Origin of the sequence: Bacillus sp. JHAA (genome assembly GCF_036961585.1) — a bacterium.
GTDB lineage: Bacteria > Bacillota > Bacilli > Bacillales > Bacillaceae > Bacillus > Bacillus velezensis.
In genome coordinates, this window is sequence record NZ_JBAMDE010000007.1 from 1 (window position 1) to 113,463 (window position 113,463).

The following is a 113,463-nucleotide window of genomic DNA, read 5'->3' on the forward strand; positions in this document are numbered from 1 at the left end:
TCTAAACGGGGCGCTTTTTTTTATTGCAATTTCTCCAGCTGATCCTGAAATTGGTGCAGCTGCTGACGTTCTGCATCCGTCGAATTGGCGTACGCGGAAGACACGGCGTTTTTGGCGCGTGAGACAGCTTTTTCCTGATCGCCGTCCTCGAAACCGTTAGCAATCATGACGGCCTGCTGGACAAATGACTTGGCTTGAGAAAACAGTTCGTTTCTCATTAAAAGTCAACCTGCCTTTCAGCCGAATCTTTTGCTGCATCATGCTGTGCTTCCTCTAATGTAGACCGATATGGAAATCTTGCGTCATGAAGACTGACAGAGTCCTTGCCTTGCTGAATAAACCGTTTTGATTTGTTTCGTTTACCCATTGCAATGTCCCCCTTCCATATTTAGACGAGATGAGTCGTCTGTTTTAGTATGGGCGGAAGGCTTTGTGTTATGAGCGGCAAAACCTCACAGGGAGAAATAGGATTTTAAAAATTCGGCGATTCCGTCCGCTTCATTTGATCCCGTGACGCGGTCGGCGGCCTGTTTGACTTCATCCGTGCCGTTTCCCATCGCTACGCCGCACCCGGCAAACCGGAGCATTTCAAGATCGTTGTCTTCGTCGCCGAACGCGATGATCCGTTCTCTCGGCACTTGGTAATAGTCGCTGATTTTCTTCAGGCCGACCGCTTTATTCATCCCGTGTTTAATGATTTCAATCACATGCCACGGAGCCGCCCATCTTCTGTGGTCAATGACCTCGGCGTGCACATCGGATAAATGTGCGCGTATATCCGCGACGTCCTCTTCCTTTGCATGAATCAATACGGACGTTACATCCTCCTTGACCGTTTCACGCAGATCGCCGAATGTGACATTCGCCGTATTCATATGAAACGCCTCAATTAAATGCTCATCATGATAATGGAAGTACACATCGTCAATGACCTCAGCGAGCACATTATGTATTTGATAGGTCTCTGTAAGTTCGGCAAGCTGTCTGACCACATCGACCGATAAAGACGTGTGGTAGCGTCCCCATGATTCGTCTTTCGGGTGGTGGACAAATGCCCCGTTAAAATTGACAATCGGCGTTGTCAGCCCAAGCTCGTCATAATACATCGAACTGGAACGGAAAGGGCGCCCGGTTGAGATGCAGACATGATGGCCCGCTTCTTTCAGCTTCTGAATTGTCCGTGCCGTTTCAGGGGAAATGGTTTTATCGTCTTTTAATAAAGTTCCATCCAGATCTAAGGCGATGAGATAAGGTTTTGTCTCCATAAATAACTCCTTTTGTCATATAATTTGCTGTTTTTCACTTATGTACAGTGTAGCTTTTTACCATCTTTATTGTCTACATGTTACACTTATGATTATGGTTATCCTAAGGAGGGAGTCAACGTGATTCTTATTGATCATCAAACCGTATCAGGCATTCCGTTTTTACATATTGTAAAAGAAGAAAATCGGGACCGTCCCGCTCCCCTTGTTTTCTTTATCCACGGTTTTACAAGCGCGAAGGAGCATAATCTTCATTTCGCTTACCTGCTTGCTGAAAAGGGCTTCAGGGCGGTGCTGCCGGAAGCTCTTTACCACGGTGAACGCGCTGAACAGCTGTCAGCAGAAGAGCTCGCCGTCCATTTTTGGGACATTGTATTAAATGAAATTGAGGAGCTTGACGTGCTGAAAAAGGATTTTGAAGCGCGCGGTCTGATTGAAGACGGGCGGATCGGTCTTGCGGGCACGTCAATGGGCGGAATTACGACATTCGGCGCGATGGCCGCGTATGATTGGGTCAAAGCCGGCGTCAGTCTGATGGGAAGCCCGAACTATACGGCGTTTTTTCAGCAGCAGATTGACCACATTCAAAAGCAGGACATCGACATTGACGTCACAAAAGAACAGGTCGATGAACTGTTTGCGCGGCTCAAACCGTTCGATCTCAGTCTGGAACCGGAAAAACTCCGCAGCCGCCCGCTGCTGTTCTGGCACGGCGTTCAAGACAAAGTCGTTCCGTATGCACCGACCCGCGGCTTTTATGAAACGATTAAACCTCATTACAGCAGCCGGCCCGACCATCTTCAGTTTCTGAAAGACGAACGGGCTGATCATAAAGTCCCGAGATACGCCGTTTTAGAAACCGTCGCCTGGTTCGATAAGCATTTATAAAGCACAAAGGTGTTAACAAAAGCCGCTTTTACGTTATACTGAGGAAAAAGGAGTGATGGAACGTGGAAGAAGCATTAAAAGAAAACATCATGGGCGCCTTGGAGCAGGTTGTTGACCCTGAGCTCGGCGTCGATATCGTCAATCTCGGCCTTGTATACGACGTTGATATGGATGACGACGGCCTCACGCACGTTACGATGACACTGACATCAATGGGGTGCCCGCTCGCTCCGATCATCGTCGACGAGGTGAAAAAAGCGCTCGCCGACATTCCGGATGTAAAAGAGACGGAGGTCCACATCGTCTGGAATCCGCCTTGGACAAGAGACAAAATGTCACGCTACGCAAAAATCGCATTAGGGATTCAGTAATAAGAAAATGCACCTCGGATTTTAGGTACATCCTAAAGTTTGGAGGTGCTTTTCTTTTGTCTGCATTTACAAGGAAAAAATCAACGCGGATAAGCGACAGTGAGGGTTTGTTTTGGATCGCAAACAAACCTTTAAATATAAAATTTCATATGAGGTTTATCTTTTTTGTAATAGGACAGTCTGTCTTGGAGTGTACCTGTGTGGAATTCAAATTTATGTCCATCGGGATCAGTAAAATAAATTGACTTTTGATCTTGCTTATCCCTAGGACGCCCATTTAATATATTTACATTTAGATTTTTTAACCTTTGATGTATTGCATCAAAATCTTTTGGGTCAATTGTAAAGGCCATATGCGTATAAGATTTATGTATTTCATTTCTTGGTATATCCGCCTCTAAGTTAAGTGCAAGCCAAAGCCCGTTCAGATCAAAATATGCTGTCTTTTGTCCTTTAACCAGGAGCTGTGCATGAAATACTTTTTCATAAAATTCTATAGATTTTTCCAAATTTGAAACAGAAAAAAGAAGATGATTGATTCCTTTTATGTTTATTTTCTCCACCTCATTTAACATGTTTGTTTGAAACAATCCCTCTGGTAATACATCTGCATATATATCGATTATATACTGACTAAAAAATCATTTTAAGGATTTCTGTGGATTTTTATGCCCGGTGTTTTCCGGCTGACCGTTTCGAGCTGTACTAAACATGATTCTGTCGGGCGCCGTTCTGTCTGCTTTGCCGCTGCAGACCGGCGTGCGGAAAGAAGGGCAAGTCACTAAAAAAACCCGAGTTTCCCACCATTCGGGGTTTTTTGCGGTATCGGGTTAAAAAGGAAAAAAACGGACGTGAGGCATGATATAATAGACCGGCTGCATGCGAGGGAGGAATCCATGAAGAAAAAACTACTTCTCATTATCCTTAGCATTCTTGTTTATACGGCGCTGTTCGCTGTTTCCGCTTTTCACAAAGAGCCGGTGCAGCAGGCAGGGACAATGACGGATGTCAGCCGTCTCATGCCCGTGAAAATTAAGCAGACGGTCAAAGGAAAAGAGAAAGAAACATTGGTCGAAACCATTAAGGAAGCAAAGAGAAAGCATCTGAAGATCTCAATCGCAGGCGCCCAGCACTCAATGGGCGGCCAGACGTATTATGAAGACGGTATCGTTCTCGACATGACGGGCTACAACAAAATACTCGGTCTCGACCGAAAGAAAAAAATCATCAGGGTGCAGACGGGAGCGACGTGGAATGATATTCAGCGCTATGTCAATCCATACGGGCTCGCGGTAAAAGTCATGCAATCGCAAAACATTTTTACGATCGGCGGCTCACTGAGCGCCAACGCCCACGGCCGGGATATCCGGTACGGTTCGCTGATTGATACGGTCAAATCGTTTCATCTTTTAAAGGCGGACGGCAAAGTCATCACCGTTACTCCGAAAGATGACCTGTTTTCAGCCGTCATCGGCGGCTACGGCCTGTTCGGCGTCATCCTTGACGCGGATATTGAGCTGACGGATGATGAGCTTTATGAAATGAAAACGAAACGCATGAACGCTGATACATACAGTCAATATTTTACGCAGCATGTTCGGCGCAACCCCGCCGTGCGCATGCATCTCGCGCGGATCGCAACAGGGGATAAAGGCTTTTTGCACGATATGTATGTGACTGATTACACACTCTCAGACAACCAGAAAGAATTAAAGCGGCACAATGAACTGAAAGAAGATGAGCATCCGGCGCTGACGAAATTCGCGCTCGGCCTCTCCCGCCGGTATGACTGGGGCAGAAATTGGTTCTGGTCAACCCAGCAGTCTTATTTTCTCAGCCAAAACGGCGTGAAAGTCTCCAGGAACAATGTCATGCGGTCAGAATCGAAATTTTTGGAATATGAAAACACAGACAACACCGATGTGCTGCAAGAATACTTCGTGCCAGTCGGCGAATTTGCGCCGTACATTCATGATTTACGCAAGACGCTGTCACATGAAGATCTCAATCTCGTAAATATTACGATCCGCTATGTGCAAAAAAATGAAAAAGCCGATCTGTCATACGCAAAGGAAGACATGTTTTCACTCGTTCTTTTAATCAATGAAGGGTTTTCAACAGACAGCCAGGCGAGTGCGGCGCGGATTGTCAGAAAAATGACGGATACGGCATTGCGCCACCGCGGCAGTTATTATCTCCCGTATATGCTGTATCAAACGAAAGAGCAGATGCGCGAGGCATATCCGAAAAGCGATATGTTCTTTCAGAAAAAACACAAATATGATCCGGATGACTTGTTTATGAATTATTTTTATCAGAGGTACAAATCATGAAACACAACCATTTAAAATGGCTGATCCTGTCTCAGAGCAGTGTCTTTTTTGCCGGCAGCCTGATCTTTCCGTTTTATATTTTATTTATTAAAAACATCGGTTCCAGCTACACGCAATTCGGTCTCTCATACGGCTTGTTCGGCTTGAGCGGCGCATTGATTCATCCGCTGCTCGGCCGGCTGTCGGCAAGACTGGATTCCCGCTGGTTCCTTATGGCAAATTCGTGGGGGATGGCGGTGCTTCTTCTGACGCTCCCGCACATTACCGGCGTGCACCAGGTTTATGTTGTGCAGGTGCTTTTGGGCCTGTTCGGCGCGATGCAAAAACACGGCGAGAAAATCATGATCGCCGATTACACCGACGGCGGGGAGCGGGGAAAAAAAGTCGGCAGCTATCATTTCTGGACGGCCGTATTTTCAGCTGCCGCCATTATTCTCGGCGGGTTTCTCGCTGATTTCTTTACGGTTTATATTATCTTTTACGCCAGCTCCGTGCTGTTTTTTATAAGCGGGCTGATGATGCTGAAAAAAACAGGCTGATCCGATCAGCCTGTTTTTCTTATGCCCCCCTCGATCGAGAGGGGGTTTTTTGTCAGCGAAAACAGATGGAAAATGAATGAAAAAATATTAAATATACAATTGAATTAATTTTTATTCATGTTATAATGTTAAATAATTTCACAAAAACCAAGAAGGTGAACCCGTTGAAAATAGGTATTATAGGCGCGACTGGTTATGGAGGCGCCGAACTTGTCAGGATTCTTAACCATCACCCTTATGCAGAAGATTGTATATTATATTCATCGAGCGACGAAGGAAAAGAATATGCCGCTTCATATCCGCATTTGAGGAATATAGCGTCACAATCACTTCGGCCGCTTCATATAGAAACGATCCGAAACGAAATTGATGTCATGTTCATAGCCGCGCCGCCCGGCGTTTCCGGAGAGTGGTCGCCCAAGCTGGCGGAGGCGGGCATCCCGGTCATTGATCTATCCGGCGATCTGCGCATTCAAAACCCGGCCGTGTATGAAAAGTGGTATAAGCGGAAGGCCGCTCCGAAAGGAACGATTCAAAGCGCGGTTTACGGTTTAGCTGAACTGCAAAAAGAAGAGATTCAGACTGCAAAGCTGATTGCCAATCCGGGATGTTTTCCGACGGCTGTGCTGCTCGGGCTCGCCCCGCTGGCGAAGAATAAGCTTTTACAAGATTCATTTCTGATTGTTGATGCGAAAACGGGCGTATCCGGCGCCGGCCGAAAAGCATCCATGGGCACTCATTATTCTGAGCTGAATGATAATTTCAAAATTTATAAGGTTAATGAGCATCAGCATACTCCGGAAATTGAACAGCAATTAGCGGCTTGGCAGCCCGGCACAGGCCCGATCACGTTTTCCGCTCATTTGGCGCCGATGACAAGGGGCATTATGGCGACGATGTATACGGAGGCTCCTCCGGGTATGTCTGCTGCACAGGTAAGAGAATTGTATTCCGAATTCTACAAAGATTCATATTTTGTCAGAATCAGGCCGGAAGGTGAATTTCCGGCGACGAAAGAGGTATACGGCAGCAATTTTTGTGATATCAGTGTCACTGTGGATGAAAGAACAAACCGTGCCACCATCGTTTCTGTCATAGATAATCTGATGAAAGGCGCCGCAGGGCAGGCGGTTCAAAATTTAAATATCATGAATGGCTGGCAGGAAGAAACGGGACTTACGATGACGCCAGTCTATCCATAGAACGAAAGAGGGATTCAAAAATATGATTCAGCTGAGTGAGGAAATCACGAAAATAAAAGGCGGCGTATCCTCGCCGAAAGGATTTGAGGCAAAGGGCGTGCACTGCGGTCTGCGCTATTCAAAAAAAGATCTCGGAGCGATTATCAGCGAAGCGCCTGCAGTCAGTGCAGCGGTATATACGCAGAGCCATTTTCAGGCAGCGCCGCTGAAAGTGACGCAAGCCAGCCTGAAAAAAGAGGGTGTGCTTCAGGCGGTTATCGTCAACAGCGCGATTGCCAACGCCTGTACGGGAGACCAAGGATTAAAGGACGCCTATGAAATGCGGGACGGCTTCGCGAGCCAGCTCGGCATTGAGCCGGAGCTTGTTGCGGTTTCGTCAACCGGGGTGATCGGCGAGCTTTTAGACATGAAAAAAATTCAAGCGGGCATTGAACAGCTCGGTCAAGCGCCGTCCGTATCCGGAGCATTTGAAGAAGCCATTTTGACGACGGATACAGTGACGAAACAGACGTGTTATGAACTGGTGATCGGCGGAGACATCATCACGATCGGCGGAGCGGCGAAAGGCTCCGGCATGATCCACCCCAACATGGCGACAATGCTCGGCTTTGTCACAACGGACGCGGCCGTGGAAGAACAGGCGCTCAAAAACGCGCTTAGAGAGATTACGGATGTTTCATTTAACCAAATCACCGTTGACGGAGAAACATCGACGAATGACATGGTGCTTGTGATGGCAAACGGCTGCGCGGGGAATGATTGCCTGACGGAGCAGCACCCTGACTGGCCGGCTTTTAAAAAGGGATTAAAGCTTGTATGCGAAGACCTTGCCAAAGATATAGCCAGAGACGGTGAAGGAGCGACGAAATTAATTGAAGCCAGAGTCGAAGGCGCGAAAAACAACCTTGAGGCGAATATTATCGCCAAAAAAATCGTCGGCTCAAGCCTTGTGAAGACCGCCGTTTACGGCACAGACGCCAATTGGGGGCGCATCATCGGCGCAATCGGGCACAGTGCGGCAAGCGTAACGGCCGAACAAGTGGAAGTTTTCCTCGGCGGCCAGTGTCTGTTTAAACACAACGAACCTCAGCCGTTTTCGGAAACTGATGCCAAGGAGTACTTATCAGGTGATGAGATTACGATTGCAGTCCGCCTGCAGGAAGGCTCCGGCAGCGGCCGGGCATGGGGCTGTGACTTAACCTATGATTATATTAAAATCAATGCGAGCTATCGCACATAACAAAGGGGAGCGGCATGAAGAAAACGATCGTTTTTAAGTGCGGCGGAAGCGTAATCCGAGAGTTATCCGCCGATTTTTTTCAAAATGTAAAAGAGCTTATGCAATCGGGCTGGAACATTGCCGTCGTCCATGGAGGCGGCCCGGACATTTCAAAAATGCTGAAAACATTGCAGATTGAAACGGAATTTGTCGATGGACAGCGGAAAACGACCAAACCGGTGCTGGAAACAGCGGAAATGGTCTTGTCAGGGACGATCAATAAATTTTTCGTAACCGAACTCGCGAAAAACGGGCTGAAAGCCGCGGGAATATCAGGAAAGGACGGCGGTCTCCTTCAAGCATCCTATCTTAATCAAGACAAATACGGAGAAGTCGGCGAAATACAAAAAACCGATCCGTCAATCATTCACGCATTAATGAAAGAAGGCATCATTCCCGTTATCGCTCCGCTTTCCATGACAAGTGATTTCGAAACGCTGAACGTCAACGCAGACGCCGCGGCATCGGCCGTCGCTTCAGCCTTACACGCCGACAAACTTTTATTTGTCACGGATGTCGAAGGAATTATGGACGGAGAGAGCAGGCTGGATACTTTGACGCCGCAAGAGATTCAGGCCCTCATAGATGACGGCGTGATTTCAGGAGGGATGATTCCGAAGGTAAACTCGGCATTATCGGCACTGAGTGAAGATGTCGAGGAAGTGATGATCGTAAACGGAAAAGGAGCGTTTTTCACCGATCAAGCCTTCCAAGGAACAAAAATCGTCAAAGAAAAGGAGAGCGTGTCATGAGCAGTCTATTTCAAACCTACAGCCGCTGGCCCATCGATATCAAAAAAGCGAAAGGGACAATTGCAGAGGATGAAAACGGAAAAACGTATCTCGATTTTATTCAGGGCATCGCCGTTTCCAATCTCGGCCATTGTCATGATGAGGTCACAGAAGCAGTGAAAGAACAGCTTGACAGCGTATGGCACGTTTCCAATCTGTTTGAAAATGATCTTCAGGAAAAAGCCGCGGCAAAGCTTGCCGAACATAGCGCGGGAGATCTCGTTTTCTTCTGCAACAGCGGGGCCGAAGCGAATGAAGGCGCCATTAAGCTTGCCCGTAAAGCAACGGGAAAGACAAAAATTGTAACATTTCATCAATCCTTTCACGGGCGGACCTATGCGGGGATGGCCGCCACCGGACAAGACAAAATCAAGACCGGTTTCGGACCGATGCTTCAAGGCTTTCACTATCTTCCGTTCAATGATCCGTCGGCATTCAGCACGCTTTCAAAAGAGGATGATATCGCCGCCGTCATGCTTGAGACGGTGCAGGGAGAAGGGGGAGTCAATCCCGCCGATCCGGAATTCATCGAAGCCTTACAGACATTTTGCAAAGACAAACAGGCGCTGCTTATCGCAGACGAGATTCAAACCGGAATCGGCCGGACGGGCAAGGCATTCGGCTATGAGCATTTCGGCATCTCTCCGGACATCATCACTGCTGCGAAAGGGCTTGGAAACGGTTTTCCCGTCGGAGCCGTGATCGGCAAAAAGAAGCTTGGCGACGCCTTTACGCCGGGTACGCATGGTACGACTTTCGGCGGCAATAAGCTTGCCATGGCAGCTGTGAAAGCAACCTTGGATATTGTGTTTCAGCCGGACTTTCTCCAGGCGGCGGCAGACAAAGGATCATTTTTAAAAGCGCAGCTGAACCGTGAACTGACAGGGCCTTTTGTAAAAGAAATCCGCGGAAAAGGGTTATTAATCGGCATTGAATGCGCAGGTCCCGTGTCCGGCATCATCGGAGATCTGCAGGAACGCGGGCTTCTCGTGCTTCCGGCCGGACCGAATGTCATCAGGCTGCTCCCGCCGCTTACGGTTTCTGAAGAAGAAATGCTGTCGGCCGTCAGTATGCTGAAGGCAGCGATCGAAGCGCATTCGGCAGTGAAACGGTAATTTTTTTCGATATAAAAGTATAAAAATTCATATTTTTAATTAATTATTCATCAAGAGGTGGGCTTTAGATGAAAGGCTATTTAGTATTGGAAGACGGAACATCATTTGGCGGTGAACTTGAAAAAGAAGCCCGCTGTGTTGGCGAAGCGGTTTTTTTCACCGGAATGACGGGCTATCAGGAAGTGCTTACAGACCCGTCATATAAGGGTCAGATCATCGTCTTTACGTATCCGCTGATCGGAAACTACGGAATTAATGAAAAAGACCTTGAAAGTAAGATTCCTCAAGTCAAGGCTGTTGCCGTCTATGAAGCGTGTGAACATTTTTCTCACCATGAAGCAGTCTCAAGCTTGAGAGAGTATTTAAATAAATGGAACATCCCGCTCTTAACCGAAGTGGACACACGGGCCGTCGTCAAAACCATCCGCTCCGGCGGCACGATGAACGCTGCCGTGTCAACAACAGGAGAAATTCCGGCAGCATCCGGAACAGAAAACCCGGCGGAGCTGGCGCAGTCTGAAGACATCACGTCAATGGGGAATGGAGACCGGCATATTGCGCTGATTGATTTCGGTTATAAAAAATCAATCGCCTCGTCACTTGTAAAGCGCGGCTGTAAAGTAACGGTCATTCCGTATCAGCAGATGAACGCTGTTTACGACATTCAGCCCGACGGAATCGTGCTCTCAAACGGCCCGGGCGACCCGAAAGCGATTGCGCCGTACATGAACCGGATTACATCATTACTCAGTGATTTCCCCGCACTCGGCATTTGCCTCGGGCATCAGCTGATTGCCCTGGCTTTCGGAGGAAATACGTATAAGCTGCCGTTCGGCCACAGGGGTGCCAACCATCCCGTCATAGACCGGAAAACGAAACGGGTGTTTATGACAAGCCAGAACCACAGCTATGTCGTTGATGAAGCATCAATTGACGAAAACGAGCTGTCCATCAGATTTCATCATGTCAATGATACATCAGTGGAAGGGCTCATTCATAAGCGCCTTCCCGTATTAAGCGTCCAGTTCCACCCTGAAGCTCATCCCGGACCGGCTGAGAGCGAGTGGATATTTGATGAATTTCTAGAGAAAGTGATACCAGCAAGGAGAGAAATCGCTCATGCCTAAAGATACAACCATTTCCAGCATATTAGTCATCGGCTCCGGCCCCATCATCATCGGCCAGGCGGCAGAATTTGATTATTCAGGAACGCAGGGCTGCATGGCTCTGAAAGAAGAAGGATACCGCGTTATTCTAGTCAACAACAACCCGGCAACGATTATGACGGATGAGGCGTTTGCCGATGAAATATATTTTGAACCGCTCACAACCGACAGCATCGAGGCCATTATTGAAAAAGAAAAACCGGACGGTCTGCTTGCCAATTTGGGCGGCCAGACGGCATTGAATTTAGCCGTTAAGCTTGAAGAAGCAGGCGTGCTGAAGAAGCATCACGTCAAGCTTTTGGGAACATCGGTGGAAACCATTCAAAAAGGCGAAGACCGGGAGCAGTTCCGCGCCCTGATGAAAGAGCTTGATCAGCCCGTTCCGGAAAGCGAAATCGTCGACAACGAAGAAGACGCCCTCCGTTTCGCTGAGTCTATCGGATTTCCGGTCATTCTGAGACCGGCGTACACGTTAGGCGGAAAGGGAGGCGGAATCGCGAAAACGAAAGAAGCGTTTCAGACGCTTATTAAACAGGCGCTGTTAGCAAGCCCGATCAGCCAATGCCTCGTCGAAAAAAGCATCGCCGGATTTAAAGAAATCGAATATGAGGTCATGCGCGACAGCAATCATACATGCATCACCGTCTGCAATATGGAAAACATCGATCCCGTCGGCGTGCATACAGGGGACTCCATCGTCGTCGCACCGTCCCAGACGTTAACGGATGAAGAATATCAGATGCTGCGTTCAGCAAGCCTGGCGATTATTTCGGCGCTGGATGTGGTCGGAGGCTGCAACATTCAATTTGCGCTGGATCCGTTCAGCAAACAGTACTATGTCATTGAAGTGAACCCGCGTGTCAGCCGCTCTTCAGCTCTCGCGTCAAAAGCGACCGGCTATCCGATTGCCAAAATGGCGGCAAAACTTGCCGTCGGCTATACGCTTGATGAACTGAAAAATCCGCTGACGGGCTCTACTTATGCAAGCTTTGAACCGGCGCTTGATTATGTCATCGTCAAATTCCCGCGCTGGCCGTTTGATAAATTTAAACATGCCGACCGCACGCTCGGAACGAAGATGAAAGCGACGGGAGAGGTCATGGCGATTGAAAGAAATATGGAAGCGGCCATTCAAAAAGCGGCGGCCTCCCTTGAGCTGAAAACGATCGGCACCCGCCTGCCTGAACTCGGCGGCTGTACGATCAATCAGCTGTGGGAATTAGCGGTAACGCCGGATGACCGGAGATTTTTCGTCGTCATGGAGCTGTTAAGCCGCGGTGAAACGATAGAAGACATCCATGCCAAAACGAAAATTGACCCGTTTTTTCTCCATGTATTCCGAAATATCATCACATTGGAAAACAAGCTGATGGAAGAAGGGGATCATCTGTCTTTCCCGCTTTTAAAGCAGGCGAAGGTAAAGGGCTTCACGGATGTCATGATCGCATCTCTCACGGGAAAAACGGAAGAAGACATCCGTGCTCTCAGAAAGAAATCAGGCATCGTCCCGTCGTTTAAAATCGTAGATACATGTGCCGCTGAATTTGATGCCAAGACGAATTATTTCTACTCCACCTACCTCGGGGAAAGCGACGGAGATATCAGCCGAAAAGAGAAAAAACGCGCCCTCATCATCGGCTCAGGCCCGATCCGCATCGGTCAGGGAGTGGAATTTGATTACAGCGCCGTCCACGGCGTTCTGACCCTGCAAAAGCTGGGGTATGAAACGATTATGATCAATAACAATCCGGAAACAGTAAGCACGGATTATGAAATCGCCGACCGGCTTTATTTTGAACCGCTGACGACAGAACATATTTTGAACGTGGCGGAACATGAAAACATTGATTTTGCCATCGTCCAATTTGGGGGACAGACCGCGATCAATGCCGCTGAACCGCTGGAAAAAGCGGGCATTCCGCTGCTCGGAACATCCTTTGAAACCCTTGATGCGCTGGAGGATCGGGATCTGTTTTATCAGCTGCTTGATGACCTTGACCTGAAACATGCCAAAGGCGAAACCGCTTATTCAAAAGAAGAAGCAACGGAAAAAGCAAGCCGAATTCGCTACCCCGTGCTGATCCGTCCGTCTTATGTCATCGGTGGGATGGGCATGATCATCGTTGATTCAGAAGCGCAAATGTCAGAGCTGCTGGCAAATGAAGCGAGCATGCCGTATCCGATTTTGATCGATCAGTACATTACAGGAAAAGAATTGGAGATCGATCTGATTTCCGACGGACATGAAGTATTTGTGCCGACTTACACAGAGCACATTGAACGCGCCGGCGTCCATTCGGGTGACAGTTTTGCGATTCTTCCGGGTCCGTCTGTCACACCTGATATGCAGCGGAATATAAAAGAGGCCGCCGAAAAAATCGCGGTAAAACTGGCTTTTAAAGGCATCATGAACATTCAGTTTGTCATTGATGACAAAGGGGATATTCTCGTTCTTGAAGTGAATCCGCGGGCAAGCCGCACGGTTCCTGTCGTGTCTAAGGTGATGGGGGTGCCGATGATCCCGCTTGCCGCCAGATTGCTGGCCGGCGCTTCCCTTAAAGACATCAAGCCCGAGGTTCAAAATCAGCACGGAACGGCAGTGAAATTCCCGGTTTTTTCTTCGCACGCCATTCAGGATGTGGACGTAAAGCCCGGGCCGGAAATGAAGTCGACCGGAGAAGGCATGTGTGTCGCGTTTGACGCAGAAAGCGCCCTGAAAAAAATCTACGCGCACGTCTGGGAGAAAAAAGGCAGCATCTATCTGGAAGGCTGTGATGCGGAATTGGAACGTCAGGCTCAAGAGGCGGGATTTACGGTATGCAAAGATGCGTTCCCGGCATGGGCAGAGCGAAAGGATAAAGCGGTCCATATCAATTTCAATCACTCTGAAGAAGCGCGTAAACAACGGATTGAAGCCATGACGCACGGTGTGACGGTCTTTACTGAACCGGAAACCGTAAAGGCATTTTTAGCAAGCGGCTCCGGCAAACCTCAGCCTGTATCGCTCAAAGATCTTTATCAAAAGGAAGTGGCATCATGCACACAATAAAAGCGGAACACACATTAACCCATTTGTACGGCAAAGATTTTCTTTCCTTAAAAGATGTCAGCCCGTCAGACATCAATGCGCTTCTGACAGAAGCTTCATTATTAAAACAACATCCGATACAGCCGATTTTCCAAGGGAAAACATTGGCGATGATTTTTGAAAAATCTTCAACCCGCACACGTGTGTCTTTTGAAGCGGGAATGGCCCAGCTCGGGGGAACGGGACTATTTCTTTCAAGCAGCGACCTGCAGCTTGGGCGGGGGGAGACGGTCGCGGATACGGCGAAGGTGCTGTCCGGCTTCGTTGATGCCATTATGATCCGCACCTTTGAGCATGAAAAAGTCGAAGAGCTTGCCGAGCATGCAGACATTCCCGTCATAAACGGGCTGACCGACCGGTATCACCCGTGTCAGGCACTCGCGGATCTGTTAACGATACAAGAAATAAGAGGAAAACTGAAAGGAGTAAAAGCCGCCTATATCGGTGACGGAAATAATGTAGCGCATTCACTAATGATCGGCTGCGCAAAAATGGGCTGTGACATTGCGATTGCTTCGCCGAAAGGCTATGAAGTAGAGGAAGAGGCGGTAAATGCCGCAAAAGAAGCGGCGGCTGTTTCCGGAGCGAAAATCACCCTTACCGAAAATCCGCAGGAAGCGGTGCGGGATGCAGACGTGATTTACTCCGACGTCTTCACGAGCATGGGGCAGGAGGAAGAGACGCAGCAGCGGCTGAATGTGTTTGCCCCGTATCAAGTCAACGCCTCACTCGTCAGTCTCGCCAAACCCGACTATACATTTTTGCATTGCCTGCCCGCGCATCGGGAAGAAGAGGTCACGTCCGAGATTATCGACGGCCCGAACTCTGCGGTATTTCAGCAGGCGGAAAACCGGCTTCACGCGCAAAAAGCGCTCCTGAAAGCTCTTCTTTACAAACAGGATGAACAAAAAAACCGCTGAATCTCATTCAGCGGTTTTTGATATTTCTCCGCATACAAGCGCATACTACATAAAAAAGAAAAAGGAGGAAATGACGTGGGACAGCAGCATCAATTCCGCCCGGGACAAAAAGCGCCGAATAACGGTGTGTACGTTGAAATCGGCGAAACGGGAAGCATGGTCAAAAACCCGCAAAAAATCAAGCTTACAGTGGGAGAAATGTTCCCTGAAACTTCAAACCACAACAGATTGTGGACGTATCAACGAAAACCGTGAACACAAAAAAACCTGCTGAATAGCAGGTTTTTTTATTTAATGCTGGCTTGCATCCTGTTTGACAGGCATGATCTCCGCAAGAACAAAGACTAGCACCGCAATAACCACGGCAATAACGGATGATTGCTTGAAATTGTACGCCGCGCTGTTCATGGAGGCGACCAAATAACAGGCCATATGTGTTAAAAGGAACGTCCAAATAAAACCGATAATAAACCGCACGTTTCCACCTCGTCCTTCATTTTATTCTACGTTGTATCATACCATACATAAAGCGCGGGCGGAAGGTCATTTTCTCATCAAAAAGCGCGCCTGAAACTGACATTGCCCGCCTGTCCGGCCGTCTGATGGAAAATTCGGTTCCTGTGCTCGGGATAATAGCCAAAACATAGCAGCAAATAGGAGTTTATCCGATCCGTTTTCATTCTTCTTACATATGATAGCCAATAGAGAGATTAGGAGTAAAAGGAGGCGGGCAGGCATGGGGATTACGGAAAGATTTTTCCAATTCGGATCTGAGCTGAACGTCATCCATCTGCCGTATCGGCCGAACGGCTTCTGTATCTTTATTCTGGGGGACAAAACCCACTTTGTCAGCCGGGACTCAAGCTTTTGGCTCGAACATGAAGGGAGAAACCAGCTGTTAAATACGATGCTTGACAGAGGGTACACCATTTTTAACAGCAATTTATACGGACGGCATTGGGGTTCGGAAAAAGCCGTCCTTTACGCCAGACAGCTGATGCATTATGTGCTTAAACAAGAAACCCTCAATCCGAAAATACACTTGCTCGCAGAAGGCATGGGCGCCCTTATCGCCGATCAATTGCTGCAGTCTTCAGCGGAGCATATCCGTTCAGCCGCAATGTTAGATCCTTGTCTTGACCTTCAAGCCCATTTTGAATCAGAGAAAGAAAATAAGTTTTTTTATAAGCAGTTTCTGAGGGAAACGGCACAGAGCTTCGGTGTTTCTGAAAAAGAGGCAAGCTCACTGAGCTATCAGACCATTACCGGCTGCCGCACCCGCGTGCCGGTACATATATGGCAAAGAACGACCGGAGCGCCGTACCCGTACACCCTGCATGCGAATGCGTATAAAGAAGCCCGGGAAAAGACCGGAAGCAAGACTGATATCACGTATCACCTGCTTGAGAACCCTGCGCGTATGTACAGAGCCATCTGCCGGTTTTTCCGCAGTCATGAAAAAGACCTGTAATGAATAGAATACAACAGCCATCTCTTTTCAGAGGGCTGTTTGGCTTGTGTGCGAATGAAAAACCGGAAAGGCGGCAGATGTGATGAAGACAGCGCTGATCATTGGAGCAGACGAATTTCTCGGCCTTTCATTGTGCGAACGGTTGATGGATGAGGGCGTGCATGTTGATGTCATTTTGGCAGAACCGGAGGACAAAACGAGGCAGCTGTATTTAGAAGAACGATTAATGTGGCTCGCGAGAAACGGGCTTTTTCAAATAATAGATGAAATCGGTGAAAAGGAATACGATCGTATCTGCGTTCAATACGGGAGCGGGTGTCTGCCTGAAGAAAGGGCTGAGCCTTTATATTGGATTGTTTACAGTGAGGATCACGGAGACTGGGAAAAAAACGGTCAGCGGGATACGGCAAAAGCGATTATCCTTCCTCCCCTTTACGGTCCGTGGACAGAAGCAAAAGAAGATGGCGAAAGCAGGATCTTTTTAGAAGACGCAGTCTGCGGGCTGATGAATCAGCTTGAGGCATACGGCACAGAAGACGAAAATCAGATTATTACCCTGGAAATAAAAGAAAAAACGCAAAAAAAGGAAGCGGAAGAAAAAATTAAAGAATGGAAAAGACAATTTTCATCAATATTCGACATTTTTTAAGAAATACCTTCCATGTTATGTGCATTACCGCTACAATAAACGTATATCAATTATATATGTTATGAGTTTGAAAAGGGGTTGAACATGGCTTGATCACCAGGCTTGTCATGATCTTTTCTGTCCTCCTTTTATTGAGCGGATGCGCACAAACTCCGTTTAAAGGAAAAATTGAGAAGGTCGGAATGCTTTTTCCCGATACCATCAGTGACTTGGTATGGGGCACAAAAGGTTACAAAGGTTTATTAGCGATACAATCTGAATTTAACGTTGACGTTTATTATAAAGAAAATATCAGATCCGATGAAGATATTTTAAAAGCGATAGATGATTTTCATAAAAAAGGAGTCAATCTTTTATACGGGCACGGAAATGAATACGAGGAAATCTTCAATATGATCAGCAAGGATTATCCCGACATGGAATTCGTCGTCGCAAACGGAACGGCGAAAAGCGATAATGTCACAAGCGTTCATCTTATGGGAGAAGCAATGGGTTTTTTCGGGGGAATGACAGCCGCCCATATGTCAAAAACCAATGAGGTCGGCGTCATCGCCTCCTTTTTGTGGCAGCCTGAAGTAGACGGCTTTATCAAAGGGGCGAAATATGAAAAGCCTGATATCACCGTCAATACTGAATTTACGGACCACTGGGATAACGGCAATGAAGCGCTGCATCTTTACGAGAAGTTAAAAGCGGAAGGCACGGATGTTGTATATCCGGCCGGAGACGGGTATAATGTTCCTGTCATTCAGCAAATCAAAAAAGACGGGCTTTACGCCATCGGCTATGTCGCCGAGCAATCGAATCTCGGCAAAAACACGGTGCTGACAAGCACGGTGCAAAACGTAGATAAAGCCTATACATTAATTGCCGAGCAATATAATAAAGGTACGCTCAAGAGCGGAGATCACAACTTTGATTTCAGGGAAGGAGTCGTTGAAATGGGGACGTTCAGCCCTCTGGTGGACAAAGCATTTCAAGACAAAATCTCAGACCTTGTAAAAACGTATAACCGAACAAATGAACTGCCGTCAAATGAATAGAGGTGGATACACATGCAGCATGAAAAGTCTCTTGAATTTATGCAGATCGCGATGAAATACCTGCCGGAAGCAAAGGCAGAGCTTGAGAAATCCGGCATAGATCTGTCTATGGAAATGATTCAGCCGTTTATGGACCTGTTTACATCGGTCATGGCGGAAGCGTATGAGCTTGGCAGATCTGATGCCGGGGAGCTGAATAAATAAAGAGAGCCACTTTTCATGAAGTGGCTTTTCACATGATTTTTTTCTTTATAGCGGACACCATCGGCGCAAAGTTTTTAAATACGGGCTTTAATTGATCCAGAGAGTTCATGATGGACCCCAGCTGATTCATCACGTGGTTGTAATCGATCTCTTCTTCGTTTTCAGCCTGAGGCTGCTCCGGGTTTTCTTCCGGTTCTTTATCCCGGTCTCTGGAATCGCCGAACATCATTTTGGAGAAAATATCCATAGTGAAGCCTCCTTTCGTCTTCCTTTTATTCTATGAGGAGCAGCGTCCGATAGTTTAGACGAATATATTGCCAACAGAAAAAAAATAGGGTAGAATTAGTACCTGATACTAATAATTGATCATAACTAATTAGTTTTAAATTCATTATAAAAAAGGAGTCTTTCCAATGAAAGCTGGAATTCTTGGCGTCGGCCGTTACATCCCGGAAAAAGTGCTGACAAATCATGATCTTGAACAAATGGTAGATACATCGGACGAGTGGATTCGTACGAGAACAGGTATAGAAGAAAGAAGAATCGCCGCGGAAGATATGTATTCATCCGGCATGGCCGCTGAGGCTGCGCAAAAAGCGCTTGATCAGGCCGGCATTTCCGCTGAGGAGCTTGATATGATCCTCGTGGCGACGGTTACTCCTGACCAGTCCTTCCCTACCGTTTCCTGTATGATACAAGAGAAGCTCGGGGCCAAAAAAGCGTGCGCGATGGATATCAGCGCCGCATGTGCGGGTTTTATGTACGGTATCGTAACCGCCAAACAATTCATTGAATCGCAAACATACAAACATGTCCTCGTGGTCGGCGTGGAAAAGCTCTCAAGCATTACCGACTGGGACGACCGCAATACGGCTGTGCTGTTCGGAGACGGAGCCGGAGCGGCGGTCATCGGACCGGTCAGCGACGACAGAGGCATACTGTCATTTGAGCTCGGAGCAGACGGTACAGGCGGTCAGCACTTGTACTTAGATGAAAAAGGGCATACAATCATGCATGGAAGAGAAGTATTCAAATTCGCCGTCCGGCAAATGGGTGAATCGAGTGTAAATGTCATTGAAAAAGCCGGCCTCTCCAAAGAGGACGTAGACTTTTTGATTCCGCATCAGGCAAACATCCGCATCATGGAAGCGGCACGGGAACGTTTGGAGCTTCCGGTTGAAAAGATGTCTAAAACAGTCCATAAATATGGAAACACATCCGCAGCATCCATTCCGATTTCATTAGTAGAGGAACTGGAAGCAGGCAAAATTAAAGACGGCGACGTCATCGTCATGGTCGGTTTCGGCGGAGGATTGACATGGGGCGCCATAGCAATACGCTGGGGACGATAAAAAAAGGTGAGGTGCACACAAGATGAGTAAAAAAAGAGTAGTCGTTACAGGGCTTGGAGCCCTGTCTCCGCTTGGAAACGACGCCGAAACAAGCTGGAAAAATGCAATCGGCGGCGTATCCGGAATCGGACCGATCACACGTGTGGAATCGGACGAGTATCCGGCGAAAGTAGCTGCTGAACTGAAAGATTTCAATATTGAAAATCACATGGATAAAAAAGAAGCGCGAAAAATGGACCGCTTCACGCAATACGCTGTCGTAGCCGCGAAAATGGCCGTTCAAGATGCCGGTCTGAACATCACAGACGAGATCGCGCCGAGAGTCGGCGTTTGGGTAGGGTCCGGAATCGGCGGTCTTGAAACGCTTGAATCCCAATTCGAAATCTTCCTGACTAAAGGGCCGAGACGGGTCAGCCCGTTCTTTGTTCCGATGATGATTCCGGATATGGCGACAGGCCAAATCTCAATCGCTCTCGGAGCAAAAGGAGTCAACTCCTGTACGGTGACGGCATGTGCGACGGGAACGAACTCTATCGGTGACGCGTTTAAAGTCATTCAGCGCGGCGATGCCGATGCGATGATTACGGGCGGAACGGAAGCGCCGCTGACAAGAATGTCATTTGCGGGCTTCAGCGCAAACAAAGCCCTTTCTACAAATCCTGATCCAAAAACGGCAAGCCGCCCGTTTGATAAAAACCGTGACGGCTTTGTCATGGGAGAAGGCGCGGGGATTGTCGTGCTTGAAGAGCTTGAGCATGCGCTTGCCCGCGGTGCGAAAATCTACGGGGAAATTGTCGGCTACGGCTCAACTGGTGACGCCTACCACATTACCGCGCCTGCCCAAGACGGGGAAGGCGGTGCGAGAGCGATGCAGGAAGCAATTAAAGATGCGGGCATCAAGCCTGAAGAAATTGATTACATCAACGCTCACGGCACAAGCACGTACTACAATGATAAATATGAGACAAAAGCCATTAAGACCGTTTTCGGTGATCATGCGTACAAGCTTGCCGTCAGTTCGACAAAATCAATGACGGGTCATTTGTTAGGCGCTGCCGGAGGAATTGAAGCAATCTTCTCCGTCATGGCCATTAAAGACGGCATTATCCCGCCGACGATTAACATCGAAACACCTGATGAAGAGTGTGATTTAGATTATGTACCGGACAAAGCGCGCGAGCAGGATGTCAACATCGTTCTCAGCAACTCGCTCGGCTTCGGCGGACATAATGCCACTTTGATCTTTAAAAAATATCAATAATACAGTTTCTGACCGGCTGCCTGAAAAAGGTGGCCGGTTTTTTTGTGCGTGCATATGATAACAACAAGAGGAGGCGAACCGGTATGAGCGTCAAGCAGACATATCAATGGATGGAAAAGGCGGCATCCGTAAATGATCTGGCCCCGCATCTTTTGCCGCTTTTTTCAGGGGCCGATAAGAAAGAGTGGAAGCCAATACTCGGGATGCTGCAAAACCACGGCATGTTCCGCCATTTGAAGGACGGCGTTAGGACCAGTAAACGGCTGAAAGAAAAAGGATGCTACAGCCATATTCAAAAGGAGGAAGCTTATTTAAAGGAGAAGTGGAACGGGCCGGACGTGCCGATCGTAGTTTTGCCCGTCGATGAACGAAACCGGAAAATCCGTCAGGAATTCGGATCAAAATCCGGTCTGGCCTTTCGGGACAAAATGTTCCTCTTTCTATCGTCGGATAGTTCCAATTCAGCTGTATCCGCTCTTATGACACATGAATATAATCACGTCTGCCGGTTAGAACATGTGACAAAGGACGAAAAAGACGAGACATTTCTTGATACAATCATGATGGAGGGGCTGGCAGAATATGCTGTATATGAGCGGTTCGGCTCAAGTCTTACGGCGGAATGGACGTCCTACTATACGCCTGAGCAGCTTGATTTTCTGTTTGAAAAAAGAGTCAAGCCGAACCTCCGCTTAACGAGAGACAGCAGAATGTTTTCCCAGCTGTTATACGGAAAAGGATACTTCCCCTCAATGCTCGGCTATGCCGTCGGATTCAATATAGTAAAAAAATATTTAACCGACCATCAAAAAACAGTAAAAGAAGCATTGGCCATCCCTTCAAAAACCTTTCTGGAGGCAACGCTTTAATAGATTAAAAGAATGGAAATTATTTAAGGATATTACATTTATCCTAAAAAATTCTTGCTTTTGTAATAATGATGTAATAATATACAACTATAAAATTTTTCGACTATTCTATATTTTGTGATAGCGAAACGTATGTTTCCCTCTGCTTCAGCGGAATGAGAAAGGGGCGTATCATGAGCACACTATTAGAAGTGAATAATTTAAAGACCTATTTTTTCAGAAAGAAACAGCCGATCCCCGCAGTCGACGGGGTTGATTTTCACATTAACAAAGGCGAAACCGTCGCTCTTGTAGGAGAATCCGGCTCGGGCAAAAGCATCACCTCGCTTTCTATTATGGGACTTGTCCAAAGCTCGGGCGGAAAAATTATGGACGGCTCGATTAAGCTTGAAGGCAGGGACCTGGCCTCCTTCACCGAAAACGAATATTGCAAAATCCGCGGAAATGACGTCTCTATGATCTTTCAGGAGCCCATGACTTCCCTGAATCCGGTGCTGACCATCGGCGAACAAATTACCGAAGTGCTTGAATACCATAAAAAAATGAATAAAAGAGAAGCGTCCAAAAAAGCCGTTGAGCTTCTGGAACTCGTCGGATTCTCCAGAGCGGAACAAGTGATGAAAGAATATCCGCACCGTCTTTCCGGAGGGATGAGACAGAGGGTGATGATCGCCATTGCGCTCAGCTGCAATCCGAAGCTTCTGATCGCTGATGAGCCGACGACGGCGCTTGATGTGACGATACAAGCCCAAGTATTGGAGCTGATGAAAGACCTCTGCAAAAAATTCGATACTTCCATTCTGCTGATCACTCACGATTTAGGTGTGGTTTCCGAAGCCGCCGACAGGGTGATCGTGATGTACTGCGGACAAGTCGTAGAGAGCGCGAGTGTGGAGGACTTATTTTTAAACCCTCTTCATCCGTATACCGAAGGGCTGTTAAACTCCATACCGGTGATAGATGGAGAGATTGATACATTAAAAGCGATCAAAGGCAGTGTCCCGACACCGGATAATCTTCCGGAAGGCTGCCGATTCGCCCCGAGGTGTTCAAAAGCGATGGACAAATGTAAAACAGGGCAGCCGGAGCTGATAACGCATGAAAGCGGCCGTTCTGTAAGATGTTTTTTATATGAGGAAGAGGGTGCCCAATCAAAATGACAGCTGCAGGCCAAGAAACGATTTTAGAGCTGAAAGACGTAAAAAAATATTTCCCGATCCGCTCCGGTTTTTTTCAAAGGAAAGTCGGTGATATAAAGGCTGTTGACGGTGTTTCTTTTTCACTGAAGCGCGGGGAGACGCTCGGCATCGTCGGTGAATCAGGATGCGGCAAATCAACGGCGGGAAGGACGATGATCCGTTTATACAAGCCGACAGACGGCCGGATTCTATTTAAGGGTCAGGATATCTCCGGCTTATCTGAAGAAAAGCTGAGAAAAAGCGTCCGCAAAAACATCCAGATGGTCTTCCAAGATCCCTTCGCATCCCTTAACCCGAGGAAAACGCTGCGTTCCATTATTAAAGAGCCGTTCCAGACTCACCATATGTACAGCATGAGCGAGCGGAACGAGCGGGTGGAGGAGCTGCTGGCGAAAGTCGGCCTTCATCCGAGCTTTGCAAACCGCTATCCGCACGAATTTTCCGGAGGGCAGCGCCAGCGGATCGGGATTGCGCGGGCTCTGACGTTGAATCCCGAGCTGATTATTGCGGATGAACCCGTTTCCGCACTCGATGTCTCCATTCAGGCCCAGGTCATCAATCTGATGGAAGAACTGCAGGATGAATTCAACCTGACCTATTTGTTTATTTCTCATGATTTGAGTGTTGTCCGCCATATCAGCGACAGAGTCGGCGTCATGTATCTGGGAAAAATGATGGAGCTGACCGATAAACACGAGCTGTACGGCAATCCGCTTCACCCTTATACGCAAGCGCTTTTGTCTTCAGTGCCCGTCACGAGAAAAAAAGACGCCGTCAAGCGGGAACGAATCATCCTGAAAGGAGAACTGCCAAGCCCGGCAAACCCGCCGAAAGGCTGCGTGTTCCACACGCGGTGCCCGATGGCCAAACCGATCTGCAAGGAACAAATCCCGGCATTTGAAGAAGCCGCTCCCGGCCATTACGTCGCCTGCCATTTATATGCCTGAAATGACAAGCATCGAGAGGGGGTATGCCGGATTACATAACCAGTTTGCTGCATATATATCACAAAGGGGGAATTGATATGAAATTACGTAAAAGCGCACTGATGATGCTAAGTGTTTTTATGGCGTTTGCCATCTTCCTGTCAGCCTGCTCCGGCTCAAAATCCACAAGCACCGAATCCAAACCGGCAGGAAAACCGCAAAAAGGCGGAGATTTGGTTGTCGGGTCAACCGGGGAACCCACACTTTTTAATCCACTTTATTCTACTGATGTTGCAAGTTCTGATATTGAAGGAATGCTTTACAGCACATTATTGGAAACTGATGAGAAATTAAACGTCAAGCCGTCGCTGGCTGAAAAAGTAACAGAAGCTGACGGGGGATTAACGTATGATGTAAAACTGAAAAAAGGCGTAAAATTCCATGATGGAAAAGAGCTGACGGCCGATGATGTTGTTTTCACCTACAGCATCCCTCTTAACAAGGATTACAACGGTGAGCGTGGCTCGGGTTTTGAGTCCCTTAAATCCGTAACGAAAAAAGGAAAATATGAAATTCAGTTTAAAATGAAGAAAAAAGATGCCTATTTCTATAATGTCGTTCTCGACAGTTACGGCATTTTGCCAAAACATATATTGGGTAAGGTGCCGGTTGCAGATCTGGGAGAGAATGAATTTAACCGTAAAAATCCAATCGGCTCCGGTCCGTTTAAGTTTGTTGAGTGGAAAAAGGGCGAGTATGTCAAACTGGAAGCAAATGATGATTACTTTGGCGGAAGACCTTACCTTGATACAGTGACAGTAAAAACAATACCTGATTCTAACGCGGCTGTGGCTCAGTTAAAAGCGGGGGATATTGATTTCTTCGTTGTGCCGGGCACAGATTTTGATACGGTTAAAACGTTTGGAAATGTGAAGGTCAAATCTGACCTTGGTTTAAACTACAGCTATATCGGCTGGAATGAGAAAAAAGAGATCTTTAAAGACAAAAAAGTGCGTCAGGCATTGACTTACGCTCTTGACAGGCAGGCAATGGTGGATCAAGTGCTGAACGGAGACGGTAAGGTAGCGGATGTTCCTGAGAGTCCGCTGTCATGGAATTATCCGAAGTCTAAAGTGCCGACATTTGATTATAATCCGAAAAAAGCAAAGCAGCTGCTAAAAGAAGCCGGATGGGAAGACCATGACGGTGACGGCTACCTTGATAAAGACGGAAAAAAATTCTCATTTGAAATTAAAACGAATCAAGGCAATAAAATTCGTGAAGATTTAGCTGTTGTCGTTCAGCAGCAATTAAAAGAAGTGGGAATCGAGGCTAAACCGCGAATTGTTGAATTCAGTGCGTTAATCGAACAGACAAGTGCCCCTAATTGGGATTATGACGCTCTTCTTCTCGGATGGAGTCTTGCAACGTTCCCGGATCAGTTCTCTATCTTCCATTCAAGCCAATCGAAAAACGGGCTGAATAATATCTGGTATAAAAACCCGAAAGTCGACAAGCTGCTTGAAGAAGCGAAGACAATTACAGACAGAAAAGAATACCAAAAGAAATATGAAGAGATATACAAATTGATTGCTGAAGATCAGCCGTACAGCTTCTTATTCTATTACAATTACCACAGAGCAATGCCGAATAATTTACAAGGCTATGTATTCCACCCTAAAAATGACTTGTACAATATTGAAAAATGGTGGCTGGATCAAAAATAGCAAAAGCCCTGGAGAGGGAAGGAGGTTCCTTTCCTCTCTTATCCTATTTAAAAAGGGGACAAGAACATGGTTACATATATTTTACGGCGAACATTAATGTCCTTGCCGATTCTCTTAGGCATTACAATTTTGTCGTTTGCCATCATGAAAGCAGCGCCGGGAGACCCGATGTCACTTATGATGGACCCTACAATCAGTCAAGCGGACAGGGCAAAATTCATTGAAAAATACGGGTTGAATGATCCGGAACCTGTTCAATATGTGAAATGGCTGGGGAATATGCTGCAAGGGGATTTCGGGACTTCTATCGTCAAGAAAGGCACTCCAGTTTCTGAACTTATCTTATCCCGCTTACCGAATACGATTGTGCTTATGCTTTTCTCAACCCTTGTCGCTCTTCTTATTTCTATTCCATTTGGTGTTCTGTCAGCGAAACGTCCTTATTCAAAATTGGATTACGGGATAACTGTTACTTCATTTTTAGGGCTTGCCATTCCGAATTTTTGGTTCGGTTTGATTTTAATCATGGTTTTATCTGTAAATCTGGGGTGGTTTCCCACTGGCGGAGTAAGCACTTTGAATGCTGACTTTAACATATTTGACCGATTGCATCACTTGATTCTGCCTGCTTTTGTGCTCGCCACGGCAGACATGGCAGGGATAACGAGATACACAAGATCCAGTATGCTTGATGTGTTAAAACAGGATTATATACGAACGGCGCGTGCGAAAGGATTCCGAGATAATAAAGTGATTTTTAAACACGGTTTGAGAAACGGACTTCTTCCTGTCATCACTATTTTTGGTCTGATGATACCGTCATTTATCGGGGGAGCGGTAGTGGTAGAACAGATTTTTACTTGGCCGGGTCTCGGCAAATTGTTTATTGATTCAGCCTTTTCGCGGGATTATCCGGTTATCATGGCCATGACGGTCATTTCAGCTGTTTTGGTTGTGGTGGGGAATTTAATTGCGGACATCTTATATGCGCTGGTTGATCCCCGCATTGAATATTAACAAAGAGAGGTGAGAGGTCAAATGTTACAGCCAAATACCGGCACACCCCCCAGCGAAGTAAAATTAAAGGAAAATATTCAATCCAAACCGGAAACAATGACGAAGATTTTTTTCGAAAAGTTCTTTCAAAATAAACTAGCTGTAATCGGAGCCGTTATATTAACCATCATCATCTTGTCAGCCTTGTTCGCTTCGGTAATCGCTCCTTACTCTCCGGAGAGTCAATCTCTTATCAATCGTTTGAAGCCGCCGAGCTTAAAACATCTAATGGGAACTGATAAATTCGGAAGAGACATCTTTACGAGGGTTCTGTACGGGGCGCGCGTCTCCTTGCTTGTCGGATTCGCTTCTGTGATCGGCGCGATTACAATCGGGACAGTTGTCGGAGCCGTTGCCGGATATTTTAAAGGGATTGTCGATGCCGTTCTCATGAGAACCGTTGATATCGTATTATCCATACCTGATATATTTTTGCTTATTACACTTGTTACGATTTTTCAGCCCGGAATGGATAAATTAATTTTAATTTTCTCCCTTACAGGCTGGACAACAACGGCACGCCTTGTCCGAGGGGAGTTTTTATCGCTTCGTTCCAGAGAGTTTGTATTAGCTGCAAAGACGATCGGTACAAAAAATCATCACATCATCTTTTCTCATATATTGCCGAATGCGCTCGGACCGATTATTGTTTCAGCCACATTAAAGGTGGGAACGGTTATTTTGGCGGAATCTACATTAAGTTATCTCGGTTTCGGGATTCAGCCGCCGATCGCAAGCTGGGGCAATATGCTTCAGGATGCACAGAACTTTACGCTTATGATTCAGGCTTGGTGGTACCCGTTATTCCCAGGTTTGTTGATCCTTCTTACCGTATTGTGCTTTAACTTTGTCGGAGACGGGCTGCGTGATGCGCTTGATCCGAAAAATGTGAAATGATCTCCCGGACGGAACGGGAGATTTTTTTGTTGCGATGCAGTCAGAAATCCAGTTCCGTATTGCGGAAATCTCATATCGAAATGGAATAATTTATCTATCCCTTGCCTATACTGTGGACAACAGTTTTTATAAAGTGAGGGGTCGAATATGTTATTTCTTCATGATGTATGGGTCAATTGGTTTGAAGGGGAAGAAAACGGCTACAATGTATGCCATTTTCACGAATGGCGGAAGGAAGACACGGTTGAACTTTTGGATCAGACGCCGCTGCTCAGAGTGCCGTCGGTATTATTTCATTACATAGAAAACGACTTATCAGAGCTTCCGAAAGAGCTGCTTGACCAAGTCCACCAAAAGTCATACGTGCGAAAAAATCATGAGCGGACAAAGCTGGAGTATTGTTTTGTCGTGACAGACGGGATCGGCATCATTGCCGTGGATACAATCGGGTATACCATTCCGGTCAGAAAGAGCCGCCTGATTCCGAGACAGGAGCAGCTTGTTTATGAAATGGTAAAGGATGTAGAACCGGAATCGTTTCAATTTGAGCCGGCGCAATTGGAGTCTTCAAAGGAATATCACATTTTGTCATTGGCGCCGGAGCACGTCAGAGGGCTGACGAGAAAAGAGCGGCAGATCAAGCAGCTGATGTTTATGGCGCTCGACCAGCTGAAAGGGCTGAAAAACCGTGCGGAAATTGTGTATTGGTACACGGAATGGAATCCCCATATGTATGAGCAGATCAAACGGATGAGCTTTGAAGAGATCTGGGACATGCTTTACAATGAAACAATTGAAGGCTGGTCAGATAAACATCTTGCGTTCTGTGAAAATTTGATTAAAGGGCAGCCGTTTTTCGAAAAGCTTTGGGAAATGGAGCAGGAATCAAAAGTGAACTAAAAAAGAGGCGGGGATTCTCCCGCCTCTTTTCTTTATCTTCTTTTCCGTCCGAGACCCATGGCGTTTTCCATTTTCTTCACCATTTTGCCGGCCGTTTTGTTTGCGCGCGCCGCTCCTTCGTCGAGAATGCGGTCAAGCTCGTCGCTCTCAATTAATTCACGGTAGCGCTCTTGGATCGGTGTCAATGCGCCGATAACGACTTCGGCTAAATCGCTTTTGAATTCACCGTACCCTTTGCCTTCATATTTAGCTTCTAATTCTTCAATTGATGTGTTTCCTAAAATAGAATAGATCGTCAAAAGATTAGAAACGCCCGGTTTGTTTTCTTTATCATACTTTACAATGCCTTCAGAATCAGTCACGGCGCTCTTGATTTTCTTCTCGAGCTGCTTCGGCTCATCAAGCAGCGTGATGTATGCCTTTTGGTTCGGATCTGATTTGCTCATTTTTTTGAGCGGATCAGCCAGTGACATGATGCGCGCGCCTGATTCAGGAATTTTCACCTCAGGAATCGTGAAGATGTCATTGTATTTTTTATTGAAGCGTTCCGCCAGGTTGCGGGTCAGTTCAAGATGCTGTTTTTGATCTTCTCCGACCGGAACAAGATCCGTTCCGTACAGTAAAATATCGCCGGCCATCAGCGGCGGATAGGTTAACAGTCCTGACACGACGGCTTCTTTGCCCTTTGACTTATCTTTAAATTGCGTCATCCGCTCAAGCTCGCCGATATATGCGACGCATTGGAGCATCCACCCCGCCTGGGCATGAGCGGGAACCTCCGACTGGATAAAGAGGGTCGCTTTCTCGGGATCAAGTCCGACGGCCAGGTAAAGAGCCGCGAGGTTGCGGATGTTCTTCCGCAGCTCAAGCCGATCCTGCGGAACCGTAATCGCATGCTGATCGACAATACAGAAGTAGCCGTTGTAGTCATGCTGCAAATCAACAAATTGCTTCATTGCGCCGATGTAGTTGCCGAGGGTAACGGAACCGCTCGGCTGAATGCCAGAAAAAATCGTTTTCTTCATAGTTCTTACCTCATTTCTTAAAACATAATAAAAAAAGCCCATTCTTCCCGTAGAAAAAAGGGACGAATGAACCGTGGTGCCACCCTGATTATTCCATTACAATGGAATCGCTCGAGACGTTGGTAACGGAGGCTGCTCCGGCTGGGCCTACTAACGTTCGGTCAGCTGCTCAGAAGTCCATTCCACATCGCCCGTTACCTGCTCCCAGCACCGCAGACTCTCTTCAAACGGATGAAAATGTGTACTACTCTTCATCATCGCAATCACAACAAATGTATTTGATTGATCTATTATAAATCAATTATAGCCAAATGTCATCAGAGGAATACAAGCTTATTTCCAGTTTGCTTAAGGGCTGAAAATCCTCAAAAAGAACTGAAAATGCTTAAATGATAACGCATATCAACATTTCGTATAACGAATATTATATGTAAAAAGCAATATGAACTGGAAATTGCAATAAAAAAATTTAGTTAGGTCATGCTTTAAACTATAGAAGTGTATCACCTTTTTGACAGAAAAACTGACCAAATTTAAATATTTTAAATTGAGAAAATAGTATTGCAATAAATTATTCATTTCATTATAATGAACTTGTTCACTCTATTGTTACAGCTTCTTTACATAAAATAATCAGAAAAGACGGAACACAATTAAAGTTTAGAAAAATATTAAGTTATTTTGTCTGATATTTCTGAGTATTTAGTAGTAAAGGCTGAAAAATTTGATTAGGGGGTTAGTGCATGAAAAAGCGTTGGTCTATTGTAGGTTTGATGCTTATCTTCTCGCTTGTATTAAGTGCGTGCGGCGGATTCAGCGGCGGATCAGGCGGCGGTAAAAAAGACACCAAAGGACAGACTTCACTTAATATCAATATTAAAACCGAGCCGTTCTCACTGCATCCTGGTTTAGCGAATGATTCCGTTTCAGGAGGCGTAATCCGCCAGACTTTTGAAGGATTGACACGCGTAAACTCCAAAGGTGAGCCTGAAGAAGGAATGGCATCTAAAATTGAAACAAGCAAAGACGGAAAGACCTATACATTTACGATTCGTGACGGTGCGAAATGGTCTAACGGCGACCCTGTGACGGCGCAGGATTTTGAATATGCGTGGAAATGGGCGCTTGACCCGAACAACGAATCACAATACGCTTATCAGCTCTACTACATCAAAGGCGCTGAAGCTGCCAATACAGGAAAAGGAAAGATTGATGATGTAGGCGTAAAAGCCGTAAATGACAAAACATTAAAGGTTGAACTGAATAACCCGACACCTTATTTCACGCAATTAACTTCATTCTATACGTATATGCCGATCAACAAGAAAATCGCGGAAAAACATAAAAACTGGAACACAAATGCGGGCGAAAATTATGTGTCAAACGGCCCGTTCAAAATGACGGCCTGGAAACACAGCGGTTCCATCACGCTCGAAAAGAACGATCAATATTGGGATAAAGACGCTGTGAAATTGAAGAAAATCAACATGGTGATGATTAACAATAACAACACCGAACTGAAAAAATTCCAGGCCGGTGAGCTTGACTGGGCAGGAATGCCGCTCGGCCAGCTTCCGACTGAATCTCTGCCGACATTGAAAAAAGACGGATCTCTTCACGTTGAACCGATCGCAGGCGTGTATTGGTACAAATTCAACACAGAAGAGAAACCGCTGAACAATGTCAACATCCGTAAAGCCCTTGCTTATGCGATCGACCGCTCGTCCATCGTGAAAAATGTAACGCAGGGCGAACAGATCCCGGCCATGGCTGCGGTGCCGCCGTCAATGAAGGGATTCAAGGATAACACAAAAGGTTATTTCAAAGACAATGACGTCAAATCAGCTAAAGAATTCTTAAATAAAGGACTGAAGGAATTAGGCGTCAAGAATGCCTCTGACCTTCCGGCGATCAAACTGTCCTACAATACGGATGACGCGCATGCGAAAATCGCGCAGGCCGTACAGGAAATGTGGAAAAAGAACTTGGGCGTCAAAGTTGAGCTTGATAACTCCGAATGGAATGTTTACATCGACAAGCTGCACAGCCAGAACTACCAAATCGGGCGTATGGGCTGGCTCGGCGATTTCAACGATCCGATCAACTTCCTAGAATTGTTCCGTGATAAAGAAGGCGGAAACAATGATACCGGATGGGAAGATCCTGAGTTTAAAAAGCTGCTGAACCAATCTCAGCTTGAAACGGATCCGGATAAACGTATCGAAGAGCTGAAAAAAGCAGAAAAGATCTTTATTGACGCAATGCCGGTCGCGCCAGTTTATTTCTATACGGATCCTTGGGTGCAGGATAAAAACCTCAAAAATGTGATCTTGACAGGAACAGGCGAAGTTTACTTCAGAAATGCTTCTTTTGAATAAAAGACGGTTCTGAAAACAAAAGACCCAAGGTATATGGGGAGGATGTCCCCATATACCTTTCTTACTGATTAAGTATAAAATTGTAAAAAACATGGAGGTGTTCACCTTGCTGAAATATATCGGTAAACGATTCATTTACATGATCATCACGCTGTTTGTGATTGTGACCGCCACATTCTTCTTAATGCAGGCAGCGCCGGGCGGACCATTTTCCGGCGAAAGAAAGCTGCCGCCTGAAATTGAGGCAAACTTAAACGAACACTATGGCCTGGACAAGCCTCTTTTCGTTCAATATGTCAGCTACTTAAAATCTGTAGCGATGTGGGACTTCGGACCTTCTTTTAAATATAAAGGCCAAAGTGTTAATGATTTAATCAATTCAGGCTTCCCCGTCTCATTCACTCTCGGTGCAGAAGCTATTCTCCTCGCTTTAGCGTTCGGTGTGCTTTTCGGGGTGCTTGCTGCCCTGTACCATAATAAATGGCAGGATTATACCATTGCGATTTTAACGATCTTTGGGATCTCAGTTCCGAGCTTTATATTGGCGACGATTTTGCAATATATTTTCTCAATTAAATTAGAACTGTTCCCGGTCGCAGGGTGGGAATCCTGGGCATACACCTTTCTGCCCTCTATTGCGCTCGCTTCCATGCCGATGGCGTTCATTGCCAGACTCTCCCGTTCAAGCATGATTGAAGTGTTAAACAGCGATTACATACGGACTGCAACAGCTAAAGGACTTTCCCGTCCGTCAGTCACCGTGCGCCATGCGCTTCGAAACGCGCTTTTGCCGGTCGTGACATATATGGGGCCGATGGCGGCATCCATTTTAACGGGAAGTTTCATCATTGAATCCATTTTCGGAATTCCCGGTTTAGGCGCGCATTTTGTAAACAGCATTACAAACCGTGATTATACGGTCATTATGGGAGTTACCGTGTTCTTCAGCGTGCTTCTGCTTTTATGCGTATTAATTGTAGACGTGCTGTACGGATTAATCGATCCGAGAATCAAGCTTTCCAAAGCAAAGAAAGGAGCCTAGACCATGCAGAACATTCCTAAAAATATGTTTGAACCAGCTTCAGCTAATGCCGGCGATGCCGAAAAAATAAATAAAAAAAGCCTTTCCCTCTGGAAAGACGCCATGCTCCGCTTCCGCAGCAATAAGCTTGCGATGGTCGGGTTCGTACTGATCGTTCTTATTATTCTGATGGCGATTTTTGCGCCTGTCTTTTCAAGGTATGATTATGCCACTACCAATCTATTAAATGCGGATAAAGCGCCGTCGAAAGATCATTGGTTCGGCACGGATGACCTTGGAAGGGATATATTCGTCCGGACATGGGTGGGCGCGCGGATTTCTATCTTTATCGGTGTTGCAGCTGCCGTGCTTGATTTATTAATCGGCGTAATCTGGGGCAGCATTTCCGGATTCCGCGGCGGACGCACAGATGAAGTGATGATGCGCATCGCCGACATTCTGTGGGCTGTTCCTTCATTATTAATGGTTATTTTGCTGATGGTTGTCCTGCCGAAAGGATTGCTGACCATTATCGTCGCCATGACGATCACGGGCTGGATCAATATGGCGAGGATCGTCCGCGGACAGGTGCTGCAATTAAAGAATCAGGAGTATGTGCTTGCTTCACAGACACTCGGCGCCAAAACCGGCCGGCTTTTGTTTAAGCATATCGTCCCGAACGCGATGGGCTCTATCCTCGTAACGATGACACTGACGGTTCCGACGGCGATTTTTACAGAAGCGTTTTTAAGTTATTTGGGCCTCGGCGTACCTGCGCCGCTTGCGAGCTGGGGAACGATGGCCTCAGACGGATTGCCTGCATTAACCTATTACCCTTGGCGTCTGTTCTTCCCTGCCGGCTTTATCTGCCTGGCGATGTTCGGCTTTAACGTTGTCGGCGACGGGTTAAGAGACGCGCTGGATCCTAAGTTACGCAAATAAGGAGTGATATGAGTGACACGTTTGCTAGAAGTAAAAGACTTAGCCATTTCATTTAAAACATACGGCGGAGAGGTACAGGCAATCCGCGGCGTGAATTTCCATTTGAATAAAGGAGAGACGCTTGCGATCGTGGGGGAGTCAGGTTCCGGAAAAAGTGTGACCTCCCAAGCGATTATGAAGCTGATCCCGATGCCGCCGGGCTACTTTAAAAGAGGACAGATTCTTTTTGACGGACGCGATATCGTGCCGATGTCTGAAAAAGAAATGCAGGCCATCAGGGGAAAGGACATCGGAATGATTTTCCAAGATCCGATGACCTCTCTGAACCCGACGATGAGAGTCGGCAAACAAATTACGGAAGTGCTTTTCAAACATGAAAAAATCTCAAGTGAAGCCGCGAAAAAGCGCGCCATAGAGCTGCTTGATCTCGTCGGAATTCCGATGCCCGAAAAAAGGATCGGCCAATTCCCCCATGAATTTTCAGGCGGGATGAGACAGCGTGTCGTCATCGCGATGGCGCTTGCGGCAAATCCGAAACTGTTAATTGCCGATGAACCGACAACAGCTCTTGATGTGACGATTCAGGCACAGATCCTTGAGCTGATGAAAGATCTGCAAAAGAAAATTGATACGTCTATCATTTTTATCACGCATGATCTCGGCGTTGTCGCCAATGTCGCCGACCGGGTCGCTGTCATGTACGCGGGTCAGGTCGTCGAATCGGGCACGGTGGATGAAATCTTTTATGATCCGCGCCATCCGTATACGTGGGGGCTGCTTGCCTCAATGCCTAGCCTGGACAGCACCGATCAGGAAAAACTGACGGCCATCCCGGGCACGCCGCCTGATCTGACGAACCCTCCGAAAGGGGATGCATTTGCGCTCCGCAGCTCATATGCGATGAAAATTGACTTTGAACAGGAACCGCCGATGTATAAAGTGTCTGATACGCATTTTGTGAAATCGTGGCTTCTGCATCCTGATGCGCCTAAGGTCGAGCCGCCTGAAGCGGTGAAGGCTAAAATCCGTCAGCTTCCGAATACGTATCAGCATCCTGTTTTAATGAAGGAAGGTGAAAAAAATGACTGAGAAGCTTCTCGAAATCAAACACTTAAAACAGCATTTTTTCACGCAGAAAGGAACGGTAAAAGCCGTAGATGATTTGTCATTTGATATTTATAAAGGCGAAACGCTCGGCCTTGTCGGAGAATCAGGCTGCGGTAAATCAACGACAGGCCGCAGCATTATCCGGCTGTATGAGGCAACCGGCGGGGAAGTTCTCTTTAACGGGGAAAATGTCCACGGGAAAAAATCCCGCAAGAAGCTGCTGGAGTTTAACCGGAAAATGCAGATGATTTTCCAGGATCCGTACGCATCTTTAAATCCGAGAATGACAGTCGCCGACATTATTGCCGAGGGAATAGATATTCACCGCCTGGCAAAAACGAAAAAAGAGCGGATGCAGCGGGTTCACGAACTGCTGGAAACGGTCGGTTTAAATAAAGAGCACGCCAACCGCTACCCGCATGAATTTTCGGGCGGACAGCGCCAGCGTATCGGAATCGCCAGAGCGCTGGCGGTTGATCCGGAGTTTATCATCGCGGACGAACCGATTTCGGCGCTTGATGTCTCCATTCAGGCGCAAGTCGTCAATTTAATGAAAGAATTGCAGAAAGAAAAAGGGCTCACTTACCTGTTTATCGCCCATGATTTATCAATGGTCAAATACATCAGCGATCGCATCGGCGTCATGTATTTCGGAAAATTGGTGGAGCTTGCGCCGGCGGATGAGCTTTACGAAAACCCGCTTCACCCATACACGAAATCATTGCTGTCCGCTATCCCGCTCCCTGATCCGGACTATGAAAGAAATCGCACGCGAAAGAAATACGATCCGTCCATTCATCAGCTGCAAGACGGAGAAAAGATGGAATTCAGAGAAGTGAAACCGGGACATTTTGTTATGTGCACTGAAGCTGAATTTAAAACCTATCTATAAACGTATCATCCTCCAAGACTCAGTCTTGGAGGATTTTTTTGCGCACATTCAAGTTTATTAAGCCTGCTCCCGTTTTTCTATAATGGAAAAAAAGGGGGAGATCAGTATGAAAACCATTTTGTGCGCCATTTGTGCGGGACTGTTTATCAGTGCAGCCGCTTATCCGGCCCACGCCGCTGCGAAAGAGGAGCAGCCGCTTGTAAAAATAGCGCTGGCCGAAAAAGAACTGCCGAAATCAAATGCACGGTTCGCTTATCCGTCAGGGCTGCATTTTTCACATCCTGATAAGGTGCGGGGCATTTACGTCACAGGGCATTCAGCGGGAGGAAGCAAATTCGGAGAGCTGACAGACTTTGTGGACAAAACGGAGCTCAATACAATGGTGATTGATGTCAAGGACGACAACGGAAACCTCACCTTTAAGCCGGACGGCCATTCTGAGTATGCCAAAATCGCCAAGCCGTACATCAAAGACCCAAAAAAGATGATGAAAAAGCTGGAGGAAAAAAAGATCTATCCGATCGCGCGTATTGTCGTATTTAAAGACAGCGAACTCGCGAACAAAAAGCCGGAGTGGTCCTTTAAAGAAAAAAACGGAAGTGTCTGGAAAAACGGCCGCGGCGAATCGTTCGTCAATCCGTTTATGAAAGAAGTATGGGATTACAATGTAAAGATTGCAAAACAAGCCGTAAAGATGGGTTTTCAAGAAATTCAGTTTGATTATGTCCGTTTTCCTGAAGGATTTGAAAAACGTGATGACGAACTGACATACGGTCACGGCGATTACGGAAAAACAGCAGATAGCAATGTGCAAAAACGTGTTCACGCCGTCACCGATTTTGTCGGTTATGCGAAGAAAAAACTCAAGCCGTACGGCGCGGATGTGTCGGTTGATATTTTCGGCTATTCAGCCACGCTGCCGGAAGCGCCTGGTATCGGCCAGAATTTCAGCAAAATTTCAGAACAGGTCGATGTCATTTCATCCATGATTTATCCGAGCCATTGGACAAGCTATTTCGGCATTGATAAACCGGATCTTGAGCCTTACAAAGTCGTCAAAGAATACGCGAAGGTGGAACATAAAAAACTGTCTAAGCTGAAACACCCGCCTGTATCGCGTCCGTGGCTTCAGGACTTCACGGCATCATATCTCGGCAGCGGAAATTATCAAAAGTACGGAAAACGCCAGGTGGAAGACCAGGTTAAAGCGCTGCATGATGAAGGAATTGACGAATTTTTATTGTGGGACGCGGCAAACCGCTATACCAAAAACGTCGATTACACACCATTTTAAAAAAATTGAAACCATGTTAAAGGATCACACGTCTTAATAGATGTAAGATTGTTTAAACAATCGGAAATGGGGTATATCTAAAAGTGTGAAGACAACGAACCCATAAGGAGCAAATGAATGAACTGGTACGAAAAGCTGAGTGAATATTTTCCGATTGAAGAAATGAAATCAAAAGCGCATATGGAAGCTCTGTTAAAGGAGCAAAGCGATGTTTATCATAAAGAAGAGGGGCAGTACCACGTGCTGATGTATGCGGAATTTGACTCTTTCATCTTTATTGATTACCTGTTTGTGTCAAAGAAATCCAGAGGACAAGGCCTCGGAAGCAAGCTGATCGGCAGGCTGAAAAAGAAAAACAAGCCGATTCTGCTTGAGGTGGAGCCTGTTGACGAGGATGACACGGATACACAGAAACGCTTGCGTTTTTATCAAAGAGAGCATTTCAAGCACGCGCAGTCAATCGGGTATCGGCGCCGGTCATTGGCTACGAATGAAGTGAACAAAATGGAGATTCTGTACTGGTCACCTAAGACGGAATCAGAAGAAGAAATGTTTGAAGCAATGAAACAGACATATGAAAACATTCACACTTATAAAGATGAAAAATGGTACGGAGAATCATACGAAAAAACGGATGAAGTTCTCAAAGTCATTGATGAGAAAAAACGAAAAAACATTTTCGATCAGCTGAGCTAATTGAGAATGGGGAAACATCCGCCAGCCGTAAATTTGCCGGATTGACACATTTTTTTCTCAGGAGACTGTTCACACTTACTTTTTTATAGTATAATACCTATAAAGATTCCTTTTTTAAAGTCATTTCAATTTGAGAATACAAACATGTTCATCCTACTAATTAGAGGAGTGAAGATTAATGGTTACATTATACACATCACCTAGCTGTACGTCATGCAGAAAAGCAAGAGCTTGGCTTGAAGAGCACGAGATTCCGTTTGTAGAGAGAAACATTTTCTCCGAGCCGTTATCAATTGATGAGATCAAGCAGATTCTGCGTATGACTGAAGACGGTACGGATGAAATTATCTCTACCCGTTCTAAAGTATTCCAGAAACTGAACGTAAATGTTGAATCTATGCCGCTTCAAGACTTATATACTTTGATCAATGAGCATCCGGGACTGCTCCGCCGTCCGATTATCATTGATGAAAAACGTCTGCAAGTCGGCTATAACGAAGATGAAATCAGACGATTCCTGCCAAGAAAAGTGCGTTCTTTCCAATTAAGAGAAGCACAGCGACTTGCCAACTGATATAAGCTTACGATAAGCATGGAAAAAGCCCAAAACCATCGCGGTTTGGGCTTTTTGTTATTTTTCAGTCTGTTGGTAAATCATACTGGCGAGGATAACAAATACGACGGTCAAAATCGGCAGCGTCATTTGTATAATGCCGTGTTCTGCCATGAAAAATGACAGCTTGCTGTCTCCGGCAATCATTTCACCGCCGGTAAATGCGAGAAGACCGCTTCCGGCGTACATCAATAAAGGCATTTTGTCCATGGCGGCATGAACGAGCTTGCTGCCCCAAATGATAATCGGCACCGAGATGAAGAGACCGATCACTACAAGTGTCAGCTCACCGTGAGAAGCGCCGGCTACTGCGATGACATTGTCAAGCGACATAAAGATATCAGCCATAACGATTGTGCGGATGGCTTTCCAAAGAGAAGAACTGCTTTTCACATGCTGCGCATCTTTCTTCTCAATCAGAAGCTGATAGCCGAGATACAATAAAAATACCCCGCCTGCGCATTGCAAAAAAGGAACATTCAATAAATAGACCGCAGCGCTCGTCAGAACGATTCTCAAGACGACTGCGATAAACGTTCCGAAGATGATCGCTTGCTGTCTTTGTTTATGGGCCAGATTCCGGCTGGCCATCGCGATGACGACGGCATTGTCACCGCCGAGAATAAGGTCAATTCCGATAATGAGCAGAAGGGACAGCAGGTAATCGTGCGGCATGGTAACACCTCGCTTATAGATCGATTGCTTGTACAGCTAATATATGAAGCGGTGCGCTATTTATGATGGGAACCGGGAGAAAGCCTGTTTTTCGGTGTGAAAATGCTTTTTTATTTCTTTTATAACTGTTTTATCATAAAATAGAAATATAAAGAATTTGCGCTGTCTTCTATAAGGTTAAGATGTGGACGGAATGGGTAAAGTGTAGTAAAGTACTATTCATCGGGAGCTTAGATGTCCCTTCAACATCTTATAAAGAAGGGAAGGTTGGCAAAATGGAAATAGAAAGAATTAATGAGCATACTGTAAAATTTTATATGTCTTATGGTGATATTGAAGATCGCGGTTTTGACAGAGAAGAAATCTGGTACAATCGCGAGCGCAGTGAAGAACTGTTCTGGGAAGTCATGGATGAAGTGCATGATGAAGAGGAATTCGCTGTCGAGGGTCCTCTTTGGATTCAGGTTCAGGCATTGGACAAAGGACTGGAAATAATCGTAACAAAAGCCCAGCTTTCCAAGGACGGACAAAAACTCGAACTGCCGATCCCGGAAGATAAAAAACAAGAGCCGGCAGATGAAAATCTCGATGCTTTACTTGATGATTTCCAGAAAGAAGAGCAGGCCGAGAGCCGGGAAGATAAGGAGCAAAAGCTTCAGTTCACTTTGCGGTTCGATGATTTTGAGGATCTCATCTCGCTATCAAAATTGAATCTTAACGGAATCAAAACGACCCTGTATTCGTTTGAAGACCGATATTATTTATATGCAGATTTTTATGAGCAAACTGATGAAGAGGTTGAAAATCAGCTAAGCATCCTGTTGGAGTACGCGCACGAATCATCAGTCAGCATTCACCGTCTTGAAGAATACGGCAAATTGGTGATCGCTGATCATGCGTTATATACAATAAAAAAACACTTTGCATCATAACAAACCGATTTCTCTCAGCAGAAATCGGTTTTTTTTGTTCTGAATGACAGGATGAACGGCTGAAAACCGTATAACGGCTCTCATCCGCAAACAGGATTATATCTTCTTCCTGCTGAATACAACAAGATTCAGGAAAGGAGAAGATGCAACATGTTCAGTGCTGTGACTGCCGACGGACGGCTCATTCAGCTGGCCGGAAGCTATTCAAAGGAAAAAGCGGAGGAGCTGAGAAAGAAACGCTGGTTCTGCCCCGTTTGCGAAAGTGAACTTGATATCAAACTGGGACGGGAGAAACTGCCGCACTTCGCTCATAAAAAAAGCAGGCTGTGTCCGGGGGAATCCGAACCTGAAAGCGAATACCATCTGGAAGGAAAAAGGCAGCTTTTTCTCTGGCTAAAGACACAAGGGTGCAGCGTCAGCCTGGAACCGTATCTGACTTCCGCTGGACAGCGGCCTGACTTGACGGCGGAAAGCGGAGAAGAGAGGCTGGCTTTTGAATTTCAATGTGCGAACCTTTCGGCGGACTCTTTAAAGAGCCGGACGGCAGGCCTGAAAAACGCCGGGTACCGGCCGGTCTGGATCATCGGGGCAAAACGGTTAAAACGGATGGCCGGGCAATTTTTCCGGCTTTCTGCTTTTCACTGGCAGTTCTTTGAAGTCCATTCATTTTCCTCTTTACTGTTTTACTGTCCCGACGCCCGCTCCTTTTACAGGCTGCATTCCATCACTCCGTTTTACACCGGCTATTCTTATGCCGGCTTAACCACAATCCCTCTTCATAAAGCAAACCTGAAAGACATATGTCATCCGGAAGGGCGGCACAGCGTCAGACTTCCCTCGTGGGGACGTGCCGTAGCCGGCTTCCGAAACAAAAGCGGGCGGTTTTTATCTGAAGATGCCGGTCTTATCCGGCGTCTTTTTTACGAAAGACATCAGGTCGCATTTCCATTTCTCCCCTCTGAAGTGTTTATTCCCGTTTCAGCGGGCTTTGTGTTTGCAAGTCCCGTTTTTGTGTGGCAGAGCCATTTATACTTGCGGCTTGCGGAACTTTCTAAAAAAGGCGCGCCGATCCGATTATCCGGCATGGTTCATGATTTGCGGCAAAAAATCAGGCGTAAGGAGATCCGGATGCGGTATGGTTCACAAGATAGCCTTATCAGAATGGCGGTAAAACAATATGCTGATTTCTTATGCTTGCAGGATTTTTTAAGGGAAATTGAGAATGAAGTATATATGCCCTCATCTCAACGGAAGCTCCCTCAAACGGCAGAAGAGCTGCGCCGGCGGGATCTGCTCTTTTTTGGGGAATGAGAATGCTTCATTTCGTTCACCCTAACGTCAAGGTGGTGGCGAATGTGAGGGGCGTACAAGCAGTTTGTTTTCGTTTTTTCACTGTATTATTGGTATGCTTGGTCTTATATGCCGCATATGATTTGACAAAAGGCAGTGAAAAGCCGGAAGATAATCACAACACAAGTTTTTGGAGAAACAATCGTTTTTTCAATTGGCTTGAAGTAAAGAAAACGAGGGGGATCACCATGACTGAGGAAAATAAAGCAGCACAGCTGCCTGACAGAAGTGAAGTAAAGGCAGAGCATACATGGAGACTAGAGGATATTTTTCCTAGTGATGAGGCCTGGAATAAAGAATTTCAAGCAGTTAAAGAATTAATCCCGAATTTATCTTCTTTTAAAGGCACGCTTGCTCATTCGGCTGATAATTTATACGCGGCGCTTACGGCACAGGATGAAGTGACGAACCGCCTTGGCAAACTTTATGCATACGCACATATGCGCTCAGACCAGGATACGGGAAATTCTTTCTACCAAGGGCTGAACGACAAAGCCGCAAGCCTGTATTCTCAGGCTGCCAGCGCGACTGCTTACATTGAACCGGAAATTCTGGCGATTCAGGAGGACAAGCTGCACCAGTTTATTCTGGAAAAAGAGGAGCTTAAACTTTACTCCCATGCAATTGAAGAAATTACAAAACAGCGTCCGCACGTGCTGAGCGAACAAGAAGAGGCCCTGCTTGCGGAAGCCTCAGAAGCGCTGTCGTCGCCTTCCAATACATTCAGTGTTTTAAATAACGCCGATATTACGTTTCCGTCGATTAAAGATGAAAACGGCAAGGAAACTCAAATCACACACGGCAACTTTATTAATTTCCTGGAAAGCAGCAATCGTGAAGTCCGCAAAAACGCATTTGAAGCCGTATATAAAACATACGGACAGTATAAAAACACGATGGCGACTACACTCAGCGGCACTGTGAAAAAAGATAATTTTTACGCCCGTGTGAAAAAGTATAAATCAGCACGGGAAGCGGCTTTATCCAATAACAGCATCCCTGAAGAAGTTTACGATAACCTTATTAAAACGATCAATAAACATCTTCCGTTATTACACCGTTACATTGACCTGCGGAAAAAGGTTCTCGGCCTTGATGAAGTCCATATTTATGACCTTTACACACCGCTTGTAAAAGATTCGGGAATGAAGGTCACATATGAGGAAGCGAAAGATTATATGCTCAAAGGACTTGCTCCGCTGGGCGAGGAATACGCGTCTATTTTAAAAGAAGGACTTGAAAACCGCTGGGTCGATATATACGAAAATAAAGGAAAACGCAGCGGTGCTTATTCGTCCGGTACATACGGCACGAATCCGTACATCTTGATGAACTGGCATGACAATGTCAATAATCTGTTTACGCTCGTTCACGAGTTCGGCCATTCCGTGCACAGCTACTATACGAGAAAATATCAGCCGTATCCGTACGGTAACTACAGCATTTTTGTCGCTGAAGTCGCTTCAACGACCAATGAAGCGCTGCTCGGTGAATATATGCTGAACAGCTTAAAGGATGAAAAACAGCGTCTGTACCTGCTCAACCATATGCTTGAAGGATTCAGAGGCACAGTGTTCAGACAGACGATGTTCGCTGAATTTGAGCATCTGATTCATACGAAAGCGCAGGAAGGCGAGCCGCTAACGCCTGAACTGCTGAACGAACTTTATTATGATCTGAATAAAAAGTATTTCGGTGACAACATGGTGATTGATAAAGAAATCAGTCTGGAATGGTCAAGAATTCCGCATTTCTATTACAATTATTATGTGTATCAATATGCGACAGGCTACAGTGCGGCCCAAGCGCTGAGCAGCCAGATCTTAAAAGAAGGCAAGCCTGCGGTGGAGCGCTATACCGAATTCTTAAAAGCGGGAAGCTCGGAATATCCGATCGACATACTGAAAAAAGCGGGAGTCGATATGACATCGCCTGAACCGATCGAGGCAGCCTGCAAAATGTTTGAAGAGAAACTGAACGAAATGGAAGAGCTTCTTTCGAAAGTGAACCCTTCGTAGTTCAAAAAAGCCTGTGCATAAGTTGCACAGGCTTTTTCTAAAACCCTTTAAACGTTTTTCTGTGATTCAGCCGGTACAAGGCAAACAATATGGACAGAAACAGCAGGGGAGATGTAATGTAAATCGGCAGCATGTGCATCATGGCCAGCAGATTTAAAAAGAAGAAAAACACAATCATTCCGATGATCAATACGGTGCGGAGCATTGATTTCCCTCCTTGTTTTTCATTGATATATTCTATGAAAACAAGCAGTCAGTTATGTTTTGTGACAAAAATATGAACATTAATCTTATGGCTTGTCAAAACTCGACAAGATTTGATATGATAAGGATGTGAAATTGATCACAAACAAACATTACCCCTTTGTTTGACCGTGAAAAATTTCTCCCATCCCCTTTGTTGTCGTTAAGACATATGAAACCGCGCTTATCCCGGCGCGGTTTCTTTATTTGCACAAAAAAAGCCGGCTCCGTAAGGAATCAGCTTTTTTTAATGATCACAACAGGTGACATCCTCCTGGGTGCCGGAAAGAGACTTCCAAAACAGACCGTGCTTTGCTTCCACTCTGGCGACCTTTTTGGCGAATGCCAGTTTTTTCATTTCTTTTTCAACTTCTTCTAGACTCAAATCATAAACGAGTGCGATTTCTTTCGATGCGACAAACCGGAAATATTCAATGAAACATTCCAAAGGCGGCGTTTCAGAAGGCTTCGGTTCATCCCCGAGCATTTCGAATAAGATCTCTTCGTACACGTCATAAGAATAGTTGCCGGGAACCTTCAGCCCTTCATCATCATGCAGGCTGTTAAAGAACGTCAATGTCGGGTTGACGGTGACATCCATTTCCGCCGCGATTTTCATATCGCACTGAAGCGCTTTTACCGCGCTTTGCGAATGGAGGTCGCGCTTGAATTCTTCAACATCCAATTTCGTCTTTTCGGCAATTTCTAAAAGAACGTCTTCATCCGTAATATTCTGCTTGGAAACAAACAGGCTTTCCTGCATGCTGCGGAGAAACAGAATGCCCGCTTTTCTTCCCTGCAGTTCGGCCGCTTTTAAAGCGAGTGCGGCAAGGTAGGGCGATGAAAGAGGCTGATCCTGCTCAAGCCAAAGGCTTCCGTCACAGGGCATCCCGGAACGGTTCGCAATTTTTTCCCAAGCTTCGGCAAGGAGGTGTTTTTTCCGCTTATGCTTATTCAGCGATGTAATGCTCGCGGAAACAATGATCCGCAGCGTAAAAAAACGTCCGTATTTGATTTTTAATTTTTTTATGGCGGGCTCCAGCGACCAGCATTCAGGACATAAAGGGTCGACAAACATGTAAATTTCGAGCGGTTTTTTTGGATGTCCGTGGCAATGGGCGAAGTATTGCTCATGCTGATAATTCGTCAATATGATCGATCCTCCGCTTCTGACTGGTTTACCATATGCCTGGCCGTCAGTTCCAGACGCCCGTACAGAAATTCACGAATATCGCCCTCCAGCCCGACCTGATCCATCGCTTTGCTCATACAGCTTAGCCACGCATCAGCCCTCTCGTCCGTAATCGGAAAGGGGAGATGCCTTGCCCTCAGCATGGGATGTCCGTGCTCTTCAGTATAAAGAGGAGGTCCGCCCAAATACTGGGTTAAAAATTGCTTTTGTTTTCTGGCCGTTTCAGTCAAATCACTTGGAAATATCGGCTTCAGCAAGGGATGAGACGAGACACGCTCATAAAAAGTATCAACAAGTTGCGATAGAAGTTCCTCTCCAATCGCTTCATATGGTGCGTTAAACGATTGTCCCATGTTGACTACTCCTTTATATGGCTAATAGGAATCATAATTCCCATTGCGAATTTATCTTTCAGTTTTACTATCTTCAGTTACTGTATATTTTAGCAATAACATTTTATTTCTACAAACAAAGTGCCTTTCTGTCAGGCGCTTGTATTTCATATCATATCACATCGCCTTCATTCATGTGTAAGATTTCACTCCGCAAAAAAACCAGAGGGCGAAGGAAGCCTCTCTGGTTTACGCGTAATACTGTTTGGTTATGTTTTTGACATATTGCTGTGTTTCCTTAAACGGCGGAATGCCTCCGTACCGATCTACGTTGCCGGGGCCTGCGTTGTAGGCGGCTAACGCCAGAGATACATTTCCGTCGTATTTCGTGAGCATCTGCTTTAGGTACTTTGTGCCGCCCTCAGCGTTCTGGACGGGATCAAGCGGGTTTGACACCCCGAGTGATTCTGCCGTGGAAGGCATGAGCTGCATCAGTCCCATTGCCCCCGCACCGCTGACCGCTTTCGGATTAAAGCCTGATTCCTGTTTAATAACCGCGCGGATCAGCTTTTCGTCCACTCCGTATTTTTCGGCCGCTTTCTGAATGGCGCTGTCTATTGAAAAGTTTCCGGTGCTGATATCAGAAGCCGCATCCGGAGACTTTATGCCCGGGGAAGCGGTCTGTGAAGCAGCCGCGGAGCCGGATGAAACGGGAATTCTCGGTGAATATGAAGCGTGAGCGGTCCGCACACCGTTTAAAATTCCTGATTCCGGCTGCTGCCGGACGGCTGTGTCCGTATACTGGCTGAGCAGCGCGCTGAAATTTGAAAGCGGGCTTTCTGAAGATTGTCCGCCTGAAGCCGTGCTTGTATGAGAGATTGATTGCAGCTGGAGAAGGGCCGCCCAATTCGTGATATTCACTGTGTCATTCCACCTTTTTTTGTTTCTGTTCATAAAAACGCTGGATTTTATTTTTCGTGATCCGCTCTGGGATGCCGAATTGCTTGAGCAATTGTTCAAACGCCCGTTTTCCTTCATCCCAGTCAGCAGCTTCGAATTCCAATTCAAAGTCTTCTTTCTCTAAATATCGGCTGTGATCTAAAATGATTAAGCCTTTTTCTGATTCTTTTTCCGCGCGTGCGGTCGACAGCGTTCCGAAATAGCAAATGTGTTCTGAGTTGATTCCGAGACCTTCCAGCTGACGTTTGACGGGGCCATCCGGAATCTTGAAGACGTCAAGATCAGGTGCCGCAAGCTCTTGGTGCGTTTCCAGCAGACCGACCGATGCAGGCTCTTTTAACGTCAGAACGAACGCGCCGTCTTTTTCTCGGATGCGGAGTGCTGATTTTTTTTGTTTCAGGGAAAAATCTTTCGTGTCGAAATAATGATTGACCTGCTGTTTAAAATCATGTTCTTTCATGCAGAGTGCTTCACTCAGCTTCAGAAATTCTGATTTTGTCAGCAGGTTTTTGAATTCAATTTCTATTTCTTGGGTCATGACAGTCTTCCTTTCAGGACGAAAAATTGTATAATTCCCATTATCTCTTTAGAGGTTACGTTTATCAATATCGACCTTGATATGATAAAATAAATGCTGTACTTTGTTAAAAAAGGAGAACATTATGCAAAAGAGAATTGAAATCCAAAATGCATCATTAACAGAAGACGCGCTCCGCTTGAAGTGCGGAGAGGACTTAAGCGGAGCGGAACGCAAAGCATCAGGTCAAATGCTTGTTGATTCCGATCACTTTGCTTTTGTATACATACTTGAATCAGCTGACTCTTTTGAATATGTCATTATAAAAGAACATATCTGGCCGGATCTGAAAGAAGCCTTAGACCAAAGAAAACCGGCGGTCCTTGAGGCCGGCGGAAAAACGGTTGAACTTTCAGGGCTGCATGAAGAACTCGATTATCTTCTTGAAAATATTAAAGATAATGCAAACTACGGAGATATGGAAGAAAAAGTGAAAAACGTATTTCTTTAGAACAGGTTCGGAATTGGGGGATGTACGATGGATGACAAACAATGGGAGCAATTTCTAGCGCCATACCGCCAGGCTGTTGAAGAATTAAAGGTGAAGCTGAAAGGCGTCAGAACCCTTTATGAGTATGAAGATGACCACTCACCGATTGAGTTTGTGACAGGCCGCGTGAAGCCGGTGGCGAGCATACTTGAAAAAGCGAGACGAAAAAGCATACCGCTTCATCAGATTGAAACGATGCAGGATATCGCGGGGCTGCGTATTATGTGCCAATTCGTCGATGATATCCAGATCGTCAAAAATATGCTGTTTGCCAGAAAAGATTTTACCGTTGTCGATAAGCGGGATTACATAGCAGAGCATAAGGAAAGCGGATATCGGTCTTACCACCTTGTCGTTTTATATCCTTTACAAACAACGTCCGGAGAAAAGCACGTTCTTGTGGAAATACAGATTCGGACGCTTGCCATGAACTTTTGGGCAACCATTGAGCATTCACTGAATTACAAATACAGCGGGAACATTCCCGAAAAAGTAAAGCTGAGGCTGCAGCGGGCCTCAGAAGCCGCATCCCGGCTCGATGAAGAAATGTCAGAAATCCGCGGAGAAATCCAGGAAGCCCAAGCCGCGTTCTCGCGAAAGAAAAAAGCGGGAGACCACCAGTAGGAAAGGAGGGGAATGGCATGAAATTTGCCGTTTCTTCAAAAGGAGACGAGGTTTCAGATACACTGAAAAGCAAAATACAGGCGTATTTACTCGATTTTGATATGACCTTGGATGAAAAAGAGCCGGAAATCGTGATTTCCGTCGGCGGTGACGGAACGCTTCTTTACGCATTTCACAGGTACAGCGACCGTCTCGATAAAACGGCGTTTGTCGGAGTTCACACGGGGCATTTGGGTTTTTATGCCGATTGGGTTCCGCAGGAGATAGAAAAACTTGTTCTGGCCATTGCCAAAACGCCGTATCATACCGTGGAGTATCCCCTTCTTGAGGTGATTGTCACTTATCATGATGAAGAGCGTGAGGAGCGGTATCTGGCTTTGAACGAATGTACGATCAAAAGCATAGAAGGCAGTCTCGTCGCTGACGTGGAAATTAAAGGCCAGCTGTTTGAAACGTTCAGGGGAGACGGTTTATGTCTGTCCACGCCTTCCGGAAGCACGGCTTATAATAAGGCGTTAGGCGGCGCGATCATCCACCCTTCCATCAGAGCGATTCAGCTTGCGGAAATGGCATCCATCAACAACAGAGTGTTCAGGACTGTCGGCTCGCCGCTTTTGCTTCCCGATCATCATAACTGTGTCATCAAACCGAGAAACGACGTCGACTTTCAAGTCACAATTGATCATTTAACCTTGCTGCATAAGGATGTCAAGTCCATTCTATGCCGTGTGGCAAATGAAAAAGTCAGATTTGCAAGATTCCGTCCTTTTCCGTTTTGGAAAAGGGTGCAGGATTCCTTTATCGGAAAAGGCGAATAGAAAGAGGAAACGGATTGGACAACTTTTTTATCCAAAAGAACATGACTGCCCGGGAAGCCGGCATGACGGTAAAAGAATATACGGCGCAGCTCGGCATTTCAAAGCGGCTTCTCGCTGACATTAAATTCGGCGGGGGAGACCTGCTTGTGAACGGAGAGCATGTAACCGTCCGCGCCGTGTTAGCGGAAGGAGACGTGCTTAAGATTGAATTTCCGAAGGAGCATGTGAGTGAAACGCTTTTGCCTGAGCCGGTTCCTCTTGATATTCTTTATGAAGATGACCATGTGCTTGTGGTCAATAAACAGCCGTATGTCTCCTCAATTCCATCAAGAGAACACCCGTCGGAGAGCATCGCTAACGGAGTGATCAGCCACTACCGAAAAAGCGGTGTGCAATCAACGGTTCATCTTGTCACCCGCCTTGACAGGGATACATCGGGGGCGATGCTCATCGCCAAACATCGGCTTTCCCATTCTCTTTTGTCGGCAGCGCAGAAAAAGGGGCTTGTCAGCAGGCGGTATCTCGCTGTCGTACACGGGATCATGTCTCAGAAGGAAGGAACGGTGGACGCGCCCATCGGAAGAAAACACGACAGTATTATTGAGCGGATGGTAACGCCGGAGGGACAACGAGCGGTGACGCATTTTCAAACGGAAAAAGCGGGACATGCGTTTACGCTTGCAGCCCTGCGGCTGGAAACGGGGCGGACGCATCAAATCCGGGTGCACATGAGCTACCTCGGCCACCCGTTAGTCGGTGATACACTGTACGGCGGAAAAAATGAGGGAATTGCGCGGCAGGCTCTTCACAGTGAGCGGCTTTCATTCGTACACCCCATGACCGGAAAAACGCTCGTTTTTCACGCTCCGGTGCCTGACGATATGAAAACATTAATTGAACAAATGTAAAGCCCGAACCGTTTGCCGGTTTCGGGCTTTTTTTCATGCCTGCCTTCCGTGATCCTCGCGAAATCGTGAGGCATCATAGGGCATTGAGCTTTCCACAGAGACGGTTTCATGCTCCGGAAAGCGAAAGCCTGTCAGTTGATTGCCGAAGACGCATCCTGTATCAATGTTGATTGTACGGTTGACGATCCGGGGACGTTTTACCGGGGTATGGCCGTAAACAATCCATGCCTTGCCTTCATAAGCGGCGGCCCAGTCTCTTCTGACGGGTCTGCCGTCGAGATGCGTTTCACCCGTGATATCGCCGTACAGAACAAATTCTTTTACCTTACGCGAGTATTTACCGATATCGTCAGCTTTTATGCCGGCGTGGGCGACAACGAGATCGCCATTATGTAAAATGTCATAAAGCGGCGCTGACTCATATAAGCGGATGAATTGTCTGGAGACTTCCGTTCTGTCGGCGGGAGACAGCTCTTTCAGTTCGGCTGCCGTCGTTTCCAGTCCGTGCATCACTTTTACGGGGTTTCCTTTTAAGTAACGATACAGTTTGTTGCAATGATTTCCCGGGACATAACGGACGGCTCCTTTTTCATATGCTTTTGCCACAAAACGCATCACTTCTACGGATTTTGGGCCTCTGTCCGTTAAATCCCCCGCAAAGACAAGCGTCCTGCCTTCAGAGTGAACGGGCGTTCCGTCTTTGACTTCATATCCGAGCTTTTGCATTAACGCGATCATTTCGTCATAACATCCGTGTATATCGCTGATGATGTCATAAGCCATTCGTGTCAGCCTCCTTATTAACGGTTTTTTATTTATTATGCGGCTAATTCCTATACCTAATTACGCTGTTTTTGTACAAATTAAAAAAAGAATTAAAGAAATAAAGCCTTATCACTTTTTTTTCGCGTTCAGCCTTGTTAGAATATGCGTTATGTTTTTAAAAAAAAGTAAGGTTTCGCCCGCTTTAAGCGGGCTTTTATAACCCTTGTTTTAAGGAGGTATTTACGAATGGAACACACATCAGTCGCATCTTTAGTCGTCGTTCTGATCATCGCTTTTTTGACGCCGCTCCTTTTACATCGGTTTAAGCTCAGCATCCCCGTCGTCGTCGCGGAGATCATCATGGGGCTTATTATCGGAAAAAGCGGCCTGAATCTTGTCGTTCAGGGAGACACGTGGCTGGAGACGCTGTCTGTTCTCGGCTTTATCTTTTTAATGTTTTTAAGCGGCTTGGAAATTGATTTTTCTTCATTTGAGAAAGGGAAGAAAAAACAATTCCTTCCGAATGGCAAGGAAGCGCCCAACACGTTTTCTGCCGCACTGATTATCTTTTTCGGCATCTTTATTTTATCATTGCTGCTGTCCTATGCCTTTGTATTAGCCGGTTTTATTCAAAACGCATTTTTAATGACGCTTATTATTTCGACGATATCACTCGGTGTGGTGGTCCCGACTTTAAAGGAAGAACGGATCATGAACTCCAATATCGGCCAGATCATCCTGCTTGTCGCCGTTATCGCGGACTTGGCTACGATGATTCTGCTCGCTTTCTTCTCTTCTCTTTACGGAGAAGACAGCGGAAATATGTGGCTTCTGTTGATTCTCTTTGCCGCGGGGGTCGTGCTGTATTTCTTCGGCAGGATCTTTAAACACCGTTCATTTGTGCAGTCGATGTCTAAAGGCACCGTGCAGATCGGCACGAGAGCCATTTTCACACTGATTATCGTGCTTGTCGCTTTATCGGAATCTCTCGGGGCGGAAAATATTCTCGGCGCGTTTTTGGCAGGCGTTCTGGTATCGCTTCTGTCTCCGAATAAAGAAATGGTGGAACAGCTGGATTCCTTCGGCTACGGGTTTTTAATTCCGATCTTTTTCGTCATGGTCGGGGTGAAATTGGACATTTGGACGCTTTTCCAAGATCCGAAAACATTAACGATGATTCCGCTGCTTCTGCTTGCGCTGTTTATCAGCAAAATGTTTCCGGTGTTTTATTTAAAGAAATGGTATGACAAAAGAACCGTGTTTGCTTCGGGCTTTTTGCTGACGTCCACGCTGTCGCTTGTTATCGCGGCGGCTACGATCGGAGAAAGGCTCCACATTATCAGCGCCAATATGTCCGGCGCGTTGACTTTAGTTGCGGTTATTGCCAGCATCATCACGCCGATCGGCTTTAAGAAATTATACAAACGGCAAAGTGCGCCGCAGGAAAAAAAGCGCATTACATTTATCGGCGCCAACCAAATGACACTTCCGGTTACGCTGGAATTGCCCGATGAGGAATATGAAGTACGGGTCGTCCATGTGTATCAGGAAAATGCCGGGAAAACGCTTGCGGAATCCGTTTTTTCGGTTGACACGATTTCTGATTACGAGCCCGGCACGCTTGAGTCGCACGGTATTTTCAAAACGGATATTCTTGTCGTGGCGACGGGAAATGAAGATGTGAACGCCGAAATCGCCTTAATAGCGAAAGAGAAAGGGACTGAGCGTATCATCGCAAGCGTCGGCTCGGTTGAGCATGAAACAAAACTGAAAGAAGAGGGCATCAGTATTTTTTCTATCCTTCTGTCTACAAAGACGCTCTTGCGCGCATTAATTGAGGCGCCGGGCGTGATGAGCCTCCTGACGAATGAGGAGTCTTCGTTATATCAGATCAATCTGGAAAACCCGGCGTATAACGGCATCATTCTGCGGGAATTTCCGCTGATGGGCGATGTGATTTTCGTCCGGATTTTCAGAGGTGTGGACAGCATCGTTCCGCACGGAGACACGCGGCTGAAAACAGGAGACCGTCTCATCGTCACGGGCTCGCGCAACTACGTGTCGGAACTGAGAAAAATCCTTGAAGCTTGACCAAATTGCAATTCGTGATAATATAGAAGGCATAACAAATAAATCATTAATCGTATGACCACTAGGGGTGTCCTTCATAAGGGCTGAGATAAAAGTGAGACTTTTAGACCCTCATAACTTGAACAGGTTCAGACCTGCGTAGGGAAGTGGAGCGGTATTTTTTTGGGGTTCCTTTTATCCATTTAAATTCCAAACCACTTTTCCGATGCGGGAAAGTGGTTTTTTTATTTTATCAGGGGGGAAGACATGATGACATTTTCTGAAGAATGCAGACAGGCGGCTGCCGAATGGTGGGACGGAAGTTTTGTTCATCCGTTTGTAACGGGAATCGGTGACGGAAGCCTGCCGATAGACCGTTTCAGCTATTACGTGCTGCAAGATTCCTACTATTTGACGCATTTTGCAAAAGTTCAGGCGTTCGGCGCCGCATATGCCGAAGACTTGTTTACGACGGGCAGGATGGCGGGCCACGCTCAAGGGACATATGAAGCGGAAATGGCGCTGCACCGCGAGTTTACGGAGCTTTTAGGGATTACGGAAGAAGAGCGTGCGGCATTTAAACCGGCACCGACCGCCTATTCTTATACGTCTCATATGTACAGATCGGTGATGAGCGGCAATTTTGGAGAAATATTAGCTGCGCTTCTGCCCTGTTATTGGCTTTATTATGAAGTCGGCGAACACTTAAAGGAGTGCAAACCGGAGCATCCGATTTATGAAAAATGGATCGGTACATACGGCGGAGACTGGTTCAGACAGCAAGTCGAAGAACAGATCAGCCGTTTTGACGAGATTGCTGAAAACAGCACAGAGGACATCCGCGCGAAAATGAAAGAGAATTTTGTGATTTCAAGCTATTATGAATATCAATTTTGGGGAATGGCCTATCAAAAAGAAGGCTGGTCCGAGAAGGGCGGAAAAGAGGTGGAATCTTTTGGAGCTGCACGCGGTAACTGATAATCGCAAATCCGTTGCCGAGCTGGCCGAAGATATTCTTTCGATTCAGCGCGAAGTAAGCTTTATCCATATCCGTGAGCGGGATAAAACAGCGGGAGAAATCATGCAGCTTTTGACCCTTTTGAAAAAGGGCGGTGCGGATAAGGACAAATTGATCATCAATGACAGGGCGGATATCGCGCTTTTTGCCAATATACACCGTGTTCAGCTTCCGTCCCGCAGCTTTTCCGTAAAGCAGGTGCGAAGCAGATTTCCCCATCTTCATATCGGACGTTCGGTTCATTCGCTGAAAGAAGCCATCCAAGCTGAAAAGGAAGATGCGGATTATGTGGTGTTCGGCCATGTATTTGAAACCGAATGTAAACAAGGACTTGAAGCAAGAGGCATCAGCCTGCTTTCAGAGATCAAACGCACGCTTTCCATCCCCGTCATCGCAATCGGCGGAATGACACTGCAGACGATCGGACACACAAAGCAGGCGAAACCGGACGGAATTGCCGTCATGTCAGGTATATTCTCAGCTGAAAATCCTGAGGAGGCGGCAAAACGGTATGCACGCGCGGTAAGGGAGGCCGATTATGAAGAAGCACTATGATACGGCGGTGATCGGCGGCGGAATTATCGGATGCGCCATTTCTTATGAGCTGGCGAAGACGCAGCAGAACGTTGTCTTGCTTGAAGCCGGAGAAGTCGGCCGAAAAACGACAAGCGCTGCCGCGGGAATGCTGGGCGCTCATGCGGAATGTGAAAACCGGGATGCGTTTTTTGATTTTGCCATGTACAGTCAAAGGCTGTATGAAACGGCGGGGCAAGAGCTTGAGGAAGCTTGCGGCATTGACATCAGGCGCCATAACGGCGGAATGCTTAAACTGGCGTATACCGAAGAAGATATCGTCCGTCTACGGAAGATGGATGATCTGCCTTCCGTCACCTGGCTTTCAGCCGAAGATGCCCTTGAAAAAGAGCCTTACGCTTCAAAAGACATTCTCGGCGCAAGTTATATAAAAGACGATGTCCATGTCGAACCGTACTATGTTTGCAAAGCGTATGCAAAAGGAGCGCGGCGCTATGGCGCTGACATATATGAGCATACACAAGTCACCTCCGTAAAACGGGTGAACGGAGAATATTGCATCACAACGTCCGGCGGTGATGTTTATGCTGACAAAGTCGCAGTTGCAAGCGGTGTATGGAGCGGCCGGTTTTTCAGCCAGCTCGGCTTGGGACAGCCTTTTTTTCCTGTGAAAGGAGAATGCCTTTCCGTGTGGAATGACGATATCCCGCTGACCAAAACCCTTTACCATGATCATTGTTATGTCGTCCCGAGAAAAAGCGGCCGGCTTGTCATCGGCGCCACGATGAAACAGGGCGACTGGAGCGATACGCCTGACATCGGAGGAATTGAGGCCGTCATTGCAAAAGCGAAAACCATGCTTCCCGCCATCGAACATATGAAAATAGACCGGTTTTGGGCGGGTCTCAGGCCGGGAACAAGAGACGGAAAGCCGTTTATCGGGCGGCATCCTGAAGACAGCGGCATCATCTTCGCCGCCGGCCATTTTCGGAACGGCATCCTGTTGGCGCCGGCAACGGCTGAAATGGTGCGGGATATGATCCTGGGAAGACAGATTAAGCAGGAATGGGAAGAAGCGTTTCGAATTGATCGCAAGGAGGCTGTTCATATATGATCCTTCAGCTGAACGGAAAACAAATTGATTGGAATCGAAATGAGGGGACGGTTCAGGATTTGCTTGAATCGTACCAGCTTGATCAAAGAATCGTAGTTGTGGAGAGAAATAAAGAAATCATTGAAAAAAAGAATTATGAAAATACGAGTTTGTGTGACCGCGATGTCATAGAAATTGTCCATTTTGTAGGAGGCGGATGAGGATGTTAACAATAGGCGGAAAACAGTTTCAGTCAAGATTGCTGTTAGGAACGGGAAAATATCCGAGTTTTGAGATTCAGAAAGAGGCGGTGGCTGTCTCGGAATCAGATATTTTAACCTTTGCGGTAAGGCGGATGAACATCTTTGAAGAGTCTCAGCCTAACTTTCTTGAACAGCTTGATTTGTCTAAATACACGCTTCTGCCGAATACGGCCGGCGCCGCAACGGCTGAAGAGGCGGTCAGAATCGCAAGGCTTGCCAAAGCTTCAGGGCTTTGTGACATGATAAAAGTAGAAGTCATCGGGTGCAGCCGGTCACTTTTGCCTGATCCGGTTGAAACGCTGAAAGCATCAGAACAGCTGCTCGAAGAGGGATTTATCGTGCTTCCGTATACGTCAGATGATGTTGTGCTCGCAAGACGTCTTGAGGAGCTCGGAGTGCATGCCATTATGCCGGGCGCTTCGCCGATCGGTTCCGGTCAGGGAATTTTAAATCCGCTGAATCTATCCTTTATCATTGAACAGGCGAAGGTGCCGATCATTGTCGATGCCGGCGTCGGATCTTCAAAAGACGCCGCCTACGCGATGGAGCTCGGGGCTGACGGTGTGCTGTTAAATACCGCTGTGTCAGGCGCTGATGATCCGGTCAAAATGGCCCGGGCGATGAAGCTTGCCGTAGAAGCGGGCCGTCTTTCTTATGAAGCGGGGAGAATTCCGGTGAAAGATTACGGAACTGCAAGCAGTCCGCGAGACGGTCTTCCGGTATGACGGACAGATATTCCAGACAGGAGCTGTTTCAGCCGATCGGTCCCTCCGGCCAAGAGAAGCTCCGGTCGTCTCATGCCGTGATTATCGGCGCGGGTGCGCTTGGGACGGCAAGTGCGGAGATGCTTGTCAGAGCAGGAGTCGGGAAGGTAACGATCGCTGACAGAGATTATGTGGAGTGGAGTAATCTCCAGCGCCAGCAGCTTTATACCGAAGACGATGTAAGAAATGAAATGCCGAAAGCCGCGGCGGCTGAAAAACGGCTTCGATCTATAAATAGTGATGTAGAGGTCGAGGGATTTGTCATGGATGTCACTGCGGAAAACGCACCCGGATTGATTCGTGACGCCTCCCTCATCGTGGATGCCGCCGACAACTTTGAAACGAGGCTGATTGTGAATGATGCGGCTGTGCAGAAAGGGATTCCCTTTCTGTATGGCGCCTGTGTCGGCAGCTACGGGCTCTCTTTTACCGTCATTCCCGGTGTCACGCCGTGCCTTCATTGTCTGCTTGAGACATTGCCTTTAGGCGGTATGACATGCGATACGGGGGGAATCATCAGCCCGGCTGTATTGCAGACGGCCGTTTTTCAGGCAGCAGATGCGCTGAAACTGTTAACGGGCGGATCTATCGAGCATGTTCTCCGTTCCTTTGATTTATGGAAAAATGAACGGTCAGAAATAAACGTCGCCCGTCTTAAGTCGGCTGATTGCCCAAGCTGCGGCACGAACGATTATCCGTTTTTATCCTATGAAAATCAGACAAAAGCGGCGGTTCTGTGCGGGCGGAACACGGTGCAGATCAGAGCGGGGATCTCTGAACAGTTTGATCTGCAAAAACTTGCGGGACAGCTCAGACGGACAGGGCTTGATGTTTCAGCCAACCCGTATTTAATTTCGTTTTGCAAAGACAATTTCAAGATGGTACTGTTTCGTGACGGCAGAGCATTAATACACGGCACAAGTGATATCAGCAGAGCGAAATCCTTTTATCATAAATGGATCGGATAATGCGAAAGGAGAGAAAAACATCATGAGCATATGCAAAGCATTGACGATTGCCGGATCAGATTCAGGAGGCGGCGCCGGTATACAGGCGGATCTCAAAACCTTTCAGGAGCTCGGCGTTTTCGGAATGTCAGCCATTACAGCGGTAACCGCCCAGAACACTTTGGGCGTTCACGGCATTTATCCGCTCACCCGGGAAGCGCTGGGCAGCCAGATTGACGCGGTGGCGGAAGATTTGCGGCCTGACGCTGTAAAAACGGGAATGCTGTGGAGCGCAGAAATGATTGCGGAAATTGCGGAAAAAACGGATCAGTACGGGCTTGATCATCTCATCACGGACCCCGTCATGATTGCCAAAGGAGGCGCTTCCCTGCTGCGTGAGGAATCTCAGGCCGCGTTAAAAGAGCTGTTAATTCCGCGCAGCTATGCGGTGACGCCGAATGTTCCGGAAGCTGAGGTATTGACGGGAATGGAAATCCGCACGTTTGAGGACCGGAAAAAAGCGGCCGAACGCCTTTGCAAGCTTGGTGCAAAGCATGTCATCATAAAAGGCGGACACCAGCCTGAACAAGGGAGGATCGTTGATTTATTATTTGACGGTTCGTCTTTTACCCAAATCAGCCACGCCTATATTGACACCAAACACACCCACGGAACAGGCTGCACGTTCGCAGCCGCGCTGACGGCGGAAACGGCAAAGGGGAAAAACATTCAGACCGCCTTTGAGACAGCCGTCAATTTTGTGCGGGAAGCCGTGGAACATACGCTCGGCATTGGAGAGGGACACGGCCCGACCAATCATTTTGCCTTTAAAAGGAACAGTCTGCAGACGAGATAAAAAAGAGACCGCTTCAACATCCGCGGTCTTTTTCCCATGCTTTCAATCTGGACAAGGTTATGATATGATAAAAATTAAGATCAGGTACTAAAACTATGTCTTTAAGACGATTACAGGAGGCTTTATACATATGAATTTCTCACTTGAAGGCCGCAACATCGTTGTGATGGGCGTTGCCAATAAACGCAGTATCGCATGGGGAATCGCCCGTTCGCTGCATGAAGCCGGAGCGCGCCTCATTTTCACTTACGCGGGAGAGCGCTTGGAAAAATCAGTTCATGACCTTGCGGCTACATTAGAAAGAAATGATTCCATCATCCTTCCGTGTGATGTGACAAATGACGCTGAGATCGAAGCTTGCTTTGCGAGCATTAAAGAGCAGGTCGGCGTGATTCACGGCATCGCGCACTGCATCGCGTTCGCAAACAAAGAAGAGCTTGTCGGCGAATATTTAAATACGAACCGCGAAGGATTCCTGCTTGCGCATAACATCAGTTCTTACTCTCTGACAGCGGTCGCAAAAGCGGCGCGTCCGATTATGACTGAAGGCGGAAGCATCGTTACACTCACTTACCTCGGCGGAGAGCGCGTCGTTTCAAACTATAACGTAATGGGTGTGGCAAAAGCGTCTCTTGATGCGAGCGTAAGATATTTAGCCGCTGACCTAGGAAAAGAAAACATCCGCGTCAACAGCATTTCAGCAGGACCGATCCGTACGCTGTCTGCAAAAGGAATCAGTGATTTCAACTCCATCCTGAAAGAAATTGAAGAGCGCGCGCCGCTGCGCCGCACGACAACACCTGAAGAAGTGGGCGACACGGCTGCATTCTTGTTCAGTGACCTGTCAAGAGGCATCACGGGCGAAAATCTTCACGTTGATTCAGGATTCCATATTACCGCACGTTAAATAACAAGCAGTCCCTTTCAGGGATTGCTTTTTTCTTTCTTCTGATTTTAATCATTCCGTCATATAAATAAAACATGACAGAATCGGAGGGATGAAGATGTCAAAACAAAACAGAAACGCGGAAAAAAAACCGCTCATGTATATTGTTCAGGCGGATTATTCAGACACGCAATCATCAATGCAGGACATATTAATCAAAAAAAGGAAAGCGCCTCAGCCGCCGGAAGAAGAGCCGATGCATGGAAAGCGGGAGGAAGAATGTCAAACTCAGCCTGAAGGAGCAGTGGCTGTTGAACCAGAAAAGCAAGTACCTGAACAGCACAGCCGCGCAGAAGAAGCCGTTCAAGAAGTTCCGGCGCAAGCAGAGCAGGACACTGCCAAGCCTGACGCCGCTAAAAAAGAGCCTGATGCCGCTGAAAAAGAGCCTGAAGCGGTTCACAATGCCGCCCCAGAGGAAAAGGTTCCGCCAAAGCGCGTGAAAAAGCCGATGAGCAGAATGTCCATTCTTGAAAAAATTGATTTCTTAACGAAGCTGCCGCATAATATGCCGCGGACCCTTTGTCTGATAGAAGCCAACGGGAAAACCTACAGAGGCGTAATCGTCGGCAGAAAAAATAATGCGATCTTCCTGCGGACGACAAGCAACGGAGCGCCGGCAGAACTCGCAATAGACGATATTACCTCGCTGCATCCGCTTGGATTTTAACCATACAAAAAGCTGCCTGAATTCTTAATCCGGCAGCTTATTTTTATGCTTTTTGATTTAAGAATGTGTGCGGTTGATCAGTCTCGGGTTCAGGCAATTAATGGCGCAGAAGCTATGGAGATCGACTTCAACGCAATAGTTCGTTTTTTCTAAACGGAATACATCGCAGAGAGAGTCTTTATCTGTAAAATCAAGAATGTGCTTATGCTCGTCAAAAGCAATAAGCAGGCTTAATGTGGCACAGCCGTCACAGACCCTTTCAACTCTGAAAAAAACGGTGTTAAAACACGGACCGTTATCCAGCTCGCCGACATTTCCGAATGCGGTAAACGGTGATGATTTAGAAGTGAAAAGCACAAACGGCACTGTATCGCCTAATGAAAAACCCGGCGATAAAAGGTTGGAAAAGCATCCGGCTGGGCAATCTTCCTCGACCGCATTTTGCAGGTCTTCAATATTTTCTACCGCTTCACGCACACAGTATGTTGTATGCTTGCTCATAATATCCCTCCTGACTTCACGTTTTATATACCGGATTAAACGATATCGGAGAGTCAGCCGCCCGGAAATCCGGGCGGGCTGATGATTGCATCTGTAATAGAAGGTTGGAAGGGGATTCTTCTTTAGGAAAGATGCGAATCAATGACTATCCGTGATGCTTTTTCTCTTTGTGCGGCTCAGGCCGGTCAACAAGCTCCGGTGAAAGGCATTGAATGGCGCTGAAGCAGCTCAGATCAACTTCAATGCAAAAATCTGTTTTTTCTAAACCGAAGAAATCCGGGTCACAAGGATGGCAGACGCTGAGGGTGTCGCCGTGCACATCTACGGGGCGCAATACTGAAAGCGTTGCGCAGCAATCACAAACTCTTTCTGCCCGGAAGAAAATAGACTCGAAGCACTGGCTGTCATCCGCAAAGCCTCCGACGTTCCCGAATGTGGAGAACAAACCGCCTTTTTTATCAAACAAGAGAAACGGGATGGTATCTTTACCGGTAACCGTCGGGCTTAACAGATTGGTATAGCATCCAGTCGGGCATTGTTCTTCAACAGCCTCTTGTTCTGCTAAAATCTTCTCGACTGCATCGCATACACAACTTTCATCTCGGCCATGGTGTTTTCCGCAGCTCATGGATTTCAGCTCCTTCTTTTAGGGTATTTGACTTTTGTCTTTAACAACATATGTACGCGAGCCTCACTTGGTGTGGGTGAACGTCTATATATTCATCATATGCGGAGAAAATAAGAAAAAGCAGAGCATTTTTAGCTCTGCTTTTTCTTTTTAGAGGACAAGGGTGATGACTAAGACAGCAATCAGTAAATTTGTCGCTGTTGAGATCAAAACTGCGATATCGGCATCTACTGTTGTCACGTTTACGCCGCGGGAGTTTTCGATGAGCAGTTTTTGACGGTTGATTTGTTTGTTAGCTGTTAGCTGCAATAAGTCTTGTGCGACCAATTCAGCGATGACTCCGTCAGCAATTGAAGTGAGAGTGGCCGTTACGACTGCTGCATTAATCGCTGTCATGACTGAAGCGACTGCTTGAACGTCTGTTGACGTCACGTTAATATCACAAGAGTCTCTGATAATAATCGCTTCTTCAGAAACTTGTTTGTTGATATTCGCTTGAGCAAGGTCTTGGTCAAGGAAGGCATTATCTTCGCCAAATCCATGTCCGTTACAGCAAACATTACATCTTCTGCCTTCTTTTTCTTCTTTTTCTTCTCGCGGATGTTCGCATTCAGGATCAAGTGCAACCCAAGAGTATGGTCTGCTTTCCATATCTATTCCTCCTTTTCTTTTACTATTATTAAATGAGCCGGCCCCTTACTTTGACTCAGGCATCTATCCTGATAAAAATCACTATTTTTTAGTTATTGACCGGGATTTTGGCGTCTTTGCCGGAGCTGTTCGATTAATTGTTCTCTGCGGGTTTGCGGATTGGTCTGCTGATCTTGCGCTTTTCCCTGCTCTTTTTTCTGTTTCTGGCTTTCAAGAAAAGCTTCTGTTTTTGCCTGCATGTCTTTGACTAATGCGATCAGCATTTCTTTTTCTTCATCAGGAATTTCCCGCATTTTATCTTTTGTCACGCCGTGTTTTTTGAAGACATTGCTGACAAGCACCTTTAAAAGCGGATCCACTTCTGGTAGATTTTCGAGTTCTTTTTTTAATTTTTCGTTATCTGCCATTTATTCTCACCTCTATTTAAATATTTGAAAAGAAAGGTTAAAGGATGTCTAGTTCAGCAAAAAGTATATTTAATAATTGAAACAAAATTTGTACAAAGGCCATAATATCGTCTGCAGTCAGTGTGATTTTAATATTGCGGCTGTTCAGGACTTGAATGACGGTCCTCTTTTTTATTTGGCAATCATCCAGGATCAGCAGTTCGGTTGCTATTTGGTCGGCTGTGTCTTCATCTGCGATCGCGAGCTGTGTCGCGAGGATAATCGCCGTAGTAACTGAGGCTTGTATAGAAAGAGCGGCCGTTATATGTGTTGTATCTATTGTGACATTTTCGCAATCAATCACTTCGATCGTCTGCTCGAATTCGTTGGATAATTGTTCGTATATTTGCGGTTGCAGTGTTTCGACTTTTTCTTCAAACGACATAACCTTCACTCCTTTCTCATTCATACTTTATATAATGCAAATGAAACGCCGAGCGGAATAAGAAAAACAACTAAACCGCACCTATTTTTTTACCGGACAAGGTGCGATTCATGAAGATCAGGGTTTTCGCATATGTATAAAGAGGTCAAGTTTTGAAAAGGAGTGAACAGGTGGTTATCAATTGGCTTTCATTTATTCTGTTATCGTTTGCCGTTTTCCGGCTGGCCAGGCTTTTCGTATTTGACACCATTATGGCGCCGCTTCGGAGCCTTTTTCACGAGGAAAAAACAGAAACCGCACCCGACGGCACGACAGAAACCTACATTGTCATAAAAGGAAAAGGCATCAGGGCATTTATCGGTGAACTTCTCAGCTGCTACTGGTGTACGGGCGTGTGGTGTGCCGCCTTTTTAATTGCGGTCCAGATTGTGGTACCCGAGGCTGCGCAATGGCTGATTTTGCTGTTAGCCATAGCCGGCGCGGCCGGGATCATTGAAGCTGCGGTTTCTCGTCTTCTGCAGGAATAAGGCGGTTCCACCAGCAACTTACCGTCACCTTCGGCATAAACTGGCATATATGACATAAGGAAAGGAAGGATCACCATGAGTCAATCAAGCAAACCTTCCCAACATTCTCCATACAAATCAACTGTGCATCAGCCTTACGAAAAAAAAATCAAGAAAAAAGGCTGCGGCTGCGGCCAAAAGAAAAAACCGAAATAGCCGTTTTCTAAAAAACCGGAGCTTCCGGTTTTTTTGTTTTTTGCCGAACGCCGGCCTCTGTTCGGCATAGATCATAGGAGGAGGGGATGTTATGAATATATTTGAATCATTCATAAACGGTAAATACCGCCGGCACAATCAAAACCAGCGGGAGCATGACAAATATATCTTATCTATTGAAAAACAGCTGTCTGAGTTTGATGAAGCGGGATCGCGCTTTGAGGAATGGATAGATGTGTTTGCCGCCGAAACAGAAGCAAAACTGAAGAAAAATGAGCATTCTCACTAAAATGAATGAAATCCGCACCGGCCCTATGCATTTATCCAAGCCAAACAAGTCGGCTCACATAGAGTATAGGGAGTAAAGGAGGTGCTTAGATATGGGATTCGGATATGGCGGATTCGGCGGCGGCTACGGCGGTTATGGCGGCTGCGGCGGATACGGAGGCGGCTATGTCGGAGGCGGATACGGCTCAACATTTGTTCTTGTTGTCGTATTGTTCATCCTTCTGATCATTGTCGGTGCATCCTTTTTTGGCTAAACCTTAGCAAGACCTTGGATAAGCGCGGGACCGTTCAGTCCCGTGCTTCCCTGATGTATGAAGGAGTATAGAGACGGGGCACTCGGAATTTTTTCCTTGTCTTACGGGCACATGTTCCGCTCTTTATTCATACAATATCGTATTACTCCACAAAAGGAGGCACACCATGGATAATCAATTTTTCAAAAATATTGAGAAGAAAACAGGCGTCAGCATGAAGGATGTCATGAACCTTGCAGGATCATTGCAAAATGCCAATTTCAAAGATGAAAACACGGTGAGAGGCGTCATTCAGAAGGTGTCCCAGCTGGCTAACAAGCGTGTTCCGAAAGAATTGGAAGACAAAATCGTTCAATCTATTACAAGCGGTAAAGAGAAACTTGATTTTGGCACCATTTCTAAAATGCTGAACAATAAATAGGCGTCAGCCGGCCTTGCTAAAAAGGCCTTTTTATGTGAGAAGAACCCGGCAGTGATCTGCCGGGTTCTTTATATCCTGAGTGCGCTCCGTCTGTCCGTCCGAAGAAGGGGCTCGAGAAATCTTGAGCTGCGCGCTGTTTTTCCCCGCCTGTACGCGGGACAAGATACATATAAATGCTGCATGGCCCTTGTCATTGCGACATAGAGAAGCCGTCTTTCTTCTTCGAGCGGAGCGGGATCGCCCTGTCTGGCCGTCTCAAGTGCGAAGTCATGGGGGATCGAGCCGTCAGCCGCGCCTAAAATATAGACCGTATTGAATTCAAGACCTTTAGAGCGGTGAATGGTCAGCAGTTCGACGCCGTTTTCATCGGTTTTCAGATTCTCAGCGGCGCGCATATGATCGACATGCGCAAGAAAATCGGGAATGGTTTTGAATTTTTTGGCGGCCACTTTGACATCCCTGAGATCATCAGAGCCTTTTTCCAGTTTGTTTCCCTCATTGCCCCGTTTTTTTAAATACTCGGAAAAACCCATTTTGCTTTCTGCAAAGGTGATGGCTTCAACCGGCTTCATTGTCCGGATGCTTGCGAAAAACGGAACGATCTGCTTGATCTTCCCTATTTGAAAAGGCTTCAGGTCAGGCAGTTTCGTCAGTGCCTTAATCATCGTGCAATCTTCCGTAATTGACAGCGCCTTTAACGTTTGCAGGGCGGATTGCTTTAAAAATAAGGCGGGCAGCAGGTCTTTCACCGCATCCGGATCATCTTCATTCTGACTCGCATATAAGTAGGCGAGGATCTGGCGTACGATTCTGCGGCTGTAGAACGTCTGCACGCCCCTGTCGGCATGGTAAGGAATCGATGATTGATGCAGTCTTTCATAAATGGCCCGTCCGGCGCTGTTTGTCCGGTAAAGTACGGCAAAATCGTCAGGACTCGCCCCGTTTTGAATCTTCTCTTTCATATCCGAAACGATCATGGTCGCTTCTTCTTCTTCATCGTAAGGATAAAACATCACGGGATTGTGAACGCCGTCTTTGACGGCAGAAAGTGTTTTTTCATACCGTTTTTTATTTTTCTTTACGACGGCATGAGCGCTTGAGACGATCGGATGAGGCGATCGGTAATTTGCCGTTAAGTAAATGGTCTTTGCTGCCGGGTAATCTTTCTGAAAATCTAAAATGAAAGACGGGCTGCTGCCGCGGAACGCATAAATGGATTGGTCGTCATCACCCACGCAGCACAGGTTATTCTCAGGGCTTGCGATCATTTGCATAATGTTGTACTGGACAGGATTGATATCTTGAAACTCATCAATCAAAATATGAGAAAATCTGTTTTGGTACTGCGCGAGAATATCAGGCCGGCTTTGAAACAGTTCATAACAGCCTTGGGCCATGTCATCAAAATCAAATTGCCGTTTTTCCCGCTTCTGCCGTTCGTAATGTTCGTAAAGCCTGTACACTTTTTTCTCCCAGTCGTCCGCAAGCGGAATGGTCTCATGGGGGAGATACGTGTTTTTCCAGCAGCCGATAAGCTGAAGCGCCTGGTCGACGGGAAACTCTTTTTCATCCAAATTTTCTTCATAGAGCGCCTTTTTCACATATTGCTCTTTTTGCCACTCCATTTTTAAAAGCTGGCTGCCGTTCCATTTTGAAGAATCATAATGACAGAGTATTTTATAGAAAAAACTGTGGAATGTTCCGGTCACGAGACGGGAGACTTTTCCGGCTGCCAGACCGTACTCATTCGCCATCCGCTCTTTCATTTCGGCGACGGCTTTTGTCGTAAAGGTCACAAGCAGCATATTCTCAGGTGAAATGCCGAGGTGTTCAATCATATGGGCGGCGCGTGCTGTCAGCACCCTTGTTTTTCCGCTTCCCGCTCCGGCAAGCACTAATAAAGGCCCGTCCGTTTCAGTAACTGCCTTCATCTGTTCACGGTTCAGGCCGATGCCGGGGAACAAAGATGTATCAGCCGCCTCGGATGTTGGTGAAAACGGTTCGGCCGCAGGCACTTTTTTCGGGCTTTTCCATTCTGAGACGATCGGTTTCGGATTCTCTGAAATCGCTTTTCCTTTCGGCAGGCGGAACATGCCGGCTTCCTTATACTCTTCTTTTTCTTTCTCCGCTTGTGGTTCCTCGGCCGCGCATGCTTTTTCACAGGCGGTGAAGTCTCCCTTTTGCCGGTGATAAAATGCCGGCTGCTCTAAAATCGAAAGCCGCATCAAGACGGGCTGCTCACAATGTGCGCAAAAAATATTTCCTTTCTGAGCTTCTTCAAAAAGGAATTGGTAATGTTCTCTAGAATATGTATGTAAATGTATCGTTCGGTTATTCAGTCGGGCGCATTTCAAAAAGGGGTCCTCCCATTAAAAGGTGTTCATCCATTTGATAGACAAAGAATATCATAACAAAAGAACAGCGTTTCAAAAAGTAAGATTAAGGGAAATGAAAAGCGAAGGGGAGGGGTACATATGATTTATGCAGGACGGATTCAAAACCAGCAGTATTCTCAATACGCAAACCGGGCAGCGGGTTATAAGTCTGATTATGCCGGCATTACGAAAGCGGCCGCCCTTGCCAATGACAGGGTGTACAGGGAGGTGGAGCGCCGCCAGGAAAACACCGCAGCCGCAGAAAAGAAAGTACATGAGGAAAAACGTAAGCGCTCTCTTTCCCGTCTGCCGCAAATCATGGGAAAAGGCCGGTTGATAAATCAATACGTGTGAAAAAGCCCGGATATATCCGGGTTTTTTTGAGGTCGTATATATGAAAGATGCGGAAAGGAATGATTCAATTTGAGAAAGCTTTCATTATTAATTGCGGGGTTATTTCTATTCGGCCTCTTTACTGCCGGAATGAAACCGGCACACGCGGCGGAGAGCTCCGCAGCAAAAGATGTCACTCTCACACAGCTGGCGCCGCATGTTTGGATGCATACAAGCACCGGTACGGCAGACGGAAATCCCGTCCCTGCGAACGGATTGCTTCTTGAGACTTCCAAAGGAATCGTACTGATTGATACTCCGTGGAATGACAGTCTCACAGAGCAATTAATGACACAAATAAAAAAGCGGTTTCCCGGCAAAAGGATGACCGATGCCATTGTGACACACGCCCATGATGATCGTATCGGCGGTCTGAACACCCTGTACAAATACGGTGTAAAGGTGCACAGCACGAAACTGACCGCCGACTTCGCCCGACAGCAGGGATATGACCGGCCGCTCGGAGATTTGAAAAACGTGACAAAGCTGCAGTTTGGCGATATGAAAATTGAAACGTTTTATCCGGGAAAAGGGCATACGGAAGACAATATTACCGTCTGGCTGCCTAAGGATAAGCTCTTATTCGGCGGATGCTTAATCAAGGCTTTAGAAACAAAGGAAATCGTGCCTACTCCGGGTTTTTATCCGGATCAGTGGCCGCGCGCCGTCCGCAAAGTCATGAAAAGATATCAGGACATCAGCATTGTCGTTCCGGGCCATGGCAGTCCGGGGGATGACCGTCTGCTGCCGCATACGATAAGCCTTCTGAAAGAAACGTAATAAAGAAGACCGGCGCTCCCATTACGGAGTGCCGGCTTTTTTTATCTCTTCCTGATTTTCATAAAACTGAGGAAAGCAAGTGCAAGCGCCAAAACGGTATATCCCGCTATCGGCCAAATATGCTGATGAAAGGAAGAATAATCTCCGGATATGACTTCCTGGGCCAGCTCGATCGAGTGAATAAACGGTAAGGCATAAGCGATATGTTTGAATGTGTCACCGAGCAGGCTCACCTCCATCCAAGCCCCGCCCAGAAATTGCACGAGTGTAATATAAATCGTTCCGATGCCTGAAATTTGTTTGTCCGTAAACACAGCCCCTAAACATAAACCGAAGAAAACGGACATCATCGCAATCGGCAGCAAGACAGCGATACCTGCGAGAAGATTCATCCACTCGGCGGATAAACCGGCAGCCGCTGCTGCGATAAAACAAATGACGATTTGTAAAATGGCTAACGGCAGCATCGGTATTGCATAACCGATGACATAATCGGCTGTTTTTAAAGGGGAAGCAAACAAACGGGTCAAAAGGGCGGTCTGTTTGTCTTTTGCGATCAGCAATGCAGAGAACATCGTAAGGAAAGCAAAACCGAAAACAATGAGTCCGGGTGCTAAATGCTGAATTTTAAAGGTATCAAGCGGCGCATTTTTTTCAATCGCCGTAAACAGAAACAATAGAATAACAGGCAGTGCGATTCCAAGGATAATAGACAGGGGGTCACGAAAAATTTCTTTGCGGTTGCGAATGGCGAAATCAAGCATAAAGACCCGCCTCCCCGTCACAAATCGCTAAAAAGGCATCTTCAAATGTGGCTGAATGAGTTTGCTTTTTCAGAGCCTCCGCCGTACCCAGTGCTTTTAAAGTCCCATTTTCTAAAATGCAAATACGATCTGCCAGGGCTTCAGCCTCTTCTAAATAGTGTGTCGTTAAAATAATCGTCATGTCACCCTTTAATGCCTCAAGATTTTTCCACAACTCGCGGCGTGAACGGACGTCAAGCCCTAATGTCGGCTCATCTAAGAAATAAATATCCGGCTTGGTGATCATTCCCATTGCGATGCTGAGGCGGCGCTGCATTCCTCCTGATAATGTTTTTGTTTTTGCTCTTTCTTTCTCTTTTAATTGAAACAATTCGAGCATCTCATCTGTTCTTTTTTTTGCTTCTTTTTTCGGAATTCCGTAGACTCCGGCTATAAACTCTAAGTTTTCCCGTACGGTTAGATGAGGAGCGATGGCTGTTTCCTGCGGGGACATATTCAATTTCGGTTTTATTTTATCCAAATCAGTCAAAATACTGTGTCCAAGCACTGATGCATCACCGTCATCCGGAGAAAGGAGTCCGCAAAGCATACTGATTAATGTCGTTTTTCCGGCTCCGTTCTCACCGAGTAAAGCGAAAAATTCCCCTTTCTCAACTGAGAACTCAAGACGGTCAACGGCGGCGGTTTCTTTATAATGTTTCGTTAATTGCTTCAGCTCAATCGCGTGCATTTACTCATCCTCGCTATCTTCATCGATTTGCTTAGCGTTTAAAATATCTTTTGCAAACTCGAAAAAGAGTTCTTGTTTAACAAGTGCGATACCTTGCTGGTCATCTCCGAGCATAAGCAGTGAATCCCCCGGATTTATATCGAAAACATCTCTTGCTTCTTTAGGAATGACAATCTGTCCTTTTGTACCCACTTTAACAGTCCCGAATATGTGTTTTCCTTTTGGTGCCGTCATGTTTATCCCTCCGAAATATGAATTGTACTTTTTGTATGAATTGTAATACTTCGCATACTAAACATACATTAACCTTCCATAAAATGCAATAAAATTCATGAAATAGTATTATTTTCATAAAAAAAGCACTCCTGCCATATAACAGGAGTGCTTTTGATTTTATCGTTTGTGTTCCTTTATCATTTCCAGATGGGGGATGCCCGCATCGAGAAATTCTTCGCCGGATGTGACGCGGTATCCTTGTTTTTCGTAAAACGGAACCGCCTGCGTCTGCGCATGTAAGATAAAGCTGTCGGCGCCCTTGGCTGCCGCCGCTTTTTCAAGCGCCTGCATAATGATGGCTCCGACGCCTAAAGAACGATGGCTTTTCATCACGCAGATGCGCTCTAATTTTCCATGCCCGTCTTTCAAGCGCCATCTGCCGGCTCCGACCGGCTGGCCGCCGTCATATATGACTATATGCTCTGACGTGTCTTCGAATTGATCAATCTCTTCTTCTTCCGGAACGTGCTGTTCTTTAACAAAGACCTCTTTTCTGATGAAAAAAGCGTCGTTTAGCTGTTTTTCAGTTTTTGCGATGATGGATTCCAAGCAGTTATTCTCCTCCGCTTAATAAAAATGTTTCGTACACAGTCCATGAGCCGTTATCCAGCTGATAGAGCAAGTGAAAACGGTCGATGACTTCTTCGTGGGAAATGTCCAGCATTTTCAGCTGTCCGAGTACGTCGGAATGTTCATCTGACGACAGCTTTTGGCCGACCGTGACATGCGGAACGAAGCTGTATTCCGGCTCGCCGGATAATGCTCCTGAGTAGCATTTCTCACTCAGAGATTTTAATTCCTCCGTCGGCTCTGCTTTCATATATATCACATTATTCACAGGAGAAAACGAGCTGTATTTTGTGATTTTCAGAACGAGCGGATGCGACTCTTTCGCCGTCTGTCTCAGTTGTGATACGACCTGCTCGATTTCCTGTTCTGTCGCTTCAAACGGATCTCTTAGCGTCAGGTGCGGAGGAATGAGCGCGTAGCTCGGGTCGTAGCGTTTCCGGTACGAATTTGCGAGATCCTGTAATTTTTTTGATGGAAATAAAACAATACCGTATTTCATGAAAGTTCCCTCCTTAAATGAATGGTTACAGCATTTTTTTCAGCGCCGGCGTGATGAGCGGCTGCCAGTAGGTCCATTTATGATCCCCGTCGAAGGTTTCATACGTGTATTCAGACTGTTTGCTTTCCAGCAGCTGTTTGAGCTCTTCGTTCGGCGCGGTGAAATCAAGAACCTGGCCGTCTGTCGTGTGAACGCCGGTTTCTTTTTCTCCGATTTGATGATAAACGGAAATCTGTTTGAGATCCTCCGACTGCCGGACGGCATCCAGCACGTGCCCGTCAACATACGGAGACTGCATGATGACGTTTCCAAACATGTTCGGATAGTCAATCGCCGTCATGAGCGAAACGGTTCCGCCGAGGGAATCCCCAATCATGGTGCGGCCGTATCCGACTTGATAAGTCGGGTATTCTTTGTCGATAAAAGGAACGAGCTCATTTGCGATAAATCGCTTATATGAGGCGAACTTAGAGCCTTCTGGATGGTATGTGTTTCTTCGCTCCCGCACATTTTTATAAGGGACGCCGATAATGATGCAGCGGTCAATTTCCCCTTTTGACATAAGCTCTTCCGCCTGCCGCCCGATTCTCCCTAATCTGAAATAATCATGGCCGTCCTGAGCGATGATCGTATGATATTTATACAGGGGGGAGAAGGTGGCGGGCAGGTAGACCAAAACGGTCATTTCCTCTTCAAGCTCATGGGAGAAAAGTTTTTTCTCATGAATGATTCCGTTTTTTGATGCCACTTCGCATTCCTCCAGGCCGCTTCTTGTCTTGATGGTTTTTTCCTATTGTACCATGAATTATTAGAAATTTCTTTCTTCAGATGCACTTCTTGCGAGAGTTCAGATAAATAAAAAGTTATTGAAATTCATTTTATAGTGCGTTAATATAGAACAATCAGAAAATACAAAACAATATTCTTATCACGAGAGGTGGAGGGACTGGCCCTTTGAAACCTCAGCAACCGGTTTGCTTTGCCGCGGGAAGGCAAAGTGCCAAGGTGCTAAATCCAGCAAGCGATTCACATGCTTGGAAGATAAGAGGAAGAGAAAAGCTCCTTCTTCTTATGAAGAGGGGGCTTTTTTATTTTGAAAAAGGATGGTGCTTACTGATGACGCAGCATGTTGATACAAAATTAGCCCAAATCGGAAATAGAAGCGAAGAAGCAACGGGAACGGTCAGTCCGCCGATTTATCTGTCCACCGCCTATCGCCATAGAGGAATTGGAGAATCTACAGGCTTTGATTATGTGCGTACGAAAAACCCGACACGCCAGCTCGTTGAAGACGCTATCGCCGTGTTGGAAAACGGTGCGAGAGGCTTTGCTTTCAGCTCGGGAATGGCAGCCATTCAAACGATTATGGCTTTATTTAAAAGCGGAGATGAATTGATTGTATCCTCCGATTTATACGGAGGCACGTACCGTTTGTTTGAAAACGAATGGAGAAAATACGGCTTAAGCTTTATTTATGATGATTTCAGCGATGAAGACTGTTTACGCTCCAAAATAACGGAAAACACGAAAGCGGTATTTGTTGAAACGCCGACAAACCCGTTAATGCAGGAGGCGGACATTGAAAAAATCGCCCGGATTACGAAAGAAGCCGGCCTGCTTTTGATTGTGGATAATACGTTTTATACCCCGGTGCTCCAGCGTCCGCTTGAACTGGGAGCGGACATCGTCATTCACAGCGCCACAAAATATTTAGGCGGGCACAATGATCTCCTTGCCGGTCTTGCTGTCGTAAAGGATGAAGAGCTCGGCGAGATCATGTTTAATCACCAAAATGCGATCGGAGCCGTTCTCCCGCCGTTTGATTCGTGGCTTTTAATGAGAGGGATGAAAACACTCGGACTCAGAATGCGCCGTCATGAAGAAAACGCCCGTGAACTTGCGGAATTTTTAGAACAGGAAGAAGAAATCGCCGACGTGTTATATCCCGGAAAAGGCGGGATGCTGTCTTTCCGGCTGCAAAAAGAGGAATGGGTCAATCCGTTTTTAAAGGCGCTGAAAACGATCTGTTTCGCAGAAAGTCTCGGCGGGGTGGAAAGCTTTATTACATACCCCGCGACGCAGACGCACATGGACATTCCGGAAGACATCCGTATCGCAAACGGCGTCTGCAACCGTCTGCTGAGATTTTCAGTGGGCATTGAACATGCAGAAGATTTGAAGCGGGATGTAAAGCAGGCATTACAGCAAGTAAAAGAGGGGGCCGTGTCATATGAGTAATCACAATTGGACGCTGGAAACCCAGCTCGTGCACAATCCATTTAAAACAGACGGAGCCACCGGAGCCGTCAGCGTCCCGATCCAGCATGCTTCCACATTCCATCAGTCTTCATTTGAAGAATTCGGGACATATGACTACAGCCGCTCAGGCACACCGACAAGAACAGCGCTTGAAGAAACGATCGCAGGTCTTGAAGGCGGAACGAGAGGTTTTGCTTTCAGCTCAGGAATGGCGGCGATTTCGACGGCGTTTCTGCTCTTATCCCAAGGCGACCATGTCCTCGTCACGGAGGATGTGTACGGCGGAACATTCCGCATGGTGACTGAGGTTCTGTCCCGTTTCGGAATCGAACATACCTTTGTCGATATGACGGACACAGAAGCGGTCGCCCGCGCCATCCGGCCGAACACGAAAGCCATTTATATGGAAACACCGTCAAACCCGACGCTCGGCATCACGGATATTAAGGGCGTCGTCAAACTGGCAAAGGATCACGGCTGTCTGACATACCTTGACAATACTTTCATGACGCCTGCTCTGCAGCGGCCGCTTGATCTCGGCGTAGATATCGTGCTTCACAGTGCGACGAAATTTTTAAGCGGCCACAGCGACGTGCTGTCAGGCCTTGCCGCCGTAAAGGATGAAGAGCTCGGCAATCAGCTGTATAAGCTGCAAAATTCATTTGGAGCGGTGCTCGGCGTTCAGGACTGCTGGCTCGTATTGAGAGGCTTAAAAACATTGCAGGTCAGACTGGAAAAAGCGAGCCGGACGGCTGAGCGGCTGGCTGCCTATTTTGACGGGCATCCGGCCGTCAAAAACGTTTACTATCCCGGCCTTGCCGGACACCCGGGAGCCGATACCCATAAACGTCAAGCGAGCGGTGCGGGCGCCGTCCTGTCCTTTGAATTGGAAAGCAAAGAAGCCGTCAAAAAGCTGGTCGAAAACGTATCGCTTCCGGTATTTGCCGTCAGCCTCGGCGCCGTCGAATCCATTCTCTCATACCCTGCAGCCATGTCGCATGCCGCTATGCCGAAAGCAGAGAGGGAGAAACGCGGCATCACAGACGGCCTTCTGCGCCTGAGCGTCGGAGTCGAAAACCCCGAAGATTTAGAGCGGGACTTCGAACAGGCATTGAAAAAAATAACCCCCACCCAAGTGAGATCATAAACGAAAAGGGCGTCGTCAATTTTGTGACGCGCCCTTTTTTTATTTTAGATAAAAAAAGTGTTGACGAATGAGAAATCAGGATATATAATTATAAATGTCAGAGAGACAACAACATACCCAGCAACACATACATATCATGATTCCGTAGCTCAGCTGGGAGAGCGCTACCTTGACAGGGTAGAGGTCGCTGGTTCGAGCCCAGTCGGAATCATAGCCGAAACCCTTGCTACGCAAGGGTTTTTTAATTTCCCTTAATAAAGCCGGTTTATCAAATTCGTAAGTTGTTGGCGAACTTGATTTTTTGGCTAGAAATTTATTGTCCGTATCTCTTTTTAGGGTCAAAATTGTTGAAAAGTTCAGCTAGTGATGCCGTCAAGTAGATCCAAACCGCACTGTCGGTATTGCATTTCTATCCGGATAAGAAAGCCAAAAACTTCGGTATCAATATAAAAAGACCCTCCATAAAATGGGGGCCTTTCAGTGTTTCTTTTAAATAGCCTCTTTTAGTTGTTCTATTACACTTTTTAACCATTCTATAGGCGGTAAGCCAATTGTCGGGAAATATATTTCTGCATTACACTTTATAATGTCTTCCTTTTCTTCTTTAGTTAGATCGCTATTTAGAAACTCTTCGCAATACTTTACTGTAAATAGCAAACCTTCTTTACTAATTTCCTCAATAAATTCGTCTAAGGCGTGTTCAGGGGATTGGATATCTTGATGAAATGTTGCACCTAAAAAATTTTCTAATTCATCTAAGAAATCATACCTTTCATCCATGATACTTCCTCTCTTTCTATTTGGTTGGATATCCTGTAAGAATAAAGTTACCGTTATTATCTTTTTTGAGTATAATTTTTGCGTTTGTAACGTTTTCTACTAGTTCTGAATTTCTTGATACGCTTTTGCCGATTATTTCTCCATCGCCCTTGTATCTTAACATTAATTTAGGTTTTTTAGGATCATCAATCCAATTTTCGATTTTCTTTATATTTTTTGGATCGTTTAAAACTGAATTAGCAATTCTTTCAGCGGTAGCCCTATCTTTAAAAGTAGATGAAGCTGTAATATGTGGGTTAGGATCAGTTTTCAGTCTTTCTATTAATTCTTTATCTGTTTTCCCAACATGTCTTTCTATAAGATGTCCGCCTTTTGCTTCATGAGCAGCTAAACCCCCGCCTGGTGCGAGAGGACTGCTGTCTCCTTGTTTAACACTATGTATGCCGTTATTGTCAGAAGTCACAGATTTACTGAGAACACTCTCTTTCTGATCTTCAATAATACTTTTCAACAAAGGCGTATTTTTCACATTGTGAGTATTTTCAATATCCTGTGCTATTCCGGCAAGCGCGGGTTCGTACTTGTTTTTCGAAAAGGACTTGATGTAGTTTTGTCCTTTTTCAATCCCGGTTTTTACATGTTTTGCAGCTGCTTTTTCTCCGGCTTCCAAGACGTTATCCACTTTGGCTGCACCTGTTTTAGCGAGCTTGCTTGATACTTTTACAGCTGAGCCGGAACCTTTGAGTCCCACAATGCTTATTTATTGATTTTGTCATCATTCATCGAGGGGCGAATTGGGGCCGGAACTGCTTTTTGGGCTGATTTTGAAGTACATTCGCTGTATACTGCAAGGGAGATAAACATCGCCTTTAAGGCGGCGGTCTTTGCCGAAACCTGTTCATTTCAGAGAAATACAGAAATTTCGTATCACTGAGCGGCTAAAGTGATAACGATCAGCAGCTGGTTAATCCAGCTGTTTTTTTGTATTTGAAAAACGGAATATTTAGTTTTTTATGGCAAATACAGCGGCACTCCGAAAATCATTCACAATACAGGAAATGACGCATGCGGCCGCCAATGAAATCAGTTATATGTCGGGTAACAGCGAATCGACAAGCTATCATTTTGCCGTCGATGATAAAGAAGTGATTCAGGGGGCTCTTCATCTGAAGGCAAGAAAGCATCCTTCCTCTTGTCTTCCGGTTTTTTAAAGTTGAAAACCCATTAAAATCCGAGGGGAGAGCGTAAAACAGATTCGAACGGCGCTGTCGCCCTTCATTAAAGCGAAAGAACTTCGGGATTGATGGTGCATATGGAGCGAAGACAGCGAATGCAGTAATTCGATTTCAATTGATGAATGGATTAAAAGCTGATGGAATTTATGCGCTTGAACCAAAGTAAAACTTGAAGTGTTGTTAAAATAAGCGGAGACCCTTTCCTTTTTTACAGACTCTCTCCCACACTGACAAGAAGAGGTTTGTGTTAAAGCAAAATCTAAGAAATTAAACCCAAAAAGATTGCAACGACAAGCTTCTAAAGAGATGAAAAATATCGGGATATCAACTAAGGCATAAAAAGCGATAAAACAGGAGCTTGAAACAAAAAAACAACTGAATAGAAAATAAAGAGAAAAAATAAAGGAACAAAAATATTTAATCAGAAAACAAAAAGCAAAAGAAAAGCATAGGGGCAAATAGTTGGAGAACCCGAGAAGCACTTCGATTGAAAAGTTGAGCGGCATCAGTTTTTTGCTTCGAACTGATTTAGAGAAAAAGAAGTATAAGTCAGAGCCCTTCTCAAGACGAGGAGGGTTTTTCTGCAATTTATTCAAATGCACTTACATCAGTAAATGCGGCTGAACGTTTCAGTACGATTCAGCTCATGTATGGTTTGAAGCCAGACGGCATTTACGGACCAAAAACGAAAGCGAAATTGAATTAATAAAAGAAGCCCTTCTTAAAAGAGGGCTCTTTTTCTAACTATGTTGTTTTAAGGTGTTTTTTAATTTGTTCAGTGACTTGCTTAAGCCATTCTAATGGTGTTATATCATCTTCTGGAAAGTATATGCCATCCGCTGCTTCTTCTATAAATTCATTCTTGTCTTCTTCTGAATGATCACTATTTACAAACTCAGTTAGTGCTATTAAATCTCTTTCTTTTAGTTTTTGTGATGCTTCATTTAAATATTCATCAAGTGCATTTTCCGGAGACTCTATATCTTGGTGGAAATGTCCACCGAGAAATCTAAATACAGGATCAGAAACTTTAATCTCAATCATTATATATCACCTCGTTGGGTAGCCTGTTAGTATAAAGCTACCATCTTCATTTTTCTTTAATACTATTCTAGCATTAGTCATATCTTTAACTTCATTTGAACCTTTACGAACTCCTCTACCTATAACTTCGGTTCCTCTATAAGGTAACGGTAATGGATCATTAACATCACTTTTTAACCACTCTTCAATTTCCTTTTTATGTTTAGTTAATGTTTCATTAGCGACTCTTTCTGCAGTTGGCCTATCAGTGAAACTAGAAGAGGCCCGTATCTTCTTGTTTATCTGTAGCCTCTGTAATAACTCTTCATCAGTCTTACCAACATGTCTATCTATAAGGTGTCCGCCTTTTGCTTCATGAGCAGCTAAGCCACCGCCTGGTGCGAGAGGACTGCTGTCTCCTTGTTTAACACTATGTATGCCGTTATTGTCAGAAGTCACAGATTTACTGAGAACACTCTCTTTCTGATCTTCAATAATACTTTTCAACAAAGGGGTATTCTTCACATTGTGAGTATTTTCAATATCCTGTGCTATTCCGGCAAGCGCGGGTTCGTACTTGTTTTTCGAAAAGGAATTGATGTAGTTTTGTCCTTTTTCAATCCCGGTTTTTACATGTTTTGCAGCCGCTTTTTCTCCAGCTTCCAAGACGTTATCCACTTTGGCGGCACCTGTTTTCGCGAGCTTGCTTGATACTTTTACGGCTGAGCCGGAACCTTTGAGTCCGACAATGCTCCCGATGGCGTAGGTGATGTAATGTGATCTTGAATACGCATCCCCGTTAACCATTTTATCATTCCATGAATCCGCCAGGTTTGTCCATATGATTTTTGCGTAGGAGGGTGTGTTCAATACAGCCGATATGGTTTTAGCGACTTTTTGTTCATCAGAGAGATGGTAAAAATCCCATGCGCCGACAGCCAGATCTTTGACGCCGGTTATTGTGTCTTTCCCGACATCATAAAGGCCGACGCCTATTCCTTTGACGATATCCCAAGCCGTTTCTCCGACTTCTTCGAGCTGTTTTGCTTGTTCAAGCTGCATCACATATCCCACCTGAGCGGGTTCAAGGTTTTCATAGCCGATCTTCTTCGCGATTTCCAAATACTCATCCGGATCGGTGACACCATCGGCCAGCTTTTTCTTCAGATTCTTGATTTCCCGCTCTTTCGCTTCTTCCTTTTTAATCGCCAAATAAGCATCCGAATGTCTTGCGATATCGCCTTTCTTCTTATGGATGTCGCTTTCTCGGTATGCCTTGGCGTTGTAGTGAAGCGGCGTGGCGCTTTTTCCTTTGCCTGTTGCGTTTTGAAGCTGCTGGAAATCTGCTTGGATAAAATGTTCATTTGCTTCGGTTTCTGCGTATTCTTTCGTTAGATCGTGATCAAGCTTGCCGAGTTTATGTATCGTTTCGCTTCTTTTTTTATCAGCTGAAGAAAGCTTCTGATCCGTGCTTTCGGTTGAAAATAATTCGAGCGAGATGATGTCTTCGATCTCTCCGAGGATGGAGCGCATGTCCTTTTTCTGCTCTTCCATAATCGCCTTTGATTTACTGAGGGCATGGGTGAGCTCGTGCTCAAGAAAAGATTCTTCTACATGTGATTCGGAAAGACCTGCGTCTTCGACTTTGCCGGAAAGGCTTGTGAGAAATGCGATTTTCATATCGATCAGATCAAGCCAGCTGTCTGTGACGCCTGCTTGGTCCTTGAAAAAAGCTTTGATATTATTTGCGCCCCGGCCGGAGAAATCATTGTCACCAAGATCAGCCATGCCTTGAAACGCTTTTTTCAGATTGATCATCTGACCGCGCAGTTTTTTATATTCACCCGCGCGCTGTTTGGCGGCGGCGAGGATGGTGGTTGCTTCGAAAACTTTCATGACCATATCCTTTCATTCGAAATGTTTCAACAAGATTTTACCATGGAGGAATGAGGAATAAGGTCAATGTACTATCTAAAATGGTAAAATGAATCATTTGACCCACTTCTTTGTCCTTTTAATTATGTGATTAAGCATTTGAGAAGAGAGCTTATGGATGGGAAACCGGAGTGCAGGAATTACTCGGTAGCGTTTGAATGAATTGGAAAGATTAAGTCGGTTAAAAGGTTGGAGCATATTTTTAGATAATGAATTGTAGTGTGTAAAAGATGAAAATGGCGTAATTCAAGATGCAGGTGATTTATTAACCGGAATTGATATATTAACGGAAAATAATGTATAATGTACCAGGCAGCTTTGAACTCATTGAAGGTGATGAACATGAAGAAATGGAAAGTTTTTATAAGATAAATCCTGACTGAAGAGACTTAATTAAATGAAAATTAACATAAGTCTATTTACCCTGTTCTTTTTAGGAGGAAGGTATGTCAATATTAACAATAATAGAAATCGCATTAGTGGCAACTGTATTAGGGTTATTTGCATGGACTTTTAAAAAAGAGAAAAATACTGATGAAGATGTATTAAATTATGCTAGATATATGATTTATTTGTTTGTAGCTGAAGTTGCATTGTATGCCGTGTTTCAAATGGTTTAAGTATAAACACGTCTTTACTCTAGACAAAGAGAGATGTGAACAATGATAAATATCTTAACTAATATCTTAAAAAATGACAGATTAGATGAATACCCATCATTTGAAAAGTTTTGCTTTCTCAAAGAAAAAGGATTACGTAAAGAATCCCTTAAAGCATTATCTTCGTTTATCGATGAAGCCAAGACGTGGGAAAATCATGCACAACAGAATTTTGCTTGTTGGCTATTTGCTTTATTAGAAAAATCAGATGATATTCACCATATACTTGTTCACCCTTTGGAAATGGATTTTTTAAAGCCTCTGCTTGAAGCATGGATGAAGAGTAACCCCGAAGATCCAAGACCATACAGGTGGTATGGTGTGTTTTTAAATACTGAAAACCGTGTCGATTACTTGAATAATGCACTTAGACTAGGTGGAAGTAATGAACAATTATCTTTATTAACGTTAATCGATATTCATTTGAACGCCTTGTGGTATTCATTTCATCACATATCCGAAGATTTATATCTAGGCGATATTAAAGAAGATCAAGCACTTCTTACTAAGTCCCGGCAGTTGAACAACAAGATAGAATGTCAACAAACAAGAAAAAGCAATAACGAACAACTTAACTATTATCAAGATTTGTTGAATGACTGGATGTTGTTTAAAGAAGAACAATCAAAGGGATTTGTTGAATGGTGTGAAAATAAGGGCAGAATCTATCCTTGGGTCAAATCTTATTATTACGAAAAATAGCAATTGCAAGCATTTTTGTTTTTTAATCGTAAGGGGGAGATAGATTTGATGGTAGTAAGATACCTAGCTGTCCTTATTTTGTCGGCCATATGTTCTACACTGATATATGTGATCACCCTGCATCAAGCCGAATATGTTCCTTATCTTATAATTAGCGGGATCATGTTGACATGTTATTTAATTTTTGAATTGCCATTGCAGCTTTTCTTAAACCGAAAACCTAGAAGGTTCAATTTTAAATATCTTTTAATATACACAGTATTTTCATTTAACTCATGGCTAATCATGACCGTTCTCTTTGAACCTTATAACCCAATAGGGTCTATACTAGCGAGTTATGAGATATATTTATTCAGCGTATTATTTGCTCTGATCTTTTGGCTTTGGGACTCTATTCTTGTACAGAAAGTTGTGGTTAAGTAACTGAGCTCTAAGTAAAAACACTTTCGGAAGAGTGAGTAACTTTGAAGTGAACGGATTGAGGATGGAGAGAAAAAAGCATTGTTGCGGAAGGCTGGGGTGAATGGGCATCAATCCTGGAAGACCTTTATCAGCAGCGATTTAAGTATGTTGAATGGAAGCTGCTTGTTTAAATTTGTTAGTACATAAATTGTGAAATTTACTTATATCAACACGGCATGATAAAGAAAAGGGTGTTTATGTTGAACTGGAAAAGAAATGAAAAATTTATGTTTGCAGGAACTTTAATTGCAATTTTTTTGATTTTAATATTTAGCGTCATATTTATTAAAGGAGCGAGCCATACTCCCGGTAAGGATGATGTTGCTGTTTTTGGGAAATTTGCAATCAGCAGGCCGCCGGTCAACTATGATCTATATCATAAAGACAATTCCAAGACGGTTTTAGAAAATGTTACGGGTTACTATGAATCATCTGACTCCCAAGTTTATGTGCAAAATAATTCTGATTTTGTTGTGATTACTAAAGGGACATCATATGAGAAAAGATCGCTGAAGAGAGCTTCGAAAAATGATAGGAGAATGTTAAGCAGAATAAATAAATTTGAGGAAGAATAAAGAATTTATTAATCAGGAAAAAACATAAAATGTTAAAATTCCTTACGGTTATGAAATAATTATTTTATTTAGACGTATTGGAATTTTTTTAGAGGAGAAAGCTTATGGATTTACTTAATTGGACTTACATTATATCTACAATTATAGGAGCCGCTGGGTTCATATGTTTATTGTGGTTTTCTTATCTTAATAACAAAAGTGAAAATAAAGCAGAGCATTAAAGGATGAAAATTGTATACAAAGTGAGTGAAGTATCGTTATAGTGTGTGCTTAAGGAAAAAGGTCAAATAGGACAAGAATTTGGCACTTAAGCAATTCCTGCTTATTTAAAATCCAAGGGGTTTAAACCTAAATTTATGTTAACCACTATCGAGATCATTTTGGCGGCTCTATAGACTTTTTGGCATAGAATGAGGAGCTACTACATTGCTCTAATACAGTTTGATAAGCCTGGGGATGGAGATCCGCTAAACAGCAAAATTTACGCAATTAGGCATGGGTTCTAAAGGACGAGCTAAGAAAATAATGGTTCAGTTAGTTGCTCATTTTAACGAGTGGTATAGAACAACCAAAAAACCATAATCTGATGATGAAGAATGGATTAAATTAAGAGTCATAAGAAAGGAATAAAAATAATTCAGAATTGCTTGGCTTTACTTTATTTTGAAAGGGGTCAAGTAAGATGGATAAGAAAAAAGATGAAATACAAAGGGAATATAGGGAGCAAATAAGGTATAAGACAGAACATGATAAAGAAGGTGCAAGTTCGCATACTTTTGGAATAAGGAATGGGGAGAGAAAATAGTTGAACCGTGAATACATTGAAACGGCATTTGAGTCATTAGATTTTATGGGTTTTGATAGTGAATTAGTTTTAAAGGGGTACATGGAAAGAATAGAAGAAGATATTGAGGAGCTTCAGTATATACCCAAAACATGGCTTCCTTTAATTTATGATTTAATATTTCATGAGGAAAAAAAGTTTTGGGATAAAGATATTAAAGATTTTATTTACAATTTAATTGATGAAGTAAAATATAAGAATGATAGCACTATTTTGTTTTTTGAAAGTTTCAGAGAAAGTCTTGGTCACTTTTTTTTAAGCCTTTCATCATATGATCGTGTACTGAATACGCTGAATTTATTTAATAAAACAATAATACCTAGAGACATTGAAATTCAAGTCAAGTATTTGCCATTATATAATTCGTTAGTTGAAGGAGTAATCGGGAATCTATATAAATTTCTTAGAAATTTGCTTAACACTATAGATGAGAAAGACTTGTTAAGCCAAAATAATCTAGGACCCTTAGTAAACTTACTTAAATCAAAAGGGTGTACAATTTTAACAGAGGAAATTGATGTAGATATTAGAAATGCCATTAATCATGGAGGGACATATCTAAAAGAGAAAGGTACAATTATCTTTAACTTTAATACCGGGGGTAAGCCCCAAAGTAAGGAAGTAAGTGTTTCGCAATTCAGGAGAAAGATATACAAAATAATTGATTTGGTTAATGGTATACTGGCCGGCATTATAAAATTTAATGTGAAGAATTATAAGGGTATTGTTCAGGCTGTTGGTTTAAATAAAACCGATATTGTTTTTCAATCCTGGATAAAATTTGAGATGTCTACCTATAATTTAAGATGCCATCTTTTGGACATAGATGATGTAATCAACCAAGTCAACCTCTATTTTTCTACTGATGTAATTCCTTCGAATGATGAATTGGTGCAATTCGGTATCTTTACCTTCATTAAATTAGCTATACTTTATCCTGATTCAGAGAGGCTATTCCTTACATTTAATAACGATAAACAAATTAATTCTTTTTTACTTACTGAAACGGCAGATATTATTGCATTTATTCAAAACAAAGTAGATGCACAGTCCTTAGTTCGTAAAATTAGTGGAAACAGTCTTTTTGGTTTGAATTTTAAAGAAGATAATACAGTTAGCGAAGATTATACTTTGCAGTGTTATTATCATGATATTAAAAAAGAAGAGTATATTGTAAAGAATATTAAAGACACAAGTACAAACAATTTAAAACGGTTTAAACTTGAGGTCTATATGAAGAATACCAAGCGCCGAAATCATGTGAAAAAGAACATTGAACAAATCATAAGCAAAGTTAGAAATTTAGAAAATTTTCCGGAGATTACACACGATAAAAAGTTTGGTAAGATGCCGGCAGATGTTATATTTATAGATATTTTCAAGGAATTTGGAAGAAGGGGTGACCGTAAAAAATTTATAATGTCAAGTAATGATAACTTTATTGCACAAGCTCAATATTTCAACTGTAAAGAAAATAAGGTCAACAAGGAGAGATTATGCAAAGATTTAGTTGTAAGAACAGAAGGCAACATTGAATTTGCTTGGAATCCAAATTTTTGACATTGAAATTAAATAATTGTTTTAAAGGGAGACATATGGATAAATACTCAAACTTCAAACTAAAGATTGATGCAAAACCTTCTTTATTTCATGGAAGAACTGTAAGGAAAGCAGTTGGTCAATCACTTTGGTATAGAATCAGGGATCACATATTACAAAAGGATACACCTGTATGTAGCATTTGTGGATTTTCCCCTCAACCAGACGAAATGCGGAATCTTCATCTTCACGAGATCGAGGACTATGACTTTGAAAATATTGTGGTCACATTAAGTGGATTAAATTTAATTTGTGCAAACTGTCACGCTTTTCATCACTTTGGTTTCACACAATTGTATTCGAGTAAGGAAAAAATGGAACGATTAATTGAACATTTTGCAAAAGTCAATGAATGCGAAATAAACGACTTTAAAGATTACAGAAGGAGTTTACTATTTAGACTCCAACCGGAAGCAGAAACCAAGAAAACAAAAACCAATCTGTCTTTTCAAGATATCAAAGCAGGTAACTATACAGTTAGATATGCAATAATCGGAGATATACCATTCAAAGACGAAGTTATTGATAAGCTAAACAAGAAGGGTGTTTATTACCAATACAAATAACTGACATGACCTCTATTAAGAGGATAATGTCTTTATAAAATACGAATTTTATTTAGAGGGATCTGAATTTTTCTTAGGGGAGAAAGCTTATGGATTTACTTAATTGGACTTATATAATATCTACAATTATAGGAGCTGCTGGGTTCATAAGTTTATTGTGGTTCTCTTATTTTAATGATAAAGGTGAAAAATAAAGTAGAGCATCGCGATGAAGTATTAAGCGGAAAAACAAAAGTAAATAAAGTTTTAGAAACCGAGAATGTATTGGCGTATCATCATACAAGACCTTTTTGGCCAGTGCATATTGTTGCCATCCCTAAAAAACATATCTCTTCTTTAATAACTTTGGAAGAAGACGACAATGAACTTTTGCTCGAGTTGTTGGGTGTGATTAAAAAGGTTGCGGAGAAGGTGACAAAAGAAAATGGTTCTTGCAGTGGACTTACAAAGTCGAAGAATCCGCATTAAGCAAGTTCTTTATGTTTCTTCTCCATCGCTCTGAAGGACCTTAATTTGAAACAATCTAACCCCTTATTTAATTCTTTCCCTTTTTAATTAAATATTTGTACATTAACATGGCGGCAAAATCATCACCTCTTCAATCCATTTTTGCATCTCTTCGTTTGGAGTTCAATAAAGAAATATCGGCCACAGGCCCCCTCACCATTTTGAGGGGGTCTATTTTATTTATCTTATTAATTTGGAATATGCGTTGGCTAGCAATTCATATTCAGAAAGATCAATTGTTTTTTAGATTCACCGTTCTTTTTGTTCTCGACAAATCTTTTTGTCGACTAAATCACTCTGTTTAAGTTGAATCGGTTGTTAGAACATCATGTGATGCACCTCCTTTAAAAAGCATACACACATATTAGAGGGCTGAAATTTACCCATATGAATTGGGATATGGCTGCCCAAAGGCTTGTCGCATGGAACCAACATGCGGCAACTGGTCCACAGCTTTAGAAATTTCATCCTAACAGGGAAGTGCGGCAAGCATTGGGAATATAAAGGAATATAGGCTTACAGCTATGCAGGATGTATGAAAATCCGTCAGACGGCGAAGGGAAGGCAACCTCCATGTAATTGTGACGGTTTGAATGCGGGTGTATGGAACTTCCCGTTCATCGGGAGTTATGTCAGAGGGACGAAAAGACTTTTATGGAGGAGGAAGCGGAATGATTGAATTTACACGGCCATCACCTATGAAGAAAACATGCACGATGCACCCGGAAAAGGAATCTGTCAGAGCGGTTTCGTTTACTGATTTTAACGGCAATTCTGTAACAGTAACCCTTTGTCAAATGTGTCTGGCTGAATTAAAAATGAAAGCCGCGACTGAATACAGGAGCATGACTGAGGAGCGGGCTAAACTGAATCGTTTCAAGATTGGTGATCATGTGTATTTAGAGCATTTGGGAGTAGTCAGCGAGATAAAAAACATGGAAGGCGTTCAAGTGGCAAACAGGACAGACACAGACGGAGTCCGGAAGGCTACCCCTAGGGAAATCGCAGAATACAAAAAACAGGGGAAGCAATGACGGTGAAAAAACGATTCAGTCAATCATTTATCAGTTGTGTTACTTACAGGAGCGGCGGCCGGATGTTTACGGATGCGCGACTTACACGGCCGGAGCCTCCACGGTGAAGTGAAGGAAAATTCAAACCAAGAATGTGAATTGATCAAACGCAGTTTCATGAATCTCCGAAGGCTTTCATCCGAAATTCAGGTGCAGTATGGAAAAAAATTTATGGAAACTTGACATAATGCTGTCAGGTCCCTATTGTATGATTAAATGAATGGCCAGTAAAATGATAGGAGGCGTTCAATATGAAGTTGCTGCAAATTAGACTATTGGTTAATGACTTTAAGAAAAGCGTCGAGTTTTACAAAGATTCATTAGGACTTCCAATCAGTTGGTTAGAGAAGGAAATGGAATATGCACTTTTCGATAATGGAGAAACGAAAATAGAGCTTTTATCTCGAGAAAATATGGCTGAAATAGTTGGAGAAGAAAGAAAATCTTTAGACGGAGATGCGCAATCAAGATTTTTGCTTCAGTTTAAGGTAGAAGATGTTGATAAAACGTATGACTATCTGCACAAGCAAGGGATTAAATGCGTCAATGAACCACATGATCGTCAGGAATGGCGTGCACGAGTGGCTCATTTCAGAGATCCAGATGATAATCTTATTGAAATATATAAAATGATATAATTTTTTGACTGACGAGATTAAGGTAATGCGTTTGTTAACTTACCTTATGATTTTTATAGTCTGTAAGAGAAACATATATAGGTCCAAGACGGAAAGCCTGCGGATACTGATCATTGCACAGCTCACTATGCTCTGATTGGTGTCCGTTTTTATTTGCACGGAGGGATAGCAAATAGATGATGAACACGAAGCGGACATGCAAACATTCAGACGCGGCGAGGGCGGCGCATTTAATAAGGGGAGGAGTCAGAATGCAGGATTTAATCATCTCACAGGAAATATATTGACTTTCATCCTGTTTGTAATGTTAATTAGAAGATGTATACAAAATTATTATAATAAGGAGGCCTGAATGTGAAAAATAAAGCGGGAATCCAAGTTGGACTATGCATTGGACTTTTATGTTTAAGCTTTACCGGTTTCAATCCTTTATTCGGCTCAGCGCATGCTGAAGCGAAATCTATAGAAAACACAAAAATGACAAGCTGTATAACGAATCAAAAATTTGTTCAGCTTGAGAAAAAATTTGATGCCAGGCTTGGGGTTTATGCGATTGATACAGGTTCAAACAAGACAATCGCCTATCGGCCGAATGAACGGTTTGCTTACGCATCAACCTATAAAGTTCTGGCTGCAGCTGCTGTTCTGAAGACAAGCTCAAATGAAAAACTTAATGCTATCATCCGCTACAGCAAAGACGATTTAGTTACATATTCTCCAATCACAGAAAAACACCTGGATACAGGCATGAGCCTGAAAGAAATCTCAGAAGCCGCTGTCCGTTACAGCGATAATACCGCCGGGAACCTATTGCTGCAGCAGCTTGGCGGCCCCAAAGGTTTTGAAAAGTCATTGAAACAGATCGGGGATCATGTAACAAAAGCTGATCGATTCGAGACGGATCTAAACTCGGCGATTCCCGGGGATCGTCGTGACACAAGCACCGCAAAAGCACTGGCAACTGACCTTAAGACTTTCGCTTTGGGTAACACTCTCACGGCTGACAAGCGCACGATTTTAACAGATTGGATGCGGGGCAACGCTACCGGCGACGAACTGATTCGGGCAGGCGCTCCTGCAGGATGGGAAGTCGGCGATAAATCCGGAGCCGGAAGCTACGGCACACGAAACGACATTGCGATCGTTTGGCCGCCTGACAGAGCCCCAATTGTTTTGGCAATCCTGTCAAACCGGTTTACGGAAGATGCCAATTATAATAATGCTCTTATCGCTGAGGCTGCAAAAGTCGGTCTAAATGCTCTTAAATAAACATTGCCGTTCATTTTTTATGGACGGTTTTTTATATGTTGAGAATGCGGTATGCCGGTTTCGTTTTTCGATAAATGTTATAATGTAAAGTCATAAAAAGATGGGAAGAGGGGGAATTTCGATGCATTACATAACGGCATGCTTAAAAATCATCAGTGATAAAGACCTTAATGAAATAATGAAAGAGTTCAAAAAACTTGAGGAAGAAACGAACAAAGAAGAAGGCTGTATTCAGTTCCATGCTTATCCGCTCGAACCATCAGAACGCAAAATCATGCTTTGGGAGATTTGGGAAAACGAAGAAGCTGTTAAAGTCCATTTTACGAAAAAACATACAAAAGACGTTCAAAAACAAGAATTAACGGAAGTAGAATGGTTAATGAAAAGCAATGTGAATGAGTAAAAGGCTTTGTCTATTGTTGGCTGACTCTGCCGGCAACCATCATCAGTTTCATTCACTAAAACCCTTGCTGTGCAAGGGTTTTTTACTTTAAAAAGTTCTTTATATCGCAGTCTTTTTATGGGTAAGGAACAGACTTGGAACGAAGATGGCCGCAAGGATGATGACGGATACTAAGAATCCGGCATGGTAGCCTTTTAAACTGTTCGGAATCGTCGGCTGCAATCCTTGTATGACAGTTGCGGTAACGGTTGCGATCACAGCTGACCCAAAGCTGGAACCGAGGTTTTCAATCATATGAATACCGACACCTGCTTCCGGAAGCTGTTTGCTGTCAAGACCTGTATAAGCGTCACTCATCAATGGGAGCATAATTCCTCCAAAACTGGTGCCGCGGATAAATAATACGACGGAAATCCAAATCATACTTGTGTTATCGGTGATAAAAATAAGCGGGATAGATCCGATCAGCGAAAGAACAAGACTGACCGTAACCACGTATTTCGCACCGATCTTATCAATCATTTTTCCGATCAGCGGACGAGTCACGAGCATTCCGACTCCTTGAGGGATTAAAGCGAGTGCTGCTCCGACTGCCGTGAACTGACGAATGTTTTGAAAAAACAGCGGAAGTATTAACATCGGCCCCATGATGGCAACATTCGCTAAGAACAACCCGATCGAAGATGCTAAGAAGCTCTTGTTTGCAAACAAATTCATAGGCAGCACGGTTTGGTTTTTCTTGATCAGATTATATACAAGATAAATGGCTGCTGAAACAAGACCGATACCCGCCCATAAAATGGTGTAGCTATTGTTAAATGATGCATGATCCGCCGCTTTCGTAATACCGTACATCAATGCCGCGCTCATTAATGACAAATTGATAATCCCGAAAATATCGAGTTTACGATCTTTGTTGAATGGTTCAAAGTCTGGAATGGTTTTCATCATAAGCGGTGCAGCAATCAAAACGATGAACACGTTGATGTAAAAAATCCAATGCCATGAAGCGCCTTGGACGATGAAGCCTCCGATGACAGGTCCTAAGATCGGGCCGAAGATCATAGGGGTGCTGACGATTGCCATCACTTTTCCCAGGTTTTCCGGACCTGCCGTTTTAACCAAGAGTGTTGACATAAGCGGAGTTATAATGCCGGCGTTGAATCCTTGAAGCAAACGGAAGAAGATGAAGCTGGAAACGTCACGGCTCATCCCCGCAAAAACAGAAATGACACCAAAGGCGATGACTGAGCCGATGAAGATTTTCTTACCGTTATATTTATTCATAAGCCAGCCGGATACGGGTACTGCAATCGCAAGTGCTAAGACATAGCCTGTAACGGACCACTGAATGGTATCCAATGTCGTGTTGAAGTCTTTGGTCAGTTTGTCGATGGCGATGTTTACCATCGTAGAGTCAAGCATTGGAGCGATTGCTCCCAGTGCAATAGCCCAGGCGGCTGTGAGAACTTCTTTTGGCACCCGAAGTTCCTTTCTTTTATGTGTTGACATATTACTCTCCTCTCAAAATTGCTGTCTTTGTTTCCTCGTCAACAAAATAATAGAGTGATTTTGTTTCTTTGTCAACAATAAGAGGGATATAAAAAGGCAGCCCGTTTTCATGGAGAAGGGCTGCCTATGGTTTTATTCATATTTATTCCGATTTCATGTCTGCACCAAGTTTCTTTATTTCTGAATCCAAATGCCTGCTGTATGTTTCCACGAAGTTCAGCATCGTGTCAAATTGTTCATCAGTTACTTGTTCAAACACGATTTTGTCCCGTTCTTGAAACTCTTTGTGCAATTCCTCGTGAATTTTATAAATGACTTTTCCTTGTTCGGTAAGCCTGAAATAGATTTCTTTCTTGTTAAGCGGCTTCTGATAGCTTTCGATAAGGCCTTTATTGATAAGCTTCTTCGTTAATTTACTTATGGCGCCTCTTGTCATATAAAGGGACTCCGCAAGTTTTGTCACATTGGCGTCTTCAATTTTTTCGATGAATTCGATGCAATGCACTTCAGAAGGTTTATGCCCCTTAAGGCTTTCTTCCATCTTCAGCCTATTCAGCCACACCATCTTGTTAAAAAAGTCCCTGAAATCCGTGAGGAGCTGTTCTTTTTTGTCCATGTCCCGTCCTCCTGCTCGGTGGTGCTTACACAATATTATAAAATGTTTGTTTCTTTTTCAACAATCGTAAAGTTATTATTTAGGAACTGAGAGATAGTGCGCAGAAATTAAGAAGGAGGGGGATAGAAAAAGTATTCTATTTAAAAAGCGGCTTTTTAACCGAAACGTGGTTTTTCGGGTATTTTTCTTTCCGTATTCGTTACTTGCTCTGTTTCATAACAGGCCAGCACTACAGCCTTATAAAAAAGCAGGCTGCGCAATGAGCCTGCTTGAGATTCGCATCAATCATTTTCCTGTTGCGGCATCATGAAAAGCGTCGATTGCGGTTGTGTATTTCAAGACGTTTTTAGACACTTTGGCGGTTGCGCCTAATGGATACGCGTCTGACAGAACGCTGGAGTGAGCTTCGGGTTCCCAGTAAAATACGCCGGTTCCTTTGCCGTTCGGAACGGCTTTCACCAGTTTTATGGTGTCTTTTATGGTCCAGTAGGAATCTTTCGGATTATTTTCATCTCCGCCCAGTTCAACCACCATGACTTCCTTGTTGTAGCGTGAGGCGATGTCATTCAAATTAGATGATAAATGGCCGGTGAGCTCCCAGTACGGCTTACCTTCCCAATAGGGATAGAACGAAACGCCGATAATGTCGGTTTTCCCGCCGTTTTTAAAGAATTGATCAAACCACCATCTGAATAGGCTGTTGTCCGTGCCGTGTGCCAAATGGCTGATGACCTTGGTGGCCGGGCTGACGGATTTCACGGCGTCATAGCCTTTGTTCAGTAAGGCGGTCAATTTGCTGAAATCGTTCGTGCTGCCGTCGGGCAGTAAAATTCCTGAATTCATTTCATTCCCTACTTGCACCCAATCAGGGGAGATGCCGTGATTTTTAAGTTCTTTCATGACATCGTACGTATGGTTATACACGGCTGCCTGCAGCTGGCTGTTTGAATAGCCGGTCCATTGGTTCGGCTTGATCTGGTGGCCTGGATCAGCGAACACATCACTGTAATGGAAGTCAACCATTACCTTCATTCCTAACGCTTTTGCCCTTTTGGCCGCCGCAAGTACGCCCGCTTTGTCACTATAGCCGAGCATGGTCCATGTTGTGCCGTCTTTCAGCCAATAATAGCTGCTTGGCGGATTCACAAACACTCTCAGTCTCACGGCATTTATTCCGTGATCTTTAAGAATCTGCAAGGCATCTTTCTGTTTTCCGCCGTCATCCAGCCAGCGCACACCTTCGTCCTCCATTTGTTTCAGCCATCCTATATCAGCGCCATAGGCAAACGGGGCATCCGCTTTTGCTTTAGGAGACTTCTCAAAGAATGTAAAAGCAGTGAAAATGAGAGAAAGACAGATTGCGTTTACAAATACACGTTTCAATCGGTTTTTGAACATCACAATACCTCCTGATAAAAAAGATTGTTGATTGATTTCACTCTGAATGTTTCAGCTGCCATTCTCCAATAACGTCGTGAAACGCTGAAACGCCTGAATTCCTTCGTGTGTCATTTTAAAAACGCCTGCATCGGTCAGCGCGCGTAAAAATACATTCGCGGTTTCTTTTTGTAAAACAGCGGCTGCATTTTCCGGTGTCACGTCTTCATCCGCTTTGATGTTTTCGGCCCACGGAAGATGAATGTCTTTGATGTCATGAGGTTCATTCAGTAAATACTTTTTCACTTCTGCCAGCTCATCTTTCAGGCGGGGAGGTAAAACGGCGAGTCCCATCACTTCAATCAGACCGATATTTTCTTTTTTGATGTGATGCACATCTTGATGCGGGTGAAAAATGCCATCCGGATAATTTTCGGAGGTGCGGTTGTTTCTGAGAGCGAGATCGATTTCAAAATCCGTTCCCCTGCGTCTGGCAATTGGGGTGACGGTATTATGGGGTTCATTTGTCTTTGCGATGATGCTGACGGTTTCGTCTGAATATTCCCGCCACTTTTCAAAAACATACGCAGCGGCATCTGTCAGCAAATCCGGATCTTTTGCGCGAAGGCGGATCACTGATACCGGCCACTTCACGGCTTCGGCCTGAACGTCTGGAAAATGACGTATATGAAAAGGGTAGAGGGAACCCGCTTTTGCCATCGGAAACTCATGGGCGCCGCCTTGATAATGATCGTGAGAAAGAATGGAGCCTCCTACGATCGGCAAGTCTGCGTTTGATCCCGCGAAATAATGCGGGAAGATTTCCGTTATGGCCAGAAGCCTTCTGAAGCTGTCACGGCTGATGTTCATCGGCTTGTGCACGCTTGAAAGAAAGATAGCGTGCTCGCTGTAATACGCATAAGGAGAGTATTGAAACCCCCACTGTTCTCCCGCTAAGTCAAGCCTGATGATGCGGTGATTTGAACGGGCGGGGTGATGCGGTGTTCCGGCATACCCCTCGTTTTCCATACAGAGCAGGCATGTCGGATACCGGTTTTCCGGACTGTTTTTTACCGCGGCGATGTCTTTAGGGTCTTTTTCGGGCTTTGATAAATTAATGGTGATGTCCAATTCCCCAAAAGGTGTTATTGAGCGGTACACGATATTTTTTCGAATGGCCCGCGTCTTAATATAGTCGTTGTTTTGGCTCAGTCGGTAAAAGTAATCTGTTGCTTTTTTCGGGCAATCTGATAACAATTTGCTGAATGCGGCATTGATCAGAGAAGGGGCCGGCGTGATCACGTCCATGATTCTGCTTCCCAGCATGTCTCTTTCAGCCGGCGTATCGTTAATGATTGACCGTTTTACCGCGTCTTTCACCATTTCGTCCAAATAGTGAAGCCTGTTTTGTTTCTTGATATGCTTCGGTTCTGCATAATCCGTCAGTCCGAGCAGATCGAGAAGTCTGTTTCTTGTGTAAATCACATCTGTTTCATTTATGTCGCCTAAGACAGTGCTTTCTTTCAGAAACCCTGCCACTGATTCAAAAACTTCAATGACCGCCGCCTCCATTTCATTTGTCCTTGTATCCGTTTGGATGTTGCCGATGCCAATTCCATGCTGACGCAATGATTTCCGATATGTCCGTTTGTTTCGGATTCCAGCCCAGAATGTTCCGCGCTTTATCGCTGGAAGCGATGAGGGTGCTTGGATCACCGGGTCTTCTTGCGGCCGCTCTTACTTTTATGTCTCTTTCGGTCACTTGCCGGGCCGCTTCCGCCATTTCTGATACGGAAAACCCGCTGCTTGATCCTAAATTGAAAATGCCGCTGTCTCCGCCGTTTTGCAAATATTCCAGAGCGAGAATATGGGCATCGATTAAATCGGAAACATGGACATAATCGCGGATGCACGTGCCGTCTTTTGTATCATAGTCAGTGCCGAATATCAAAACCTCCTCGCGCTGACCGAGCGCGGTTTGTAAAAGGATAGGGATAAGGTGGGTTTCCGGATGATGATCTTCTCCGATGGAACCGTCCGTTTTCGCGCCGGCAACGTTAAAATACCGAAGCGAGACATATTTTATGCCGCAGGCGGTTTCACACCACTTCAGCATTTTTTCTGCCATGAGTTTTGATTCGCCGTATGCGCTTTCCGGCTTTTCCGGCATGTCTTCTGTGATGGGCACTTTTTCAGGTTCGCCGTATACAGCGGCGGATGAAGAAAACACAATGTGTTTCACCCCGAATTCCTGCATGACCTCCAGTGTAATTTGCGTACCGTACACATTATTATTGAAATATGAAAGAGGGTCTTTCATTGATTCGCCGACAAGGGATTGAGCGGCAAAATGGAGAACGCCTGTTACGTTCTCCTTCGCAAACACAGAGCGAAGAAACGGTTTGTCACGGATATCTCCATGGTAAAAAACTGCTTTTTCATGAACAGCTTTCCGGTGGCCTGTCTGCAGATGATCCACAGCTATCGTTTTCAATCCTTTGTTTAATAATTGATCAACCGCATGAGAACCGATATAGCCGGCTCCGCCGAGAACGAGAATCGCCATGATTTATTTTCCCCTCCATTCAGCCGCGCCATCGCTTATATCAGCGATGTAAAAAGAAGCTTCAAGACCTGTCCTGCTGCGGTAGTGAGATGAAACGGCCCGGATAAAGCCGGCGGTTTCTTCACTTTCCACAATGGCTATGGCGCAGCCGCCGAACCCCGCGCCCGTCATCCGCGCTCCGAGTGCTCCTTCTTTCCAGGCTGCTTCAGCGAGCGCGTCTAATTCGTCACCGGTCACTTCATAATCATCGCGTAACGAACGGTGGGACGCATTCATCAGCTCGCCGAACGTTTTCAAATCATTCGATTTGAGAGCTTCCGCGGCTGAGAGGGTCCGCTCGTTTTCATTGACCGCGTGCCGGGCTCTTTTACGCAAAGTTTCACAGGAGAGAAGGGATTCGAGTTCGTTGAATTCTTCTGACGTCAATTCCGCAAGTGATGCGATATTCCGATATTGCCGCAGTTCTGAAAGAGCCTCGTCGCATTCGCTGCGGCGTTCATTATATTTTGAAGCCGCCAGCTCCCGGCGCTTGTTCGTATTCATAATGACGATTTTATATCCGTTAAAAGCAGCCGGAATCATTTCGTGCTCAAGCTTATCGCAGTTTAACAGAATGGCCATGTTCTTTTTGCCTTTTTGCACTGCGAATTGATCCATAATGCCTGAATTCACGCCGATAAATTCATTTTCGACTCTTTTTCCGATAAGCGCCAGTTCAGTATCGGAAACATCCAGGCTGAATAACTTTCTTAAAATGGAACCTGTTAACATTTCAATAGAAGCGGAGGAGCTTAAACCGGCTCCGTTTGGAATTGTACCGTGAAAAAGAATATCCATTCCGCTGTCTATTTGGCCGCCGGCTTTAAGAAGGTAATGGATCATCCCCTTCGGATAATTGGCCCAGCCGTCTTCTTTTTTGTATGCTGTGGCGGAAAGATCAAGGCAGACAATGCCGCTGTCAGGAAAGTTTTCTGAGTATAACCGGATCTGGTGATCTCCGCGTTTTGCGCATACGGCATAAGTTCCGATCGTGATCGCGCATGGAAGAACGTGGCCGCCTATATAATCCGTATGTTCCCCGATCAGGTTGATCCGGCCGGGTGCGAAAAACAGTTCTCCGTTACTTCTCTTGAAAATGTCTTCGAATCTTGATTTCAAAAGTTTGGCTTCCATGATAAACCTCCGATTCTATTTTGAGGTATGCTCCAGTATGAACTGAATGGCTTTTTGTGAATTTCTGGTGAGGCTGATATATTCTGCTCCTTTCGTTGCGATGAGTTTCACTTGCAGGCGGTCCGCATCTTCTTTAATGTCATCGTAATAAGAGCCGACCTGCGGAGCCAAAATGATCATATCGAAGTCTTTCATGATGTCGTAATGGGATCCGTAGGCGCCTGCTGAGGCGGTAATCGGCACGTTATATTCTTCGGCTCCTTCTGTCAGTGCGTTCGCAAGCATGGCGCTCGTTCCCGCTCCGGCGCACAGCACTAACACATTGGTGCTGTGTTCCAAGGCGGATGAGGATTCCTGAAGATTTGTGCTGATGACGGAGGACGCGTCTTCGGAGGCGCCGGCCATGGCGGGCTGTAATGTTTGCGGCGCGGTTTCAGGCTCGGTGTGTTGGGCTTCTTTCGCCGCTAATACTTTGTCATAAGCTTTACAGAATGGCAGGTATATCAGGAAATCGACAATGATTAATACAGCTGTCAGCACAAAAGCCGAGAGCCCCATGCCGGTTCCGAGAATCAAGCCGGCGGGCGCCGGGGTGGCCCACGGAAGAACATACATAAAACTGTTCATTCCGATGACATCCACAAAAAATTTAAACAGACAGACATTCACCATCGGCGTTACAACAAACGGAATGAAAAAATAAGGATTTAAAATGATCGGCGCAGCAAAGAGCAGAGGTTCGTTTACTGCGAAAGACACCGGAACCGCGGATGCTTTTCCGACTGCTTTCAATTGCTTGGATTTCGCGAAAAGAAGAAAGATAAACGGAACCACAAGGGTTGCGCCGGTTCCTCCCATTGTGCCGACGAAGTTCCCGAGTCCGACGGTCAGCACGTTGGACGCCTGCTCACCGGCATTATGAAGCTGAAGGTTCGCCTCCACATTTGCGTAAATAATAGCTGCGATGGCCGGTTCCACAATAGAAGGCCCGTGAACGCCGACAAACCAGAACAGCGCCATCATTCCCCAAATGACACAAATCCCCAGATAACCGTCTGCGGCGGTAAAAAACGGCGATAAGAGAGAGGAGAGAGCCTCTGCAAACGATACGTTCAGCGTGTTCCTGATCAATAAATCAACGATCACCATGGCCAAAACGGAAAAAGCGAACGGAAAAACATCTTTAAATGTTTGTGAAATGGTACCCGGTACTTCTTTAGGCATTTTAATCGTAATATTTTTCAGCACGCAGAATCTGTAAACGTTCACTGTTATGAAAGCGGATACAAAAGCGGCTAAAAGACCTTTTGTGCCGAGGTATTCCGTGGAGAACCCGCCATCGATTTGAGTGACGCTTAAAATGAGAAACCCGACGACTGAAGCAAGCATCGCTGAAACGGGGTTGATCCCTTTGTTTTTCGGCATTTTTCGGTTCATTGATTCACTCAGGCATTTCGCACTTGTTGCCGCAACGATCAGACCGAGGGCGCCCATTGAATAGTTATAAACTTTCCAAAGCCATTCAGAAACACTTTTAGGCCAAGTGAAACCCAACACTTCCGGCACAGCGGCGGTGAGGATGAAAATGCTGGCGAATAAAATAACAGGCATGGCCGTTAAGAAGCCGTCGCGGATCGCGCCTAAATAAATGTTTCTTGAGATTTTTTCAAAAAACGGTTTTCCCTTTTCGATTTGCTTGATGATACCGTTCATTTTTCCACTCCTTATCGGCGGCTTCGGTAGAGTTCTATAAAATCCTGAATAAGATCACGGAGCAAAAGGGTTGTCATCAAGTGGTCCTGACCGTGAACGAAAATAAATCCTAATTCCATGTCCTTGCCGTCAGCTTCTTCAGCTAACATTTTCGTTTGCGCATTGTGGGCGAGGGTTAAATTTTCATCGGCGCTTTTCAATGCTGCTTCCGTGTTTTCGAAGTTTCCGGTACGGACTTCTTTCAGGACTTTCAATAAAGTGCTTCTGGCGTCGCCGGCATAGGCGACGATTTCAAAACCGAGCATCTGCAATTCTTCCTTTGTCATGAAAAAAACCTCCTAAAGACGGCACACATGATGAAAAGAGACTCTTTTCACCATGTATGATCGTTAAATGATTGTTTTTGTTTCACTTACAAGTTTGTACCAGTAGGCCGATTCTTTCGGATACCGTTTTTGGGTGTCAAAGTCGACGTAAAAAAGACCGTAACGTTTGTTGTAGCCGTTGGTCCATGAAAATAAATCCATTAAGGACCATAAGAAGTACCCCTTTACATTGACTCCGTCGGTAATCGCTTTACTGACGGCTTCTAAATAGACTTTTAAATAGTCGATTCTTGCCTTATCCATAATGATGCCGTCTTCAAACTCATCTTTATAGCCCATGCCGTTTTCGGTAATGTACATTTTGTTATATTGCGGATAGTCCCGTTTGATGCGCATCAGCATGTCATACATGCCTTCAGGATAAATGAGCCAGTCCCAATCAGTCCGCTTCAGGCCTTCTTTGTAAATTCTTTCGCTGATTCCTTTTACTTTATAGACCGAAGTGCCCTTATCGCCCGTTCCGTTATGGTGAATAACGGTTTCTCCGTCGTACGCTTTGACGAAATGGCATTGATAATGATTGATGCCGAGATAATCATTGCGCGTTGAAGCTTTTTTCATCACGTCAAAGTCACTGTCTGAAAACTCGTATGAAGCGCCGTTTGCCTCACAGATTTCATCCAGAGCCCGCATGGTTTCCTCAGAATAATAGCCGAGGTAGGTGGCGTCGAGGAGAAATCTCACTGATAACGCGTCATCCAGAAAACAGGCGTGGCGGTCTTCTTCTGAGTCGCTGGCGGGATATTTTGTTTCCAATGAGTGGACGACACCGATTTCTCCCGGATAGCCGCCGTCTTTAAAAAGATTGACGGTCATCGCATGCGCTACCATCATGTGATGGAGGCATTGAATGACTTTTGTGATATCACTTTTAATTGATGGCGGGAAAACCCCGAGTAAATACTGGTTGGTGGCTGTGGGATAAATTTCGTTAAACGTGCTCCAATATCTGATTTCGCTGAATTCTTTAAAGCAAAACTCCGCATAGCTGACGAACGCTTCTATTGAAGCGCGGTTGAGGAAATCTCCCTGGTCAAATAATCCTTTCGGTGTATCGAAATGATGCAGCGTGACAAAAGGGGTGACGTTGCGTTTATGGCACTCTGAGAAAATACGATGATAGTAATCAACACCTTCCTGATTGATTTTACCCGTGCCGTCAGGGAAAATTCTCGTCCAGGCTATAGAAAGGCGGATGCCGTTTATTCCGAATTTTTCACATAGTTTAATATCTTCCGGAAACTGGCGGTAAAAATCACTTGCCGGATCAGGGCTGAATCTTCCCTGTTTTTCAAGAAATTCATCCCAGGCCACAGGCCCTTTGCCGCCTTCTTTTGTGGCGCCTTCCGCTTGATATGCCGCAGTCGCCCCGCCGAAAATAAAGTCATGAGGTAATTTGAGCATTACTGAATCCTCCTTCGCCAATGTGTGAATTGAAGTTTGTTAATGTTTGTAATTGTTATCTTTTGTTTAATAGTAAACGCATACATTTTTGTTGTCAATAGCTTCATAAAGAAATAACATCTGTTTTCATAGGGGTTTTATAAGTTTTTCGTTGTTTTATATGTTGATTATGTTGTTTGTTAGTGTTTGTTTTTGTTGACCAGAGTGCCGCGGTGTGTTAGATTGTGTGTAAAGTTGAGGGGATGATTGAACATGTTAAAAAAAGAGCGTCTTTTAAAAATCATCGATATCGTAAACTCGCGGGGGTTTATTACGGTGAGTGATATTATCGATGAACTGGATGTTTCTGATATGACAGTGAGAAGAGATCTGGACGAGCTGGATAAAGCCGGAAAAATCGTACGTATTCACGGAGGCGCACAGAGCATTTCTTATTCCATTGATCACGAATTATCGCATAATGAAAAACTGGGTGTTCAAATGGAGGAGAAGGAGAAGATCGCGGAACTCGCAGCTTCCTATGTAAATGACGGCGATACCGTTTTTTTAGGGCCCGGCACGACGATTGAACTTTTAGCCAAACACCTGCTGCATAAGCGAATCAGGATTATCACAAACAACTATCCCGTATTTGATATTTTAAAGCATGGTGACACTGCCGACACCATCCTGATTGGCGGCGATTTCCGAAAAAATACCGGTGCCTTCGTCGGGCCCATCGTGAACGGCAATCTGCAGAAATTCAATTTTACGAAAGCCTTCATCAGCGCCAACGGCATACATAATGATGAGATTTCTTCTTACAGCATTGAAGAAGGGGAAGCTCATCAAATCGCGCTGAATAATTCGCGGACGAAATTTTTGCTGGCGGATAATAAAAAATTCAACCGGGAAGATTTTTACGTGTTCTATAACTTGCACGATATGGATTATCTGATTACGGATGATAAAGTGATGAAAGATGTTCAAATTCATTACGAGCAATATGTAGATGTCAAAATCGCAAAAAAATAAAAAAGGCGGGCGGTTCGATGAAAGGGGTTATTTTTGATTTTAACGGCACGATGTTTCAAGATTCGCATCTGCACGAAAAAGCATGGTTTTTCATGGTGAAAAAATACGCGCCGAAAACCATTTCTGATGAAGACATTTTCGTTAACATTCACGGGAGAACAAACAGTGAAATCCTGACGTATTTTATTTCCGGCGATTTAACAAATGAAGAAATCAAGAAGCTGTCTTTTGAAAAAGAAGCCTACTACAGAGAATTATGCCTTGAAAACAAAGATGAGTTAAAGCTGACGAAGGGACTGACCGGCGTATTGAACCATCTGAAAAAATCAGAAACGCCAATGACCATTGCCACGGCTACGGTAAAGGAAAATGTCGAGTTTTACTTTGACGTCTTTCAGTTGGATCGGTGGTTTGATTTTGACAAAGTCACGTTTGATGACGGGAGCTTCCCCGGAAAACCGGCGCCGGATATTTTTCTCATCGCATCGGAAAAGTTAGGCCTCAGGCCTGAAGAATGCTTAGTCATTGAAGATGCCTTTTCGGGGCTCACAGCGGCGAAAAAAGCAGGTGCAGGCAAGATTATGGCCATTGACCCGCTCGGAAAAAACCGCGCGCTATTTGAAGAAAAACAGCTGGCGGATGACGGGATACTGACAGATTTCACCTCGTTTTTTGAGGTGATTGCCGGACGTTCTGTTTGAGAGATGCAGTTGGATTGAGAGTGATCTTTACTTTAATGTGATATGCCTTTGATTGAAGCTATTATGAGCTTCATTAAGGATTCATCGAGAGGTGTTATTCTATATTACTCTTATGTACTAAGTTTTTAGTAAACTGCTGGCCGATAACCGAGAAGTGAAAACCAAATCACTTTTAAATTGAGAGGCTTTTTCAATATTTCTTTGATCAAAAGTAAGTGATCTTGGATCGCTTAGTTAAATGAATCTCTTGTCATATGATCGCCATCTATAAATGAGAATTATCACAAAGATGAGAGGGATGAATAAATTGACAGAGAAATATGAAAAGTGGACAAGATTACTTGATATGATTGAACCTAATTATGCTTTTGAATCAGCTGTTGTGGGTAACTCCATTTATGTATTAGGAGGTGCACGTAATCAAGAATATAACAAAAATTATAGTTTTGACACCATAAGTCAAAAATGGACGCAAGGATTAGATATACCCACGCCCAGGGTAGGTTCATGTACAGCAGTGATAGGTAATTATATTTATGTATTGGGCGGTTATAAGGGAGCAAATGTTTACAGCTCTGTAGATGTTTATGATACTAAAACAAATACATGGGGAAGTGCACCTGATATTCCGACCCCGACCTGCCATGCATCAGCCGCTGTTATTAACGATACAATTTATTTGATTGGGGGATTCGACACCGATGCTGCTCATTCGCAACATTATGCTTTTGATACTTTATCCAAAACTTGGAGTGTTAAAAAAGCGCCCCCAATTAATATATATGCAACAGAAACTGAAGTTTTTAACGGAAAGATTTATTTAGTTGGTGGGCAAACTAAAGAAGTAGTTCAAGGACATATCAGAAGCGATCTAAACGAATATATTCACGAATATGATCCTGTTTTGGATAGATGGAATCGTAAAAAATTTTTAGGACCTTTGCAAAATACATCAACGGCTGTCCTTAATAATAAGATTTACATTATTGGCGGTAGAAAAAATCCAAGTGTGATTGAGCCTTTAACAAAAGTATATGATCCAATTAAAGATGAAATTAGCGTAGAAAAACCCTATCCTTTTGAAAGATATGATGCCAGAATAGCCGCAGTTGGAGACAATCTTTATCTTTTTGGCGGTCTAACGCCGTCTGGATATGCATTAGAATATCTGCATGCTCTTACTCCGGTAAAAACCGAAGAGGATAAAGATAGAGAACCAAAGAATCCTGACGAACCACCAAATAAACAGCCCGCCAGTAATCGGGCAATTCTTCTTGTTACAATGACCACAGGTCTTGAGAAAGAATTTGATCTTTCAATGGAAGAGATTAAAGATTTTATCAGATGGTATGATCAAAAAAGTTCTGGAATAGGCTTATCTAGATATGTTATCGAGAAGCACTATAATAATATAGGCCCTTTTCAAAATAGAAGGGACCATATTGTTTTTGGGAACATTCTTACTTTTAATGTGAATGAATACACTTTAGATAAATAAATAATTACCTGTTTCCTTCTGCAGCCCTCTTTTTAAAAAGAGGGCTTTTTTTATGAGGTGCTTATTCTTTTTCAGTTGCGCTTTTGTTTTTGTATAATGATTTTCTCATTGAAGGCGGCATTTTTTGGATTAGAAAGTGTTCGCCTTAATTGAGATATTGGTTGAATTTATAGATTCGCAGAGATAAAGGGAGTCGTAAAAGATATGCCGTTTGCGGATTTCAGCCTGTCTTTTGAGAAGGATCATTCTTCAATGACGCTTATTTCCCCCGTACCGAAAAAAAGTGAAACACGTTCTCCTCGCTTTTCATAGGTTTTGATAAGTCCTTCCTGCCCTTTAAGTTTCCAGCCTTTTTCGGCTATTTCCAATTGGTATAAACCGCTCGGACCTTCTTCTTCTTTTGCGAAACGGTATGTATAGTTTGAAACGTATTTTCCTTTTTCATATTCCTTTGTTTTGCTGTGCATAGCAAATAATGGAACCGGGAAATCCGGGTGAGAAACAGATGCTTTATATCCTCCCAAAATAAATAAGCTAAATAACAATAATATAAAAAACCACAGAATATATTTCATAAAACCTCCTTATGTCAATTAGTCGGTGCATTTTAAAAAAAGATACACAGCATGATTGGGGTGTAAAAGCAGGTAAGAAGATAAGGAAAGGAGAGAGACGGATGGAACTTGATTTTGTGATTCGTCTGGCGGTTTCAGGTCTGCTTGGGGCTCTTATTGGATTGGAGAGAGAATTCAGGGCGAAGGAAGCCGGTTTGAGGACGCATTTTTTAGTGGCCGTCGGCAGCGCCTTGATGATGATCGTTTCCAAATACGGCTTTTTTGATTTGTTATCCAACAGCCATACGTCCTTTGATCCGAGCCGGGTGGCGGCGCAGGTCGTCAGCGGCGTCGGATTTTTAGGAGCCGGCACGATTATTTTGCAGCGGCATGTCGTGCGGGGGCTTACGACGGCTGCGGGGATTTGGGCTACGTCGGGCATCGGGCTGACGATCGGGGCAGGTATGTATGTCATCGGCATCAGCGGCACGATTTTGGCGTTAATCGGGCTTGAACTGTTAAATTTTCTGTTTAAACCGGCGGCGCATTCTTTGTCTGTCAGTTTCAGGATTGAGGAGAAAGCCGTCATGCATGATATTTTAACTTCTCTTGAGGAAAAAGGAATTCTTATTACGTCCTATGAATTGAATAAGGCGGTGCTTGAAGTGAAGGGAAGGGTGAAAAGCAAAAGCGGGAAAGCGGCAGTAATGGAAAAAGTTCAAGCTCTCCCGTATATTCTGTCGGTCAAAGTTGAATAGCAGACAGGGGAAGCCTCCTGTCTGCGGTCATTTCTTTTAAAACATTAATACCAAGGATAGAACGGGATATACGGCCGCGGATAGTATGGATACGGTCTGGGGAAATAATAAGGCGGCCGCGGATAGTATGGATATGGTCTGGGGAAATAATAAGGCGGCCGCGGATAATGATATGGCACCCGTTCGTGGCTCTCGGCTGTGTATTCATGATAGAAAGGATCGTACAAGAGGAAAACCTCCTTTTCAAATGTTGGTTCCGTTTACCTTATTCCTGTATGCCAGGTATGGTGTACGTACAACGGGCAAAAAAAAGACGCCGGTTATCATCCGGCATCTTTTTTTACACTTTCACATCAATTGAATGTCCGGCAGTCGGGTGCTGGGACGGCAGCATTTTCACTGTTTCTTCCGCCGCAGCCTGTGCATGCTGCATGACCGTTTTTGTTAAAGCGATATTTACATTCTGCGCCAGAGATGCTTGGTGCATAGCGATTGATAACGCAGGGATATCCATAGCTTCCACCTCCTTATCCCTTCATATCGGCGGCATGCTCCGATTATGAAGGGGACTGGCGGTTTCTTTTTACGGCCCATTCTAAAAATGCGGCAGCGCATACCCCGAGGGTATAGGCGAAAATGTCACTCCAGACAAATTGCCAGCCGAGGATCAGCCCGCCGAGCGTGCTGCTTCTGATTGCGTCAATCCAAGGCGCGTGATACAGCTGGCTGCATTCAATCAGACAGCAAAACGAGAGGCTCAAAAATGCGGCTGTTTCCGTCCGGATGTTCCGAAACAGAAGCCCGGATCCTGTAAAAATCATTGCCGCCCACAAGGCATCTCCTAAATAAGCGTTTATGATGCCGGGCAATAGGGCGGTGATGTATGCGGTTCTGGACAGCAAACCGAGGGCGATGATAAAAACGGTACATATTCCGTATGTCAATGGATGTCTATTCACTTCACACTGTTCCCCTTTTTTTTGTACTCCCATGTATTGTAAGGAACGATGGAAAAGCTGTCTATGAAAAAACGGCCCGGGAGGCCGCTTTTTTTGCGTTATCTGGCTTTTAGGTTGACGTGGTCTGCTTTTTGGTCACTGCCGATGACGAAGCTGAGCTCATACTGCCCCGTATGGTAGACGTAATCTGTTTCGCCCGTTTTGGGCACTGTCAGGATTTTGTCAGCGCTGCCGATTTGTTTGCTTAAGACGTCAGGTGTGACGCTGCCGAGGTTTAAGCGCCGCTCGACCCCTGTTCCGAAATAGCGTATTTCCGAGATTTTTCCGTTTTTATGATAGGAAAATCCATAACCGGGGTTTCCCATGTTCCAGCTGTATAAATCAAATGGATTGCGGCTGTCTGCTTTTTGTTCCGGCTCGCCGATTTTATCGTAAACGTCCTGTCTTGTGCTTTGGTTGATTTTCAGGCCTCTCACATTTTGCGGCATTTCCCCTTTAAACGCCGATTGGTAAAGGCTGTTCACCAGTTCTTGTGCACGTTGATTTTCCGTTTTTGAAGCGGCTGCGGCATGGACGGGCTGTGTAACCGAAAATGCTTCTGCGCCGAATGCGCATCCCGTGAGCATCACTGCCGATAATCCCGTGGCGAGTGTTTTTTTCTTCAACATATGTGAACGCCTCCTTTTTACCGCTCATACCCGTATGTTTCATGAGATAAACGAGATGTTTTAGTGAAAGGCCGGCTGGGAATCATAGAGGATGTATAGAGGGGTACAGAAAGGGGAAAAGAAAATGGCTGGTACAAAGAAAGTTACAATCAATGGGGTTGAAATGGAAGCGCCGGACGGCCAAACCGTTTTGCAGCTTTTGAACAATAGTTCAATTGACGTGCCGCACGTGTGTTATCATCCGAGTCTCGGGCCGATTGAAACGTGCGATACCTGTATCGTCAATGTTAACGGGGAACTGGTGCGTTCGTGTTCCGCGCAAATAAAGGACGGAGATGTCATCGATACGCTTTCGTCCGATGTGAAAAAAGCGCAGATTATGGGCATGGACAACATTTTGCACAACCATGAATTGTACTGCACGGTCTGTGATTACAACAATGGGAGCTGCGAAGTACATAATACCGTAAAGGAAATGAAAATCAATCATCAAAGCATTCCGTTCGATCAAAAACCGTATCCTAAAGATGAATCAAATCCGTTTTACCGATATGATCCCGACCAGTGCATTTTGTGCGGACGCTGCGTCGAAGCCTGTCAGGACGTACAGGTAACCGAAACGTTAAGCATTGATTGGGAGCGGAAACGCCCGCGGGTCATTTGGGATCAGGATGTGCCGATCAATGAATCATCATGTGTTTCCTGCGGACATTGTTCGACGGTATGTCCGTGCAATGCCATGATGGAAAAAGGCATGGAGGGCGAAGCGGGGTATTTAACAGGCATTAACCAAGAGACGCTTCGGCCGATGATTGACATCACAAAAGGGGTCGAAACCGGATACGGATCGATTTTGGCCATATCGGACATGGAATCGGCCATGCGGGATGAAAGAATCAAAAAAACGAAAACCGTATGCACTTACTGCGGTGTCGGCTGCAGTTTTGATATATGGACGAAAGGAAGAGACATTTTAAAGGTAGAACCTCAGGCCGAGGCGCCAGCAAATGGCATTTCGACGTGTGTGAAAGGGAAATTCGGCTGGGATTTCGTCAATAGTGAAAAGCGCCTTACCAAACCGCTTATCCGGGAAGGAGACTCGTTTCGGGAGGCGGAATGGGATGAAGCGCTGCAGCTGATCGCTGATAAATTTACCGATATAAAAGAACATTTCGGCCCGGACGCACTTGCCTTTATCACATCTTCCAAATGCACGAATGAAGAATCATACGTGATGCAGAAGCTTGCGAGAGCCGTCATCGGCACAAATAATGTCGACAACTGCTCACGCTACTGCCAGTCTCCCGCCACGGCCGGATTGTTCAGAACGGTCGGATACGGCGGTGATTCAGGGTCGATTACAGATATAGAAAAAGCTGAGCTCGTGCTGATTATCGGCTCAAATACGTCTGAGTCTCACCCCGTCCTGTCCACACGCATTAAACGTTCTCATAAACTGCACGGACAGAAGCTCGTTGTCGCTGACTTGCGAAAACATGAAATGGCCGAGCGCTCCGATGTGTTTTTCCAGCCGCGTGCCGGATCAGATATTGTCTGGCTGAATGCCGTATCGAAATATCTGCTTGATCACGATTTGGCGGATACTGCATTTCTGAAGGAGAGAGTGAACGGATTAGATGAATTTGTGAAAAGCCTTGAACCTTATACAATGGAATATGCGGAAAAACATACCGGTGTGGACAAGGATACCCTAATCAAAGTGGCCCGGATGATTCATGAAGCCGGCAGCGTGTGCGCACTGTGGGCGATGGGTGTCACCCAGCATATCGGAGGGAGTGATACGAGCACGGCCATTTCCAACATGCTTCTTGTGACCGGAAATTACGGCAAGCCCGGCGCAGGCTCATATCCGCTTCGGGGCCATAATAACGTGCAGGGAGCCAGTGATTTCGGCAGTATGCCTGACAGCTTCCCCGGTTATGAAAAAGTAACGGATGAAAAAGCCCGCAAAAAGTATGAGCAGGGCTGGGGAACAGACTTGCCGAAAGAAATCGGAATGACAAATCATGAAATGATCGAAGGCATCCACTCAGGAAAACTGAAGTCCATGTACTTAAAAGGAGAAGAAATGGGGCTTGTCGACTCCAATATTAACCATGTTCATGCCGCATTTGAAAAGCTTGATTTCTTCGTTGTGCAGGATATCTTTCTTTCGCGTACGGCCGAGTTCGCCGATGTCGTGCTTCCGGCAAGCCCGAGCCTTGAAAAAGAAGGGACGTTTACGAATACGGAACGGAGGGTGCAGCGCCTTTACAAAGTGTTTGAACCGCTGGGCGATTCAAAGCCTGATTGGCAGATCATTACGGACATCGCCAACCGTCTGGGCGCTGATTGGCACTATGAACATCCGGCAGACATTATGGAAGAAGCGGCGATGCTTTCGCCGCTCTACGCAGGCGTCACTTACGAACGTCTCGAAGGCTACAATTCACTGCAATGGCCGGTTGCAGCGGACGGAACCGATTCACCGCTTTTATTTACGGATAAGTTCCCGTTTTCAGACGGCAAAGCGATTCTATATCCCGTTCAGTGGACCGAGCCGAAAGAATTTGGTGAAGAATATGATATCCATGTGAATAATGGGCGGCTGCTCGAGCATTTTCACGAAGGGAATCTGACTTACCGATCAAAAGGAATATCCGAAAAAACACCGAGTGTGTTCCTTGAGGTCTCGCCCGAACTCGCCGAAGAAAGAGGGCTGGAAGACGGAACGCTTGTCCGTCTGACATCACCGTACGGAAATGTGAAAGTCAAATGCGTCATCACAGACAGGGTAAAAGGCAAACAAGTCTATCTTCCGATGAACGATTCAAAAGACGCCGCCATTAACCTTTTGACAAGCAGCTATGCCGATAAGGATACCGATACACCGGCTTATAAAGAAACATCAGCGAAGATGGAGATTTTGAAAAAAGAAGGCGTTAATCCGCTTCCGAAAATCAATTTCCGTTACGGAAACCCGCAGCCGCAGATCGGTGTCCGGGTTGATCGGAAATGGGCGCGTAAAGATTATGTATTCCCGGGAGACGCCGTAAAAAGGGGGAAACAGCAAAATGGCTAAAGCAATCAGCGGCATCCGAAAACAGACCGTCACAGAAGAAGACAAACGAAAAAAGGACTTAGAAGAGATCGAGACGGCTCTTTTACGAAATAAAGACGCGATTTTGGAATCTCTGCATATTCTTCAGCACATGAACGAGCGCGGCGTTTTGGCGCTTCTGCGCGGGCTCTTCGGCCAGGGAGACAAAGTGATGGATATCCTCGTGAAGAAGGCGAATACTCCGGAAACGGCCAATATGCTGAAAAATCTCCTGTTGTTAAGCGGCGTTCTCGGCATGCTCGATGTAAAACAGCTTGAGCCGTTTATCGTTAAAATCAATGCGGGGGTCACAAAGGCCGTCGAGGAAAAAGACAGCGGCAGGAAGACCGGGTATTTTGATATCGTCCGCGCTTTAAAAGACCCGGAAATCAACAAGGCCGTCACTCTGCTGTTTTCTTTCCTGAAAGGCATGGGCGCTGATACGGACGATATGGAAAGAAATACGCAGCCTCCTGAAGACCAAAAGCAGCACCAGAAACCGCAGACGAATGAGTGAACATATCTCCCGAGCCTGGCCGAAGGCTCGGGTTTTTTGTGCGCTTCTGCTGTTTTCTTGGGAGAAATTTCACCTCCGGATTCATGACTTTTGTTGTGTTATGTTAATAGTTCAGGTTATGAATAGAAAAAAATTGAAAATATGTGCTAGGATAAAATTCAAGGTACGTCAACTATTCAAATATGAAACAATCAGGAGTGATGAAACATGAGTAAGCTGAGGAGCACGAGACAAGCCATCCAAAGAACCCTGATGAAAGGAAAAAACGGCCTGGACGTATACAACCCTTTTCCTTGGTACGAAAAAATGAGACGGGAAAGCCCTATACACTTTGATGAAGAAACGAAGGTTTGGAGTGTGTTTTTATACGATGATGTCAAAAAAGTCATCAGTGATAAAGAGACGTTCTCAAGCCTCATGACTGATGTGAAAAGCTCGATTGCAAAGTCCATGCTGAATATGGACCCGCCGAAGCATACCCAAATCAGATCCGCCGTCAATCGCGCTTTCACTCCCCGCGTCTTGAAGGAATGGGAGCCGAGAATTAAAGACATTACCGATCATCTCCTGAAACAGGCAAAGAACAAAGGGCGGATTGATATCGTTAAAGATCTCTCTTACCCTTTGCCGGTCATGGTGATTTCAGAATTATTAGGCGTTCCGTCCGAACGTATGGATCAGTTTAAAAAATGGTCGGACATTCTCGTCAGCATGCCGAAAGATGCGAGTCCTGAAGCGGCGGAGAAAAATCAGCAGGAACGTGACCAATGTGAGGCGGAGCTGGCGGCGTTTTTTGCGGAAATAATAGAAAGCAAACGAAAACAGCCCGGCCAAGACATTATCTCTATTTTGATAAAAGAGGAAGAAGAGGGAGAGAAGCTCACGGCAGAAGATCTGATCCCGTTTTGCAACCTGCTTTTAGTGGCGGGAAATGAAACAACGACTAATCTCATTTCAAATGCGGTTTACAGCATATTAGAGACGCCCGGCCTTTATGAAGAGCTGAGACAGGACCCTTCTCTCATCGCGCAAACGGTGGAAGAAACGCTGCGTTTTCGCGCTCCCGCTCCGTTTGTCAGAAGGACGGTCCGGCACGACACTAAACTTCGCGGACGCCGCTTGAAAAGCGGGGAGATCGTTCTCTGCTACGTTGCATCTGCCAACCGTGATGAAAACAAATTTGAGAAGGCGGGCGTATTTGATATTCATCGCCAATCGAATCCGCACCTTTCCTTCGGATTCGGCGTACACTTCTGCTTAGGCGCTCCGCTTGCCAGACTTGAAGCGGAAGTCGCGCTGAAAGGAATTGTAAAAGCCTTTTCACACCTTGAGCCGATCCGGATTGAGCCGATCCGAAACAGTGTCATGTACGGGCTGGAGTCTTTAGAAGCGGAGATAAACGAAAATAAGGGAGAAGAAAAAAGATGAGAAAAACACACATCGCCATTATTAATGTGGCCGCTCACGGTCATGTCAATCCCACGCTGCCTGTAGCCGAGGAACTTGTCAATCGCGGGTATAAAGTGACATTCGCTACGACTGAGGAATTTGAAGCTTCCGTTGCCAAAACGGGCGCCATTCCCGTTTTATACCGCACAAGCATAAAGGCGGACCCGGAGACGATAAAAGAACGGGTAAATAAAAATGACGCGTTTGTGATGTTTCTGGAAGAAGCGGTTGAAGTGCTTCCGCAGCTGGAAGAGCTGTACAAAGACGACCTTCCTGACATCGTCCTGTTTGATTTTTTAGCTCTTGCCGGAAAATTGTTTGCGGATAACGGCGGCATCCCGGTCGTAAAGTTCTGCCCGAGCTATGCAATGAATGAGTATTTTCAATTAGGAAGAGACGAAGAAACACTGGAAGCGGCCAAACAGGCGATAGAAGAATACCAGGAGCAGATTGAAAATGAACAATTGAAACGGATGACAATGGAAGAATTTTTCATGCCTGAAAAACTGAATATTGTCTTTATGCCAAGGGCCTTTCAGCCGAAACAGGAAACCTTTGATGAACGATTCTGTTTTGCGGGTCCGTCTCTTGGAGAACGCACAAATACGGGAAGTCTGGAAATTGATGCAGCCGATGACCGTCCGCTTATGCTCATCTCACTGGGAACGGCGTTTAACGCCTGGCCTGAATTTTACCAGATGTGTATTGACGCGTTTCGGGACTCGGACTGGCGGGTTATTATGTCAGTCGGCACAACAATTGATCCGGAAAGTTTTTCGGATGTCCCCGATCACTTTATCATCCGCCAGCACGTTCCTCAGCTTGATGTGCTGGAGAAAGCAAAGCTGTTCGTATCTCACGGCGGGATGAACAGTACAATGGAGGCGATGAATGCGGGTGTCCCGCTCGTTGTCGTTCCGCAAATGCACGAACAAGAGGTTACCGCAAAGCGTGTGGATGAATTGGGGCTTGGCGTGCATCTGCCGCCGAAAGAAGTCACTGTGGCCCGTTTGCAAAAAGACGTTCAAAACGTATACGGCGATAAAAACATCCTCAGCCGCGTGAAAAGCATGCAGCAGAAAATAGAAGAAACCGGCGGCCCCAAACAGGCTGTTTGCGCCATTGAAGAATTTTTGAAAAATGCGGCCGTCGAAAATTGATTGAGAAACAGGCAGCGCACCGGAAGACGGCTGCCTGTTTTGTTATATGTTTTTCTTCATGCCGCATCTCCGGCATTCCCTCAAAAATTTTCCGCCCTTCACTGAGCTTTTAAACAGCGTGTAGTCGCAATTGTCACATCGGCCGCTGTGAACATCAGGATATTCATTGAACTCATAAATGACCGAAGTATCGTATCCTTTTGTCTCGAACTCTTTTTTTGTTTCCATGATTGAAAATCCCTCCGCGAATCAAATCGTTCTGCCCGGTTAATGATACAGCAACTGCACGGGGGATTCAACGGGAGCATAGCTTGATTTTCCCGGCTGATTGCGTAACAATAATAGAAATAAATGACGGCCTGCCATAGGGCGCCCGGCATCTGAAGGGAAGAAGAAAACAGCGATGGGAAAAGGATTGAACGGGAAACGGATTGCCATCGGCGGTTCGCGGAAAACAGAAGAGATCACAAGATTAATAGAAAAGCAGGGCGGAACGGCGGTCGTCCGTTCCCTCCAAGGAACCGTATACCTGGCGGAGGATCAAATTGAACCCGACGTAAGAACATTTGCCGGGCAAAAAGCCGACTGGGTAATATTCACCACAGGCATCGGTACGGAAACGTTATTGTCGGTATCGGAAAAAATCGGTCTGAAAGAAGAATTTTTAGCGGCCGTTCATGAAGCGAAAATCGGCTGCAGAGGCTATAAAACATATGCGGCCTTAAAAAAGCTCGGCATCACGCCGCATGCCTCAGATGAAGACGGTACAACAAGAGGGCTGATCCGCTCCTTGGAACGATTTGACTTTAAAGATAAAAAAGTCATGATACAGCTTCATGGCGAAAAAGCGCCGGTCTTAACGGAGTTCCTTGAGAAAAACGGAGCGGAGGTATTCCCTGTTCTGCCGTATCAGCATATTCCGCCTGAAAGGGAGACGGTTGATAAACTGCTGGGAGAGCTGTTAAACGGAGAGGTCGATGCCGTATGTTTTACAACAGCCATTCAAGTGCGCTCTCTCTTTGATTATGCAAAAGAAAAAGGATCCACAAAAGAATTGCAGCAGGCATTCGAAAAACAAGTGCTTGCCGCCGCAGTCGGCAAAGTGACGGCTGAAGCGATCCGGGATGAAGGGGTAAAGAGGGTCCTTGCTCCGGACATTGAGCGGATGGGAGCGATGATTATTGAATTATCCCGTTACTATGAATCTCTGACCTTGTCATAAACCATCATTCAGCAGGGAAAAAAGCCTACGCTTCCCTGCTGAATTTTTTTAATTGCCAGTGTTCCGTGAAAAGGGAAGGATATGTCAAGGCGCTGAGTATGATACATGTAAGAAGAGCGGAGGCCATCGTTGTAAAAACGATCAGCAGCTGAAAGCGCACCGCCTGTATCGGATCAGCCCCCGCTAAAATCTGCCCCGTCATCATGCCGGGAAGCTGAACGAGACCCAATGTTTTCTGGCTTTCAAGCGTCGGGATCATACTGAGCTTCATACTGGACGTCAATATCTGCCGGACGGCCTGCTTAGGCGTTCCTCCGAGAGAGAGAATCAGCTGGATTTCTTCTTTCCGCAGGTCTGCTTCCGAACTGAGCCTGCATAAAAACAGGCTTGAGAGCACCATGGCGTTTCCGATGACCATGCCGCTTATCGGAATGACATATCTTGAAGTGAACGGAATGATGTGAAGGGTCAGTAAAAGTCCCTGCGTCACGGTTTCCGCGATCGCCAGTGTCAGAAAAACGCGCCAAAATGAGCCGATCCGCATTTTTTTCCGTTTGGAGACATTGTGCGAAGCGGCCGTGAGCATGAGAAGCACCATTAATATGATAAATATCGGGTGATCACCGCGAAAAATCAATGACAGCACATAGCCGATGATGAGAAGCTGAATGACGGCCCTGACGGTTGCGACGATCATATCCTTTTCGACGCCGGCTTTAAAAGATTTAGACAGGAATAAAGCGATAATGACAAATATACTTGTCAATAACAGAGAAAGATCATTCATATCAGCACCCGCTCCCTTGTAAAAGCGCCCGGGCCTTTTCGTGTTTCGGTTCCTTAAAGAACGTTTTCGTTTCCGCGGTCTCTAAAAGCCGACCCTCAGCCATAAACCATACCGTATCGGATAACCGTTCCGCTTGTTCAAGGTTATGGGTGATCCACAGGACCGTCAGCTGTTTTTGCCGATGGAGTTTCGTAATCAGTTTCTCAATGATGAGAACGGATGACGGGTCCAGCGCCGAGGTGATTTCATCCAGCAGCAGGATGGACGGCAGTCCGGCGAGGGTTCGCGCTAATGAGAGCTTCTGCCGCTGGCCTCCGGATAATTCTTTTGCATTCCGATCCAGAAGCACGCGCGGAAGGTCTGTAAAATCTGCGAGCTCTTCAGGCGTATAGTGCTGTGCCCCGTGGAGTTTTTCTGCGAGCAGAAGGTTGTCCCGCACCGTTCCCTCG

General features: G+C 45.3%; 124 protein-coding genes, 1 tRNA gene, 6 pseudogenes, 2 riboswitches and 1 other annotated feature (1 of these 134 only partly in view). Of the genes and pseudogenes, 84 read left to right on the top strand and 47 right to left on the bottom strand.

Annotation, left to right across the window (positions count from 1 at the left end; translation table 11 throughout):
• Nucleotides 1-20 precede the first annotated feature (20 nt).
• The 3 genes from V7728_RS15710 to V7728_RS15720 form a co-directional block, all read right to left on the bottom strand.
• Nucleotides 21-218, bottom strand: a complete 198-nt coding sequence (locus V7728_RS15710) for a DUF3813 domain-containing protein (protein ID WP_003155097.1) — start codon at nt 216-218, stop codon at nt 21-23.
• A complete protein-coding gene (locus V7728_RS15715; protein WP_003155094.1) occupies nt 218-367 on the bottom strand; it encodes a hypothetical protein in 150 nt (49 codons plus the stop codon). Before V7728_RS15715 ends, V7728_RS15710 begins: the two co-directional genes overlap by 1 nt.
• A gap of 85 nt (nt 368-452) precedes the next feature.
• Nucleotides 453-1,265, bottom strand: coding sequence for a Cof-type HAD-IIB family hydrolase (locus V7728_RS15720; protein WP_007409141.1), 813 nt, complete (start codon nt 1,263-1,265; stop codon nt 453-455).
• A gap of 120 nt (nt 1,266-1,385) precedes the next feature.
• Between V7728_RS15720 and V7728_RS15725 the strand changes: the two genes are divergently transcribed.
• Complete coding sequence (locus V7728_RS15725) at nt 1,386-2,153, top strand: prolyl oligopeptidase family serine peptidase (RefSeq protein ID WP_007409140.1); 768 nt, start codon at nt 1,386-1,388, stop codon at nt 2,151-2,153.
• A gap of 62 nt (nt 2,154-2,215) precedes the next feature.
• Entirely contained in the window at nt 2,216-2,524 is a 309-nt protein-coding gene (locus tag V7728_RS15730) for a metal-sulfur cluster assembly factor (protein WP_003155088.1), read from the top strand.
• Between the two features lie 131 nt (nt 2,525-2,655).
• On the opposite strand, the gene fosM is transcribed toward V7728_RS15730, so the two are convergent.
• A complete protein-coding gene (fosM, locus tag V7728_RS15735; protein ID WP_170919531.1) occupies nt 2,656-3,099 on the bottom strand; it encodes a FosM family fosfomycin resistance protein in 444 nt (147 codons plus the stop codon).
• Nucleotides 3,100-3,420: 321 nt separating this feature from the next.
• On the opposite strand from fosM, the gene V7728_RS15740 reads away from it, so the two are divergent.
• The 10 genes from V7728_RS15740 to V7728_RS15785 all read left to right on the top strand — a co-directional run bounded on the left by V7728_RS15740 (nt 3,421) and on the right by V7728_RS15785 (nt 15,212).
• Complete coding sequence (locus V7728_RS15740) at nt 3,421-4,857, top strand: FAD-binding oxidoreductase (protein ID WP_082997825.1); 1,437 nt, start codon at nt 3,421-3,423, stop codon at nt 4,855-4,857.
• Entirely contained in the window at nt 4,854-5,396 is a 543-nt protein-coding gene (locus V7728_RS15745) for an MFS transporter (RefSeq protein ID WP_012117271.1), read from the top strand. The genes V7728_RS15740 and V7728_RS15745 overlap by 4 nt, the downstream gene beginning before the upstream one ends.
• A gap of 164 nt (nt 5,397-5,560) precedes the next feature.
• A complete protein-coding gene (gene argC / locus V7728_RS15750; RefSeq protein WP_042635047.1) occupies nt 5,561-6,598 on the top strand; it encodes an N-acetyl-gamma-glutamyl-phosphate reductase in 1,038 nt (345 codons plus the stop codon).
• A 22-nt stretch (nt 6,599-6,620) separates the two neighbouring features.
• Complete coding sequence (gene argJ, locus V7728_RS15755; RefSeq protein WP_007409135.1) at nt 6,621-7,838, top strand: bifunctional ornithine acetyltransferase/N-acetylglutamate synthase; 1,218 nt, start codon at nt 6,621-6,623, stop codon at nt 7,836-7,838.
• A gap of 14 nt (nt 7,839-7,852) precedes the next feature.
• Complete coding sequence (gene argB, locus V7728_RS15760) at nt 7,853-8,629, top strand: acetylglutamate kinase (protein ID WP_007409134.1); 777 nt, start codon at nt 7,853-7,855, stop codon at nt 8,627-8,629.
• Nucleotides 8,626-9,783 carry an acetylornithine transaminase gene (locus V7728_RS15765; protein WP_007409133.1) on the top strand — a complete coding sequence of 386 codons (1,158 nt, stop codon included), beginning with the start codon at nt 8,626-8,628 and terminating at the stop codon, nt 9,781-9,783. Before argB ends, V7728_RS15765 begins: the two co-directional genes overlap by 4 nt.
• A 68-nt stretch (nt 9,784-9,851) precedes the next feature.
• A complete protein-coding gene (locus V7728_RS15770) occupies nt 9,852-10,910 on the top strand; it encodes a carbamoyl phosphate synthase small subunit (RefSeq protein ID WP_012117273.1) in 1,059 nt (352 codons plus the stop codon).
• A complete protein-coding gene (locus V7728_RS15775; RefSeq protein ID WP_309194124.1) occupies nt 10,903-13,998 on the top strand; it encodes a carbamoyl phosphate synthase large subunit in 3,096 nt (1,031 codons plus the stop codon). The genes V7728_RS15770 and V7728_RS15775 overlap by 8 nt, the downstream gene beginning before the upstream one ends.
• Nucleotides 13,986-14,957, top strand: coding sequence for an ornithine carbamoyltransferase (gene argF, locus V7728_RS15780; protein WP_076423875.1), 972 nt, complete (start codon nt 13,986-13,988; stop codon nt 14,955-14,957). Before V7728_RS15775 ends, argF begins: the two co-directional genes overlap by 13 nt.
• 75 nt (nt 14,958-15,032) lie before the next feature.
• Complete coding sequence (locus tag V7728_RS15785) at nt 15,033-15,212, top strand: YjzC family protein (protein WP_003155070.1); 180 nt, start codon at nt 15,033-15,035, stop codon at nt 15,210-15,212.
• A gap of 36 nt (nt 15,213-15,248) precedes the next feature.
• On the opposite strand, the gene V7728_RS15790 is transcribed toward V7728_RS15785, so the two are convergent.
• Entirely contained in the window at nt 15,249-15,434 is a 186-nt protein-coding gene (locus V7728_RS15790) for a YjzD family protein (RefSeq protein WP_007409129.1), read from the bottom strand.
• A 259-nt stretch (nt 15,435-15,693) separates the two neighbouring features.
• On the opposite strand from V7728_RS15790, the gene V7728_RS15795 reads away from it, so the two are divergent.
• From V7728_RS15795 to V7728_RS15810, 4 genes are all read left to right on the top strand, one after another.
• Nucleotides 15,694-16,428 (top strand): hypothetical protein, encoded by a 735-nt coding sequence (locus tag V7728_RS15795; protein WP_052827254.1) that lies wholly within the window; start codon nt 15,694-15,696, stop codon nt 16,426-16,428.
• A gap of 82 nt (nt 16,429-16,510) precedes the next feature.
• Nucleotides 16,511-17,077, top strand: coding sequence for a hypothetical protein (locus tag V7728_RS15800; protein WP_099566551.1), 567 nt, complete (start codon nt 16,511-16,513; stop codon nt 17,075-17,077).
• 89 nt (nt 17,078-17,166) lie between these two features.
• Nucleotides 17,167-18,120, top strand: a complete 954-nt coding sequence (locus V7728_RS15805) for a BMP family ABC transporter substrate-binding protein (protein WP_007409125.1) — start codon at nt 17,167-17,169, stop codon at nt 18,118-18,120.
• A 12-nt stretch (nt 18,121-18,132) separates the two neighbouring features.
• Nucleotides 18,133-18,324 (top strand): ComZ family protein, encoded by a 192-nt coding sequence (locus V7728_RS15810; RefSeq protein ID WP_003155061.1) that lies wholly within the window; start codon nt 18,133-18,135, stop codon nt 18,322-18,324.
• A 28-nt stretch (nt 18,325-18,352) separates the two neighbouring features.
• Here the strand turns inward: V7728_RS15810 and V7728_RS15815 are convergent, their stop codons facing one another.
• Entirely contained in the window at nt 18,353-18,571 is a 219-nt protein-coding gene (locus tag V7728_RS15815) for a hypothetical protein (RefSeq protein ID WP_099566552.1), read from the bottom strand.
• A gap of 166 nt (nt 18,572-18,737) precedes the next feature.
• Between V7728_RS15815 and V7728_RS15820 the strand changes: the two genes are divergently transcribed.
• The 9 genes from V7728_RS15820 to V7728_RS15860 all read left to right on the top strand — a co-directional run bounded on the left by V7728_RS15820 (nt 18,738) and on the right by V7728_RS15860 (nt 28,511).
• Nucleotides 18,738-19,676 carry a beta-ketoacyl-ACP synthase III gene (locus tag V7728_RS15820; protein WP_007409122.1) on the top strand — a complete coding sequence of 313 codons (939 nt, stop codon included), beginning with the start codon at nt 18,738-18,740 and terminating at the stop codon, nt 19,674-19,676.
• 22 nt (nt 19,677-19,698) lie between these two features.
• Nucleotides 19,699-20,937: a beta-ketoacyl-ACP synthase II gene (gene fabF, locus V7728_RS15825; RefSeq protein WP_003155056.1), complete on the top strand. Its 1,239-nt coding sequence runs from the start codon at nt 19,699-19,701 to the stop codon at nt 20,935-20,937.
• Nucleotides 20,938-21,020: 83 nt separating this feature from the next.
• A complete protein-coding gene (locus tag V7728_RS15830; protein WP_012117278.1) occupies nt 21,021-21,806 on the top strand; it encodes a DUF2268 domain-containing protein in 786 nt (261 codons plus the stop codon).
• 173 nt (nt 21,807-21,979) lie between these two features.
• Nucleotides 21,980-22,966 carry an ABC transporter ATP-binding protein gene (locus V7728_RS15835; RefSeq protein WP_012117279.1) on the top strand — a complete coding sequence of 329 codons (987 nt, stop codon included), beginning with the start codon at nt 21,980-21,982 and terminating at the stop codon, nt 22,964-22,966.
• Nucleotides 22,963-23,952 carry an ABC transporter ATP-binding protein gene (locus tag V7728_RS15840; protein WP_003155053.1) on the top strand — a complete coding sequence of 330 codons (990 nt, stop codon included), beginning with the start codon at nt 22,963-22,965 and terminating at the stop codon, nt 23,950-23,952. The genes V7728_RS15835 and V7728_RS15840 overlap by 4 nt, the downstream gene beginning before the upstream one ends.
• A 77-nt stretch (nt 23,953-24,029) precedes the next feature.
• Nucleotides 24,030-25,658, top strand: coding sequence for a peptide-binding protein (locus V7728_RS15845; RefSeq protein WP_007409118.1), 1,629 nt, complete (start codon nt 24,030-24,032; stop codon nt 25,656-25,658).
• Nucleotides 25,659-25,724: 66 nt separating this feature from the next.
• Nucleotides 25,725-26,675, top strand: coding sequence for an ABC transporter permease (locus V7728_RS15850; RefSeq protein WP_003155051.1), 951 nt, complete (start codon nt 25,725-25,727; stop codon nt 26,673-26,675).
• 21 nt (nt 26,676-26,696) lie between these two features.
• Nucleotides 26,697-27,611 (top strand): oligopeptide ABC transporter permease, encoded by a 915-nt coding sequence (opp4C, locus tag V7728_RS15855; protein WP_007409117.1) that lies wholly within the window; start codon nt 26,697-26,699, stop codon nt 27,609-27,611.
• Between the two features lie 147 nt (nt 27,612-27,758).
• Nucleotides 27,759-28,511 (top strand): YjbA family protein, encoded by a 753-nt coding sequence (locus V7728_RS15860; RefSeq protein ID WP_007409116.1) that lies wholly within the window; start codon nt 27,759-27,761, stop codon nt 28,509-28,511.
• Between the two features lie 32 nt (nt 28,512-28,543).
• Here the strand turns inward: V7728_RS15860 and trpS are convergent, their stop codons facing one another.
• Entirely contained in the window at nt 28,544-29,536 is a 993-nt protein-coding gene (trpS, locus tag V7728_RS15865; RefSeq protein WP_015417209.1) for a tryptophan--tRNA ligase, read from the bottom strand.
• 55 nt (nt 29,537-29,591) lie between these two features.
• Nucleotides 29,592-29,803 (bottom strand) — a binding site (T-box leader).
• Nucleotides 29,804-30,279: 476 nt separating this feature from the next.
• On the opposite strand from trpS, the gene V7728_RS15870 reads away from it, so the two are divergent.
• The 8 genes from V7728_RS15870 (at nt 30,280) to spx (ending at nt 38,440) form a co-directional block, all read left to right on the top strand.
• Nucleotides 30,280-31,914, top strand: a complete 1,635-nt coding sequence (locus V7728_RS15870) for a peptide ABC transporter substrate-binding protein (protein ID WP_025284554.1) — start codon at nt 30,280-30,282, stop codon at nt 31,912-31,914.
• 106 nt (nt 31,915-32,020) lie between these two features.
• Nucleotides 32,021-32,956: an ABC transporter permease gene (locus V7728_RS15875; protein ID WP_015239567.1), complete on the top strand. Its 936-nt coding sequence runs from the start codon at nt 32,021-32,023 to the stop codon at nt 32,954-32,956.
• Nucleotides 32,957-32,959: 3 nt separating this feature from the next.
• Nucleotides 32,960-33,877 (top strand): oligopeptide ABC transporter permease OppC, encoded by a 918-nt coding sequence (gene oppC, locus V7728_RS15880; RefSeq protein WP_007409113.1) that lies wholly within the window; start codon nt 32,960-32,962, stop codon nt 33,875-33,877.
• Nucleotides 33,878-33,889: 12 nt separating this feature from the next.
• A complete protein-coding gene (locus V7728_RS15885) occupies nt 33,890-34,966 on the top strand; it encodes an ABC transporter ATP-binding protein (protein WP_003155039.1) in 1,077 nt (358 codons plus the stop codon).
• Nucleotides 34,959-35,876: an oligopeptide ABC transporter ATP-binding protein OppF gene (oppF, locus tag V7728_RS15890; RefSeq protein WP_015239568.1), complete on the top strand. Its 918-nt coding sequence runs from the start codon at nt 34,959-34,961 to the stop codon at nt 35,874-35,876. Before V7728_RS15885 ends, oppF begins: the two co-directional genes overlap by 8 nt.
• Nucleotides 35,877-35,982: 106 nt before the next feature.
• A complete protein-coding gene (locus V7728_RS15895; RefSeq protein WP_015239569.1) occupies nt 35,983-37,170 on the top strand; it encodes a putative glycoside hydrolase in 1,188 nt (395 codons plus the stop codon).
• A gap of 117 nt (nt 37,171-37,287) precedes the next feature.
• Nucleotides 37,288-37,866 (top strand): GNAT family N-acetyltransferase, encoded by a 579-nt coding sequence (locus V7728_RS15900; protein ID WP_007409110.1) that lies wholly within the window; start codon nt 37,288-37,290, stop codon nt 37,864-37,866.
• Nucleotides 37,867-38,044: 178 nt separating this feature from the next.
• Nucleotides 38,045-38,440 (top strand): transcriptional regulator Spx, encoded by a 396-nt coding sequence (spx, locus tag V7728_RS15905; protein WP_003155034.1) that lies wholly within the window; start codon nt 38,045-38,047, stop codon nt 38,438-38,440.
• Nucleotides 38,441-38,497: 57 nt separating this feature from the next.
• Here the strand turns inward: spx and V7728_RS15910 are convergent, their stop codons facing one another.
• A complete protein-coding gene (locus tag V7728_RS15910; protein ID WP_007409109.1) occupies nt 38,498-39,154 on the bottom strand; it encodes a TerC family protein in 657 nt (218 codons plus the stop codon).
• A gap of 275 nt (nt 39,155-39,429) precedes the next feature.
• On the opposite strand from V7728_RS15910, the gene mecA reads away from it, so the two are divergent.
• The 3 genes from mecA (at nt 39,430) to pepF (ending at nt 43,454) form a co-directional block, all read left to right on the top strand.
• The gene (gene mecA / locus V7728_RS15915; protein WP_003155032.1) at nt 39,430-40,086 is read left to right on the top strand and encodes an adaptor protein MecA; all 657 of its coding nucleotides are present in this window, start codon (nt 39,430-39,432) and stop codon (nt 40,084-40,086) included.
• A 150-nt stretch (nt 40,087-40,236) separates the two neighbouring features.
• A complete protein-coding gene (locus V7728_RS15920) occupies nt 40,237-41,397 on the top strand; it encodes a competence protein CoiA family protein (protein WP_099566553.1) in 1,161 nt (386 codons plus the stop codon).
• A 227-nt stretch (nt 41,398-41,624) separates the two neighbouring features.
• The gene (gene pepF / locus V7728_RS15925; protein ID WP_007409107.1) at nt 41,625-43,454 is read left to right on the top strand and encodes an oligoendopeptidase F; all 1,830 of its coding nucleotides are present in this window, start codon (nt 41,625-41,627) and stop codon (nt 43,452-43,454) included.
• 37 nt (nt 43,455-43,491) lie between these two features.
• On the opposite strand, the gene V7728_RS15930 is transcribed toward pepF, so the two are convergent.
• From V7728_RS15930 to V7728_RS15950, 5 genes are all read right to left on the bottom strand, one after another.
• Nucleotides 43,492-43,659 carry a hypothetical protein gene (locus tag V7728_RS15930; RefSeq protein ID WP_003155026.1) on the bottom strand — a complete coding sequence of 56 codons (168 nt, stop codon included), beginning with the start codon at nt 43,657-43,659 and terminating at the stop codon, nt 43,492-43,494.
• A 285-nt stretch (nt 43,660-43,944) separates the two neighbouring features.
• Nucleotides 43,945-44,847 (bottom strand): protease adaptor protein SpxH, encoded by a 903-nt coding sequence (gene spxH / locus V7728_RS15935; protein ID WP_099566554.1) that lies wholly within the window; start codon nt 44,845-44,847, stop codon nt 43,945-43,947.
• A complete protein-coding gene (locus V7728_RS15940; protein WP_003155023.1) occupies nt 44,844-45,242 on the bottom strand; it encodes a globin domain-containing protein in 399 nt (132 codons plus the stop codon). The genes spxH and V7728_RS15940 overlap by 4 nt, the downstream gene beginning before the upstream one ends.
• 228 nt (nt 45,243-45,470) lie before the next feature.
• The gene (locus V7728_RS15945) at nt 45,471-46,142 is read right to left on the bottom strand and encodes a lytic transglycosylase domain-containing protein (protein WP_099566555.1); all 672 of its coding nucleotides are present in this window, start codon (nt 46,140-46,142) and stop codon (nt 45,471-45,473) included.
• 4 nt (nt 46,143-46,146) lie between these two features.
• Nucleotides 46,147-46,719, bottom strand: a complete 573-nt coding sequence (locus V7728_RS15950; RefSeq protein WP_043021301.1) for a CYTH domain-containing protein — start codon at nt 46,717-46,719, stop codon at nt 46,147-46,149.
• Nucleotides 46,720-46,843: 124 nt separating this feature from the next.
• Here V7728_RS15950 and V7728_RS15955 point away from each other — a divergent pair, with 124 nt between their 5' ends.
• Genes V7728_RS15955 through V7728_RS15970 form a run of 4 tightly spaced genes read left to right on the top strand, consistent with a single transcriptional unit; the run spans nt 46,844 to nt 49,598 of the window.
• On the top strand, nt 46,844-47,209 hold the full coding sequence (locus tag V7728_RS15955) for a hypothetical protein (protein WP_012117290.1): 366 nt from the start codon (nt 46,844-46,846) through the stop codon (nt 47,207-47,209).
• A gap of 27 nt (nt 47,210-47,236) precedes the next feature.
• Nucleotides 47,237-47,872 carry a GTP diphosphokinase gene (gene yjbM, locus V7728_RS15960; protein ID WP_007610625.1) on the top strand — a complete coding sequence of 212 codons (636 nt, stop codon included), beginning with the start codon at nt 47,237-47,239 and terminating at the stop codon, nt 47,870-47,872.
• A 17-nt stretch (nt 47,873-47,889) separates the two neighbouring features.
• Complete coding sequence (locus tag V7728_RS15965; RefSeq protein WP_003155018.1) at nt 47,890-48,690, top strand: NAD kinase; 801 nt, start codon at nt 47,890-47,892, stop codon at nt 48,688-48,690.
• A gap of 14 nt (nt 48,691-48,704) precedes the next feature.
• Nucleotides 48,705-49,598, top strand: a complete 894-nt coding sequence (locus V7728_RS15970; RefSeq protein ID WP_099566556.1) for an RluA family pseudouridine synthase — start codon at nt 48,705-48,707, stop codon at nt 49,596-49,598.
• Between the two features lie 33 nt (nt 49,599-49,631).
• Here the strand turns inward: V7728_RS15970 and prpE are convergent, their stop codons facing one another.
• A complete protein-coding gene (gene prpE, locus V7728_RS15975) occupies nt 49,632-50,381 on the bottom strand; it encodes a bis(5'-nucleosyl)-tetraphosphatase PrpE (RefSeq protein WP_099566557.1) in 750 nt (249 codons plus the stop codon).
• 228 nt (nt 50,382-50,609) lie between these two features.
• On the opposite strand from prpE, the gene V7728_RS15980 reads away from it, so the two are divergent.
• The 10 genes from V7728_RS15980 (at nt 50,610) to V7728_RS16025 (ending at nt 59,521) form a co-directional block, all read left to right on the top strand.
• Complete coding sequence (locus tag V7728_RS15980; protein ID WP_099566558.1) at nt 50,610-52,454, top strand: monovalent cation:proton antiporter family protein; 1,845 nt, start codon at nt 50,610-50,612, stop codon at nt 52,452-52,454.
• 53 nt (nt 52,455-52,507) lie between these two features.
• Nucleotides 52,508-52,616, top strand: a riboswitch (TPP riboswitch).
• A gap of 87 nt (nt 52,617-52,703) precedes the next feature.
• Entirely contained in the window at nt 52,704-53,411 is a 708-nt protein-coding gene (tenA, locus tag V7728_RS15985) for a thiaminase II (RefSeq protein ID WP_015417218.1), read from the top strand.
• A complete protein-coding gene (tenI, locus tag V7728_RS15990) occupies nt 53,389-54,006 on the top strand; it encodes a thiazole tautomerase TenI (protein ID WP_015239576.1) in 618 nt (205 codons plus the stop codon). The genes tenA and tenI overlap by 23 nt, the downstream gene beginning before the upstream one ends.
• On the top strand, nt 53,990-55,099 hold the full coding sequence (thiO, locus tag V7728_RS15995) for a glycine oxidase ThiO (protein WP_099566559.1): 1,110 nt from the start codon (nt 53,990-53,992) through the stop codon (nt 55,097-55,099). Before tenI ends, thiO begins: the two co-directional genes overlap by 17 nt.
• Nucleotides 55,096-55,299: a sulfur carrier protein ThiS gene (gene thiS, locus V7728_RS16000; RefSeq protein ID WP_007409096.1), complete on the top strand. Its 204-nt coding sequence runs from the start codon at nt 55,096-55,098 to the stop codon at nt 55,297-55,299. The genes thiO and thiS overlap by 4 nt, the downstream gene beginning before the upstream one ends.
• A complete protein-coding gene (gene thiG / locus V7728_RS16005; protein ID WP_099566560.1) occupies nt 55,296-56,066 on the top strand; it encodes a thiazole synthase in 771 nt (256 codons plus the stop codon). The genes thiS and thiG overlap by 4 nt, the downstream gene beginning before the upstream one ends.
• Nucleotides 56,063-57,073 (top strand): thiazole biosynthesis adenylyltransferase ThiF, encoded by a 1,011-nt coding sequence (gene thiF / locus V7728_RS16010; protein ID WP_099566561.1) that lies wholly within the window; start codon nt 56,063-56,065, stop codon nt 57,071-57,073. The genes thiG and thiF overlap by 4 nt, the downstream gene beginning before the upstream one ends.
• 22 nt (nt 57,074-57,095) lie before the next feature.
• Nucleotides 57,096-57,908, top strand: coding sequence for a bifunctional hydroxymethylpyrimidine kinase/phosphomethylpyrimidine kinase (gene thiD, locus V7728_RS16015; RefSeq protein WP_052827264.1), 813 nt, complete (start codon nt 57,096-57,098; stop codon nt 57,906-57,908).
• 130 nt (nt 57,909-58,038) lie between these two features.
• The gene (fabI, locus tag V7728_RS16020; protein ID WP_012117300.1) at nt 58,039-58,815 is read left to right on the top strand and encodes an enoyl-ACP reductase FabI; all 777 of its coding nucleotides are present in this window, start codon (nt 58,039-58,041) and stop codon (nt 58,813-58,815) included.
• A 97-nt stretch (nt 58,816-58,912) separates the two neighbouring features.
• A complete protein-coding gene (locus V7728_RS16025; protein ID WP_007409092.1) occupies nt 58,913-59,521 on the top strand; it encodes a CotO family spore coat protein in 609 nt (202 codons plus the stop codon).
• Between the two features lie 57 nt (nt 59,522-59,578).
• Here the strand turns inward: V7728_RS16025 and cotZ are convergent, their stop codons facing one another.
• The 5 genes from cotZ to V7728_RS16050 form a co-directional block, all read right to left on the bottom strand.
• Nucleotides 59,579-60,022: a spore coat protein CotZ gene (cotZ, locus tag V7728_RS16030; protein ID WP_015239582.1), complete on the bottom strand. Its 444-nt coding sequence runs from the start codon at nt 60,020-60,022 to the stop codon at nt 59,579-59,581.
• Nucleotides 60,023-60,167: 145 nt separating this feature from the next.
• Complete coding sequence (locus V7728_RS16035; RefSeq protein WP_003154995.1) at nt 60,168-60,650, bottom strand: CotY/CotZ family spore coat protein; 483 nt, start codon at nt 60,648-60,650, stop codon at nt 60,168-60,170.
• Nucleotides 60,651-60,800: 150 nt separating this feature from the next.
• Complete coding sequence (locus tag V7728_RS16040; RefSeq protein WP_015239583.1) at nt 60,801-61,301, bottom strand: spore coat protein; 501 nt, start codon at nt 61,299-61,301, stop codon at nt 60,801-60,803.
• 92 nt (nt 61,302-61,393) lie between these two features.
• Nucleotides 61,394-61,708 (bottom strand): spore coat protein, encoded by a 315-nt coding sequence (locus tag V7728_RS16045; protein ID WP_082997847.1) that lies wholly within the window; start codon nt 61,706-61,708, stop codon nt 61,394-61,396.
• 37 nt (nt 61,709-61,745) lie between these two features.
• Nucleotides 61,746-62,132, bottom strand: a complete 387-nt coding sequence (locus V7728_RS16050) for a spore coat protein (protein WP_003154992.1) — start codon at nt 62,130-62,132, stop codon at nt 61,746-61,748.
• A gap of 170 nt (nt 62,133-62,302) precedes the next feature.
• Here V7728_RS16050 and V7728_RS16055 point away from each other — a divergent pair, with 170 nt between their 5' ends.
• The 4 genes from V7728_RS16055 (at nt 62,303) to V7728_RS16070 (ending at nt 63,817) form a co-directional block, all read left to right on the top strand.
• Nucleotides 62,303-62,659 carry a DUF1360 domain-containing protein gene (locus tag V7728_RS16055; RefSeq protein ID WP_015239585.1) on the top strand — a complete coding sequence of 119 codons (357 nt, stop codon included), beginning with the start codon at nt 62,303-62,305 and terminating at the stop codon, nt 62,657-62,659.
• 286 nt (nt 62,660-62,945) lie between these two features.
• Nucleotides 62,946-63,143: a hypothetical protein gene (locus V7728_RS16060; protein WP_012117306.1), complete on the top strand. Its 198-nt coding sequence runs from the start codon at nt 62,946-62,948 to the stop codon at nt 63,141-63,143.
• A gap of 91 nt (nt 63,144-63,234) precedes the next feature.
• Nucleotides 63,235-63,396, top strand: coding sequence for a YjcZ family sporulation protein (locus V7728_RS16065; protein ID WP_007610678.1), 162 nt, complete (start codon nt 63,235-63,237; stop codon nt 63,394-63,396).
• 166 nt (nt 63,397-63,562) lie between these two features.
• Entirely contained in the window at nt 63,563-63,817 is a 255-nt protein-coding gene (locus V7728_RS16070) for a stage VI sporulation protein F (RefSeq protein WP_003154986.1), read from the top strand.
• A 68-nt stretch (nt 63,818-63,885) separates the two neighbouring features.
• Here V7728_RS16070 and V7728_RS16075 read toward each other — a convergent pair whose 3' ends face one another.
• Nucleotides 63,886-66,171 carry an ATP-dependent helicase gene (locus tag V7728_RS16075; protein ID WP_032866141.1) on the bottom strand — a complete coding sequence of 762 codons (2,286 nt, stop codon included), beginning with the start codon at nt 66,169-66,171 and terminating at the stop codon, nt 63,886-63,888.
• A 120-nt stretch (nt 66,172-66,291) separates the two neighbouring features.
• On the opposite strand from V7728_RS16075, the gene V7728_RS16080 reads away from it, so the two are divergent.
• Nucleotides 66,292-66,546, top strand: coding sequence for a hypothetical protein (locus V7728_RS16080; RefSeq protein ID WP_007409082.1), 255 nt, complete (start codon nt 66,292-66,294; stop codon nt 66,544-66,546).
• A 69-nt stretch (nt 66,547-66,615) separates the two neighbouring features.
• Nucleotides 66,616-67,365 (top strand): subclass B1 metallo-beta-lactamase, encoded by a 750-nt coding sequence (bla, locus tag V7728_RS16085; RefSeq protein ID WP_099566562.1) that lies wholly within the window; start codon nt 66,616-66,618, stop codon nt 67,363-67,365.
• Nucleotides 67,366-67,406: 41 nt separating this feature from the next.
• Here the strand turns inward: bla (V7728_RS16085) and V7728_RS16090 are convergent, their stop codons facing one another.
• The 6 genes from V7728_RS16090 to V7728_RS16115 form a co-directional block, all read right to left on the bottom strand.
• The gene (locus tag V7728_RS16090) at nt 67,407-68,129 is read right to left on the bottom strand and encodes an ABC transporter permease (protein WP_015239588.1); all 723 of its coding nucleotides are present in this window, start codon (nt 68,127-68,129) and stop codon (nt 67,407-67,409) included.
• A complete protein-coding gene (locus V7728_RS16095; protein ID WP_007409079.1) occupies nt 68,122-68,859 on the bottom strand; it encodes an ABC transporter ATP-binding protein in 738 nt (245 codons plus the stop codon). The genes V7728_RS16090 and V7728_RS16095 overlap by 8 nt, the downstream gene beginning before the upstream one ends.
• Nucleotides 68,860-69,093: an AbrB/MazE/SpoVT family DNA-binding domain-containing protein gene (locus V7728_RS16100; RefSeq protein WP_007409078.1), complete on the bottom strand. Its 234-nt coding sequence runs from the start codon at nt 69,091-69,093 to the stop codon at nt 68,860-68,862.
• A 159-nt stretch (nt 69,094-69,252) separates the two neighbouring features.
• A complete protein-coding gene (locus tag V7728_RS16105; protein WP_061581917.1) occupies nt 69,253-69,684 on the bottom strand; it encodes a GNAT family N-acetyltransferase in 432 nt (143 codons plus the stop codon).
• Between the two features lie 4 nt (nt 69,685-69,688).
• On the bottom strand, nt 69,689-70,204 hold the full coding sequence (locus V7728_RS16110; protein WP_099566563.1) for a YjcG family protein: 516 nt from the start codon (nt 70,202-70,204) through the stop codon (nt 69,689-69,691).
• Between the two features lie 25 nt (nt 70,205-70,229).
• Nucleotides 70,230-70,952, bottom strand: coding sequence for an esterase family protein (locus tag V7728_RS16115; RefSeq protein ID WP_012117313.1), 723 nt, complete (start codon nt 70,950-70,952; stop codon nt 70,230-70,232).
• A 174-nt stretch (nt 70,953-71,126) separates the two neighbouring features.
• Nucleotides 71,127-71,252: riboswitch (SAM riboswitch) on the top strand.
• Nucleotides 71,253-71,320: 68 nt separating this feature from the next.
• Between V7728_RS16115 and V7728_RS16120 the strand changes: the two genes are divergently transcribed.
• The 3 genes from V7728_RS16120 to V7728_RS16130 all read left to right on the top strand — a co-directional run bounded on the left by V7728_RS16120 (nt 71,321) and on the right by V7728_RS16130 (nt 73,821).
• A complete protein-coding gene (locus tag V7728_RS16120) occupies nt 71,321-72,442 on the top strand; it encodes a methionine biosynthesis PLP-dependent protein (protein ID WP_012117314.1) in 1,122 nt (373 codons plus the stop codon).
• A complete protein-coding gene (metC, locus tag V7728_RS16125; protein ID WP_099566564.1) occupies nt 72,435-73,610 on the top strand; it encodes a cystathionine beta-lyase in 1,176 nt (391 codons plus the stop codon). Before V7728_RS16120 ends, metC begins: the two co-directional genes overlap by 8 nt.
• Nucleotides 73,611-73,748: 138 nt before the next feature.
• Nucleotides 73,749-73,821, top strand: a tRNA-Val gene (locus tag V7728_RS16130).
• Nucleotides 73,822-74,099: 278 nt separating this feature from the next.
• On the opposite strand, the gene V7728_RS16135 is transcribed toward V7728_RS16130, so the two are convergent.
• Both V7728_RS16135 and V7728_RS16140 read right to left on the bottom strand, forming a co-directional pair.
• Nucleotides 74,100-74,390 carry a contact-dependent growth inhibition system immunity protein gene (locus tag V7728_RS16135; RefSeq protein ID WP_015417243.1) on the bottom strand — a complete coding sequence of 97 codons (291 nt, stop codon included), beginning with the start codon at nt 74,388-74,390 and terminating at the stop codon, nt 74,100-74,102.
• Nucleotides 74,391-74,406: 16 nt separating this feature from the next.
• Nucleotides 74,407-75,147: pseudogene (locus V7728_RS16140) on the bottom strand (RNase A-like domain-containing protein); the annotation flags it as partial.
• A 285-nt stretch (nt 75,148-75,432) separates the two neighbouring features.
• Between V7728_RS16140 and V7728_RS16145 the strand changes: the two are divergent.
• The 4 genes and pseudogenes from V7728_RS16145 to V7728_RS20535 form a co-directional block, all read left to right on the top strand.
• A pseudogene (locus V7728_RS16145) lies at nt 75,433-75,547 on the top strand (N-acetylmuramoyl-L-alanine amidase); the annotation flags it as partial.
• 142 nt (nt 75,548-75,689) lie between these two features.
• On the top strand, nt 75,690-75,791 hold the full coding sequence (locus V7728_RS20530) for a peptidoglycan-binding domain-containing protein (protein ID WP_079978564.1): 102 nt from the start codon (nt 75,690-75,692) through the stop codon (nt 75,789-75,791).
• 42 nt (nt 75,792-75,833) lie between these two features.
• Nucleotides 75,834-76,087 (top strand): annotated as a pseudogene (locus V7728_RS16155) (DUF2992 family protein); the annotation flags it as partial.
• 145 nt (nt 76,088-76,232) lie between these two features.
• Nucleotides 76,233-76,331: pseudogene (locus V7728_RS20535) on the top strand (peptidoglycan-binding domain-containing protein); the annotation flags it as partial.
• 38 nt (nt 76,332-76,369) lie between these two features.
• On the opposite strand, the gene V7728_RS16160 reads toward V7728_RS20535, so the two are convergent.
• Both V7728_RS16160 and V7728_RS16165 read right to left on the bottom strand, forming a co-directional pair.
• Nucleotides 76,370-76,669 carry a contact-dependent growth inhibition system immunity protein gene (locus tag V7728_RS16160; protein ID WP_043020770.1) on the bottom strand — a complete coding sequence of 100 codons (300 nt, stop codon included), beginning with the start codon at nt 76,667-76,669 and terminating at the stop codon, nt 76,370-76,372.
• Nucleotides 76,670-76,675: 6 nt separating this feature from the next.
• Entirely contained in the window at nt 76,676-78,544 is a 1,869-nt protein-coding gene (locus V7728_RS16165) for a ribonuclease YeeF family protein (RefSeq protein WP_099566632.1), read from the bottom strand.
• A gap of 485 nt (nt 78,545-79,029) precedes the next feature.
• On the opposite strand from V7728_RS16165, the gene V7728_RS16170 reads away from it, so the two are divergent.
• The 12 genes and pseudogenes from V7728_RS16170 (at nt 79,030) to V7728_RS16235 (ending at nt 87,880) form a co-directional block, all read left to right on the top strand.
• Entirely contained in the window at nt 79,030-79,203 is a 174-nt protein-coding gene (locus tag V7728_RS16170) for a hypothetical protein (protein ID WP_189318616.1), read from the top strand.
• 42 nt (nt 79,204-79,245) lie between these two features.
• Nucleotides 79,246-79,944 carry a hypothetical protein gene (locus V7728_RS16175; protein ID WP_099566633.1) on the top strand — a complete coding sequence of 233 codons (699 nt, stop codon included), beginning with the start codon at nt 79,246-79,248 and terminating at the stop codon, nt 79,942-79,944.
• A 48-nt stretch (nt 79,945-79,992) separates the two neighbouring features.
• Entirely contained in the window at nt 79,993-80,367 is a 375-nt protein-coding gene (locus V7728_RS16180) for a UPF0715 family protein (RefSeq protein ID WP_099566634.1), read from the top strand.
• A gap of 239 nt (nt 80,368-80,606) precedes the next feature.
• Nucleotides 80,607-80,981, top strand: a complete 375-nt coding sequence (locus V7728_RS16190) for a hypothetical protein (RefSeq protein ID WP_145956849.1) — start codon at nt 80,607-80,609, stop codon at nt 80,979-80,981.
• Nucleotides 80,982-81,663: 682 nt separating this feature from the next.
• Nucleotides 81,664-81,765, top strand: a pseudogene (locus tag V7728_RS16195) (hypothetical protein); the annotation flags it as partial.
• Nucleotides 81,766-81,786: 21 nt separating this feature from the next.
• Nucleotides 81,787-83,385, top strand: a complete 1,599-nt coding sequence (locus V7728_RS16200; protein ID WP_099566637.1) for a hypothetical protein — start codon at nt 81,787-81,789, stop codon at nt 83,383-83,385.
• A 35-nt stretch (nt 83,386-83,420) separates the two neighbouring features.
• On the top strand, nt 83,421-83,990 hold the full coding sequence (locus tag V7728_RS16205; protein WP_099566638.1) for a hypothetical protein: 570 nt from the start codon (nt 83,421-83,423) through the stop codon (nt 83,988-83,990).
• A 174-nt stretch (nt 83,991-84,164) separates the two neighbouring features.
• Nucleotides 84,165-84,458, top strand: coding sequence for an HIT domain-containing protein (locus V7728_RS16210; protein ID WP_099566639.1), 294 nt, complete (start codon nt 84,165-84,167; stop codon nt 84,456-84,458).
• 710 nt (nt 84,459-85,168) lie between these two features.
• Nucleotides 85,169-85,531, top strand: a complete 363-nt coding sequence (locus V7728_RS16220; RefSeq protein WP_099566640.1) for a hypothetical protein — start codon at nt 85,169-85,171, stop codon at nt 85,529-85,531.
• A 290-nt stretch (nt 85,532-85,821) separates the two neighbouring features.
• Nucleotides 85,822-86,208 (top strand): VOC family protein, encoded by a 387-nt coding sequence (locus V7728_RS16225; protein ID WP_099566641.1) that lies wholly within the window; start codon nt 85,822-85,824, stop codon nt 86,206-86,208.
• Nucleotides 86,209-86,556: 348 nt separating this feature from the next.
• Nucleotides 86,557-87,477 (top strand): class A beta-lactamase, encoded by a 921-nt coding sequence (bla, locus tag V7728_RS16230; RefSeq protein WP_099566642.1) that lies wholly within the window; start codon nt 86,557-86,559, stop codon nt 87,475-87,477.
• Between the two features lie 121 nt (nt 87,478-87,598).
• Nucleotides 87,599-87,880, top strand: a complete 282-nt coding sequence (locus V7728_RS16235; RefSeq protein ID WP_007407331.1) for a putative quinol monooxygenase — start codon at nt 87,599-87,601, stop codon at nt 87,878-87,880.
• Between the two features lie 99 nt (nt 87,881-87,979).
• On the opposite strand, the gene V7728_RS16240 is transcribed toward V7728_RS16235, so the two are convergent.
• The 9 genes from V7728_RS16240 to lacG form a co-directional block, all read right to left on the bottom strand.
• Nucleotides 87,980-89,392: an MDR family MFS transporter gene (locus tag V7728_RS16240; protein WP_099566643.1), complete on the bottom strand. Its 1,413-nt coding sequence runs from the start codon at nt 89,390-89,392 to the stop codon at nt 87,980-87,982.
• A gap of 142 nt (nt 89,393-89,534) precedes the next feature.
• On the bottom strand, nt 89,535-90,008 hold the full coding sequence (locus tag V7728_RS16245; protein WP_007407329.1) for a MarR family transcriptional regulator: 474 nt from the start codon (nt 90,006-90,008) through the stop codon (nt 89,535-89,537).
• 285 nt (nt 90,009-90,293) lie between these two features.
• On the bottom strand, nt 90,294-91,406 hold the full coding sequence (locus tag V7728_RS16250; RefSeq protein WP_052827293.1) for a glycoside hydrolase family 53 protein: 1,113 nt from the start codon (nt 91,404-91,406) through the stop codon (nt 90,294-90,296).
• A gap of 51 nt (nt 91,407-91,457) precedes the next feature.
• Complete coding sequence (gene galT, locus V7728_RS16255) at nt 91,458-92,957, bottom strand: UDP-glucose--hexose-1-phosphate uridylyltransferase (protein ID WP_099566644.1); 1,500 nt, start codon at nt 92,955-92,957, stop codon at nt 91,458-91,460.
• Between the two features lies 1 nt (nt 92,958).
• Nucleotides 92,959-93,951, bottom strand: coding sequence for a UDP-glucose 4-epimerase GalE (gene galE, locus V7728_RS16260; protein WP_099566645.1), 993 nt, complete (start codon nt 93,949-93,951; stop codon nt 92,959-92,961).
• Nucleotides 93,952-93,954: 3 nt separating this feature from the next.
• Nucleotides 93,955-95,124 carry a galactokinase gene (locus tag V7728_RS16265; RefSeq protein ID WP_043021284.1) on the bottom strand — a complete coding sequence of 390 codons (1,170 nt, stop codon included), beginning with the start codon at nt 95,122-95,124 and terminating at the stop codon, nt 93,955-93,957.
• Nucleotides 95,125-95,139: 15 nt separating this feature from the next.
• Nucleotides 95,140-96,837 (bottom strand): PTS lactose transporter subunit IIBC, encoded by a 1,698-nt coding sequence (locus tag V7728_RS16270; RefSeq protein WP_015239654.1) that lies wholly within the window; start codon nt 96,835-96,837, stop codon nt 95,140-95,142.
• A gap of 11 nt (nt 96,838-96,848) precedes the next feature.
• Nucleotides 96,849-97,163, bottom strand: coding sequence for a PTS lactose/cellobiose transporter subunit IIA (locus tag V7728_RS16275; RefSeq protein ID WP_099566646.1), 315 nt, complete (start codon nt 97,161-97,163; stop codon nt 96,849-96,851).
• Between the two features lie 63 nt (nt 97,164-97,226).
• Nucleotides 97,227-98,627, bottom strand: a complete 1,401-nt coding sequence (gene lacG / locus V7728_RS16280; protein WP_099566647.1) for a 6-phospho-beta-galactosidase — start codon at nt 98,625-98,627, stop codon at nt 97,227-97,229.
• A 252-nt stretch (nt 98,628-98,879) separates the two neighbouring features.
• Between lacG and V7728_RS16285 the strand changes: the two genes are divergently transcribed.
• The 3 genes from V7728_RS16285 (at nt 98,880) to V7728_RS16295 (ending at nt 101,840) form a co-directional block, all read left to right on the top strand.
• Nucleotides 98,880-99,641 (top strand): DeoR/GlpR family DNA-binding transcription regulator, encoded by a 762-nt coding sequence (locus tag V7728_RS16285; protein ID WP_007610724.1) that lies wholly within the window; start codon nt 98,880-98,882, stop codon nt 99,639-99,641.
• 17 nt (nt 99,642-99,658) lie between these two features.
• Nucleotides 99,659-100,342, top strand: a complete 684-nt coding sequence (locus V7728_RS16290) for an HAD family hydrolase (protein ID WP_099566648.1) — start codon at nt 99,659-99,661, stop codon at nt 100,340-100,342.
• A 298-nt stretch (nt 100,343-100,640) separates the two neighbouring features.
• Nucleotides 100,641-101,840: a Kelch repeat-containing protein gene (locus tag V7728_RS16295; protein WP_223252785.1), complete on the top strand. Its 1,200-nt coding sequence runs from the start codon at nt 100,641-100,643 to the stop codon at nt 101,838-101,840.
• 242 nt (nt 101,841-102,082) lie between these two features.
• Here V7728_RS16295 and V7728_RS16300 read toward each other — a convergent pair whose 3' ends face one another.
• Entirely contained in the window at nt 102,083-102,415 is a 333-nt protein-coding gene (locus V7728_RS16300) for a hypothetical protein (RefSeq protein ID WP_025284582.1), read from the bottom strand.
• A 101-nt stretch (nt 102,416-102,516) separates the two neighbouring features.
• Between V7728_RS16300 and V7728_RS20540 the strand changes: the two are divergent.
• Nucleotides 102,517-102,913 (top strand): annotated as a pseudogene (locus tag V7728_RS20540) (MgtC/SapB family protein); the annotation flags it as partial.
• A 283-nt stretch (nt 102,914-103,196) separates the two neighbouring features.
• Here the strand turns inward: V7728_RS20540 and V7728_RS16310 are convergent.
• The 4 genes from V7728_RS16310 to V7728_RS16325 all read right to left on the bottom strand — a co-directional run bounded on the left by V7728_RS16310 (nt 103,197) and on the right by V7728_RS16325 (nt 104,779).
• Nucleotides 103,197-103,379, bottom strand: a complete 183-nt coding sequence (locus V7728_RS16310; RefSeq protein ID WP_072177299.1) for a hypothetical protein — start codon at nt 103,377-103,379, stop codon at nt 103,197-103,199.
• A 113-nt stretch (nt 103,380-103,492) separates the two neighbouring features.
• Complete coding sequence (locus tag V7728_RS16315) at nt 103,493-103,666, bottom strand: YjfB family protein (RefSeq protein ID WP_012117340.1); 174 nt, start codon at nt 103,664-103,666, stop codon at nt 103,493-103,495.
• A 43-nt stretch (nt 103,667-103,709) separates the two neighbouring features.
• The gene (locus V7728_RS16320; RefSeq protein ID WP_099566650.1) at nt 103,710-104,111 is read right to left on the bottom strand and encodes a ribosomal maturation YjgA family protein; all 402 of its coding nucleotides are present in this window, start codon (nt 104,109-104,111) and stop codon (nt 103,710-103,712) included.
• 98 nt (nt 104,112-104,209) lie between these two features.
• Nucleotides 104,210-104,779, bottom strand: coding sequence for a YjgB family protein (locus V7728_RS16325; protein WP_099566651.1), 570 nt, complete (start codon nt 104,777-104,779; stop codon nt 104,210-104,212).
• Nucleotides 104,780-104,903: 124 nt separating this feature from the next.
• On the opposite strand from V7728_RS16325, the gene fdhF reads away from it, so the two are divergent.
• From fdhF to V7728_RS16345, 4 genes are all read left to right on the top strand, one after another.
• Nucleotides 104,904-107,861 carry a formate dehydrogenase subunit alpha gene (gene fdhF, locus V7728_RS16330; protein WP_099566652.1) on the top strand — a complete coding sequence of 986 codons (2,958 nt, stop codon included), beginning with the start codon at nt 104,904-104,906 and terminating at the stop codon, nt 107,859-107,861.
• Entirely contained in the window at nt 107,854-108,396 is a 543-nt protein-coding gene (locus V7728_RS16335; protein ID WP_012117344.1) for a DUF1641 domain-containing protein, read from the top strand. Before fdhF ends, V7728_RS16335 begins: the two co-directional genes overlap by 8 nt.
• 207 nt (nt 108,397-108,603) lie before the next feature.
• Nucleotides 108,604-109,824, top strand: a complete 1,221-nt coding sequence (locus V7728_RS16340; protein WP_099566653.1) for a cytochrome P450 — start codon at nt 108,604-108,606, stop codon at nt 109,822-109,824.
• The gene (locus tag V7728_RS16345; RefSeq protein WP_099566654.1) at nt 109,821-111,005 is read left to right on the top strand and encodes a macrolide family glycosyltransferase; all 1,185 of its coding nucleotides are present in this window, start codon (nt 109,821-109,823) and stop codon (nt 111,003-111,005) included. The genes V7728_RS16340 and V7728_RS16345 overlap by 4 nt, the downstream gene beginning before the upstream one ends.
• Nucleotides 111,006-111,047: 42 nt before the next feature.
• Here the strand turns inward: V7728_RS16345 and V7728_RS16350 are convergent, their stop codons facing one another.
• Nucleotides 111,048-111,233: a hypothetical protein gene (locus tag V7728_RS16350; protein WP_003154919.1), complete on the bottom strand. Its 186-nt coding sequence runs from the start codon at nt 111,231-111,233 to the stop codon at nt 111,048-111,050.
• A gap of 175 nt (nt 111,234-111,408) precedes the next feature.
• Here V7728_RS16350 and V7728_RS16355 point away from each other — a divergent pair, with 175 nt between their 5' ends.
• Nucleotides 111,409-112,227 (top strand): uroporphyrinogen-III synthase, encoded by an 819-nt coding sequence (locus tag V7728_RS16355; protein ID WP_032871243.1) that lies wholly within the window; start codon nt 111,409-111,411, stop codon nt 112,225-112,227.
• Between the two features lie 25 nt (nt 112,228-112,252).
• Here V7728_RS16355 and V7728_RS16360 read toward each other — a convergent pair whose 3' ends face one another.
• A complete protein-coding gene (locus tag V7728_RS16360; RefSeq protein ID WP_076423939.1) occupies nt 112,253-113,014 on the bottom strand; it encodes an ABC transporter permease in 762 nt (253 codons plus the stop codon).
• Between the two features lies 1 nt (nt 113,015).
• On the bottom strand, nt 113,016-113,463 hold the 3' portion of the coding sequence (locus V7728_RS16365; RefSeq protein WP_025284590.1) for an ABC transporter ATP-binding protein. The gene runs 290 nt beyond the window's last position; only the last 448 of its 738 coding nucleotides appear in the window; the start codon falls outside the window, past its right edge; its stop codon occupies nt 113,016-113,018.

Bases quoted from the DNA above. Each gene is read 5' to 3' on its own strand.
- V7728_RS15770 (WP_012117273.1), top strand. From the start codon at position 9,852: ATGAAAGGCTATTTAGTATTGGAAGACGGAACATCATTTGGCGGTGAA.
- V7728_RS15745 (WP_012117271.1), top strand. From the start codon at position 4,854: ATGAAACACAACCATTTAAAATGGCTGATCCTGTCTCAGAGCAGTGTC.
- V7728_RS15955 (WP_012117290.1), top strand. From the start codon at position 46,844: ATGCAAAAGAGAATTGAAATCCAAAATGCATCATTAACAGAAGACGCG.
- V7728_RS15950 (WP_043021301.1), bottom strand. From the start codon at position 46,719: ATGACCCAAGAAATAGAAATTGAATTCAAAAACCTGCTGACAAAATCA.
- V7728_RS15920 (WP_099566553.1), top strand. From the start codon at position 40,237: ATGTTCAGTGCTGTGACTGCCGACGGACGGCTCATTCAGCTGGCCGGA.
- V7728_RS15910 (WP_007409109.1), bottom strand. From the start codon at position 39,154: ATGCCGCACGATTACCTGCTGTCCCTTCTGCTCATTATCGGAATTGAC.
- oppC (WP_007409113.1), top strand. From the start codon at position 32,960: ATGCAGAACATTCCTAAAAATATGTTTGAACCAGCTTCAGCTAATGCC.
- metC (WP_099566564.1), top strand. From the start codon at position 72,435: ATGAGTAATCACAATTGGACGCTGGAAACCCAGCTCGTGCACAATCCA.
- fabI (WP_012117300.1), top strand. From the start codon at position 58,039: ATGAATTTCTCACTTGAAGGCCGCAACATCGTTGTGATGGGCGTTGCC.
- V7728_RS15720 (WP_007409141.1), bottom strand. From the start codon at position 1,265: ATGGAGACAAAACCTTATCTCATCGCCTTAGATCTGGATGGAACTTTA.
- yjbM (WP_007610625.1), top strand. From the start codon at position 47,237: ATGGATGACAAACAATGGGAGCAATTTCTAGCGCCATACCGCCAGGCT.
- thiO (WP_099566559.1), top strand. From the start codon at position 53,990: ATGAAGAAGCACTATGATACGGCGGTGATCGGCGGCGGAATTATCGGA.
- V7728_RS15795 (WP_052827254.1), top strand. From the start codon at position 15,694: ATGGGGATTACGGAAAGATTTTTCCAATTCGGATCTGAGCTGAACGTC.
- V7728_RS16350 (WP_003154919.1), bottom strand. From the start codon at position 111,233: ATGGAAACAAAAAAAGAGTTCGAGACAAAAGGATACGATACTTCGGTC.
- V7728_RS16285 (WP_007610724.1), top strand. From the start codon at position 98,880: ATGTTAAAAAAAGAGCGTCTTTTAAAAATCATCGATATCGTAAACTCG.
- mecA (WP_003155032.1), top strand. From the start codon at position 39,430: ATGGAAATAGAAAGAATTAATGAGCATACTGTAAAATTTTATATGTCT.
- V7728_RS16080 (WP_007409082.1), top strand. From the start codon at position 66,292: ATGATTTATGCAGGACGGATTCAAAACCAGCAGTATTCTCAATACGCA.
- V7728_RS16335 (WP_012117344.1), top strand. From the start codon at position 107,854: ATGGCTAAAGCAATCAGCGGCATCCGAAAACAGACCGTCACAGAAGAA.
- V7728_RS16290 (WP_099566648.1), top strand. From the start codon at position 99,659: ATGAAAGGGGTTATTTTTGATTTTAACGGCACGATGTTTCAAGATTCG.
- V7728_RS15715 (WP_003155094.1), bottom strand. From the start codon at position 367: ATGGGTAAACGAAACAAATCAAAACGGTTTATTCAGCAAGGCAAGGAC.
- V7728_RS16245 (WP_007407329.1), bottom strand. From the start codon at position 90,008: ATGGACAAAAAAGAACAGCTCCTCACGGATTTCAGGGACTTTTTTAAC.
- argF (WP_076423875.1), top strand. From the start codon at position 13,986: ATGCACACAATAAAAGCGGAACACACATTAACCCATTTGTACGGCAAA.
- V7728_RS16100 (WP_007409078.1), bottom strand. From the start codon at position 69,093: ATGACGGCACCAAAAGGAAAACACATATTCGGGACTGTTAAAGTGGGT.
- lacG (WP_099566647.1), bottom strand. From the start codon at position 98,627: ATGCTCAAATTACCTCATGACTTTATTTTCGGCGGGGCGACTGCGGCA.
- V7728_RS16220 (WP_099566640.1), top strand. From the start codon at position 85,169: ATGATTGAATTTACACGGCCATCACCTATGAAGAAAACATGCACGATG.
- V7728_RS16265 (WP_043021284.1), bottom strand. From the start codon at position 95,124: ATGGAAGCCAAACTTTTGAAATCAAGATTCGAAGACATTTTCAAGAGA.
- V7728_RS16045 (WP_082997847.1), bottom strand. From the start codon at position 61,708: ATGGCAGATAACGAAAAATTAAAAAAAGAACTCGAAAATCTACCAGAA.
- V7728_RS15845 (WP_007409118.1), top strand. From the start codon at position 24,030: ATGAAATTACGTAAAAGCGCACTGATGATGCTAAGTGTTTTTATGGCG.
- opp4C (WP_007409117.1), top strand. From the start codon at position 26,697: ATGTTACAGCCAAATACCGGCACACCCCCCAGCGAAGTAAAATTAAAG.
- V7728_RS16050 (WP_003154992.1), bottom strand. From the start codon at position 62,132: ATGTCGTTTGAAGAAAAAGTCGAAACACTGCAACCGCAAATATACGAA.
- V7728_RS15940 (WP_003155023.1), bottom strand. From the start codon at position 45,242: ATGGGACAATCGTTTAACGCACCATATGAAGCGATTGGAGAGGAACTT.
- V7728_RS15830 (WP_012117278.1), top strand. From the start codon at position 21,021: ATGAGCGTCAAGCAGACATATCAATGGATGGAAAAGGCGGCATCCGTA.
- V7728_RS16225 (WP_099566641.1), top strand. From the start codon at position 85,822: ATGAAGTTGCTGCAAATTAGACTATTGGTTAATGACTTTAAGAAAAGC.
- V7728_RS15900 (WP_007409110.1), top strand. From the start codon at position 37,288: ATGAACTGGTACGAAAAGCTGAGTGAATATTTTCCGATTGAAGAAATG.
- argB (WP_007409134.1), top strand. From the start codon at position 7,853: ATGAAGAAAACGATCGTTTTTAAGTGCGGCGGAAGCGTAATCCGAGAG.
- V7728_RS16160 (WP_043020770.1), bottom strand. From the start codon at position 76,669: ATGATTGAGATTAAAGTTTCTGATCCTGTATTTAGATTTCTCGGTGGA.
- V7728_RS16095 (WP_007409079.1), bottom strand. From the start codon at position 68,859: ATGCACGCGATTGAGCTGAAGCAATTAACGAAACATTATAAAGAAACC.
- argJ (WP_007409135.1), top strand. From the start codon at position 6,621: ATGATTCAGCTGAGTGAGGAAATCACGAAAATAAAAGGCGGCGTATCC.
- V7728_RS15810 (WP_003155061.1), top strand. From the start codon at position 18,133: ATGCAGCATGAAAAGTCTCTTGAATTTATGCAGATCGCGATGAAATAC.
- V7728_RS15815 (WP_099566552.1), bottom strand. From the start codon at position 18,571: ATGGATATTTTCTCCAAAATGATGTTCGGCGATTCCAGAGACCGGGAT.
- V7728_RS15840 (WP_003155053.1), top strand. From the start codon at position 22,963: ATGACAGCTGCAGGCCAAGAAACGATTTTAGAGCTGAAAGACGTAAAA.
- V7728_RS16325 (WP_099566651.1), bottom strand. From the start codon at position 104,779: ATGTTGAAGAAAAAAACACTCGCCACGGGATTATCGGCAGTGATGCTC.
- fdhF (WP_099566652.1), top strand. From the start codon at position 104,904: ATGGCTGGTACAAAGAAAGTTACAATCAATGGGGTTGAAATGGAAGCG.
- V7728_RS16040 (WP_015239583.1), bottom strand. From the start codon at position 61,301: ATGGAAAGCAGACCATACTCTTGGGTTGCACTTGATCCTGAATGCGAA.
- trpS (WP_015417209.1), bottom strand. From the start codon at position 29,536: ATGAAGAAAACGATTTTTTCTGGCATTCAGCCGAGCGGTTCCGTTACC.
- V7728_RS16110 (WP_099566563.1), bottom strand. From the start codon at position 70,204: ATGAAATACGGTATTGTTTTATTTCCATCAAAAAAATTACAGGATCTC.
- V7728_RS15870 (WP_025284554.1), top strand. From the start codon at position 30,280: ATGAAAAAGCGTTGGTCTATTGTAGGTTTGATGCTTATCTTCTCGCTT.
- V7728_RS16065 (WP_007610678.1), top strand. From the start codon at position 63,235: ATGGGATTCGGATATGGCGGATTCGGCGGCGGCTACGGCGGTTATGGC.
- thiG (WP_099566560.1), top strand. From the start codon at position 55,296: ATGAGGATGTTAACAATAGGCGGAAAACAGTTTCAGTCAAGATTGCTG.
- V7728_RS16295 (WP_223252785.1), top strand. From the start codon at position 100,641: ATGAATAAATTGACAGAGAAATATGAAAAGTGGACAAGATTACTTGAT.
- thiD (WP_052827264.1), top strand. From the start codon at position 57,096: ATGAGCATATGCAAAGCATTGACGATTGCCGGATCAGATTCAGGAGGC.
- V7728_RS15895 (WP_015239569.1), top strand. From the start codon at position 35,983: ATGAAAACCATTTTGTGCGCCATTTGTGCGGGACTGTTTATCAGTGCA.
- V7728_RS16240 (WP_099566643.1), bottom strand. From the start codon at position 89,392: ATGTCAACACATAAAAGAAAGGAACTTCGGGTGCCAAAAGAAGTTCTC.
- V7728_RS16205 (WP_099566638.1), top strand. From the start codon at position 83,421: ATGGATAAATACTCAAACTTCAAACTAAAGATTGATGCAAAACCTTCT.
- spx (WP_003155034.1), top strand. From the start codon at position 38,045: ATGGTTACATTATACACATCACCTAGCTGTACGTCATGCAGAAAAGCA.
- V7728_RS16070 (WP_003154986.1), top strand. From the start codon at position 63,563: ATGGATAATCAATTTTTCAAAAATATTGAGAAGAAAACAGGCGTCAGC.
- V7728_RS16355 (WP_032871243.1), top strand. From the start codon at position 111,409: ATGGGAAAAGGATTGAACGGGAAACGGATTGCCATCGGCGGTTCGCGG.
- thiS (WP_007409096.1), top strand. From the start codon at position 55,096: ATGATCCTTCAGCTGAACGGAAAACAAATTGATTGGAATCGAAATGAG.
- oppF (WP_015239568.1), top strand. From the start codon at position 34,959: ATGACTGAGAAGCTTCTCGAAATCAAACACTTAAAACAGCATTTTTTC.
- V7728_RS16270 (WP_015239654.1), bottom strand. From the start codon at position 96,837: ATGAACGGTATCATCAAGCAAATCGAAAAGGGAAAACCGTTTTTTGAA.
- V7728_RS16345 (WP_099566654.1), top strand. From the start codon at position 109,821: ATGAGAAAAACACACATCGCCATTATTAATGTGGCCGCTCACGGTCAT.
- thiF (WP_099566561.1), top strand. From the start codon at position 56,063: ATGACGGACAGATATTCCAGACAGGAGCTGTTTCAGCCGATCGGTCCC.
- fabF (WP_003155056.1), top strand. From the start codon at position 19,699: ATGAGTAAAAAAAGAGTAGTCGTTACAGGGCTTGGAGCCCTGTCTCCG.
- V7728_RS16035 (WP_003154995.1), bottom strand. From the start codon at position 60,650: ATGAGCTGCGGAAAACACCATGGCCGAGATGAAAGTTGTGTATGCGAT.
- tenA (WP_015417218.1), top strand. From the start codon at position 52,704: ATGACATTTTCTGAAGAATGCAGACAGGCGGCTGCCGAATGGTGGGAC.
- V7728_RS16175 (WP_099566633.1), top strand. From the start codon at position 79,246: ATGATAAATATCTTAACTAATATCTTAAAAAATGACAGATTAGATGAA.
- V7728_RS15930 (WP_003155026.1), bottom strand. From the start codon at position 43,659: ATGCTCCGCACCGTATTGATCATCGGAATGATTGTGTTTTTCTTCTTT.
- V7728_RS15710 (WP_003155097.1), bottom strand. From the start codon at position 218: ATGAGAAACGAACTGTTTTCTCAAGCCAAGTCATTTGTCCAGCAGGCC.
- V7728_RS16180 (WP_099566634.1), top strand. From the start codon at position 79,993: ATGGTAGTAAGATACCTAGCTGTCCTTATTTTGTCGGCCATATGTTCT.
- V7728_RS16120 (WP_012117314.1), top strand. From the start codon at position 71,321: ATGACGCAGCATGTTGATACAAAATTAGCCCAAATCGGAAATAGAAGC.
- V7728_RS15980 (WP_099566558.1), top strand. From the start codon at position 50,610: ATGGAACACACATCAGTCGCATCTTTAGTCGTCGTTCTGATCATCGCT.
- V7728_RS15965 (WP_003155018.1), top strand. From the start codon at position 47,890: ATGAAATTTGCCGTTTCTTCAAAAGGAGACGAGGTTTCAGATACACTG.
- V7728_RS16135 (WP_015417243.1), bottom strand. From the start codon at position 74,390: ATGGATGAAAGGTATGATTTCTTAGATGAATTAGAAAATTTTTTAGGT.
- V7728_RS16315 (WP_012117340.1), bottom strand. From the start codon at position 103,666: ATGGATATCCCTGCGTTATCAATCGCTATGCACCAAGCATCTCTGGCG.
- V7728_RS16090 (WP_015239588.1), bottom strand. From the start codon at position 68,129: ATGCTTGATTTCGCCATTCGCAACCGCAAAGAAATTTTTCGTGACCCC.
- pepF (WP_007409107.1), top strand. From the start codon at position 41,625: ATGACTGAGGAAAATAAAGCAGCACAGCTGCCTGACAGAAGTGAAGTA.
- V7728_RS16300 (WP_025284582.1), bottom strand. From the start codon at position 102,415: ATGAAATATATTCTGTGGTTTTTTATATTATTGTTATTTAGCTTATTT.
- V7728_RS16250 (WP_052827293.1), bottom strand. From the start codon at position 91,406: ATGTTCAAAAACCGATTGAAACGTGTATTTGTAAACGCAATCTGTCTT.
- V7728_RS15820 (WP_007409122.1), top strand. From the start codon at position 18,738: ATGAAAGCTGGAATTCTTGGCGTCGGCCGTTACATCCCGGAAAAAGTG.
- V7728_RS16235 (WP_007407331.1), top strand. From the start codon at position 87,599: ATGCATTACATAACGGCATGCTTAAAAATCATCAGTGATAAAGACCTT.
- V7728_RS16210 (WP_099566639.1), top strand. From the start codon at position 84,165: ATGATAAAGGTGAAAAATAAAGTAGAGCATCGCGATGAAGTATTAAGC.
- V7728_RS15835 (WP_012117279.1), top strand. From the start codon at position 21,980: ATGAGCACACTATTAGAAGTGAATAATTTAAAGACCTATTTTTTCAGA.
- V7728_RS16340 (WP_099566653.1), top strand. From the start codon at position 108,604: ATGAGTAAGCTGAGGAGCACGAGACAAGCCATCCAAAGAACCCTGATG.
- V7728_RS16170 (WP_189318616.1), top strand. From the start codon at position 79,030: ATGTCAATATTAACAATAATAGAAATCGCATTAGTGGCAACTGTATTA.
- V7728_RS16025 (WP_007409092.1), top strand. From the start codon at position 58,913: ATGTCAAAACAAAACAGAAACGCGGAAAAAAAACCGCTCATGTATATT.
- V7728_RS15765 (WP_007409133.1), top strand. From the start codon at position 8,626: ATGAGCAGTCTATTTCAAACCTACAGCCGCTGGCCCATCGATATCAAA.
- V7728_RS16060 (WP_012117306.1), top strand. From the start codon at position 62,946: ATGAATATATTTGAATCATTCATAAACGGTAAATACCGCCGGCACAAT.
- V7728_RS15775 (WP_309194124.1), top strand. From the start codon at position 10,903: ATGCCTAAAGATACAACCATTTCCAGCATATTAGTCATCGGCTCCGGC.
- galT (WP_099566644.1), bottom strand. From the start codon at position 92,957: ATGGAGGCGGCGGTCATTGAAGTTTTTGAATCAGTGGCAGGGTTTCTG.
- V7728_RS16360 (WP_076423939.1), bottom strand. From the start codon at position 113,014: ATGAATGATCTTTCTCTGTTATTGACAAGTATATTTGTCATTATCGCT.
- V7728_RS15860 (WP_007409116.1), top strand. From the start codon at position 27,759: ATGTTATTTCTTCATGATGTATGGGTCAATTGGTTTGAAGGGGAAGAA.
- V7728_RS16275 (WP_099566646.1), bottom strand. From the start codon at position 97,163: ATGACAAAGGAAGAATTGCAGATGCTCGGTTTTGAAATCGTCGCCTAT.
- galE (WP_099566645.1), bottom strand. From the start codon at position 93,951: ATGGCGATTCTCGTTCTCGGCGGAGCCGGCTATATCGGTTCTCATGCG.
- V7728_RS15850 (WP_003155051.1), top strand. From the start codon at position 25,725: ATGGTTACATATATTTTACGGCGAACATTAATGTCCTTGCCGATTCTC.
- V7728_RS15800 (WP_099566551.1), top strand. From the start codon at position 16,511: ATGAAGACAGCGCTGATCATTGGAGCAGACGAATTTCTCGGCCTTTCA.
- V7728_RS15740 (WP_082997825.1), top strand. From the start codon at position 3,421: ATGAAGAAAAAACTACTTCTCATTATCCTTAGCATTCTTGTTTATACG.
- V7728_RS16165 (WP_099566632.1), bottom strand. From the start codon at position 78,544: ATGAAAGTTTTCGAAGCAACCACCATCCTCGCCGCCGCCAAACAGCGC.
- cotZ (WP_015239582.1), bottom strand. From the start codon at position 60,022: ATGAGCAAGCATACAACATACTGTGTGCGTGAAGCGGTAGAAAATATT.
- prpE (WP_099566557.1), bottom strand. From the start codon at position 50,381: ATGGCTTATGACATCATCAGCGATATACACGGATGTTATGACGAAATG.
- fosM (WP_170919531.1), bottom strand. From the start codon at position 3,099: ATGTTAAATGAGGTGGAGAAAATAAACATAAAAGGAATCAATCATCTT.